Genomic DNA, 112,736 nt, shown 5'->3' on the forward strand with positions numbered 1-112,736 from the left:
TGCCCGGCGGCGAACTGGACCGCAGCTGGGGGCAGGCCTTGGTGGACTTCGACCACCGTTTCGGCAACGGTTCGGTGCTCGGCGTCGGCGCACGCGCATCCTCGTCGGGCGGCGATGCGGATTGGGGCGTGTCGGCGAGCTACCGACTGGCGTTTTGACGGCCGCATCGTAAGCCGTTGGAGATAACGGCCGCCCCGCGATTCGCGCGGGGCGGCCGTTTCGTTTCGCATCGGCGATTTCTCAGCGGCGATCCCGCGAATGGTCGTTCAGATCAGGCCCGGATCGGTGATGCCGTGCGCGCCGGTTTCGATGCGGCCGGCGAGGCGGCGGTAATACTCCGGGTCGTTGGCGTCGGTGAGCACGAAGTCGTACCACTGGTGGCTTTCGTCGAGGCGGATCGGACGCTGGCGGGTGGTGCCCGGGCCCAGCCGTTCCAGGCGCGCTTCGTACAAACCGTATTGGTCGGCGATGCTCAGCCGCACCGGTTTGTGAGTGGTGTTGCGCAAGGCCAGGATCAGTTTGCGGCGGCGCAGGCGCAGGTCCGGCACGGTCGTCGCCGAGGGGTTGGCGCCGTGCAGGGAGCCGCGGAACTCGCGGAAGAAGCCGTTCGGTGCGAACACCTGCAAGGCATAGGCGCGGGCACCGTCGCCGTCGAGCGCCCACTCGCCGTGCAAGGACTTGCCGGGCTCGACGGTGTAGCGGCGCGGGATCGCGTTCGGGTCGAGCAAGTCGTAGACATGGAACACCGCGCTGGCGCGGCCTGTGTTGCCGAAGTGCAGGCGCACGCGGCGCGCGCCGACATCGATGCGTTCGCCGACCTGCAGGTCGTAAGGCAGGGCGCGCGAGGGCTTGGTGCCGCGTTCCTGTTGCGCCGCACTCGCCACCGTGGGCGGTTTCGGCGCCGGCAAACGGCTTTGTTCGGCGACGATGCGGTCGGCGTCGCGGGTGTCGGGCAAGTTCGGGATCGGCTCGCGGTTAGGGTCGACGAAATTGAAGGCGCTGGTGAGGTCGCCGCAGACCGCGCGCCGCCATGGGCTGATGTTGGGTTCCATGACGCCGAAGCGGCGTTCCAGGAAACGGATCACCGAGGTGTGGTCGAACACCTGCGAATTGATCCAGCCGCCGCGGCTCCACGGCGAGATCACATAGGTCGGCACGCGCGGGCCGAGGCCGTAGGGGCGGTCGTAATAGATCGGCGGGTCGTTGGAGGTGCCGTGCGAGGGGCCCGAGCGCGCGCGGTGGTGTTCGCCGCGCAGGTCGACGGTGGAACCGCCGAGGTAAGCGCCCTGGCCGTCGAGCGAAGGCGGCGCCGGCGGCGGAACGTGGTCGAAGAAACCGTCGTTCTCATCGAAGTTGACGATCAGCACCGTGCGCGCCCAGACCTCGGGGTCGGCGGTCAGCGCGTCGAGCACGCGCGCGGTGTAGTCCGCGCCCCAGATCGGCGCCGACGGCCCCGGATGCTCGGAGTACTTCGCCGGCGCGACCAGCCACGACACCTGCGGCAGGCGGCCGCTGCGCACGTCGGCGGCGAGGTCGTCGAGGGTCCAGGTCTTGAGCGCCTTCTCGGCCAAGGCCGAGCCCGGCAACGCCGCGCGGAACTGGCGGAAGCCTTCGAGCGGGTTGTCGGTGAAGTTGTCGTCCATGTCCTGGTACAGCTTCCAACTGACCCCGGCTTGCTCAAGGCGCTCGGGATAGGTCGTCCACCAGTAACCTTCATTGGCCGGGCCGTAGTCGTCGAAGGTGTTGACGATCGCCGGGCCGCCGCGGTCGGCGGCCGGGTTGTTGGTGCCGGTCCAATGGAACAGGCGGTTCGGGTTGGTGCCGGTCTGCTGCGAGCAGTGGTAGGCATCGCACAGGGTGAAGGCGTTGGCGAGCGCGTACTGGAACGGGATGTCGGCCTGGCGGTAATAGCCGAGCGAGCGTTCGGTCTTGGCCGGCAACCAGCGGTCCATCAGGCCGTTGTTCCAGGCCGCCTGCGAATCGGGCCAGGTGTGCGGCGTGCCGCCGATGCGCTGCGCGCTCGTGGTCGTGGTGTCGAGGTGGTAGGGCTGGATCTCGCGGCCTAGCGCGGTTTGCTGGTGCCACACCGGCTTTCCGTTCGGCAGCGGAATCGGAAAGCGGTCGCCGAAGCCGCGCACGCCGCGCATCGCTCCGAAGTAGTGATCGAAGGAGCGGTTTTCCTGCATCAGGATCACCACGTGCTTGACGTCGTGGATGGTGCCGGTGACGCGCGCGGCGGGGATCGCCAGCGCTTTCTGGATGCTTGGCGGGAACAGGTTGAGGGCGAGTCCGGCGGCGGTGGCGCCGGCGGCGCTGCGCAGGAAGTCGCGGCGTTGTTGGTCGGTCATGGGTAATCCGTGCAGTCGTTCGGGGGAATCGGTGGGCGGCCGATCTCCCAGCCTGCTTGTGCAACGTGGCATCGCGGTTACCGCGGCGAGAGCGGTGCGCCGACTTGTGCGCCAGCGCTCATTGTGTGTGCACCGGTCGGTGCTGCTCAGCGTCGCAGTCGCAACAGCAGATGCACCGGCAGTCCGGCCGCGACCAGCACCGCGCCCCACGACAAGGCCTCGGCGCCGATGCCCCACAACGCGTACAGGCTGAAGGCGAGGGCGAAGCCGGCGACGATGCGGCTGCGGCCCTGGCCGCGCAGCAGCCACGCGGCGCTGCCGGCGACGTAGGGCAGCAAGGTCGCGGCGGTCGACAGCAGGATGGCGAAGGTGAATACCTGCACCAGCGTGCGGCTGTAGTTCGACAGCACCAGGGCACTGGCCAGGGTGGCGCCGATCACGATGCCGAGCCTGGGCGTGCCGCGCGCATCGACGCGGGCGAAGAACGCCGGAAACACGCGGTCGCGCGCGGCCGCCAGCGGCAGTTGCCCCGACAACAAGGTCCAACCGTTGAGCGCGCCGAAGCAGGACACCGCCGAGACCGAGGCGAGGGCGAGGCCCGCGGCCGGGCCCCAGATCGAGACCGCGGCATCGGCCATCGGTGAGGGCGATTGGCGCAGCGTTTCGGCCGGCACCAGGCCGAGCACCACGGTGCAGGCGAGGATGGTGGCGATGCCGGCGAGCAAGGTGCCGATCACGGTCGCGCGCGGCACGTTGCGTTCCGGGTCGGCGATGGCGTCGGCCGGCACGGTCGCCGCTTCCAGGCCGAGCAGCGCCCACAAGGTCAGCGCCGCGGTCGCATTGGCCACCTGCGGCAATGAACCGCCACCGGGATTGAACGGGCGAAACGCCGTGCCGGGATCGAGCCACCACAGCGCGACCACGCCGAACAACAACAGCGGCAACAATTTCAGGGCGGTAATGACGAGCTGCATGCGGCCGGCTTCGCGTACCCCGGCCAGGTTCACGCCCGCGCAGACCCACAGCGCCGCCAGCGCGCAGGCCGCGGCACGCGCGGGCGTCGCGGTCAGCTGCGGCGAAATCGCGCCGAGGCTGCCGGCGAAGGCCACCGCGATGGCGGCGTTGGCGCACCAGATCGAGATCCAGTAACTCCAGGCGACGACGAAGCCGACGCTGTCGCCGAAGGCGCGATGCGCATAGGTGTAGGGCCCGCCGCTGTGCGGCCAGCGCATCGCCATGCGGGCGAAGGTCCAGGCGAGCAACAAGGCCCCGCACAAGGTGATCGCCCAACCGATCAGGCTGGCGCCGCCGTAAGGCGCCAACGCCGCCGGCAGCAGGAACACGCCGCTGCCGATCATGCTGCCGACGACCAGCGCCGTCGCGGTCCACAGGCCCAGCGGGCGTGCGCTCGCGGGCGTGGTCCGCAAGCGGCTAGCGCTCCACCAAGGCGGCGGGAATCGCGGCCGGGCCGGCATCGCGATAGGCGTCGCGCAACAACTCCTGGAAGTGATGCACGGCGTTTTCGCGCAAGGGGTTTAAGCGTCCGGCCACGTACGAGCCCGAGGCCAGCCCGCGTTGCACGTCGGCGCAGATGGTCAGGTCTTCCAACTGCACTTCGTCGCTGAATTCCAGGTCGGCCTCGCGACGCGTGCGCGCCTCGAGCGAGTCGTCGGAGGTGTAGTAGAAATCGAACTCGACCCGGCAACGGTCGACGCCGATCGGCACCACCCGGTTGGTTTGCAGCCGCCCGGGCAGGATGTTGAGCATGGTGTTCGGCCACAGCCAGTAGTACAGCGCGTCGCCGTTGCCGTACAGGCCGTCGCCGCTTTCCAGCGGGCTCCACTGATAGGAATACCAGCGCGCGGTCTCGGTGATGTAGCTGCGGTAATCCAGCAGGCGGTTGAGGCCGGGATGGATGTGCGGGACGTGGTAGCCCTCGAGATAGTTGTCGACGTAGACCTTCCAGTTGCAGGCGACGTCGTAACCGACCCGGTGATGGTGGCGATAATGTTCGAGCCCGCGTTCGGCGCCGATGCGCGCATCGATGCCGGCGACGAACTCGTCGAAATCGAGGTTTGGATGCGACGCGGCGAACACCAGCCCCTGCCAGACCCGCATCCGCAACTGCGGCAGGCGGATCTGCGCCGGATCGAAGTCGGGCGCCTGCGCCATCTCCGGCGCCGAGCGCAGCACGCCGTCGAGGCCGTAGGTCCAGCCGTGGTAGCGGCAGCGCAGCGAACGCGCGGCCAGGCCGTCGCAACTCGCGATCGGCCCGGCGCGGTGCCGGCAGACGTTGTGGAAGACGCGGATCTCGTCGTCGGCGCCGCGCACCGCGATCACCGGCAGGCCGGCGAAGTCGGCGACGACGTGGTCGCCGGCGTCGCGCAACTGGCAGACATGAGCGATCAACTGCCAGGCGGGGTCGAAGATGGTGGCGCGGTCGCGCGCGGCCATGGCCGGCTCGACGTAATAGTGCGCGGGCAGGGCGGTGGCGTGGCTGAGCGCCTGCGGGGCGAGATCGGCAGCGGCGGCGACGTGGGCGGCGGGCTCGGTCATGGCCCGAGTATCGCGCCGCAGCGGGGCCGCGCCTAGGCCCGGCGAATGAGCGCGACGCAGGCGCGGCCGTATCCGCCGCACAGGGCCTGTTCGCAGGCGTTTGCAGGCCGATGTGGCGCTCCGCGACCCGGGCCCGCGCCGACCACCCCGGCTCGTGGCTATACTCGGCCCCTATCTCCATGCAGCAAAGGAATGCCATGAATCAGCCCGTCATCCCCGATGTAGCCCTGGTCGACAACACCGAGCAGCGCACCCCGCTGGTGTTGGTGCTCGACTGCTCCGGCAGCATGCTCGGCGAGCCGGTCCGGCAATTGAACGAAGGCCTGAAGCTGCTCGAACAGGAGCTCAAGTCCGACGTGATCGCGGCCAAGCGCGTGCGCGTGCTGGTGGTGCGCTACGGCGGGTTCGACACCGCCGAGGTGGTCGGCGATTGGTGCGACGCGATGGATTTCACCGCGCCGACCCTGGAAGCCGAAGGCACCACGCCGACAGGCCGCGCCATCGAACTGGCCCTGGCCGAAGTCGAAAACGAAAAGCAGCGCTTCAAGCAGGCCGGCATCGCCTACACCCGGCCGTGGCTGTTCCTGATGTCGGACGGCTCGCCGACCGACGCCTGGGAAACCTCGGCCAAGCAGGCGCGCGACGCCGAGCAGGCCAACAAGGTCGCGATCTTCCCGATCGCGGTCGGCGAAGGCTCGCAGGACAAGGTCATGGCCCAGTTCAGCAGCAAGGGCGCGGCCGGCGTGAAGCGCCTGCAGGGTCTGCAGTTCCGCGAATTGTTCCTGTGGCTCAGCGCGAGCATGCAGGTGGTGTCGCAGTCGCGGCCGGGCGGTCAGGCGCAGTTGCCCTCGACCGACACCTGGTCGTCGGTGCCGACCTGAGCGGCGGGTCCCGGGCCATGGGCTGGCGGATCTATGCGGCATCGGCCACCGGAAAATCGCATCTCGACAAAGGCATTCCCTGCCAGGACGCGTTCGCTTTCCACGCCGACGGCGACGTCCTGGTGGCGGTGGTCTGCGACGGCGCGGGTTCGGCGGCGTCGAGCGACGTCGGTTCGCGCCTGACCGCCGACACGGTGGTGCGCAACCTGGCCGCGGCCTGGGCGAAGCAGGGCGATGCTTCGGCGACGAGCGAGCAGGCGGTGTTCGAATTGGCGGCAGCCGCGGTGCTCGAAGCGCGTGCCGCGCTGATCGCCGTGGCCGGCGCGGCGCAGGCGGAGTTGTCGAGTTATGCCGCGACCCTGGTCGGCTTCGTCGGCGACGCGGAGCGCGGCTGGTTTTTCCACATCGGCGACGGCCTCGGCGTCGCCGAAGCGGCCGATGCGCAGACGCATGCCGCCCGCGTGTCGGCGCCGGAGAACGGCGAGTACGCCAACGAAACTTACTTCGTCACCGGCGAGGCCTGGCGCGAGCATTTGCGCGTGCTGGCCGTGCCGTACCCGGTCGCTCGCTTGAACCTGATGTCCGACGGCGCGATGCCGTTCGCGATGGAAAAGGGCAATGCCGGCCTGTACCGGCCCTTCATCGATCCGGTCGCGCGTTATCTGGCCTCGGTCGACGAAGACGCGGGCAGCCGCGCCTTGTTCGGTACCCTCGACGATCCGCGCACGCACGGCATCACGTCCGACGACAAGACCCTGCTGATCGCCTTGCGGGTCTGATCCGGGCGCCATGACTCTGCGCAGCGGCAGCAGCATCCGGATCGGGCCTCGGCGCTCGACGCTGGGCGCGCTGATCAAGAGCGGCGGCGCGGGCAGCGTATACCTGCTGCCCGACGACGCTCACAGCGTCGCCAAGATCTATCACGAGCGCGTCGACCCGCCGAGCTATACCGACCGCATCGAGGCGATGCTGGAACTGCGCCCGCATCTGCCCGACCAGGTCGAGGGCGGCAAGCGTTACGTCCAGATCGCCTGGCCGCATGCGGTGGTGCGCGACGAGCGCGGGCGTTTCGTCGGTTTCACCATGCCGGCGCTCGACGTGAAGTCGACCTCCGAACTCGAACAGGTGCTGCAGGAGCGGCAGGCGCGCGCGGCCGGGCTGCCGGTCGGGCTCGGCGCCAAGGTCACGCTCGCCGCCAACCTCAGCGCGGTGCTTGCCGCGCTGCATGCGCAGCATCACTACGTGGTCGACCTGAAGCCGGTCAACCTGCGCTTTTATCGCGCATCGCTGTACATCGCCTTGCTCGACTGCGACGGCTTCAGCATCCAGGGCCAGGGCAAACGTTTTTCCGCACCGCAGGTCACGCCGGATTACCTCGCCCCGGAATTCCAGGTACGCAAGCTCGGTCCGGATGGCGAGGAAACCCAGGACCGCTTCGCCCTGGCCGTGGTCGTGTTCCAGTTGTTGAACTTCGGCATCCATCCCTACAGCGGCCGGCCGGCTTCCGACCGCGTGCCGACCGACATCCCGGCGCGCATCCGCGAGCGGCATTACGCCTACGGCCTGCGCGCCCATCGGATGATGACGCCGAGCCCGGTCAGCGCGCATGCCGCGATCCCGCTGGAGCTGCGCGAGTTGTTCGACCGCGCCTTCGGCAAGGACGGCGAGCAGCGGCCGAGCGCGGCCGAGTGGAGCCGCGCTTTGCGCAGTTATGCGCAACCTTCGAGCGGGCGCCTGGTCGTGTGCGCGCGCAATCGCGAGCATCAGCACTACGCCAGCCAGCCGTGCGCGTCCTGCGTGCGCGCCGAGTTGATCGCGAAGACCGCGCGCAACGCCACGCCGCGGCCGAAACCGAATCCGCGGCCGGAGCCTTCGGGCGGTCGGCGCGGGGCGCGCGGGCCGGTTTCTGCGGTGACCGCCGCGCAGATGGCCCAGATGCAGGCGCAACTGACCCGCATGCAGGCGCAGATGCAGGCGCAGACTGCGCAGAACGTGGCGCAGGCGCAGCGGTCCTGGTGGCCACGCGGGTCTGGCGCGGCCGTCGCGAGCAAGCCTTGGTCGTCGCGAATCGGCATCGCAGTGCGGGTCAGCCTGGCGGTGGCGCTGCCCTGGTCGTTCGCCCGGATCGCTCAGTTCGTGCAGGCCTTGTACGCCCAGTTGCTGCCGAGCTCGGGCGCGGCCGCGCTCGACGGCTGGATGAACGCGATCCTGATGACCTTGCTCGGCGCCGGTTTTCTGGCCGCTTGCGGCGTGTTCATGCTGGTCCTGCCGAGGATGCTCAAGAACCGATGAGCCGGCCCAAGCCCTTGCAGCGTTTCCGCTACACCCGCATGGCCTGGGGCAAGCTGGCCGTGCTGCTGTTCTTCACCTTGATCCTGCTGGCGCCGTTCACCGGCTGGTTGATGTCCTTGCCGCTGTGGGCGATGGACGTGGCCGGGCATTGGGTGTCCTCGCCGCTGCACAGCCGCGACGAGCGCTGGTTCAACCTCGCCTTGTTGATGGCGGCGGTGCCCAGCCTGATCGCGGTGCTGATGCGCTCGATCGAGCACAACGACCGCGAACTGCGCATCGGCGTGGTGGTGGCGGCGTTCGCCGTGGTCGCGATCCTGGTCGCGCCGGCGCGCAACGCGCAGCGCTTCCCCGCCGATGCGATCGTCGGCGGCGTGCCGGCCGCGCCCGCCGAGCCTTCGGCGATGGCCGATGCGCTGGCGTCGCCGGCGCCCGCGGCGGTCTCGCCGCCGCCGCGTTCGGCGCGCGAACGCGAGGCCGAGATCGATGCCCTGATCCGCGGCGCCGCGAGCAGCGCCGCGCACGGCGATTCCTTCTATCGCCAGCAGCTCGCGATGATCGCGGCGCAGGCGCAGGGATCGAACGCGAAGCGCGATGCCGACCGCTACGACGGTGCGATGCGGTTGTATCGCGAAGCCTCGGCGGCCTTGCAGCCGGGCGCCGGCGCCGAGCGCATCGAGCCGATCGAGCACTATTTGTCCGCGGCGGTGGCGGCCGACCCTTCGCGCGCATTGCCGCCGCGCGAGCTCGGCATCTGGCGGCTCGGCGCTTTCATGGACGGCCTCGGCCGCTATGGCGCCGCTGCGGAGCGGCCGCTCGACATCGTCGATGCCGAAAGCCTGCGCCGCCAGCGCGACGCGGCGCGGGCGAATTTCCTGCAGGCCTTGCGCACCAACCCGACCTTCGACGGCGCCTGGCGCGGCCTGGCCTGGACCTGGCTCTACGACCAGCCGGACCTGGCCCTGGGCGCCTTGATGATCGAAGCCGAACAAGTCGGCCGTGCCGCCGGTTCGCGCGCGGTGCGCCAACGCATCGACGTCGCCGGCGGGGCCGAGGCCGCGCCGCGTTTCCAGATCCTGCAGGCGCGCGCGCAGGAGGTGGCGATGGAACTGCATGGGCTGTCGATCCCGGCCGCGGTGCGGGTGATGGCGCGCCGGCCGCTGCCGTCCCTGCCGCCGGCGGTAGCGACGATGCAGAAGATGGTCGGCACCGGCGCCGGTGTCGCAGTCGAGCCCGCGCCCGACGATCTGTCGACGATCCCGCGCTTGTCGGATGCCTTGGACGCGGTCGCTTTTCGCGGCGCGAAGGCCGCGCCGAGCACGACCGCGCTGCTGGCCACTCCCTGGCGTCGTGGCGCCCTGGTCGTCGCCGGCCCGCTCGACCTCAGTCACTGGCGTGCGCGCGTTGGGGCGGCCGGACAAAAATCCTTCGATGCCCGCATCGCCGGTTGGCCGCGCTATCGCATCGCGCGCGGTTTCGATCTTCCGCGCGGGCTGGACCGCTCCGCGCCGGCGATCCTGGTATTGCCGGCGATGATCGAACGTCCGCGCGGCGACTTGGGCAACGTGGTGCTGCTCGATGCCTCCAGCGGCGCCTGCTCGGGCCGTTACTGCGGCTGGGTCTTGCGCGGTCCGTGAGCGCTCGCGCGGCTTGTTGGCCGCGGCGCGCGGTCGAGGCTCAAGCGTTCGGCAGCTCGGCGATGGTCACGCCGATGATCAAGGGCACCTCCGAGGTGGTGGTGCCGGTGAAGCTCAGGCTCGCCGGGTCGGCTTTCCAGCCGGCGCGCGCGCTGCCGCCTTCGGCTTCGAGGGTGAAGGGGCCGATGCGCAAGCCGGTGGCGAACTTGAAGACGTTGGCGAAGCGGCGGAAGGTCGAGGTGGTGGTGCGGATGCTGAAGCTCGGTTTGTAGCCGACGACCATGCCGCTCTTGACCAGGCCGAAGAAGCCCTTTTCGCCGAACACCGCCTGGCCGCGTTCGTCGCCGAACGGGCTGTAGCCGTGGACGAAGGGGCCGTCGATCATGCTGCGGGCGAATTCGCCGTCGTACCAGCCGCCCGGGGCGATGCGGATCCGGTCGACCGCCTGGAAATCCAGCGACAGTTCGAGTTGGTTGTCGAACTCGAATTCGTCGATGCGCTCCCAACGGCCGTTGATGCGCACCTGCCAGAACAACTGGCGGATCTTGCCCTGGCGCCCGGCCCAACTGCGGCCGAAATCGTAGGGCGCCTCGCGGTTGCTGAAACCCACGGTGGCGCCGGCCGGGCCGTGACCGGCCTGGACCCGTGCGACCCAGTCGGCGGCGTCGTGTTCGACCTGCCAGTCGGGGACCTTGGCCATCTTGATCAGGTTGAGATCGGCCAGGCGGACGTGAAAGTCGTCGCTGCCGCAACGGCGCTGGGCCGCGCCGAGTTCGACCGCGTCGCACTGCGCGATCAAGGCCGAGTAGTGCGCCTGCGCCTGGTTCATCGCGGTCTCGGCGGCGACGATGCGCGCCTGGTAACCACGGCCGCCGCTGCGGCCCAGCCACTCGCTGAAGCAGGGCTCGTTGTCGGCGACTTGATTGGCGTAGGCCGAGGCGGCCGAGGTCGTGGCCAGGGTGTAGTGGTTGGTCGCCACGACCAGTTCGTCGTCGGCGTCGTGCAGGTGCTGGCGCAGGCTCGGGTATTCGGTCGCGGCCGGGATCACGTTGAGGAACTGCTGATAGGCCTGGTGCACCGGGTCGCCACTGGAGACGTAAGCGCCGATCGCGCTCCAGCGCGGCGCGGTCGCGCAGAAGTCGTGCTGGGCGGCGCTGATGAAACCGGCCTGGGTGAGCGGCCAGTCCCAACGCGTCGACGGATAGACCAGTTGGAAGTCGTCCGGCGAGACGTCGATCGAATCGGTCAGGGCCCGGTACAGCAGGCCCCAGGGCTTGTCGTCGAAATCGTTGTTGGCGGCCAGGCCGGCATCGAGGCGGGCGAGTTCGAGCAGGCGCCGGTCCTGGGCGCCGTGGCGGAACTGCGAGAGCGGGCCGATGTCGTCCTGCGAGTCGAGCGTGTCGCCGCCGTCGCCGGACAAGGTGTAGGGATAGTCGGAATCGGACATGGCCGGGCTCCTGCGAATCCGCCGGGGCGGGTTCGTGCCGGACACCGTGCGCCGGCCGGCGCATCGGTCCCGGCGGCGGCACGCGGCGGTCCGGGTCGGCGCAGATTCCTCGCAGCGCGTCCGGCCTGCCTTACGGCAACCTTACGGTCTGTTTTTCCCTGTTAAATTAATGGCTTGGTGCAACGGGTCGAGCCTTGCCGGAGGCGAACGAACAGGTTCGCTCGCCGTCGTCAGCGCGGGTTCTGGCCGCTTTCCGTCGTTCGCGACGTGGGCCGGGCGTTGGCCGGCATTGCGGCGCGGCCGTCGATAGCCCGTCATTCCCACGCAGGCGGGCTCGGCTCTTCTCCGGCGATGGCCGAACATCCAGAGTCTTCTGCCGGCCGCTTGGCGACAGCGCCGGATCGGTGCCGAAGCGGAGACGAACGAGGCGGTCGAACCGCCAACATGGGCAGCGGCCGTTGGGTAACGGCCGCTGCGGTTTCCGGCGGTCGGTCGCCGCTGCGCTCGCGGTGCGGGCGCAGCGCCGTCGACAGGCCGCGGCGGGTCAGCGCTTGCGCTTGCCGGCCTGCGGGGTGATTTCCGGGTCGTTGCCGACTTGGGGGTCGCAGGCGACCAGGACGCCGCGCTTGTGGTCGCGCACCAGCACCGAGAAGAAGATCAGGGTCTGGGTGTCGTTGCGGTTCATCATGCTGGCGCTGCGTCCGTCGGCGGCGATCTTGGTGTCGTAGATCTGGTCCTTGGCGTCGGAGTTCAGCACGCCCTCGATCTTAAGATCCTTGGACACTTCTTTTTCGAGGCGGTAGGTGATCTTGACCGGGCTCTGGTCCTTGCCGACGGTGACTACGTCGGGCGAGAAACTGTAGAAGTAACGGCCTTGCGCGGCGTTGCCGCCGAACACCACATGGGCGACGGTGAGTTCGATCTCGAGCGTGGCCGGCTTGGTCTTGTTCTTGGACTTCTGAGTCATTGCAGGGCTTCCTGGCGGGTGGGTGGAGCGTAGAAGGCGATGAAATCCGGGTGGCGGTAGCCGCTGCGGCGCAGCCATTCGATCTGGCGCGCAACGTCGGCGTGGGCGTCGAGGTGGATCTGCGCGCGAATCCAGGTGTCGAGCAGGAAGCGGTCGCGCGACTGCGGCGCGCTCGCCGCGAGCAGCCCGCGCACGCGCTTCCAGTCGGCCAGGGCGCGCTCGCGTTGGCCCACGGCGGCCAAGCGTTCGCCGCGCGAAACCAAGGCGCGCGCCAGGGTCGACAGACTGGCGGCGTCGCTGCCGCCCGAGTGCAGGGCTTCGAGGTCGGCCACGGCGCGGTCGATCTGCGTCGGCCACGGCGTCGTTGCGGCAGCGCTCTCCACCTGGGTCAGGCGCAGGCGCACGACGGCATCGAGCCGGCGCCATTCCGGCAGCGATTCGGTTTGCGCGAGCAAGGGCGCCAAGGTGCTCAGCGCTTCGCGCATTTGCTGGACGGCCGGCGCATGCGCGCCGCGCAGCGCGTCGATCCAGCCGGCGTGGGCTTGGGCATGGGCGAGGTCGCGGCGCCAGGTGCGGTTGTCGGGTTGCTGCTCGACCAGTTGGCGCAACAGGGACCGGGTTTCCTCGGCATCGCGAGCGGCTTCCTCGATCCGGCCCCGATCCAGCGCCAGGATCGAGCTGCGCAACAACGCGGTCGCGAGTTTGCGTCGCCAGGCATTGGCGTCGGGTTCGTCGGCGACCAGTTCGCGCAGCATCCGGGTCTGCAGGGCGTAGCCGGCGGCGGCCGCTTCGAGTTGACCGCGCGACTCCTGCGCGGTGCTGAGCCAGGACAGGCTGTCGACCAGTTCGTAACGCAGCGACTTGTCGTCGGGCTTGCGGGCGATCAGCTCGCGCTTGATCGCGACCGAACGCGCGAACAGTTCCGCGGCCTCGTCGGTGCGCTGGCGGCTGTTGGCGAGGGTGCCGAGATTGTTCAGCGCATACGACAGTTCGAGCTGCCAGCGCGGGTCGGTCGGCGCGCGCGCGACCAATTGCTCGGCCGCGCGCAGATAGTCGAGCCAATGCGCGTGCGCCGGGTCCATGCGTTTCTGGCGGAAGTCGTAATAGCCCTGCCAGTAGGCGACCGTGCCGGATTCGGCCAGGGCCTCCAGCGAGTCGGGAGTTTCCCGGCGCGCCCGCGCCACCGCTTCGGCGGCACGCTCGAAGGCGGCGTTGGCCTCGTCGAACCGGGCCAGGTTCATCAGTACTTCGCCGACCGTGCGCAGGGCGCGCGCATGGTTGACCAGTTCGCGCGGTTGCATGTCGGCTTCCGGCATGCGTTCCAGATAGGTCAGGGCCTGGCTGCCGACGCTGTCGAGCAGTTGCAGGTTGCCGATCGGGCGCAGTTGTTCGGCGAGGTCGCCGAGCATGAAACCGACCAGTTGCTGGGCCTGGTCGCGGCGTTGTTCGGCTTCGCGCCGCGCTTGCAAGGCCTGCAGGCCCAGGCCGACCGAGGCCAGGGTCAGTGCCGCCAGAGCGCCGATCGCGCCGACCCGCAGCCATTGCTTGCGCCGTTGCTGGCGTTCGCTGGCGCGCAGGAATTCGAGGTCGGCCGCGGCCAGGTCGGCCGGCAGACGGCGCGCGGCCTCGCGCGCTTCGGCCAGCGGGCGGCCGGGATTGAGCAGGTGATCGGAACGGCGGCCTTCGCCGGCCCAGCGCCGCGCCGCGCGCTGCAGGCGTTCGCGCGCCTGCAGCAACTGGCGGTTGTCGCCGGCCCATTCGCGCGCGCGCGGCCACTGCCGCAACAGCGCCTCGTGGGCGACGCCGAAGCCCGGCTCGCCGCCGCTGAGTTCGCCGACGAACAGCCGCGCGCGCACGAAGGCTTCGGCCAGCTCGCGTGCCGCGGCATCGTCGAGCGCCGACCACAGCACTCGTCGCGCGGTGATCGCATCGCTGTCGGGGCGGATCACGATCAAGGCCGCGAGCACGCGTTCCAGGCTGGCTTGCGCGGTCGCCGGCAAGTCGGCGTACACCTGTTCGGCGCGGTGCGCCAGCGCGCCTTCCAGCCCGCCGAGCTCGCGGTAAGTGCGCAGGCTCAACACGCCGCCTTCGTCTTGGCGCTCGTACAAGGCCTGCAGGGTGTGCTGCAGTAACGGCAACGAATCGGGATGCTCGGCGGCGGCGTCGCGCAGCACGTCGTCGAGCCGGATCGAGCTTTCCGGGTCTTCCTCGAAACTCAGGCCGGCCAGCGCGGCGGGGGCGCGGATGATCTGGCCGATCTCGCCCACGCGCGGGGTCAACAGATCGATATGGCCGTCGCCGGCCTTGAGTTCGGCCAGGCCGGGCACGGCTTCGATCAGGCGCGGATAGAAATCGCTGCGGGTGATCGCGATCGCGGCGACGTGCCTGCAGCCGCACAGCGCCGCCATCGCCGCGCCGAAATCGCTGCGGTCGCGGGCGTCGATGGCCGGTTCGGCGACGACGGCCTCGCTGTGGTCGATCACCAGCAACAGGTGGGCGCGTTCGGCGCGATGCCCGGTCATGCGCAGGAAGGCGTCTTCGATGCGGGCGTGGACCTGTTCGGGCGCGGCGCGCAACTGCTGTTCCAGCGCCTCGGTCTCGGTCTCCAGGAACACCGGCCGCCCCAGCAACGACCAGCCGCACAAGGCCTGCGCCAAACGCGCGAGCAGGTCGCCGCCGCGGCAGGCGCCGAGGTCGAAGTAGACGCTGCTGAGCGCATGCAGACCGTCGAAACCGCCGTCCTGCTGCAACAGCGGCATCACCGCGGCGCGCAGCAGCGAGGTCTTGCCGCAACCGCTGGCGCCGGAGACCAGGACGAAGCGGCGTTGGCTGTCGACTTGTTCGCGCAAGGTCGCGAGCAACTCGGCGGTCGCGCGGCCGCGGCCGAAGAACACCCCGGCATGGGCCTGGTCGAACGAACGCAGACCCACGTAAGGGCTGCCCTCGGTCCACGCCGCCGCGCGCGGCAGGCCGCTGCGGTAGTCGTCGGGAAAGCTGACCCGCGCAGCCAGGCGATAGCCGCGCTTGCGGATGGTCTCGATGTAGTCGGGTTCGCGGCTGCGGTCGCCGAGTCGGCGCCGCAACTGGGCGATGGTCTTGTGGACCGGGTTGTCGCCGTAGAAGGTGCCGCGCCAGATCTCGATCAGCAGTTGCTCGGCGCTGATGACTTCGCCCGCGCGCTCGGCCAGGGCGACCAGCACTTCCATCATGCGCGGTTCGAGCGCGGTGGTTACGCCTTCGCGGACGATCGACAGACGATCGGGCTGTACCAACAGCGCGCCGATGCGGAACTGCGATACCGATGCCAGGTTCTTGATCCGGTCGATGCGTTGATGCATCGCAGGGCACGCTCGTGAGATTGGGGCGGTCGATGTGCGGGGCCAAAGGCGCATGAAGGCTTCATGCGTGCCCCGTCATCCGTAACCGCCGCTCGTTACGAGCCGGCGCAACAGGCGAAAGGCCGCCGGTGTCGTCGCGCCCCATCGCGACGTCAGGCGGGGAGTTCACTGAATCCATGCGCAAGCTAGCAAAATGTCACGCATCCGTGTGTGCTGGATCACGAATTTCAGTGACACGGCATCGAATCGGCTTGATCGGATGCCGGGGTGGCCGGCAAACAACCGATTTTGCGTGGGGCTGGCGCACACGCCGGTCTCGTACCTGGGCGGCAGCCAGGCGCCGACCGTCGCGACCGATGCCGGGCTCCGCTTCAAGGCGGATGCGGAATAAAAAAAGCCGGCCGGGGGCCACCCCCCTGCGGCCGGCAGACGCTTGCGGCCGAGGGGGATCAGCCGCAGCAATAGCAGACCAGCGGACGGCCCGGGCCGCCGGGGCCGAGTTCGCCGCCGAATTCCGGGCACTCGCTGCGACACGCGAACGAGTTGCACGATTCCGATTGGGCCGGTGCGGCACCGTTGCCGGCGATCACCTGGAAGGCGCCGAAGCCCATCGCCGCGGAGAACAGCAGGGCGGCGAGGACGACACGGACACCACGATTGCGCTTCTTCATTACTGAGCTCCTGTCGATGTTCGCCGCGCCCTCTCCCAAGACCGCGGCGGATACGCCGGAGCCCGGCACGATGCCGGTCCGGCCGGGGCACGCGGCCAGGGCCGCGTCATTGGCGGATGCCAGGGCACCCGCCGCAGCGTCGAGTCCCTCGACGCTGCAGGGTTCATCGCGGCACCGCCGGGGCGGCGACCGCGGCCTGCACGGCGGCGCGCGACGGCGACGCGGGCCGCACTGCGCGCAGCAGTTCCTGCAAGGTCTGTTTGCTGTTGATCGCGCCGACGTGCTGGTAGCGGACCCGCCCGTCGCGGCCGATCACCAGCAGCGACGGCACTTTGCGCGCGCGGAACAGCGCCGAGGTGCGGCGGTCGTCGTGGGCGATCAAGGGAAAGTCGAGCCCGTGTTCGTCGGCATAACGGCGGGTCTGTTCGGGCGAGGCGAAGGCCACGCCGATCAGTTCGGCGCCGCCGCCGGAAGCGGCCTGCAACTGCGACGCGGCGAGTTTCAGCTGCGGCAGCGAGGCGCGGCAATGCGGGCAGGTGGTGGTGAAGAAAAACACCACCTGGCTGTCGCCGGGCGGCTGGCCGAGCTCGCGCGCGCGCCCGTCCAGCGACTGCAGGGCGACGCGCGGCACGTACATGCCGACATAGGGTTGGGTGACGCGATCGACCAGCCATTGTTGATCGTCGCGCAGGCGCCCGACCTGCCAGCCGAGCGCGACGACGAGCGCGGTGGCGACGATCAGCGCGGCCCAGAGCAGGCGCTGACCGGACCGCGAGGCCGATGTTTCGATGTCGGATGGCGACGACATGACACGACCCTAACAGCGAGTGTCAATGCCGAACTTGACGAGGCTCACAATGGCGATGCGCGCATGGCGGCGAGCGGAGCGAGGAGCCGTTCGAGGGTAGGAGCGGCGTAAGCCGCGACCTGCGGCAGGCCGCGAGGGACCGTCCGCAGACCGGTCGTGTCTTGTGAACGAAAGAAATCCAGAAGGACGCCGTTCCTACCCAAGCCAAGCAGTCGTGGCCGTCAGCTCGCGCATTCCTGCGCCCGCACCGGCGCCGCCGGACGCTGGCGCAAGGCCTGGGCGGTCGCGACGCCGAGCAAGGTCAGTACGCCGCCGATCCAGTGATAGGTCTGCAAGGGCTCGCCGAGGAACAGCACGGCGAACACGGCAGTGAACACCGGGGTCAGGTTCATCAGCACCGAAGTCTTGTCCGCGCCCAGGCGCAGCAGGCCGTGCATCCAGAACCACGGCGCCACGGTCGAGGCCAGCAGACCGGCGTACAGCACCAGCGGCAGGTTCTGCGCGGTCAAGGCCACCGACGGCGCCAGCAGGAAGCCCGGCAGCAACAGCACGCTGCCGCACAGGATCTGCAGGTACAGCGATTCGCCGTTCGGGATCGGCAGCGCCCAGCGCTTCACCAGCACGCCGTACAGCGCGTACGAGGACGCGGCCAGCAGCATCATCAGTTCGCCGCGGCCCAGGCCCTGCTGCAGCAATCGCGCCGGGTGCCCGCCGCTGAGCAGCCAGCTCAGGCCGGCGAAGGAAATCAACGCGCCGATCAACATGCCCGGCGAAGGACGCGTCTTCAGCACGAACATGCCGATTACCATCGTCATCGGCGGAATCGCGGCGACGATCAGGCCCATCGACATGGCGCTGACGCTGTGCGCGGCGAAGTAGGCCAGCGACTGGTACATGACCATGCCGAGCGCGGCGAGCACGATCAACTTGCGCCAGTGCGGACGCACATGGGCGCGCAGCTTCCACACCCGCGGCAGCATGAAGGGAGTGAGGACGAGCAGGGCGACCAGCCAGCGGTAGAACGAAATCGCCGCCGGCTCGATCGCGCCGGCCGACAGCTTGTTGACGATCGTGTTGCCGGCCCAGATCAGCGTGGCCAGGATCGGCAGTAACAAATGCATTGCGGTGTTCCGTACAACGTGGGGCGGCTCATTCTAGAATGTCGGGTAATCGACAGATGTCGATAACCAGACAAGCCGTAGCGAGGCCCGGACAAGATGCGCAACAGCCGCCGCTTCCACTATCCCTACCGCTCCCTGCCGGGCCCCCTGCTGCTGCGTTACGAGGCCTTGGCGGTCGATACCGAGAGCGCCCTGCATCAGCACCCCTGGGGCCAGTTGGCCTTCGTCGAGTCCGGCAGCATGGCCTTCCTGATCGAGGAGCAGCCGTTCTTCGCGCCGCCCGGCTACGCGGTGTGGATCCCGCCGAAGATGGACCACAGCTCGCACAACCGGCGCGAGGTGCAGTGCCGCCTGATCAATATCGCCGAGCGCTACACGCCGATGCTGCCGAAAGCGCCGGGCATCGTGCGTCTGCATCCTTTGTTCATCGCCGGGGTCGAGGACTTGTTCGATCGCGGCATCGAAGTGCCCGACACCGCGGCCGACCGGCGCCTGGCGCGGGTCTTGATCGACAAGTTGCTGGCCACGCCGATGCTGTCGCGCTTCGTGCCGCAGAGCGAAGACCGTTTGCTCGGGCCGATCCTCGATGCCTTGCAGCATCATCCCGGCGACAACACCACCCTGGAGCAGTGGGCGCAGCGCGTGCACACCACCGAGCGCACCCTGAGCCGGCGCTGCCGCGACGAACTCGGCATGTCGTTCAGCCAATGGCGCCAGCGCCTGCGTTTTCAGCAATCGATCCCGTTGCTGGAGCAGGGCCGCAGCGTGCAGCAGGTGGCGGTAGCGATGGGCTATGCCAGCGCTTCGGCCTTCATCGCCATGTTCCAGCAGTTCAGCGGCACCACGCCGCAGAAGTTCCGGCGTTGAGGGACGAGCCGGCGGGCTTCAAGGGTAGGAGCGGTGCGAGCCGCGACCGACCTCGCAACGAGCGCGCAAACACGATTCTCGGTCGCGACTCATGACCGAAGGAAATCCAGCAGGACGTCGCTCCTACAAAGGCTACGGCGCGGTCTGCGCCGCCACCTTCTTGCGCACCTCTTCCAGCATCGCGTCCAGCGCCTTGCGGTCGTGAATCTTGCCGCGCAACACGAAGCTGTCGATGCGCCGGGTCGCGGCGATGTCGCGCAACGGGTCGGCGTCGAGCAGGACGATGTCGGCGGCCTTGCCGGCGGCGAGGCGGCCGTGCAGGCGCTCCTGGCCGAGGAAGCGGGCGCCGTTGATGGTCGCCGCCTGCAGCGCCTGCAACGGGGTCAGGCCGTTGTCGACGAAGCGCTGCAACTCGTCGTGCAGGCCGATGCCGGGGTAATTGAAGGAGTTCAGGAAACCCGCATCGGTGCCGGCGAGGATCGCGACCCCGGAGGACTGCAACAAGGGCAGGATCGCTGCGCTGCGTTCATAGCGTTGGTGGCGGCGCTCGATCGCCGCAGCGTCGTCCTTGGCCGCGCGCTCGACGCGCCAGGCGTAGGTCGCCTGCAGGCCGGGGCCGATATAGCGCAGATAGGTATCGCCGCGGTGGTCGTCGCGATCCAGATAAGTAGTGACGAAGCTGCCGTTGAGGGTCGGGGTGACCGCGGTGCCGCGTTGGGCCAGGCGCCGATAGGCTGCACGCGCGGTGTCCTTGTCGAAGCTGGCCTGGATCCGGTTCCAGCCTTCGCGGCTGTCTATCTCGCCGCGCGCGACCATCGCGCCGATCTCGGCTTCCTGCGGCGAGCCGGCCTTGTAGGCGTAGTCGATGTGTTCGATCGAACTGAGCCCGGCCGCGCTGACCGTATCGATGGTGAGGGTGAACGGCACGTGCGCCGAGGTGCGCAGGCCGCGTGCGTGCGCCTGCTCGAGGGCGTCGAGGAACAGCTCCGGCGACAAGGTGTTGTCGGTGATCTTGACGAAATCGACCTTCCAGCCCTGCAGTCGGTCGAGCGCCTTGGAAATCTCGGCGGCATTGCCGACTTCGATGTCGCCGGGCCAGATCGACTTGTAGCCTTCCAGTTTCGGGCCCGAGGTATAGATCGTCGGGCCGTCGAGGCGGCCGGCGGCGATCGCGTCGCGCCACTCGAACACGCTCGGGCTGAGGTCGCCGGCGGCGTCGCGCACCGCGGCGATGCCGTGGGCCACGTACAACGGCAGCAGGTTCTTGTTCTCTTCGATCAGCTTGTCGCCGCCGCCGAAGTGGACGTGCATGTCCCATAGCGCCGGGATCGCGTACTTGCCCTGGGCTTCGACGGTCTGCGCGGCCTGGTAGCGCTTGGCCTTGGCGTCGTCGACGATGGCGACGATGCGATCGCCGCGCACGGCGATGGCCTGGTCGGCGCGGGTCCGGCCGTCGGCGACGTCGATCACGTTGGCATGCCGGATCAGCAAGTCGACGCGTTCGGCGGCGGAAGCGGAAGACGACAGGGCGAGCAGCAAGGCGGCGGACAGGCGGATCGACGGGGGCATGCGGAGCTCCGGGAGCGCGGTCGCCGCAACGGCGACCAGGACGGCTAGCGGCGCAAGCGCGAACGCTGGCGCCATCGGCATTGTGCCCGAGGCCGGCATGGCTCCGGCTTCGCGATCTCGGACCGAATGCCATTCCGCCAGACCCGGCCATGTCCATAATGACGGCGATCCGCCGCCCGGCGCAGTCACGGAAGCTAGGCCGCTTGCGGCCGCCAATGCGTGTGCCGCTTGCGGCCGCCGATGCCCGTGCCGCCTGCGGCTGCCGATACCCAGGCCGCCTGCGGCCGCCGATACCCAGGCCGCCTGCGGCCGCCAATGCCCTGCGGAGGGGCTGCATGAGGAAAGTGAAAAGGCTGGCGACGCCGCCGTCGTTGCGCCGGCCGGAACTGCTGGACTGGGCCCGCGAAATCACCGCGTTCTACAGTCGCCCGGCCGAGGAACGCCAGCGCCAGCGCGCGCCGTTCGAGCGCTACGAGCCGTTGTTCCTGGGCGAGGACGTGTTCGCGGCTTTGGACGCGCAGTTCAAGAGCAAATGCGCGTACTGCGAGTCAGGCCTGAGCTTGCACGAAAGCCGCATCGACCCGTTCCGCCCGATCCTGGCCGCGGCCGATCCGCGCACGCGCGAGGAAAGCCCCGATCACTACGGCTGGCTGGCATTCGAATGGCGCAACCTGATGTACGCCTGCAACGAATGCGTCTCGGCCAAGCGCAATCGGTTCCCGGTCGACACGCCGCGTGCCTTGCCGATGACGGCCTGGCGTCAGACCGTGGCGAGCGAGAGTGCGCTGCTGATCGACCCTTGCCGCGACGACCCCGCGCGCCATCTGGCGTTTCTGCCCGATGGCCGCTTGGCCGGCAAGACCGACAAGGGCGCGGTCAGCATCGAGGTGTTGAACCTCAACCGGCTGCGGCTGGTCGAGGAGCGACGCCGATGGATATTCGACCTGCTGACCACGATTCATCAGGCCATCGACCCGGATGCCGAAGCGGTTGCGATCGGGTTGATCGACGAGCTGGACAATCTCAGACACAGCGGCGCGATCCGTTCCGCGCTCGACGCCGTGGCCAAGGAAACCGCGCGCCGGGCCGGGCTCAAGCCCATCGTCGGTTTCCGCCCGTCGCGCGACATTCCCCGCCTGGCCGGATACCATGAACTTTGGGACCGGGTCGCCTACGAATACCTGTCGGGCGCGGACAAAACGCCGATCTCCGAATCCCTGCGGAGCGCGGCGAGCGAGTACTACGAACTCAGGCCCAGGCTGGATGCGTCCCATGTCGAACGCGTGCGCATCTTCAACTTCAAGGGCATCGACACCCTGGAGCTGGAGTTCGCCCATGCGCAGGCCGACAGCAATGCTTCCGGGGTGATGCTGCTCGGCGAGAACGCCGCCGGCAAAAGTACCGTGCTGCAAGCGCTGGCCCTGGCCTTGATGGACGAGCGCCTGCGCAAGGGCTGCCGGGTCGAGGGCGCCGATTTCCTGCCGCGCCAGCGCGAGTCCTGGGAGGTGCTGACCGACCGGCCCTATGTGGAAGTGCTGCTGTCGTCGGGCGACACCCGCCGCATCGAGATCGATTCGCTCGGTCGCATCGAGGACCATACCGAGGCGGCGCCGTCGATGGTGCTGGCCTACGGGGCGAGGCGCTTCTTCCGCTCGCAAGACCGCATTCACAAGAACGCGGTCAACCGCAGCCTGTTCGATCCTTTCGCCAAGCTCGAAGATCCCTCGCCGTGGCTGGTCGAGGCGAGCCGGCAGCATTTCAATGCGGTGGCGCGGGCGATGCGCGAGGTGTTCTCGTTGCACGATGACGACGACATCTTCCGCGGTCCGGGCGGCCACGTGATGGTGCGCGCCCACGGCCGGGTGACTCCGGTCGAACGTATGAGCGACGGCTACCGTTCCCTGTTCGCGATGGCCGTGGACATCATGCGGCGCATGGTCGAGGCCTGGGGCAATCTGGAATACGCACAGGGCATCGTCCTGATCGACGAGATCGACGTGCACCTGCACCCGCGCTGGAAGATCGAGGTGATGTCGGCGTTGCGGCGGGCGATGCCGAAGGTGCAGTTCATCGTCACCGCCCACGACGCACTGTGCCTGCGCGGCATGCGCGACGGCGAAGTGCACGTGCTGTACCGCGACCAGCACGACCGCATCCGCCCGCGCGAAGACCTGCCGAACATCGAGCTGTTGCGCAGCGACCAACTGCTGACCTCGGACTTCTTCGGCTTGGCCAGCACCGCGCGGCCGCAGACCGATGCGGCCTTGCATCGCTATGCCTATCTGCTCGGCAAGCCCGCGCTCGATGCCGGCGAACAGCGCGAACGCGGCGCGCTTGCGGCGCAACTCGCGGGCCTGCCGCTCGGCGACACGCCCGTCGAGCAACTCGTCGGCGAGGCGACCCAGCGTTACCTCAACGACCGCCGCCGTCGCGGCGGCGCCGAGCGTGCGGCGATGCGCGAGGACGCGCTGGAGGAAATCGTCGCCCTGTTGAGCGCGGACGCGGCGGCGGGAGCCCACGAATGAGGTTCGTCGATCGCAAGTCGGTGCCGGCGCCGGCCTCGCTGGTCGACCCGGACGGCGCCGGCCGGCGCGAACTCGAGAACGCCTCGAAGCATTACCTGGACCCTAAGGCCGAGACCTTCGCCTTCAAGGCCTATAAGCGGCCCGACGTCAAAGAGGCGCTGCGCGAGCTGTTCAAGAAGAAGTGCGCGTACTGCGAGTCCTTGCACGAGGCGACTTCGTCGGCGGACATCGAGCATTACCGGCCCAAGGCGGGCGTCGACGGCGAACCCGGCCATCGCGGCTATTGGTGGCTCGCGGCCGACTGGGACAACTTGCTGCGCAGTTGCATCGGCTGCAATCGCGTCGAAGGCCATCGGGTCGCCGAAGCCGGCATGACTGCCGCCCAGCTCGCTGCCCAGAAAGTGCAGAGCGTCGGCAAGGGCAACGCGTTCCCGGTGTCGGCGGTTCGGGCGTTCAAGCCGGGCGACGACTGCGACCGCGAGGACCCCTTGCTGATCGATCCGACCCGGCGCGATCCCGGCCCGCATCTGGCCTGGCATACCGACACCGATCTGTCGCTGCTGAGCCCGAGCTTCCACGGCGCCGTCGCCGATGCCTACGGCGAACACACGATCCGCATCATGGCGCTCAATCGGCAGGCGCTGGTCGAGGCGCGCACCCGCCATCTGCAGCGCTTGAACGATTTGTTGTTCGACATCGCCGAAGCGCTGGACGAGGCCGCGGTCGCGGCGCCCGCGCAGCGGGCCCGTCCCTTGCAGCGGGTTACGCGCAAACGCGCGCAACTGCGGGCGATGGCCGGCGCGGACGAAGAGTTCACGGCGATGACGCGGGCCTTCGTCGCCGCAGCCGAAGGCGAGCTGCTCGCGCGTTATCGCGAGTTACTCGAAGCTAAGGCCGAGCAGGCCGACGCGGTCGGCGCCTAACCGTTTCGCGGACAAAGAAAAACCGGCCGAAGCCGGTTTTTCTTTTGCTTGCGGACGCGGACGCCGCGAGAACATCGCGAGGTTAGGCTTAGCCTTGTGCGGGCTTGCCCGCCTTCGCCTCGGGCTTGGCCGCTGCCGGCTTGGCGCCCGGAGCGACCGGCGCGGGCGCGCCCGCCGCCGAAGCCTGCCAACCGCAGCTCTGGCCTTCGTTCTGCTGCTTCAGCCAGGTCTGCAACGGCGCGAAGTATTCGAGCACCGCCGAGGCGTCCATCTTCTCGCCGCCGGTCAGCTCCTTCATGGTCTGCTGCCACGGCTGGCTGGCGCCCTTGCTCAGCATCGCCTGGAACTTCGCGCCGGCGGCCTTGTTGCCGTAGAAGCTGCACTCGTACAGCGGGCCCTTGAAACCGGCCGCGTCGCACAGCGACTTGTAGAACTGGAACTGCAGCACGTGCGAGAGGAAGTAGCGCGTGTAGGGCGTATTGCCCGGCACGTGGTACTTGGCGCCGGCGTCGAAGAACTCTTCGCCGCGCGCCTCGACCGGGGCCACGCCCTGGTACTTGGCCTTCAGTTCCCACCAGGCCTTGTTGTATTCGCCCGGCTTGATCGAGCCGTCGAACACGCCCCAGCGCCAGCGATCGATCATCAGGCCGAACGGCAGGAACGAGACCTTGGCCAGGGCCATGCGCATCTGCGCGTTGATCAGCGACTCGTTGCTCTGCTGCTGGCTGCCGACCAGGCCGATCGACTGCAGGTACTTCGGCGTCATCGCCAGCACGATGGTGTCGCCGATGGCCTCGTGGAAGCCGTCGTGCGCGCCGGTCTGGAACAACGGCGGCTGGTTGTTGTAGGCCAGGTAGTAATAGACGTGGCCGAGCTCGTGGTAGATCGTGGTGAAGTCTTCTTCGTTCGGCTTGATGCACATCTTCGTGCGCACGTCGCCGCCCATGTTCATGTCCCAGGCGCTGGCGTGGCAGACCACGTCGCGGTCGCGCGGTTTGATGAACTGGGTCTTGCTCCAGTAGCTGTCGGGCAGCTTGGGCATGCCGAGCGAGACGTAGAAGTCCTGCGCGCGCTCGGTCATCTGCTTGGCGTTGGCCAGGTTCGCGTCGACTTCGATCTGCGCCTGTTCGTCGGCGGCGCGGTCGCCCGGGTTCTTCGCCGTCTGCAGGTCGAAGTTGTGCTGGTACTGGCGTGCCAGCGCGCCGTTGATGTCGAGGCTGCCGGCCTGCTGTTCGGTGTACGGCGCCAGCACGTCCCACATGTTGCCCCAGTCCTGCTGCCACATATTGCCGAGCAGGTGCGCCGGCAGCATGCCGCCGGTGGTCTCGCCCTTGTCGGCGCCGTACTTGGCTTCCAGACGCGAGCGGGTATAGCAATGCAGTTGTTCGTACAGCGGCTTGACCTGGCCCCAGAGGCGGTCGGTCTCGGCGGCGAGCTCGACCGGGCTCATGTCGTAGCCGGAGCGCCACAGCTCGCCGGTGTCGGCATAGCCCAGGTTGCGCGCGCCTTCGTTGACCAGTTCGACGAAGCGCGTGTAGTCCTTGCGCATCGGCTTGGAGATGGTGTGCCAGCCTTTCCATGCGTCGAGCTGGGCGTCGTAGTCGCGGCTGTTGCGCAGCACGTCTTCGAGATCGCCGAGCTGGCGGCAATCGGTATCGCCGGTGCCGCTGCAATACGTGCCCGAGCCGTACATGCCTTCCATGCGCGTGGCGATCTGGGTCAGCTCGGCCAGCTTGGCCGGGTCTTTCGGCGCCGGCATCGAGGTGCCGATTTTCAGCAACTGGATCGCGCGCGCGCTGGCGGGCGACATCTGCTGGCCTTCGAATTTCTTCGACTGTTCGATCCAGCTGTTGAGCTGGGTCAGGTAGCGCTCGTTGGCCTTGGCCGAGAGCAGCTGGCTGTCGTCGTTGATGTAGGTCGAAGACAACCACTGTGCCGAGGTCATCTCCGGATACATCTTCTTGTATTCGTCGTTGACGCGGGCGATGAACTGGTCGGCGGTCTCGCCTTCCGGCGCGGCGGCGGCCGTGGTGCTGGAGGAGGGGGTGGGGTCTTTCTTGCATCCGGCCAGGCCGATGACGGCCGCAGCGATGCCGAGCGCCAATACGGCGCGAACGTGGTTCATGTGTGCTCTCTCCAGGAAGTGCCGCGCTTTGCGCGCGAGCCAGAAGGCTAGAGGCCGGGTCGGTCCGGCGCAAGCCGGCCACCGCCGGGGCGCCGGGTCGGCTCGCCGGGAGGCCGGGTGAGCGTCTAGCCGGGGCGTGGTTCTGCGCACATTCGGCACACTAGGTGGACTGAAAACGGTTACGAGGGTCTCCGTTCAGATCCGATATTTGACCGATTCAGGCCGTTCAGCCAGTACCGGGTCACGAAATGTGCGTTCGAAGAAGTTATTTTTTCGTTACGTGTAAACGCTTAGATTGTTAAATTTTCGGTATTCATTTAACGCCATGAAACGCAGGCCGGATTTGTGACGATTTCGTTCAGGTTTCGGGACGGCGTTTCCCGGCCAGGTTTCCACCCATGTCACAAAAAGGGATTTGATTTGTGACGCCAAAACGGAAAAAGTGACGCCCAGCGGCAGCCGTTCATCGGCCACGCTTGGGATGGGTGGATCCCATGGGGAATCGTTTTGGCTTCAACAGGAAAGGCATGAAACCTACGATGAGTTCTTCCGACGATAGGCGGTACCGGCCGCTCACGACGACTTCGTCGCAGCGCAACCGGCGCGAAGGTGGCGAATGCCTGTTCACGGCCGATCTAAGTTGGGCGCGCGAAGAAGCGCCGATCGAACCTCCCCACGGCAGCCTCAATCTGAGGCGCGTCGCCATGGCCGCCCTGCTGGCGCTGGCGGTGGTGGGCATCGTAATGATGAATGGCCCGGCCGACGCCGGTCCGGTCCGGCGCGCGGAATCGGCGCTGCCGGCACCGGTCAGCGAAGCCGAGCCCGCGGCGGTCGACGCCGCGCGGACCGCGCAGATTTCGCCGGTCGCGTTCTGAGAACGCGGCCGGCAGGCACTCGGTGGGGGTAAGCGCCTGGAAGGCGCAATCAGGGGAAGGGAAGCTGTAAGAAGACGGAAAGGGTTATGGGGATAGCCCGATCCGCACGGTTTGAATGGCGTCGGCGCCAGGGAGGGCGTCGGTGGCCGCTCGTGATGATCTTCTTTAGCTTTGCTCTCAAGGCCTTTGGCCGCTCCAGGCTGCCTTTGTGTGGGAGCGACGTGAGTCGCGACCGAGGGACGCGCAGAGGCGACAGCGCCGATGGTGCTCATCGAAGCGGCGTGCTTTCGCGGGGGTAGGAGCGGCGCGAGCCGCGACCGCGCTCTTGCGGTCTCGCGGCGCATTGCTCAAGCAAGATCAGGATCAAACGCCAAAAGCTTCCGCCACTAAAGCGGCGGGTTACTTTCTTTTGTCATAAGCAACAAAAGAAAGGTAACCAAAGAAAAATGCTTTTCTTTGAATCAAGGGCCCGCACGAGCGATGCATCCGCGGGGTTTTTTCATACGGGACATCCTTGTCCCGATGAAAAACGGCGCGCATCCCTGCGCGCCGCCCTCCGGGTCTTCTATTGCCTTCGCGAGGGCGGGGCGACGCACAGCAACAGCAAAATCTTTACGGCAACGGCAACCCAGTCTTTGTTGCGGTTGTAGTTGCCGCTGCCGCTGCCGCTGCCGCTGCGGCTGCGGCCGTTGCTGTTGCTGTGAAGAGCTTGGCGAAGCTTTGAGCTTGCGATGCGACCGTAGACCCGGAGGGCGCCGCACAGGACGTGCGGCGTTTTCCGATAAGACAGGGATGTCTTATCGGAAAATCCCGGCGACAGCTTCGCACTCGTGGCCTGTGCCCTTGCAAGGAGAGCCCTTTTCTTTGGTTACCTTTCTTTTGGGCTTAGCAAAAGAAAGTAACCCGGCCGCTTTAGCGGACGGAAGCTTTGCACTTGCTTCAAGGGAACGCCGGAGGCCGGCACGACGTGGTCGCGACTTGCGTCGCTCCTACCCTGGGCTGCGGATGTTCGCGGCGCGAGATTGAAGTCGTGCGGTCGCGGCTCGTGACCGAAGAAAATCCAGTAGGACGCCGCTCTTACCCTGGGCCAGCGAACAATCGCGGCGCGAGATCGGGCTTACACCGCCAGCACGCGCTCCGGCAGCCGCACCAACCCGCGCTCGGCCAACCATTGCCACGAACTCTCGGCATCCTGCTCGACATAGGCGCGCGCCGAGCCCAGGCGGAAGCTGTAGCCCCAGCTGTCCATGTCCTCGAAGATGCGCTCGCGGCTGGCGCCGGGAATGGCATCGCCGAGCAGGCATTGCAGCACGCACACGGCGTCCTCTTCCTCGATCGAATCGGTGGCGTCGGTGTGGATCTGGGCGCGGCGCTCGGGCGGCAGCACGATCAGGTGCGCGGCTTCGTGCAGCAGGGAGTGCAGCGGGGTGTCGCCGCGCGCGTACACGGTGCTGCCGATCAGGCCGGCCTCGGTGTCGCCCCAGTAGCTGCCCGGAATCGGCTCGCCGTCGTCGACGCGCTGCAGGCGCAGGTCGTAGCGCGCGAGCAGGGTGGCGACGTCGTCGAAGGCGAGGTGGGACAGGGTCAGCATGGTGCGGAACGTTTGAGGGTGGGAACGTTGTGAGTCAGGCCATAGCCGGGCAGCCGCCGTAGTCGTCGCGGCGGCGCGCGCAACGGCGCGGCCAGCGAGTGTATGGCCTCGGCCATGCACGTTCGCCGCGATGAGGCGCGCGGCCACGGCATCGGCGCAGCGGCATTGGCGGAGCGGTAGCGGCTGCGCGACGACGGCTTGCACCGTTCGAGCACGCAGCATGGGCAGGTCCGCGGCCGGCAGGCCGGCCGCGTCGGCTCAGGCCTGCGCCGGGTTTTCCGGCAGGGCGACCGAGATGTCCAGGACCTTGTTGTCGCCTTCGCCGATCAGGTCGACCTTGACCGATTCGGCGTCGACGTTGACGTATTTGCGGATTACCTCGAGCAGTTCGCGCTGCAGCATCGGCAGATAGTCGGGGCCGCCCCGTCCGGCACGCTCGTGGGCGACGATGATCCGCAAACGGTCCTTGGCGACCGATGCGGTCTGCTTCTTGGCCAGCAGGAAGTCGAACAGACCCATAAGCTCAGCCTCCGAAGATCTTGCTGAAGAAGCCCTTCTTTTCCACTTGCGTGAAGCGCATCGGTCGGGTGTCGCCGAGCAGGCGGGCGACGGCGTCGTCGTAGGCCTGGGCGGCGTCGGATTCGGTTTCCAGGATCACCGGCTCGCCCTTGTTGGAGGCATTGAGCACGTCGCCGGATTCCGGGATCACGCCGATGGTCTTGAGGCCGAGGATTTCTTCGACGTCGCCGATGCTGAGCATCTCGCCGCCTTCCACGCGCTTGGGGCTGTAGCGGGTCAGCAGCAGGTGCTCCTTGACGCGCTCGCCGTTCTCGGCGCGGCGGGTCTTGGACGACAGCAGGCCCAGGATGCGGTCGGAGTCGCGCACCGAGGAGACTTCCGGATTGACCACGACGACCGCCTGGTCGGCGAAGTACATCGCCAGGAACGCGCCCTTCTCGATGCCGGCCGGGGAGTCGCAGACGATGTAGTCGAAGCCTTCGGCGGAGATGTCCTCGAGGACTTTCTGCACGCCTTCCTTGGTCAGCGCGTCTTTGTCGCGGGTCTGCGACGCGGCCAGGATGTAGAGGTTGTCGAAACGCTTGTCCTTGATCAGCGCCTGCTTGAGGTTGGCTTCGCCGTTGACGACATTGACGAAGTCGTAAACGACGCGGCGTTCGCAGCCCATGATCAGGTCGAGGTTGCGCAGGCCGACGTCGAAGTCGATCACGGCGACCTTGTGGCCGCGACGGGCGAGCCCGCAGGAAAGGCTGGCGCTGGTGGTGGTCTTGCCGACACCGCCCTTGCCCGATGTGACTACGATGATTTCGGTCAAAACTCGTTCCTCCAATGGTGCGGCTTCAATCCAGAGCCGCAATTTTGATTTGTTCGTCTTCCAGCCAGATCTGCACGGCCTTGCCGCGCAATTCCTTCGGGATGTCTTCGAGCACCTTGTAATGGCCCGCGATCGCGACGAGTTCGGCGTGGAACTCGCGACAGAAGATGCGGGCTTTTTCGTTGCCTTGCGCGCCGGCCAGGGCGCGACCGCGCAGCGGGCCGTAGATGTGGACCGAGCCGTCGGCGATGACCTCGGCGCCGGCGCCGACCGTGGTCAGCACGGTCAGGTCGCGGTTGTCGGCATAGATCTGCTGACCCGAGCGCACCGGGGCGGACTGGATCATGCCCACCGAGGCGGCCGGGGCGGCGGCTGCCGGGGCGGCCGCGCGCGCGCGGGCGGGCTCCGGGGCCGGGGCGACCGCCGGGGCCTCGCGACGCGGCGGCGGCGGTGGGGCTTCCGGAGCGGCGCCGTCGGCGCGCTCGTAGGAGGCGCGGAACTTGGCCAGCAGCGGCAGGCCCAGGGCCTGGGCCAGGCGGTCGGTCTCGCTGGTGCCGTAGGCCAGGGCCACCGGCAGCACGCCGGCCGCACGCAGGCCGTCGAGCAGGGCCTGGGCGGTGCCGGCGTCCGGGGTCTGGCTGAGACCGCCGAAATCGATCACCACCGCGGCCCGGCCGAACATGTTCGGGGCACGCTGGACCCGGCTGCGCATCTCCTCGACCAGACGTTCGACGTCGAGGGTGCGGATGCGCAGGTTGGCGATGCCGACCTGGCCGATCTTGAGTTCGCCGGCCTGTTCGTAATCCACGGCCACGTTCACAGGCCGGTCCCGGTCGGACGCGGCGCCTGGGCGGCGACCTGGCCGTGCTGGACCGGGACCCGCGGGCGGGTCAGCCAGCTGGCCTCGGGCAGGGCGTCGCCATAGGTCTCGCGGACCCAGGCATAGCTGCACAGCGGCTTCATGAGCATGGCCGCGCGTACGCCGGCCTCTTCCATGACGTGCTGGCCGACCTCGCGGAAGCCGAAGCTGCCGTGGAACAGCAGGGCCGGGTCGTTGCCGCCTTCGAGGAAGACCTCGCAGGCCAGCTGCGGATAGCGCAGTTCGGCGTAGCTCTGGGCGTCGGCATAAAAGGCGCGGCCGACACCGCCGCCACGGCGCCGGCTGGCGACGACGATACGGTCGATATAGAAGAAGTCCGGATAACGCTCGCGAAACCAGCGGAAATTGCTGCTGTCGTGGTCGCTGCGGGCACCGATGCCGATAAGGAATCCGGCCAGGGTGCCGTCACGTTCGGCGACGCGGAAATATTCGGCGGTGTCGAAAAAATGACGCAGACGGGCCGCATCCAGCGGCAGGATCGCGGGCCCGGCGGCATTGTTGAGGGCAAGGACGGAATCCAGCTCGTGCTCTCGCACGTCGCGGACAACGATCGACATTCCACGCTCCAAGTATTCAAAAGCCGGCACGCGTTCCGTGTCGGCGTCCCGATTATCGCATGGCGGTCGCTCCCGGGGCGAACGCCAAGTGCATGACTTCTGGACGGCTCCGACGCGTGCCCCATACCGTTAGCATGCATTCATGCTGGCTCGCCTGACCCATACCCGATTACTACGTTACGCCGGCCTGTTCACTTGGGGCCTGGTCGGCTCCTGGCTGTTGTCGATCTGGCTCGACCCGGATTATTTCCAGCCCGGCCACGGCGAACCGGTGGCCGGCCTGTATTTGCAGATTTTGCGCTGGGTCGCGGTTTACGCCACTTTCGGTGCGGTCTACTGGTGGATAACCCGCTCGCTGGGCGAGCGCCGCACCGGCCTGCTCGATTACCTGCAATTGCTGGTGTTGGGCGGGTGCGCGATCGGTATCAGCTATTACTCCGGCACCGGCCTGGGCAGTGTGCTGCTGATGGTCCTGGCCGGGCTGCTGCCGTGGATGGTGCCGCTGCGGGTCGGTGTGATCGGGCTGATGGTCCTCAACCTGGTCATCATCCCGGTGTTCATCGAGGCGGTGCAGATGCCGCCCTTGCTGGCGGTGCTGCAATCGCTGCTGTACACCGGTTTTTCCGGTTTCGTGTTCCTGACCGCCCTGGTCGCCAAGCAGCAGACCCAGGCCCGCGAAGACCAGCGCCGGCTCAACGCCGAGCTGCGCGCGACCCGCGCCCTGCTGGCCGAGAGCGCGCGCATCAACGAGCGCACCCGCATCTCGCGCGAGTTGCACGACCTGCTGGGCCACCACCTGACCGCGCTGAGCCTGAACCTGGAAGTCGCCGGCCACCTCTCGGAAGGGCGGGTCAAGGAGCACGTCCAGCAGGCGCATACTCTGGCCAGGCTGCTGCTGACCGACGTGCGCGAGGCGGTGAGCCAGTTGCGCGAGAACGGCGCGATCGACCTGGCCCTGGCCTTGCGCCCGCTCGCCGAAAACGTACCGGCGCTGGATATCCGCATGGAGATCGAGACGCCGCTGACCCTCGACGACCCGGAGCGCGCCCACGTGCTGTTGCGTTGCACCCAGGAGATTGTCACCAACACCGTGCGCCATGCCGGCGCTCAGCATCTGTGGATCGACGTACGCCGCAGCGGCGACGACATCGTCATGAGCGCGCGCGACGACGGTCGCGGCGCCGATCACCTGGTCACCGGCAACGGCTTGCGCGGCATGCGCGAGCGTTTGCAGCAGTACGGCGGCCGGCTCAGCATCGAAACCCGTGCGGATGCCGGCTTCTGCCTGCAACTGACTCTGCCCGCCACCGCGGCCGCCATGGCCCGCGAAGGAGCTTTGACATGATTCCCAACCCCATCCGCGTGCTGCTGGTCGACGACCAGACCCTGGTCCGCCAGGGCGTGCGCTCTCTGCTGGCCCTGGCCGAGGGTATCGAGGTCGTGGCCGAGGCCGGCGACGGCCGTCAGGCCGTCGAGATCATCCCGACCGTGCGTCCGGACGTGGTCCTGATGGACATGCGCATGCCGGTGATGTCCGGCCTGGAGGCGCTGCAGGCCCTGGCGCGCTCGGGCTATCTGCCGCCGACCATCATCCTGACCACCTTCGACGACGACCAACTGGTTCTGGCCGGGCTCAAGGCCGGCGCCAAGGGCTATCTGCTCAAGGACGTGTCGCTGGAACAACTGGTCGGCGCGATCCAGGCCGTGGCCGACGGCGGTTCGCTGGTTCAGCCGGCAGTAACCCAGCGCCTGCTGTCGGGCCTGGAGCACATGCGCAACGATTTCGTCAGCCTGGACCGGCCCGACCCGCTGACCGAGCGCGAGACCGAGATCCTGCGGTTGATGGCCGGCGGCTTCTCCAACAAGGAAATCGCCAATTCGCTGGGCGTGGCCGAAGGCACGATCAAGAACCACGTCTCCAACATTCTGTCGAAGCTCGGCGTGCGCGACCGCACCCGCGCGGTGCTCAAGGCCTTCGAACTGCAGTTGGTCTGAGCATCGGCACCGCGACCCCGCGCAGTCGTTGCGCGCGAGGGCCTTCGGCGCGATCGACGCGCGCCGCGCCGGCCCCGGACGGTGCGTCGGCGTGGCGTGCGATTGACTGCAGTTGCGCATCGGCGAAGCGGCGAGGGGCGGGGCATACCCACGCGAATGTGGCGGCTTGGCGGCGAAAAGCCGGCTGTTTCCAGGTTTTTCGCCGCGCATTGCCTGGTCCGGCTCGGCCCCGGGCCCGCGCCCGGCGCCGTGCAGGATGCGGCCCGTCGATTTTCTTGCCTGTGATGGCTGCCCTTGCCGGGATTTATCTTGCTACGATTGTGGGTCTGCGCCCCGGCCCGATCCGGGCCCGGCCCTGGAGAACCTGAATGACCCGTCTGATCGAGATTTTGATTTCACTGGCGATCGTCGCCGTGCTGTTTCTGGTTGTCGGCGTGGTTTTGCCGTCGAGCCGCCATCTGTCGCACTCGGTTGAGACCAACCGCAAGCTGACCATCGTGTTCGACACGTTGAACAGCGTGCGTCGCTTCAAGGATTGGAACCCGCTGGTGCTGCGCGACCCGGCCATGGAGGTCAAGCTGACCGGCAAGGATGAGGGCGTGGGCGCCCGCCTGGAGTACTCGTCCAAGGAACGCGGCCTGGGCAAGGGCAGCTGGGAAATCGTCAGCAGCGAGCCGGGCAAGTCGGTCGGCTACAAGATCGTCAACGAGGAGCGCGGCGACAACAAGCGCACCGAGTTCAAACTGCGTCCGACCGGCAAGAACAACCGTAACGTCGAGATCACCCAGACTTACGACGTCGACTACGGCTGGAACCTGCTCGGCCGTTACTCCGGCATGTACGTCAGCAGCAACGTCGGCGAAGACATCAAGATGGGTCTGGCGCGCCTGAGCAACATGCTGGCGACCGTCCCGAACTACGACTATTCGAAGCTGTCCGAAGTCGACCCGGCCAACGCGCCGAAGGTCCTCGACCGTCCGGCCGAGAACGTGCTCAGCGTGACCGCCGCGGTCGCGCGCGACAACGAGAAGATCAAGTCGCAGATCCACTCCAATATGGAATGGATCAAGAAGGTCATCGCCGCCAACGGCCTCGAAGCGGTCGGTCCGATCCGCGTCGTGACCAACGAGTTCGGCAGCGAGACCTATTCGTTCGACGTGGTGCAGGTGGTGCGCAAGATCGGCGACACCAGCACCGAAGCGAGCAAGCTCGACGTCAAGATCGAAGGCGCAGGCAACCCGGTCAAGGCCGAGCTGCTGCCGGCCAGCAAGGTCGTCGTCGCCACGAGCGGCGGCCACAACATGGCCGCGCTGGCTCCGGTCCGCGACGCCGTCCGCGCCTGGGCGCTGACCCGCGGCTACACCACGACCGAGCGTCCGTACGAAGTCTGGAAGGCCGGCATCGACCAGAGCTTCGACCCGGCCCTGGGCCAGTTCGACGTGTACTGGCCGATCAAGTAATACCGAGCACGGTGTCCGCTGCGGCGGGCCTGCGATCGACGAAAACGCGCCGCGGTTTCCGCGGCGCGTTTTTTTGTGGGCGCTTTATCGTTGGGCGAGCCTTGGCTCAGGGGTATGAGCGGCGTCCCACAGGGATTTCCTCCGGTCACGAGCCACCATCGCGAATCTCAGGTAGCGTTGCATCTTTCGTAGATGTGTTGTCTCAACATCAGTCGTTGCCGTGATTTTGATCTGCTTTTCCGCTGTACCGGTCAAATGGAGACCCGGAGGGCGGCGCACAGGACGTGCGCCGTTTTCCGATAAGACAGGGACGTCTTATCGGAAAATCCCGGCGCAAGCTACGAACTCGTGGCCTGTGCCCTTGCAAGGAAAGCCCTTTTCTTTGGTTAGCTTTCTTTTGGGCTTAGCAAAAGAAAGTAACCCGGCCGCGTTAGCGGACGGAAGCTCTGCTCTTGCTTGACCGATAGGGCGAGATCGGTCGCGACTTACGTCGCTCCTACAGGGGTGACAGCTCTGCACTCGTTTGGGGTTTTCAGAAGCAAGATCAAACGCTAAGAGCTTCCGCCACTAAAGCGGCGGGTAACTTTCTTTTGTCTAAAGCAACAAAAGAAAGTCACCAAAGAAAAGTGCTTTTGCTTTGAATCACAGGCCCGCACGAGCGATGCCGACGCAGGGATTTTTCATACGGGACATCCCTGTCCCGATGAAAAACGGCCCGCATCCATGCGGGCCGCCCTCTGGGTCTTCGACTGCCTTCGCTAGTGCGAAGCTACGCACAGCCGAAGCAAAGCAACGGCAACGCGCCCGCGTCGGATACGAACACAGCCGACTCAGCATGGCCGAGCCCACTCCGACGATCCCCCATCCGCAACATCCGCATAGCCACGCCCGCGCCGCCACCGGGCTTGGCTGCTATCGTGCTCATCCGGCGGCGCAGGCTTGGCGCCTGTCGCCCGGCACTGAGGTTCCCGAACGCATGAATTCTTCCTCGCGCGAACTTTCTTCATCGGCATCCGCACCAGGCGGAGCGCGTGCGCTGGCCGCGGCCGGTGCGGTGCTGGCCGCTCTGGCGGTGGCCTTGTCGGCCTATGCCGCGCACGTCGCCGATCCGGCGGCGCAATCGCGATTGCAGACGGCGGCGGTGTTCGCTTTCGGGCACGGCGTGGCCCTGGCCGCGTTGGCGCCGATCGCTCGGCGTACGCTGGCACGGGTCGCTCTGCTGGCCTTGCTCGTCGGCGTGCTGGTGTTTTCCGGCGGACTGGCGGCGGCATATTTCTTCGGCGCTTCGACCCGTCTGCTGCCCTACGGCGGCAGCCTGATGATCCTGGCGTGGCTGGTCTACGCCGCCGATGCGCTGAGACGTTGAGATGCCGCGACATGTCCGGGGGTTCGACGCCGAGGCCGCGCACGCTTATCTGAGCAAGCGCGATCGCAAGCTCGGCGCATGGATGAAGAAGGTCGATCGGCTGGAGAACGGTCCGATCCCGACCGATCCGCGTTGGCGCCAGCGCTTCGACCCGGTCGATGCGCTGGCGCGGGCGATCCTGTTCCAGCAGCTCAGCGGCAAGGCCGCCTCGACCATCGTCGGCCGGGTCGAAGCGGCGATCGGAAGCGACCGCCTGCATTACGACACCCTCGGCCGTTGCGACGACGCGGCGCTGCGCGCCTGCGGCGTATCCGGCAACAAGCTGCTCGCGCTGCGCGATCTGTCGGCACGCGAATCGCGCGGCGAGATCCCGGACCTGCGACGCATGGCGACGATGGACAACGAAGCCATCATCGCCGCGCTCGTGCCGATCCGCGGCATCGGCCGTTGGACGGTCGAGATGATGCTGATGTTCCGCCTCGGCCGCCCCGACATCCTGCCGATCGACGACCTGGGCATCCGCAAGGGCGCGCAGCGCGTCGACAAGCTCGACGAGATGCCGCCGCCGAAGGCCTTGGCCGAACTCGGCGAACGCTGGGGGCCGTATCGCAGTTATGCCAGCCTGTACCTGTGGCGGATCGCGGATTTTTCCGAAGTCGCCAAGCCCAGGACCAATCGCTCGCAGGATTGAGCGCGCGCCGACTCTGGGCATTGTCGATGTCCCGCACGGCGATGGCCGTCTTTCATCGCTGACTTGCAGCGGCGTGCGGATTATTTCGCGTCGTAACGCCAGTGCCACGGCTCGTAGACGATGCCGTGCGGGTTGTCGCGCGGATAGCTCATGACGTAGCCGTAGCCGCCGGCGTTGTCGCGCAGCCAGGCGAAGGAGGGGGTGTGCTCGAAGGATTCTTCGGCCGGCGGCTCGCCGGGGGTGCCGATGTCGAGGGCGAGGCCGCTGTGGTGTTCGCTGTAGCCCGGTGCGGCGTTGACGGTGAGGATTTCGTCCACGCCGAGGCCGCGCGCGAGCTTGCGCTCGAAAATGCCGAGTTGGTAATGGTGGCTGCGATAGCCGGAGATGGCATCGAGGACGATGCCGTCGTGCACGGCGGCCTGGCGCAGGTGGCTCCATGCGCGCGCGGCGCCGGGATGCAGCCACAGCGGCCGGCGGAAGCGGTCGACGCCGGCGTAGGCGAGGCGGTCGGGTTCGGCGATCAGGCCCAGGCCGGTTCGCGCTTCGTAGCCGTCGCAGTCCAGGCCGAGCGCGGACAGCCGCTCCTCGATCCGATCCAGCGGCAGCTCGTGGATTCGCAGCAGTCCCTCGCGGCGGTATTCGACGATGGCGTCGAGCGCATCGAGGGCGTGGCCGATGCCGTCTTCGTGGATCAGCCGGTGGACCAGCGGCAACAGGCCTTCGGGCAGGTCGGCGGCGAGGAAGCGGCCGTCGCGCTTGCGCCGCAACACGTGCCGCGCGCGCGACAGCGCGCGGGCGTCGTGGTTGCTGCGCGCGCGCAGCAGACCGCCCGGCCAGAGTTCGATCTCGGGCGTGTTGATCAGAAGGTGGCCGTGGCCGCGCATGCGCTCAGATTAGCCGGCGAGGGCGCGTCGCGCCACGTTCGCGGGTGGCGCTGGGGCATGGTGCCGTCAGGCCGGCTGCTTGAAATACAGGCGGGTGCCGAGAATGCTCGGGTCGTGCTCGACCGACACCAGTTCCCAGCCCTGTTCGCCGCGTTTGTCGAGTTCTTCCTGGATGCGTTGCCGCATCGGCGACTCGAACAATTGATAGGTCAGCTCGACGACTTGATGTTTCCACTTCTGGGTCATGGGTCTTCCTCGGGAGTCGGGGTGTCCTGGCGCGGCAGCCGCCCATTCTTGCGCAGGGCGTCGCGCAGGACATATTCGATCTGGGCGTTGAGCGAACGCAACTCGTCGTCGGCCCAGCGCTGCACGGCGGCGAGCACCTCGGCATTGATGCGCAGCGGATAGGCCTTCTTGTCGCTCACCGCCGGCGCGTCCCTTCGCCGCCGCCGGGGCGGTCGCGATAGCTGCGGCGGGCAGCGCCGATCGCGAGGATCAAGGCGACGGCGAGGCCGTTGACCGCCAGCAACAGGGCGACCACGACCAGAGCGATGCGGCCTTCGTTGTCGCCGGCCCAGTAGAAGCCGGCGCCGCCGAGCAGCATGGCCACGCCGGTGGTCGCCAGCAGGCGGGCGAGTTTCGCCGCGGTGCGGGCCGGGTCGGGCAGGCGCGAGGCGTCCAGGCCATTGATCAGGTGCAGGTTGCCGCGCGCGACCAGCACCGCCGAAACCAGGATCGGTACGGCGCTGACCGCCATCGCGATGGGGACGAGGTAGTCGTGGAGGGTCATCGCAGCCTGCTCAGTACAAGCTGCCGGCGTTGACGATCGGCTGCGCGCCGCGGTCGCCGCACAGCACCACCAACAGGTTGCTGACCATGTGCGCCTTGCGCTCTTCGTCCAGCTGCACGACGCCGTTTTTCTGCAGTTCGGCCAGGGCCATTTCGACCATGCCGACCGCGCCGGCGACGATGCGCGTGCGCGCGGCGATCACCGCGTTGGCCTGCTGGCGTTGCAGCATGGCGTGGGCGATCTCGGGCGCGTAGGCGAGGTGGCTGATGCGCGCATCGATCACGTTGACGCCGGCGTCGGCGAGGCGGTCCTGCAGTTCCTGCTGCAGGTGCAGGGATATCTCGGCGGCATGGCTGCGCAGCGACAACTGGCCGTCTTCGTGCTGGTCGTAGGGGTAGCTGGTGGCCATCGCGCGCAGCGCCGACTCGGACTGGATGTGCACGAAGGTTTCGTAATCGTCGACGTTGTAAACCGCTTCGGCCGAATCGACCACCTGCCAGACGATCACCGCGGCGATCTCGATCGGGCTGCCGTCGAGCTCGTTGACCTTGAGCTTGCCGCTTTCGAAGTTGCGGATGCGCTGGCTGACCTTGCGCTTGGCGTAGAGCGGGTTGTTCCAGCGCAGGCCGTTGTCCTTGACCGTGCCGACGTATTTGCCGAACAGGCTCAGCACCGCGGCCTGGTTGGGCTCGATCTTGTACAGGCCGGACAGGCCGAAGAAGGCGAGGGCGCCGGCCAGGATCGCGACGATCACGCTGGCCCCGCTTTCGCTGGCGACGCCGCCGAGGAAGGCATAGGCGCCGACCGCGCCGAGGCCGAGGCAGCCCAGCAGGACCGGAATGCCTGAGAGGGATTGGGTGGGGTTCTCTTTCATGGCGTCCGTCTCGCTCGTTGTCCAAACATATTGATATCAGACTGATATCAAATCTGGAATGTCCGGCCGTCGGAAAGGGCGATACGGGCCCGGCAGGCAGGGCGGAGCCGTTTGGATCGACGAGGGCGGGCGGAATCGCGGCCACGGCCACGCCAGGGAAACGCCCGGTACCCGTAGCGCGGTGCGAACGCCCTCAGGGCGTGATCCGGTACAGCGGCGCCGGGATGAACTCGCCGGTGGCGTAGAGGCTGCGGCCGTCGGCCGACCAACCCAAGGCCTCGGCCTGCGGCAGCCAGGGCAAGTCGCTGACCCGAGGCTGGCCGGCGACGGCCCGGGCCCAGCTCTGGCGCGGCTGGCGCGGGTATAGCAACAGGTAACGGTAGGTCATCACCGCCAGGGTGTTGCCGTCGGGGGAGATATCGGCGGCGGTGACCTGGCCCTGCAGCTTGGCCCGGGTCGGGTTGCTGCGGCGCAGTTGCGCATCGGGTTCGGGGATGCCGGCCAGGCCGCCGAGCCGGGTTGCCGTCTGCAGGGCGTTGCCGGCCGGCATCAACGGTAGCGAGAACAGCTCCGGCGGCTGGCGCTTCTTGGAGATCAACAGGATCTGCTTGCGCGCGATGTCGACTGCCACCGCCTCGCAATCGCGGGCGCCGTCGGGCCAGCGGAAAGCGATCGACCAGGCCGGCTTGAGGCGCGCGTTCTCGATCTTCGCCGGCTCCTCGATCACATGCAGTTGCAGGCTGCGGCGCAGGCCGCCGTTGTCGCCGGTGTCGGCGATCAGCAGGTACTGGCGGCCGTCGAGTTCGAAGGCGGCGATGTCTTCCCAGTCGGTCTTGGTGACGCCTTCGATGCGCAGGGTTGCCAGCCGGTCGCCGTTGTCGGCGACCGCGAACAGGCGCTCGGGATTGCCGCCGTCGTCGTGCATCCACAGCACGCCGGGATGGCGGCGCGAGGCGGCCAGGCCGCTGATCTCCGACAACTGCGGGTCGAGCATCATGCCGGCGAGTTGGCTGCTGCCGTGCGGCGGCGCTTCGGGCTCGCCGGTGCACGCCGCGAGCAGCGCCGCCGCCAGCAGCAGCGCCAGCCGCCGCGCCGCACGGGGGCGGCGGGCGTGGCTGGACTGCGGTGCGGGGGCGACGGCGCGCGACGCGGGCCGAGGACGGGCGAAGGGCATGGCCACAGCATCGCATGGGCGATGCGCGCCGCCATAGTCCGGCGCCGCGCCGATGGCCCGGAAAGTTAGACTAGGCTCATCCACCCCATGGTTTTACGAGGATTCCGCATGACCACGCTCGGCACGCCGCTGTCCCCGCACGCTTTCCGCGTGCTCCTGCTCGGTTCGGGCGAACTCGGCAAGGAAGTGGCGATCGAACTGCAGCGGTTCGGGGTCGAGGTGATCGCGGCCGACCGTTATGCGAACGCGCCGGCGATGCAGGTCGCCCATCGCAGCCACGTGCTCGACATGCTCGACGGCCAGGCCATCCGCGCCTTGATCGCGGCCGAACGGCCGCAATTGATCGTGCCGGAGATCGAGGCCATCCATACCCAGACCCTGGTCGAGCTGGAGCAGGAATTCGCCGCGCGCGGCAGCGACACGCGGATCATCCCGACCGCGCGCGCGGCGCGTTTGACCATGGACCGCGAAGGCATCCGCCGCCTGGCCGCCGAGACCCTGCAACTGCCGACTTCGCCCTACCGCTTCGTCGACACCGCCGAAGACTATCGCGCCGCGGTCGCTGAGCTCGGCCTGCCGTGCGTGATCAAGCCGGTGATGTCGTCCTCGGGCAAGGGCCAGAGCCTGGTGCGCAGCGCCGACGCCGTCGACGCCGCCTGGGACTACGCCCAGACCGGCGGCCGCGCCGGTGCAGGCCGGGTCATCGTCGAAGGCTTCATCGACTTCGAATACGAGATCACCTTGCTGACCGTGCGCCATGCCGCCGGCACCACCTTCTGCGCGCCGATCGGCCACCTGCAGCGCGACGGGGACTACCGCGAAAGCTGGCAGCCGCAGGCGATGGCGCCGGTGGCGCTGGCGCGGGCGCAGGAGATCGCCCGCACCATTACCGACGACCTCGGCGGCTACGGCGTGTTCGGCGTCGAGTTGTTCGTCAAGGGCGACGAGGTGTGGTTCAGCGAAGTCTCGCCGCGCCCGCACGACACCGGCCTGGTCACCTTGATCTCGCAGGATCTCAGCGAGTTCGCCTTGCATGCGCGGGCGATCCTCGGCCTGCCGATCCCGACCATCCGCGAGTTCGGCGCCTCGGCTTCGTGCGCGGTGCTCGCCCAGGGCCACGGTGTGCCGGTGTTTTCCGGCGTCGACGCCGCATTGGGCCAGGTCGATACCCAACTGCGTTTGTTCGGCAAGCCGCGCGTCGAAGGCCAGCGCCGGGTCGCGGTGACGCTCGCGCTCGGCCAGGACGTCGACGAAGCGCGTGCGAAGGCGCGCGAGGCCGCCGCGCAACTGCAGGTCGAATTGCGCTGATCGTCGCGCGCGCTCACGATCGTCGGATCGGCGCCGCTGCACGCGCGCCGATCCGAAGCTTTGCCATACCACCGCTGCAGGACCGTGTTTTCAGGGGAGCGTCATGAACGAGACACAGGGCTACGCCGTATTTTTCTTCCCGCAGGCGCTGGAAGCGCTCGGCGAAGCCATCCGTCCCTACCTGCTCGACGGTCCGGTCGGGCCGCACGTGCTGTGTCGCGAGATCGACACCGGCGGCGCGTTCATCGAAATGACCCTCGAGGGCCGCGCTTCCGATGGCCGCGACCTGTCGCTGGAGCTGATGGTGCCGGGCAACATGGTGCGCATGATCGTTTCCGCGCACGGCGAGGGCGCCTTCGGTTTCGGCCCGCGCGTGGTGCGCACCGCGCCGGCCGCGAGCGTGGCGGCTGCGCCCACGCCGGCCGCGCCCGTGCCGGTCGTCGTACCCGAGCCCACGCCCGCAGTGCCCGATACGCCCGCGCCGGTGACGGCGAAGGACAAGCCGGACTAATCGGGCGAACACCGCGTGCGGATGCCGGCGCAGCGATCCAGGGTTCCAACAACGATCGGGTGCCCGAGCATGGCGCCGACAGGAGGTCAGCCATGAGCAAGTCGGACACGATCACTTTGTATCGCCCGGTGGGCCCCGAGGAACTCGCGCTGCTGCGCCAGAGCGGATTCAAGCGCTGGCCGCCGCGGTTGCCGGAGCAGCCGATCTTCTACCCGGTCAGCAACGAGCGCTACGCGGCCGAGATCGCCGAACGCTGGAACGTCCAGGACAGCGGCTACGGCGCGGTGACCCGCTTCCAGGTGCGTGCTGATTTCATGGCGCGCTATCCGCTGCAGAAGGTCGGCGGCGAACACCACACCGAATGGTGGGTGCCGGCCGAGGAGTTGGAACAACTCAACGATCACATCGTCGGGACGATCGAGGTGATCCGGGAGTTTTACGCCACGGCTTGAGTCGCTGAAGTCGGCCGTCTAGGTAGCGACCATCTATCTGGTCGCTGCCATGCACCCGCAGCCCGTCATCCCCGCGCAGGCGGGGATCCACCGGATTTTCGTGCGAGAAGCGCATCTATTCACTCCCGCCTTCGCGGGGATGACGGGGCGTTATCGCTTCAATCGCGCAGCTGGATGATGTGCGTGGTCGAATCCTGGTAACGGATACGACCGATCCTGTAGGGCTGCGTGGGAGTGATCGATGCCGCTTCGAGCGGCGGCTCCACGTCCCATTCGGCTCTATCGAATTCGTATGGAAAGGGCACGCCGTTAGGATTGGCCGAGTGCAGGTACACCGCATTGCTGCCGGTGTCCTCGCATAGCGTGGCCCAGCATTGCACAGGGAAGGACCTGCTGCGTGCGAACGCGTTCAAGTCGAGCAACAGCCGATAGGTCAATTCGGCTACCCGCATCCGGTCCGGGAGCGAACGGTTGCCGCGGCCTCGCCAATCGATATGGGTATGCCAGAAATCGAAAAAATCGTTGTCTGTGATCCAATCGAAGGACCGGCGGCGACGCTCGACGCGCGCCCAATAAGCCTCCATGCGCTTGAGATAGCGACGGTCCATCGATTCGTTCTTCATCGCCAAGCTCAATCCGCCAGATCCACCCACACCAGATGGTGGTCGCTGGCTTCGGAAATCCTGGCGTCGGCGGTGCCCGGCTTCGGCCAGAACACGCCGGTGCCGCGTACGTTCCAGCCGCGCGAGGGCAGTGCGTAGTCCAGGCGCAGGGTGCCGGCCTTGGGGCCGAAGTCGCCGGTATGTTCGGCGGTGTCGCCCTTGCGCGGGAAGCCGTAGAACTTCGCCCGTTCGGCCGCGCCTTCGCTGCGCGGTACCCGGCTCGCATCGACGCGCGGATGATCGAGCAATTGCTTGATCGAGCCCGGCACGCCGTCGCCGTCGACCGGGTCGGCGTTCATGTCGCCGACGATGACGAAGCGCGCATCCTTGGCGAGGCCGCCGCAACGGCCCTGGTCGTCGCACAGCCAGGCCGGCGTGCCGCCGTCGAGGTAACGCGCCCACAGTTTGATTTCGTCGTGGTTGCGCGCGCCGTTGCGGTCCTCGGGGCCGTCGAACACCGGCGGTGTCGGGTGCGCAGCGAGCAGGTGCAGCACGCCGAGCGGGGTGCGCACCGGCACGTCCCAGTGCGACTTCGACGACAGCCGCATCTGCGGCCACGCGGTCGCCGAATACCAGGGCTTGCCGGTGCCGGGATGACGCGGCTGGCGCGCGCCGGGCAGGTCGCTCCATTTGAAGGTCTGGAAGCTGCGCGCCGCGGCGGCGTCGATCGGATAGCGCGACAGCACCAGCATGCCGTATTGGCCCGGGTGCAGGCCGTAGCCCCAGGCGTCGTTGCCGCGCGCGCGGTCGGCGCGCTGGGCGTCGCCGGCCAGGCCGTCGCCGTCGAGGTCCAGGCCGCTCGGCACGCCGGTGTTGACCGGGGCCAGATAGCGATAGGGATAACGTAAGGCCGCGCCGCCGCCGTCCTGCGCCACTTCCAGGTAGTCGCGCTGGAACAACTCGGCTGCGCGCTGTTGCGCGTCGTAGTCGAATTCGTTGAGCAGCACCACGTCCGGACGCACCCGTTGCAGCACCGCGGCGATCTTGCGTGCGTTGCCGTCGCCGGCTTCGAGGCGGCGGATCAGGCCGCCGTCGGCGTCGTCGTAGAGCGAGGTGTTGTAGGTCGCCACGCGCAAGGGCGCGGGGGCCGACGCGTCTGCCTGGTCGCGGACCCAGGCCTTGGGATCGCCGTGTACGTTCACCTGGGTGCAGGCCGTCATGAGCAGCGCGGCTAGGGCGGCGCCAGCGTGGAAGGGAAGTCGGGAGGCAGGGAATCGAAGCATGCGCGCATGATGGCATGGCCCCCGCCGCGGCATCGTTACAGGCTCGGGCGGAATCGCCGAGCATCGCGGTCGCCCTGTGCGCATCGGATGCACCGACCCGGAGCGCAAACAACGACGCCCCGGCGAACCGGGGCGTCGTGTCGAAACGAAGAGCGTGTCGCGAAGTAGTACGAAGTATTACAGGGTGCAACCGAACGCGGCGTACTGAGCCTTGCTCTGGTCCAGCGCGGTCTTGCACGCGGTGGCCAGGCTGGCCTTGCCTTCCGGCGTGCCGGCGGCCTGCTTCCAGGCGCTGCGGCTCGAATCGATGCCGGTCTGGAACGCGGCGCGCTGGGCTTCCGGCACCTTCTCGGTCAAGCAGGCCGAGATCTTGTTGAGGTAATCGTCGCACTCGGGCACGCCGACGCTGTCGACGGCGGCAGCGGCCGGAGCCGCCGGCGCAGCGGCCGGGTCGGTCGCCGCCGGAGCGGCGGTATCGGCCGGCGCGGTGGCGGCCGGAGCGTCGGCGGCCGGAGCAGCGTCGGCGGGCTTGTCGGCCGGCTTGTTGCAGGCGGCCAGCGCGAGGGTGATCGCGGCAGCCAGGAACAGGGTGTTCAATTTCATTGCGGACTCCATGTGGCGGTGAGTTGAATGGGTGGCGGCTCCATTGCCATGCCTGAGCGGCGCCGTTCCCGCACGTCGTTGGTTACGACCGGGCTACGAGATACACGACCTGAACGAGACGAGTGTTACAAATGTGTAAAAACCCGCCAATCGCGACCATCGAAAGCTTCGAGCGGGCGGAAACGGCGCTTGTAATCCATCTTCGGATGCCCGGCGATCCAATAACCGAGATAGAGATGGCTGCGGCGTTCGCGGCGGGCCCATTCGATCTGGCGCAGGATCGCCAGGGTGCCGAGGCTGCGGTCGGCCAGGTCGGGGTCGTAGAAGGTGTAGACGGCCGACAAGGCGTTGTCGACCACGTCGGTGACCGCGACGGCGAGCAGGCGGCCATGGCCGCGCGGCGCGGGCTCGCGTAACTCCAGGAAGCGGTTTTCGCTCCAACTGCCGATCAGGAACTGGTCGAACTCGATCGCGCCATGGCCGTCCATGCCGCCGCCGGCGTGGCGCGAGGCGAGGTAGCGCTTGTAGAGATCGAGCTGCTCCTCGTTGCGTTCGGCCGGATGCACGCGCATCTCGACCTGCGCATTGCGGGCCAGGCAGCGGCGCTGGCTGCGGTCGGGCACGAACTGCTCGACCGGGATGCGCACCGCGACGCAGGCCCGGCAGCCGCTGCAATGAGGCCGGTAGACGATGTCGCCGGAGCGGCGGAAGCCCCAGCCCAGCGCATGCGGATACCACTCGCGCAGGCGCGGATCGCGCGGGTCCAGGACCAGGTCGCGGGCGACGCGCTCGGGCCAATAGCCGCAAGCGTGCTCGCCGGTGTGGAACAGGCGGAGGTCGTCGCTGTCCGGCTGCGGTTGCGTGCCCATGGGGCCAGCATAGCGCCGCATCCGTGCCCTGCGCATGGGGTCCGGTCGCTGTCTTGCCACTGAACCGGAACCGGGCCGTGTCAACCGCCCCGGGCCGGGGGCGTTGATCCGGTCATCGGCGCCACGGTGGCGCCTGCCGCAGGAGTCAACGCATGAACCGTTCCCCCCTTTATGCCGCCTTGTTCGTCGCGGTCGCGTTGGCCGGTACGGCCATGGCCTCGCCCCCGGACGGCACGGCGACGCCGCGCGCGCACCTCAAGATCGACGCCAATCAGGACGGTGCGATCAGCCGTGAGGAAGCCGCCAAGCACCCGCGTCTGGCCGAAAAATTCGACAGTCTCGACAAGAACCGCGACGGCAAGCTCGACGCCGGCGAGCGCCCGCAGCATCGCGGCGGCCGCGAGCACGGTGGCCGTCATGGCGGCCACGGCGGTGTCGCCGGGCTCGACAGCGACGGCGACGGCCGCATCAGCGCCGCCGAAGCGGCGAAGTCGCCGCGCATCGGCGAGTCGTTCGCCAAGATCGACCGCAACCGCGACGGTTATCTGGTGCGCAGCGAATTGCGCGCTTACCACGAAAGCGAGCGCCCGAAGCGCGAAGCCGAGCGCGCCAAGCGCTTCGACGAGCACTTCGCCGCCGCCGACCTCAACCGCGACGGCAAGCTCAGCAAGCTCGAAGTCGAAGAGAAGATGCCGCGGCTGGCACGCAACTTCGCCTTCCTCGACGAGGACCGCGACGGTTTCCTGAGCAAGGCCGATCTCAAGCCGATGCCGCATCGCTGAGCGTGGCCCGATCCGGCTCGCGCTGGACGAATCGCAAAAGGGCGCACTTCGGTGCGCCCTTTCCGTTTCGGCATGGCAATGCCGCTCAGCCGAAGCGGCCGCCGAGATACAGAGCGAGCACGACCGAAGTCGCTGCCAATAGGGTGCTCCACACGATTGCCGGTGTTCCCAATACCCAACGATACGTCGTGCTCCGACGTGGATCGGAGCCGGTCTCGCGCTGGATGCGCTCGAAGCTCGGTGCCAGTGCCCGCGGCATCGTGATCAGGAGTTGCCACAGCGATATCGCGAGAAACAGCACGGTCACCGTAATCGGCAGCACCCAGCCCCGGTCGAATTCGATCGAGGCGACGAAGGCGATGGCGAACGCGGCGCCGGTGGCCGAAGTCAGGCGTACGAAGCGGGCGATTTCGCGTCGCTCGTCGGCAGTGGCGGCGAACGAAAGCAGATAGCGGGCGATCAGGATCGTCGCCACCGTGCCGCCGACGAAGCCGCCGATCAGCGAACCCAGCGAGTGACTGGCCCAAGACGTAAGCGAGGCTGAAATCGATGCGGCATCGAGCGGTGCGCCGGTCACCGCCTCGGACACTGGCGAGAACACCCGTTCGACCATGAACACCAATACGCTGCCGACCACGCCGCCGGAGGCGCTGGCGGTGCCCAGGCCGCCGGCGCCGAACTTGCCGGCCAGGCTCGAACCGATCGAGCCGGCGGCGACCACCGCGGTGGTGGTGCCGGTCGGCGCGATCACGCCGAGCGCGCTGGCGACCATGGTGGTGAAACCGACCGACGGCGCGCTGGCGCGGGCGAACACGGCGAAGCGGTCGAGCAGCTCGCTGCGCACGGTGCTGCGCGCCCGCGACAGGCGCTTGCGCACGGCGGCGTCGCTGAGGCCCAGCAGGGCTGCGACCTGCTGCGAGCTCTGGCCTTCGCGGTAATACAGCAACAGCACTTCGCGGCTTTCGTCGGGCAAGGCCGAGATCAGTTCGGCGGCGACTTCGGTGCGCTCGGCTTCGATCAGGCGTTCGACCGTGCTGGGCTCGGGGTCGGCCGCGGCGGCGATCGCCGCCTCGACGTCGTCGACGGCGCGCGGCTGGCGCTGGCGCGAGCGCAGATGGTCGTTGGCGAGGTTGCGGGTGATCTGCCGCAACCACGGCAGGAAGCTGGACGGGTTCTGCAACCTGCGGATGTTCTGCCAGGCGCTGAGGAAGGCCTCCTGGGCGATGTCCTCGCTGGCGTGCACGTCGCGCACCATGGCCAGAGCGATCGAGGTGACCGAGTTCTGGCAGGCCGAGACGATGCGCGAATAGGCGGCGCGGTCGCCGCCGGCCGCGGCCGGCAGGTCGTGGTCGATGATCGAGGACAGGACTTCGGCGTTCATGCGGCGCTCCGGCGCTCGAGCGAGCGCGGCAGGGCCCCGGAAGACACCCGAGGGCGTGCGGCGGACGATGGGGCGGACATCGGGCGGGGCGTCGGGCGCGGCATCATCGGGGTTCTCCGGGCAGCGGCATCGCGCGATGCCTGTCCACCATGACGCCGTGCCGGCGGAAATGTGACCGCAGCGGCCGAGATCGTCCACGCGCCGTGCGCTTGGCCCGACGTCGGGCCGCGGTTCGGTGCCGGGCGGGGCGGCCGGAGCCGCCTCAGCCCATCGCGCGGACGGTCTTGAGCACCTTCACCACGGTCCACTTGCCGGCGACCCGCTTGACCTCCAGGGTCTTGTAAACCGCCGCCAGGCGGTGGTGATAAGCGGTGTACTCGATGGTGCCGCCGTCGACGCTGTTGGGCCGGAAGGCGTGGACCTGGATCAACTCGGCAGGCTTACCGTCGCGGGCGCGGCTGCCCTGGTCCTCGTCGGCGATCTCCACGCACTGGCTCATCGGCAGCAGGCGCAGGCCTGGGCGGGCGAGGGCGGTCAGCAGTTTGCGCGGGGCGTCGCGGCGGTCGACGCGCAGGCATTGGGTCGGCTGGTCGGCCTCGGCCAGTTGCTGGGCGAACACCGCGGCGGCGAGCGCGTCGGGCACCGCGGCGACGCTGCCGTCGAACTTGTGTTTCTGTAGCGCGACTTCGGCCGCGTCCACCGGCGGCGCGGCGGCCGGGCGGTTGCGCAGGTTATGGATCATCGCCAGGCCGAGCACGATGGCGATACACAGCAGCAGGCCGACCTTGATGCGGAAGGCGCGTTTCTGCCCGGGCGTGCGGGTCTGGTCGATGCGCGACTCGAAACGGAACGGCGCGTGGCTGGGCTCCTCGGCGCGGGTGCTGTCGATCAGCCCGGCTTCGCGCAGCAGGTCGCGCGCGCGCAGCTGATCGCTGGAGCGCACCACCCACACCGCGGGACGCTCGGCGCCCGGTTCGCTGTACTTGAAACTGGAGCGGCGATTGCCCTTGTAGGAACGGTCGTTGGTGACGCGCACTTCGATGCCCGCGTCGCGCAACAACTGCGCCACGCCTTCGACGTTTTCCAGACGCGGACTGCTGAAAACCTGTCTCATGTCAGTCCTTCGCCGGTACGTTGGGGGCTGCGGCGGCGTCGTTGTTCCGATCCGCTGCCACGCGCGCATCCTTGTTTTGATCCGCTACGACGCGTACATCCTTGTTCTGATCCGCTACGACGCGCGCATCCTTGTTCTGATCCGCTACCACGCGGATCAGGCCCTCCTGCGCGCTGCTCGCGACCAGGCGGCCGTGGCGATCGAAGATCTGGCCGCGCGCCAGGCCGCGCGCGCCCTGCGCGCTGGGGCTGTCGATCGAATACAGCAGCCAGTCGTCGGCGCGGAACGGGCGGTGGAACCACAGCGCGTGATCGAGCGAGGCCATCTGCACGTTCGGCTGGTAATAGCTGATGCCGTGCGGAAAGGTCGCGGTGCCCAGCAGATGGAAATCCGAGGCGTAGGCGAGCAGGGCGCGATGCAGCTCCGGCGCGTCGCCGACCGGTTCGCTTAGGCGGAACCAGACTTGCTGATACGGCGGGCGCTTGGGCGGGTTGAGCTCGTCGCGCGGATAGACGTGGCGGAACTCGAACGGCCCTTGCCGCGACAGCCAACGCTGGACCTTGGTCGGCAAGGTCGCCATGACCTCGGCCGGCACCGCCGGTGCCGGGTCTATGTCTTCGGGCTTGGGCACTTCCGGCATCGACAGCTGATGCTCGCCGCCTTCCTGCGCTTCCTGAAACGAAGCGGCGAGGAAAAAGATCGGCTGGCCGTGCTGGATCGCGGTGACGCGGCGCACCGAGAAACTGCCGCCGTCGCGGGTGCGGTCGGCCTGGTAGACGAGCGGCGCTTCGATGTCGCCGGCCTTGAGGAAATAGGCGTGCAGCGAATGCGCATCGCGGGCGCTGTCGAGGGTGGCCTGCGCGGCCGACAGCGCCTGGCCGAGCACCTGCCCGCCGAACACGTACTTGGTGCCGATGTCGCGGCTCTGGCCGCGGAACAGATTGTCTTCCAGCCGTTCCAGCGACAGCAGTTCGATCAGTTCGGAAACGGGGGAACTCATGCGGCCGGGCCTGCGAAAAACGAGGCCGGCAGTATAGCGGAGGGCCGGCGCAGGCTCGGGCAGGCGCTAAAACGAAGGGCCCGCTGCCGGGCCCTTCGGGGTCATCTAGCCTTTGAGCAGGCCGACGGCGGCGCGCTCGGGCGGGCGTCGGAGAGATAGACCCCGAAGCCGGACACGCCTGCGATCAAGTTGCCCGAGCCGGACAGGAAGGCCACGCGCAGTCCGTCGGCGCTGATCGCGGTGAACGTGCCGTCCTCCGGCGCGCCGGTGATTCGGTGCGGCGACAGGAGCTTGGTGGCGCCGTTGCCGAGTTCGCGGCGGTAGATGCCGCCCCAGACGCTCGGGCCCGGCGCTGGCGAGCTATAAGCGAGGTAGCGGCCGTCGTCGCTGAGCGCCGGCCAGCGGCTGCTGTGCGGTGCGGGCGCGTTATTCGGGTTACGGGTGATCATGCTCAGCGTCAGGTTGTGCGTATCGCGCACGAACACTTGCTGGGTCAGGAGGGGCGCAGTATTGCCGGTCAGGTTGGGCGCGGCGCTGCGGAAGGCGACGAAGCGGCCATCGCCGCTGAGCGAGAAATAATCGTCGCCGACGCCCATGTCGGCGACCGCGCCGCTGTTGCTGCGGTCGATCAGCTGATTGGTCCCGGCGCGGAGATCGCGCAGATAGACGTGCGAAGTACCTGCTGGAACTTCCGGGTCGGCGACCATGTCGGCCGCGCTGCTGCGGAACACGACGTGGCGGCCGTCGGCGCTGATCCTCGGATACTGGGCGATGACCGGATTGCGATTGCGGTCGCGGCTGACCAGGACCATCTGGTCGAGCTGGATGTCGTAGACGTAGACATTGGTTATCGAGGCGGCGTGAGGCACCAGGTTCCTGGCATTGGACTCGAACGCGAGGTAGCGGCCGTCGGCGCTGAAGGAGGGATAGCCGCTGGTTCCGCCGGTGCCGTTGGCGCGCGGCTTGGTGACCCAGCGGACCCTGGCCGGATGGCCGACCGCGACTTGGCGGTCGACCAGATACAAGTCGGAGACATTGTGGGCAATGTCGCCGCTGTCGTTCGCCTGGTCGAGGTTGTCCGCCTCGGAGATGAAAGCGGCATAACGGCCGTCGCCGCTGAGCGCCGAACGGCCGTTGGAGCCGCCGGATGCGCCGTTGGGCGGTTGACCGTCCCAGGTGGTGCTGACCAGTTCGGTGCGCCGGCAGGCGATGTCGTAGACGAATACGTCGTGGCCGAAGAAACCGTCGCCACCCGGCGCCACGAAGCCGGAGGCACCGGAACTGAAGATCGCCCAGTTGCCGTCGGCGCTGAGCTGCGGGTGGTCGGCACCGAGCGCGTTGTTGGGCTGCTGGTAAGCGTGGCTGAGCAGTTTCAGCTCGGCTTGGGCGAACGCCGGTGCGACGGGCAGGGCGAAGGCGACCGCGGTCGCCACAGCGAGCATGGTTGAACGTGACATGCAGAGGTTTCCTTGATCCTTGGAGGTGAGCGCGTCGCCGCCGGGCCGGACGAGCCGGCAGGGAGCCGCGCGGGCCGTGCCGAGCAGCGGGTCCCGTCGGCACATGACAGTAGAGCAAGAACGCGTCGCTACGGTTGCGATTGGCGGCTCGTTCCTCTGCCGGATCTATGTGGGCCGGCGCTGCGGCTCAGGGGCTCAAGGCAGCCGTTGCAGCCCACAGGCGTCGAGCACTCGCGGCCACGGGAAACGCGGGCCGGGGTCGAGTTTGCGGCGCACCTGGCGCGTCGGGTCGTCGCTGGCCTCGACCTCGGTCGTGTCCAGGTCTTCGTGTCCGGCGATCAGGCGCAGCGAGGGCAGTTGCGCGCGCAGTGCCGCCAGCAAAGCCTGCAAGGCCTCGATCTGCTGCGGCGTATAGGCCTCGTCCATGGCCTGGCGGCGCGAATCCAGCCAGTTCGGATAACGCCCGGTGTTGACCAGCTCGATGCCGATCGAGCGTTCGTTGTAACCGCGGGTGTGGTGGGCGATGCGCTCCGGCGCAACGTAGCGCGAGACGGCGCCGTCGCGGTCGATGTAGTAGTGGCCGCTGTTGCCGGTGCCGGATTGCGGGTAGAGCACGCGTTCGCCGTACTCGCGCGCGGTCGCCAGGTCCGGCAGCTCGGTGCAGTGGATCACCACCAGATCGATCGTCGCGGGGTCGCGCGCCTGCAACCGCGCTTCGTAAGGCAGGGGGGCGAGGACGAGGTTCAGGGGCGGCATGAGGGCGGATGCTACCATTCGCCCTCACACGGAGCCCCCATGACCCTGCCGCCCGCCGACTCCGCGCTAGGAAAACTCATGGCCACGCTGCCGCGTCCGGGCCGCGTGGAATGGATCGGGATCCGCCCTGCGCGGGGCACCGCGATGCAGGCGCTCGACGAAGTCCTGGCCCAGGCCGGCGCCGGTCTGGCCGGCGATCGCTACAAGGGCAGCAGCGGCGAGCGCGGCATCACCCTGATCCAGGCCGAGCACCTGCCGGTGATCGCGGCCCTGGCCGGGCTGGACGCGGTCGAACCGGCGCGCTTGCGCCGCAACATCGTGGTTTCCGGGTTGCCGTTGATCGCCCTCAAGGGGCGGCGCTTCCGCATCGGCGAGGTTTTGCTCGAAGGCACCGAGTCCTGCGATCCGTGCTCGATGATGGAAGCCGCGCTCGGTCCCGGCGGTTTCAATGCGATGCGCGGCCACGGCGGCCTGTGCGCGCGCATTCTCGAAGGCGGCACGATCCGGCGCGGCGATGCGTTGATCGCGCTGGCCGATAGCGAAACGCCGGTCTCCGCCGTCGACGGCGACGCGGTTTGATTCTCACCACGATCTGAGCGCATGGCGACTTCCGGACACTGCATCCTTTCCCATGGCTTCGAAAGCGGCCCCGACGCGACCAAGGTCACCGCCCTGGCCGAGGTCGCGGCGCGTTACGGCTGGACCCACGAACGCCCGGACTACACCGACCTCGACGCCAATCGTGAGGTCAGCGAACTCGGCGACGTGCCGGCGCGCATGCAGCGCCTGCTCGCCCTGACCCGCGCCGCGGCCGCGCGCGGCCCGGTGCTGTTGGCCGGCTCCAGCCTCGGCGCCTACATCTCCGGATGGGTGTCGATGCAGGTGAAGCCGGCCGGCCTGTTTCTGATGGCGCCGCCGATCCGCATGGGCCACGCCGAACCGATGCAGGCCGCCGATGTACCGATCAGCATCATCCACGGCTGGGACGACGAATTGATCCCCGCCGCCGACGTCGTCGCCTGGGCCCAGCCGCGCCGTGCGCGCCTGCTGCTGGTCGACGACAGCCACCGGCTTTCGGCGCACGTCGAAGGCAGTGCGGAAGCCTTCGCGCGTCTGCTCGAACGAATCTGAGTAAGCACCACCATGAGTAAGTTTTACGCAAGCTGCGGCAAGGGCCTGGAATACCTGCTCGCCGACGAATTGATCGCGCTGGGCTGCCAGCGCGCGACCGCCGCGACCGCCGGCGTCAACGTCGAAGGCGAGTTGGCCGATGCGCAGCGCGCGGTGCTGTGGTCGCGCCTGGCCAGCCGGGTGCTGTGGCCGATCGCCGAATTCGACTGCCCCGACGAGCATGCCTTGTACGCCGGCGTGGCCGCATTGCCGTGGCCGGAGCACATGGAGAGCGTGCACACGCTCGCGGTCGATGCGCACGTCTCCGGCGAAGCCATCACCCATGCGCGTTACGCCGCGCAGCGGATCAAGGACGCGGTGGTCGACGTGATGCGTGCGCAAACCGGCGCGCGCCCCGACGTCGACACCGACGCCCCCGACCTGCGCCTGAATTTCGTCCTGCGCAAGGGGCGCGGCATCCTCTCGATCGATCTCGGCGGCGGCTCCCTGCATCGGCGCGGTTGGCGCCAGAAGCAGGGCGAGGCGCCGCTCAAGGAAAACCTCGCTGCAGCGGTGTTGCTGCGCGGCGGCTGGCCGAAGGTCTACGCCCAGGGCGGCAGCCTGTTCGACCCGATGTGCGGCAGCGGCACCTTGCTGATCGAAGGCGCGCTCATGGCCGCCGACGTCGCGCCGGGCCTGCTGCGCCATGGCGCCTTGCCGCCGACCCGCTGGCGCGGTTTCGACTTCGCCGGCTGGCGCGCGCTGTGCGACGACGCGCGCACGCGCGAAGCCGCCGGCCGCGCCGCCCTGCGTCCGGCCTTCGCCGGCAGCGACGTCGACCCGCATGCGATCCGCTCGGCGCGCGACAACGAGGTCATGGCCGAACTCGCCGGCGTGATCGCATGGAACGTGGCCGCGGTCGAATCCCTGCAGTCGTTGTCCTTGGCGCAAGCGCCTGCGCAGCCTGCCGAGCGTCATCCCCGCGAAGGCGGGGATCCGGGGCTGCATCGCGATGAGACTTTGGGTATCGAGAAAAGCGGGGCCGGGCAGGAGCGTGGCTTCGATGAAACCGCTGCGGCGGTTGCGTACTCTGCCACCCCAGTTGGACTGGTCGTCTGCAACCCGCCTTACGACGCGCGCCTGGCCGCCGACCCCGCGCTGTACCGCGCACTCGGCGAGGCGCTCAAGCGCCTGGTGCCGAGCTGGCGCGCGAGCCTGTTGTGCGGCGACGCCGCGCTGGCCCAGGCCACCGGTCTGCGTGCGGGCAAGAAGTACCAGATCTTCAACGGCGCGATCGAATGCGCGCTGATCGTCTGCGACCCGATCGCCCGCGTCGGCCATGCCGAACAGCGCGCCAAGGCCGAGGACGCCGCGCCGCAGCCTTTGTCGGAAGGCGCGCAGATGGTCGCCAACCGGCTGCGCAAGAACCTGCGCAAGCTCAAGTCCTGGCGCGAGCGCGAGGGGATCACCTGTTTCCGTGCCTACGACGCCGACCTGCCCGAGTACTCGGCGGCGATCGACGTCTACGCCAGCGACGAAGCCGAGCCGCGCACCTATCTGCACATCCAGGAATACGCCGCGCCGGCGGATATTCCCGAGGCCGACCAGCGTCGCCGCCGCAACGAGTTGTTCGCCGCCGCGCGCGAAGTGTTCGCGGTGCCGCGCGAACGCGTGGCGCTGAAGACCCGCAGCCGCGGCAAGGGCGGCAGCAAGTACGGTCAACTCGACCAGCGCGGCGAAGTGCTGGTCGTGCGCGAGGGCGCCGCGCGCCTGCGCGTGAACCCGTTCGATTATCTCGACACCGGCTTGTTCCTCGATCACCGTCCGATGCGCCTGCGCATCGCGGCCGAGGCGCGCGGCCGCCGTTTCCTCAATCTGTTCGGCTACACCGGCGCGGCGACCGTGCAGGCCGCGGTCGGCGGCGCCAACGAAACCACCACGGTCGACCTGTCGGCGACTTATCTGCAGTGGTGCGCCGACAACCTGCGCGAGAACGGCATGGGCGGGGCCCAGCACCGCCTGGTGCAGGCCGATGCGCTGGCCTGGCTGGAAGCCGACCGCAGCCGCTTCGACCTGATCTTCTGCGACCCGCCGACGTTCTCCAATTCCGCGCGCGCCGATGACTTCGACATCCAGCGTGAACACGTGCGCCTGCTGCGCGCCGCCGTCGCGCGCCTGGCCGATAACGGCGTGCTGTATTTTTCCAACAACTTCCGCCGCTTCCGCCTCGACACCGAGGCCGTCGCCCAGTTCGCGCAGTGCGAAGAAATCAGCGCCGAGACCATTCCGGCCGATTTCGCCCGCGATGCGCGCATCCATCGGTGCTGGCGAGTGGAACCGCGTTGATGCGGTTGTCGGTGGTCCTGATCGCAACAGGCGGACGCTCCGCTGTGGAGTTCCAGCCATGAAGCCGCATCGCAAAGTAGGTACCTGGACGTTTTTCCGCCAGTGGCTCAAGAACCCGCTGCGCGTGGCCGCGGTGGCGCCGTCCAGCGCCGAACTGGCCGCGGCGATGATCGCCGAGCTGCCCGACGACGTCACCCGCGTGATCGAGCTCGGCGGCGGCACCGGCGCGATCACCCGCGCCTTGCTCGAGGCCGGCATTCGCGACGAAGACCTGCTGGTGCTGGAACTCAACGAAGAGTTGCACGCGCATCTGCATCTGCGCTTCCCGCGTGTGCCGGTGCTGCTGGGCGATGCGCGCGAGCTGCCGCAGCTCGCGCGCGGGCACGGTTACCTCGAACAGGGGCCGGCCGATGCGATCGTGTCGGGGCTCGGCCTGTTGACGATGCCGCACCCGCTGCAGCGCGACATTCTCAAGGCGGCGTTCGCCTGTCTCAAGGACGACGGCGTGTTCGTGCAGTTCACCTACGGCCCGGCCGCGCCGGTGGCCGATGCGGTCGCCCGCGCGCTGTCCCTGCAGGTGCGCCGCGGCGACTTCGTGCTGCGCAACGTGCCGCCGGCGACGGTGTTCGTGTACTCGCGTATCCGGGGCTGAGCGGCAGATCCGGGGTAGGAGAGGCGAGAACTGCGACCGTGCCGCCACGACTTCGCGGCGTTTTCTGGCCGTAGCCCCTGTAGGAGCGGCGTAAGCCGCGACCGCGTTGCTTACTGTTGCGGCGTTTGATGCCGCAGAGCGGTGAAGCAACATCAAGATCTAAAGCTTCCGTCCGCTGACGCGGCCGGGTTACTTTCTTTTGCTAAGCCCAAAAGTCCGTCTGGATTCCCTTCGGTCAAAGGTAACCAAAGAAAAGGGCTCTCCTTGCAAGGGCACAAGCCACGAGTGCGATGTTGTCGCCGGGATTTTTCGATAGGACATCCTTGTCCTATCGAAAAACGGCGCACGTCCTGTGCGCCGCCCTCCGGGTCTTCAGGTGTTCTCGCGAGTTCGGCATCGCGCCAAGCTCATACGGCAACGGCAACGGCAACGGCAACGGCAACGGCAACGGTTGCCATGCTCTTAGGGTAGGAGCGGCGCAAGCCGCGACCGCGCAACCACGATTGCCCGCGCTGGCAGCCGTAGATTCGCGGTCGCGGCTTGTGCCGCTCCTACCCCTTGAACCGTCATAGATGCAGGGCTGCTGTTGCTGTGCGCAGCCGAGCACTCGCAAAGGCACGAGAAGACCCGGAGGGCGGCGCGCAGGGATGCGCGCCGTTTTTCATCGGGACAAGGATGTCCCGTATGAAAAATCCCCGCGTATGCACCGAACGCACGGGCCCGTGATTCAAAGAAAAGCAACTTCTTTGGTTACCTTTGACCGAAGGGAATCCAGACGGACTTTTGTTGCTTTAGACAAAAGAAAGTTACCCGCCGCTTTAGTGGCGGAAGCTTTTGGCGTTTGATTTAGATATTGATCTTGCTTGAGCGATACGCCGCGAGGCCGAAACAGCGCCGTCGCGGCTCGCGCCGCTCCTACCCCGGCGAAAGCATGCCGCTTCGATCGATGACGACGGCGATGCCATCGCTGCGCATCCCGCGGTCGCGGCTTGTAACCGAAGGACACCCAGTAGGACGCCGCTTCTATCCTGGGCCTGCACCCAATATCGTTCTAAATTTGTAACTGATGTTTGCAGTTTAGTCTGTATTGTTCCATGTTTGCGGTGTCATCCTAGCGCCCATCGCCAATACGGCGCCCCGTCAGGAGATACCCATGGCCACCGCCACCCACACCGCTTACGCCCGCGTCGGCCGCAAATTGCGCGGCCAGGCGACTTCCGACGGCGCCGGCGTCCGCCTGACCCGGGTCATCGGCGGCCCGCAGCTGCCCGACCTGGATCCCTTCCTGCTGCTCGACGAATTCGGCACCGACCGTCCCGAGGATTACCTCGCCGGTTTCCCGGAGCATCCGCACCGCGGTTTCGAAACCGTCACCTACATGCTCGACGGGCGCATGCGCCACCGCGACAACCACGGCAACGAAGGCGTGCTCGTGCCCGGCAGCGTGCAGTGGATGACGGCTGGCCGCGGCTTGGTGCATTCGGAAATGCCGGAGCAGGAGGCCGGGCGCATGCGCGGGTTCCAACTGTGGGTGAACCTGCCGGCGCGCGAGAAGATGACCGAGCCCAAGTATCAGGAGTTCGCGCCGGATCGCATCGTGCAACTGCGTCCGGCCGACGGCGTCGAAGTGAAGCTGATTGCCGGCCGCGTCGGCGGGGTCAGCGGCCCGATCGCGCAACCCGCGACCGATCCGGTGTATCTCGACATCGCCCTCGACGCCGATGCGCAGTGGGAGTACGAATTGCCCGAAGGCCACAACGCCTTCGTCTATGTCTACGAAGGCGGCATCGCCGTCGGCGACGGCGAGGATGCGCGCGAGATCGATGCGCAGGACTTGGCCGTGCTGTCCGGCGGCCACTTGCTCAAGTTGCGCGATGGCGGCCGCGGCAGCCGTCTGATCGTCGTCGCCGGGCGCCCGCTGCGCGAGCCGGTCGCGCGTTACGGCCCGTTCGTGATGAACACCAAGCAGGAAGTGATGCAGGCTTTCGTCGATTTCCAGGAAGGCAAGTTCTGACGAAGCATGGCCGTCGTTACGCACCGAAGGGCCACGCGCGAGCGTGGCCTTTCGTTTTCGCGCTGCCGGACAGGCGTCGGGTGTCGTCGAAATACGCCGCAACGGCGCGATGTATCAGAATCGATCTGGCCGCAGTGCGGCGGCATGCGCGTTATCTGTCAACGGAACGCATCATCGCTGCAAGCCCGCGGCGACGGGCGAAGACACGTGCGTCGCTGCGCAAAGCCGCGGCGCACGTCCGACAAGGAGCTCAGTCATGGCCACCAGAATCGATCCCAAGCAATTCACCATCGTCGCTACCTTCGTATCCGCCGGTGTCGCCGCCGGTGCGGGAGGCTTCGTCATCGTCGGCGGCAAGCTCAAGAAAGTGCCGCCGCGCGGCATCAAGCAGTTGCAGGCGGCGTATCAGATGCTCGAAGCCGCCGAAGGCGCCGGCAATGCCCGCCTGGCCGCGCAACTGCAGCAGCTCGCGATCGATGTCGCCGAGCAGGCGGTGAATCAGAAAGTCGCACGCTGATCGCAGCGACGGACGATTGCCTCGAAAAGAAAAAGCCGCGTCTTTCGACGCGGCTTTTCGTTACTGCATGAGCGGGCGGCTCAGTCCTTGCCGAGCCAGCGGTACACCGCGCCGCCGAGCAGGCCGCCGACGATCGGCGCCACCCAGAACAGCCACAGCTGGCTGATCGCGGCGCTGCCGGCGAACAGGGCCACGCCGGTCGAACGCGCCGGGTTCACCGAAGTGTTGGTGACCGGGATGCTGATCAGGTGGATCAGGGTCAGGCCCAGGCCGATCGCGATTGGGGCGAAGCCGGCCGGTGCGTTCTTGTGGGTGGCGCCGAGGATGATGATCAGGAACATCGCGGTCATGATCACTTCGGTCAGCAGGGCGGCGTGCATCGAGTAGCCGCCCGGCGACATCAGGTCGAAGCCGTTGCTGGCGAAGGTGCCGGCCGCGTTCGGGTCGTGGACGAAGCTGGGGCTGCCGCTGGCGATCTGCCACAGGATGAAACCGGCGAGCAGGCCGCCGAGCACCTGCGCGACGATGTAGGGGATCAGATCCTTGGCTGCGAAACGGCCGCCGGCCCACAGGCCGAAGCTCACCGCCGGATTGAAGTGGCCGCCGGAAATATGGCCGAGGGCGTAGGCGCCGGTCAGCACGGTCAGGCCGAAGGCCAGCGAGACGCCTAGCAGGCCGATGCCGAGCGGGTTGCCGTCGCCGCCGAAATTCGCTGCGAGCACGGCGCTGCCGCAACCGCCGAGCACCAGCCAGAACGTACCGATGAACTCCGCACCGAGTCGCTTGATCATGATCGTCTTCCTTTTGAGTTATGGGCTTGCATACGGCCCAGGGTCGGACGAACGCCCTGTTCAGCCAGGGAACGATACGCCACGACCCCATTCAGCCAGGCCGATTCTCATGCTGGCTGACAACTCAAAAATGCGCAACTCGTCACAAAACGGTCGCGGGGCCAGCAAACCGCGACCGCAGTCAAATCGGCTCGGAAAACAGACCCCGCGACGTGCTATTTAGTGCTGCTCAGTCGCGTCGAGGGAAATCGCAGGCCCTCGGTCTGGCCGATGACCTCCCGCAGTTGCTCGGGCGACGTCGCCTGCATCCAGATATGCGCATGCTTGCCGTTGCCGATATCGAGCAAGGTTTCGCGCACCTGGATGTTGGGCTTGCCGGCGAGTTCGCCGCGGTACCAATGCATGGCCTTGCCGTCGATCGTGCTGGCTTCGGCGCGATCGCTGCGCTTGGGCTCGAACGGCGACTTGGAGGCTATGTAGAGGCCGAAGGCTTCCGACTGGTCGGCACGCAGTGCGCGACAGAAGTCGGAATCGGCGCCGGCACGGTGTTCCCAGTGCAGGCCCGAATCGGCCGGTAGAAACGGACAGGCGCCTGAAGCGGCGGGTTCTTGCGCAGACGCACACACGACGAACACCAACGCCAGCCACGGCAATGCGTGCTGGCTCTTTACCCTTGACTTCACGATCGTCCCCCTGGAACCCGATTAGGTCAAAACGGTGCTGGAGCCTTTCAGCCCTGTGACCATAGTCCACTTCGGAGGCGTTGACAAACGTTACGTCATCGTTCAGGTAGAGGAATAAATTCGTGCTCGCCGGCGATCTCGCCGAATCGTCCCTCGGCCCAATCCAGCTTGGCCTGTTCGATCCGCTCACGCGAACTTGAGACGAAGTTCCACCACAGGTGGCGCGGCCCATCCAGCGGTTCGCCGCCCAGCAGCATGGCCTTGAGCGGGGTCTTGGCGCGCAGGCGCGGGCGGGTGCCGGGGTCGAGCACGACCAGGTGCCGCGCCGGCAGGTCGGCGCCGTCGAGCTGGGCCTCGCCTTCGAGCAGGTAGAGCGCGCGCTCGGCGTGGCTGTCCTCGAGGTCGAGCTCGGCGCCGGGGTCGAGGTCGATGGCGACGTAGAGGGTGTCGGCGAACACCCGCACCGGCGACTCCTCGCCGAAGCCGCGCCCGGCGACGATGCGCAGCCAGGCGCCGTCGCGGCGCTGCTGCGGCAGGGTCGCGGCCGGATGGTGGTGGAAGGCCGGCGCGGTCTCCTCGAACGAGCGCGGCAGCGCCACCCAGGTCTGCATGCCGTGCAGCGGGTGGCCGCTGGCGCGCGGCGCCTGTGGGGTGCGTTCGGAATGGGCGATGCCGCGGCCGGCGGTCATCCAGTTGACGTCGCCCGGGTTGATGTCCTGGACGCTGCCCAGGGTGTCGCGATGGCCGATCGAGCCGGCCCAGAGAAAAGTCACCGTGGCCAGGCCGATATGCGGGTGCGGGCGCACGTCGATGCCCTGGCCGGGCTCGAACACGGCCGGGCCGATGTGGTCGACGAACACGAAGGGGCCGACCGACCGCGCCTGGATGCTCGGCACGGCGCGGCGGACTTCGAACCCGCCCAGGTCGTGGACGCGCGGGGCGACGATCGTGGTCATGGCACGGACTCCTGCAGGGGTATGCCGGCAGGTTCGCATGTCTTTTATGCAATCAGGCGCACGGCACTGAAACTCGGTGTTGCACGAAAGAGGCTGGGAATCGCGCTCGCCTCAGCGCGCCTTGCGGTTATTCGGCGTCGACCTTGAGCGTCGCATTCGGCGGTTCGGCGAAATCCAGGCCCTGCACCTCGATGCGCCAGCCGCCGGCGCTTTTGCGCGCATCGCTGACGGTGTTGAAGCTGAGCGCCGACTTCGCGCCGTCGGCGCCGGTCCACTCGAACTCCAGCACGGCATCGCCGGCCCAGACGCATTGCACCTTCGGCGGGCAACGCGAGTCGGCGCTGATCGCGACGAAGCGCAACTGCGAACGGTCGGGCAGGCTGGCCGACTCGCCGCGCGCCAGGCTGAAGGCCTGGCCAGGCGTTGCGGTCTTCGATGCAGGGGCGTTCTGGCCGGCATGGGCGCAGGCGGTCAGGGCGAGTACGCCGCTCAACAGCGCGGCGGCGAGCGGGGCGGCGGGGAGCGAGGGACGCATCGGCGACTCCGTTGAATCACAGGGCGGTCCGGCGGAACCGCGGTCGAGCCAGTCTAGGCCGCCGCGGGCGGGCGCCCAAGCGAGCGGCGTCACCGATCCCGGGTTTGCTCGAAGCTCGCCCGTCCCTGCGCGTCGATGCGCACGACCATGCGGCGGTCGAATTCGGTTTCCGGCATCGGCGCGACGTCGCAGGCGCACAAGGCGGCGGCGATCGCGGGTGCGGTGTTGCTGTGGCCGACCACCAGCACCGTGCCGTCGCGATGATCGCGGCGCAGGGTCGCGGCGAACTCGGCCGCGGCCTGTTTGGCGTCGTATCGCGTCATCGTGAGCCCGTGCGCGCGCGCGGTCGGTTCGCCGGTCTGTCGGGTGCGGCGGTACTCGGTGGCATAGACCGCGCGCATCGGCGCTTGAGCCAATGAAGCGGCGAGGCGTTCGGCGCGCGCCTGTCCGGCTTCGTTGAGCGAGGGGTCGCGCGGATCGTCGGTACTCTTCTCGGCGTGACGCACGATCACATAGGTGAGCGGCGCTTCGGCTTCGGTCGGACGGGTGGCGCAGCCGCCGAGCGCGAGGTTCAGGGCGAGGGCGGCGGTGCAGGTGATCGGGCGCATGGCGTGTCCTCGCTGGGATTCAATCGCGGAGCAGGTCGGCGCCGGCCTGGGCGATCGCGCCGTCCTGCGCCGCTTGCGCGCCGGATACGCCGATGCCGCCGATGACCTGTTCGCCGAGCAGCAAGCGTACGCCGCCTTCGATCGGAGTGATGCCGGGCAGGCCGAGCACGACCATGTTGCCGTTGCCGAGCAGTTTCTGATGGAACGCGGTGTCGCGGCGATAGTTGGCCGCGTGCACGGCCTTGCCGATGGCGACTTCGACGCTGGAGTTCGGGCTGCCGTCCATGCGCTGGAAATGCAGCAGGCGGCCGGCCTCGTCGACGATCGCGATGGCGACGTTGAGGCCGTCGGCGCGCGCCTTGTCCTCGGCCGCCGCGGCGATTCGCTTGGCCGCGGCTAGGTTGAGCACGCTGCGCTGCGTCAGTTGCGTCTTCAGCGGCGGTGCCGCAGCGGCTGGAGTGGCGAGGACGAGCAGAAGCGGGGCGAGCAGAAGCGGGAGGCGGGGCATGGGATGCTCGGGCCTGGAGGGTAGGCGGAGCGTAAGAGGCGCGCGGGTGTTGCGGGAGTGTCTTTTGTACTGGCGCGGGTTGGGCGCTGGAGGTGTTCTCGCTGTGTTTGCTTGGAAGAGCTAAGGCCAAAGCAAATCCCCTCTGGCCCCCTCTGCAAAGGGGGAACTCGACGGGTAAGGATGCAGTGCTGCGGCGTTTCGGGTGCTATCGGCAAGCTTCGCTGCTCGGCAGGCGCCTTGGCGCTTCGACAGGCCAACGAAGGAAGCGGCTCTTCCAGAAACACGAGAAGCAGTTCCCCCCTTTGCAAAGGGGGGCTAGGGGGGATTTGCTTTAGCCTGCGGCTCTCCCAAAAACCGGCGGAGAGCCATCTTCCAGGCGGAGCCCACGCCCGCTCAGTGCTTCTTGTCGAGCAGCATCAACAAACCCTTCGCCGCCGCCAGGCGCGCCGGCGCGTCCGGCAGGTCCAACTTGAGCCTGAGTTTGTCCGGGCCGTCCATCTGGTATAGCTTCGGTTGCCCCTGGATCAGTTTGATCACCGACATCGGGTCGACGTTCGGGCGCTCGACGAATTGCAGGCGGCCGCCCTTTTCGCCGAGGTCGAGTTTGCGGATGCCGAGGTCGGTCGCGACCAGCTTGAGTTCGGCGACCGCGAACAAATGCTTGGCCGCATCCGGCAGCAGGCCGAAGCGGTCGATCATCTCGACCTGCAACTCGCGCAGTTCCTCGTCGCTGCGTGCGCCGCTGACGCGCTTGTACAGGGTCAGGCGGGTGTGCACGTCGGGCAGGTAGTCGTCCGGAATCAGGGCCGGTATATGCAGTTCGACTTCAGCGCCGCGCGCATCGGTCGAGTCGACGTCGGGCAGCTTGCCCTGGCGGATCGAACGCACCGCGCGTTCGAGCAGCTCGGTGTAGAGGCTGAAACCGACCTCGGCCATCTGCCCGCTCTGGTCCTCGCCGAGCAATTCGCCGGCGCCGCGGATTTCCAGGTCGTGGGTGGCCAGGGTGAAGCCGGCGCCGAGTTCGTCCATCGAGGCGATCGCTTCCAAACGCTTTTGCGCATCCGGGGTGATCGAGCGCTTGTCCGGAATCACCAGATACGCGTAGGCGCGGTGGTGAGAACGGCCGACCCGGCCGCGCAACTGGTGCAACTGCGCCAGGCCGAACTTGTCGGCGCGGTTCATGATGATGGTGTTGGCGTTCGGGATGTCGATGCCCGACTCGATGATGGTCGTGCACAGCAGGACATTGAAGCGCTGCTTGTGGAAGTCGAGCATCACGCTTTCGAGTTCGCGCTCGGCCATCTGGCCGTGGGCGACGCCGATGCGCGCCTCCGGCACCAGTTCTTCCAGCTGGCGCTTCATGCGGCCGATGCTCTCGACGTCGTTGTGCAGGAAATACACCTGGCCGCCGCGCGCGAGTTCGCGCTGGAACGCCTCGCGCAGCTGCATGTCGTCCCAGGGCACGACGAAGGTCTGCACCGCCAGGCGATGCGCCGGCGGGGTCGCGATGATGCTCAGGTCGCGCAGCCCGGCCATGGCCATGTTGAGGGTGCGCGGAATCGGCGTAGCGGTCAGGGTGAGCAAATGCACGTTGGCGCGCAGCGCCTTCAGCGCCTCCTTCTGGCGTACGCCGAAACGCTGCTCTTCGTCGACGATGACCACGCCGAGGTCCTTGAAGCGCACGTCGGGCTGCAGCAGGCGATGGGTGCCGACCACGACGTCGATCTTGCCCTCGCTGACTTTCTCCAGTTCGGCCTTGATCTCCTTGGTGCTCTTGAAGCGCGACAACACTTCGACCTTCAACGGCCAATCGGCGAAGCGGTCGCGCATGGTGCGGTAGTGCTGCTCGGCGAGCAGGGTGGTCGGCACCAGCACCGCGACCTGCTTGCCGGCGGTCGCGGCGACGAAGGCCGCGCGCACCGCGACTTCGGTTTTGCCGAAGCCGACGTCGCCGCAGACCACGCGGTCCATCGGCTGGCTGCTGCTGAGGTCGCGGATCACCGCCTCGATCGCCGAATGCTGGTCCGGGGTTTCCTCGAACGGGAAGCCGGCCGCGAACGGCTCGTACATCGAGCGGTCGACATCGAGCGCCAGGCCGGCGCGGGCCTGGCGCTTGGCCTGGATCTCGAGCAATTCGGCGGCGACGTCGCGGACTTTCTCGGCGGCCTTGCGCTTGGCCTTGGTCCATTGCTCGCCGCCGAGCGAGTGCAGCGGCGCGGTTTCGACCGAGGCGCCGGAGTAGCGGCTGATCAGGTGCAGTTGCGCGACCGGCACGTACAGCCGGTCGCCCTTGGCGTATTCGATTTCGAGGTATTCGCCGGGCTGGCCGCCGGCTTCGAGCACGATCAGGCCACGGTAACGGCCGACGCCGTGGTCCTCGTGCACGATCGGCGCGCCTTCGGACAACTCGCCGAGGTCGCGGATGATCGCTTCGGGTTCGCGGCCGACGCGCTTGCGCCGGCGCGGCTGCGCGGCGCGTTCGGGAAACAGCTGGCGTTCGGTGAGGACCGCCAGCGGCGGTTCGACCACGGCGAAACCGTCGTCGAACGGCGCCACCGCGATGGCGAAGCGGCTCGGCGAGGCGCCGTTGGCGAACGCGTTCCAGTCGGCGACCACGTCCGGCTTCAAGCCCGCGGCCTGCAACACTTCGAGCAGGGCCTCGCGGCGGCCGGCGGTGTCGGAGGCGATCAGCACGCGGCCGGGATAGCTGGCCAGGAACGACTTCAGCGCTTCGGCGGGAGCGGCGTCGCGCGCCGCGACCGGCAGGGTCGGCGCCGGCTGTTCGCCGAGCGCGAGCGCCTTGGCGCGTTGCGGATGCTGTTCGCCGCACAACTCGATGCGCGGGCCTTCATTGAGCTTTTCGCGCAGGCCGACCGGGGTCAGGTAGAGCGTGTCGGGCGGCAGCAGCGGGCGTTCGAGATCGTGCCGGCGCTGCTCGTAGCGTTCGCCGGTCTGGGCCCAGAACGCGTCGGCGGCGTCGAGCGCGCCGTCGGCGATCACCGGCAGCACGCGTTCGTCGAGGTAGTCGAACAGGGTCGCGGTCTGCTCGAAGAACAACGGCAGGTAGTACTCGATGCCCGAGGGCGCGATGCCCGACTTGAGATCCTGGTACAGCGCGCTGCGCCGGGTGTCGAGGTCGAAACGTTCGCGCAGCGCATCGAGCGCGCGCTTGAGCGAGGCATCGTCGAGCGGCACTTCGCGGCCCGGCAACAGCCGCACCGCATCGATCTTGTCGAGCGAGCGTTGCGACTCGGGATCGAAAGCGCGGATGGTCTCGATCTCGTCGTCGAGCAACTCGACCCGGAACGGCGAGTCGGCGCCCATCGGATAGACGTCGAGCAGGCCGCCGCGCACGGCGAAATCGCCCGGGTCCAATACTTGCGGCACGTGCCGGTAACCGGCCGATTCGAGCCGGCGCTTTTCCGCGTCCAGGTCGAGGCGTTGGCCGACCGCGACGTCGAAGCTGCCGCCGACCACGTGGCGCAGCGGTGCGAGCCGTTGCAACAGCGTCTGCACCGGCACCACGACGATGCCGCGCTTGAGCGTCGGCAGGCGATGCAAGGCCGCCAGACGCTGCGAGACGATGTCCGGGTGCGGACTGAACAGATCGTAGGGCAGGGTTTCCCAGTCCGGGAACGGCAGTACCGGCATGGCGCCGTCGCCGGCGCCGTCGCGGCCGAGCAGGGTGCGCAGATCGGATTCGAGCTGGTGCGCGCCGTGGTTATCGCGCGCGATCGCGAGCAGGGGGCCGTCGTGTTCGGCGGCGGCGCGGGCGATCGCCCAGGCCAGGGCGGAAGGCGAGGCCGGCGCACGCCACCAGGCGCGCTGCTGGCCGATCTTGGGCAGCAGGGACACGGGAGAGGGAGATGATTTCATGGAGTCGGCTAGTTTAGTGGATCGGCCGCGGCTGCCGGGCGCGCAGTTGCGCGCTTTGCGCCGGCGATCTGTGCGAGCTTGTTTTTCTGCGCGATCGGTGTCGCTGCGCGGGGTTTACGTCGGCCGAGTGGATGACGAGCGAGACGATGCGATCAGCCGCAGGCGCGGCTGCGGTTGCCGCTATCGAGGGCTGTGCCGTTTCCGGCCGTTGGCTCAGCCTGGTATGCGATCAGGGCCCGTGCGGCGAACGAATCGACCGCCGCAGGCGCGGACGATCGCCGGGACGACGAAATGGCGCGCCGGGCGCACGACGCCGGCGGTGTGGTCGGACAGCCCTATGGCGCTCAGGGTTCGTTGCTGTCGTCGGTCGGGTTGTCGCCGATCTTGCGTACGCCGGCCTGCTGCTCGGCCGCGCGTGCGGCCTTCGAGCGCAGATCCAGCACCACCCGGATCAGGCCCGGCGAATCCTGCTGGAACTCGCGCTCGAAGCCGAGCGACTGCGCCAGCGACAGCATCGGGGTGTTGTGCTCGAACACCTCGCCGTACAGGCGATGCACCTTCTTGCCGCGCGCCCATTTGACCAGGCGCGTCATCAGATAGCGGCCCAGGCCCATGTTGGCTATGTAACGGCTGACCAGGATCGCGAACTCGGCGTCGTGGCTGCGCTCGTCGATGGCGACGCGGGCGACCGCGCCGACCAGAGCTTCGCCGGGAGGCAAGGGTTCGGCCGCGACCAGGGCGAACTCGGTGCGCGGATCGATCCGAGTGAAGCGCTCGGCCATTTCCGGCGTGAGTTCTTTCAGCGCGTAGAGGAATCGCTGCCGCACCTCGTCGGGTTGCAGCAGGGTAAAGCCCGCTCGCAAGGGCTCGGCATCTTCCGGACGCACCGGACGAATCAGTACTTCGCGTCCGTTGGGAAGACGCTGGCGTTCATGCCAGGGCGGCAAACGTTCACGCGTGGCCATGGTCGGATATTGGCACATTGTGACGGACTTCGCCCTTCATCTTTAGGCTAGGTAGACGCCGGTCCGACCGGCGGCATGCCCTGGCCCGCAATTCCACGGTCGAGAGGCGAAAGGCGGGGCCCTCGCGACAATGTGCCTGAGGTTACTTTTTCTTGACGCAGTCCATGCATGAAATGAGAATTGCTCGCATCATGCCGCCGACTCGCCGGCCTGACAACCGCCCCTGAGGCCAGCCAGACGCCCGCGCCGTTTCATGCCGCCGGGCTCAGCCAGATGCCCTCCTGCCGCCGCCCCCGACCGGACGATGCCTCGCCCGTGTCTGCGGCCGTGTCGCGCCTGTGCGCAGGCGGCCGGGGCGCCGCCGATCTCTTCGCCCAGCTTCGGACTACCCCTGATGACGTTTTCGCATTCGCCGCGCCCGCTTCCGCCTCGTCCGCACCGTCTCGCCCGGGGGCTGCTGGTCGCGCTGACCGCACTGACCGCGGGCACGGCCTTCGCCGACGACGCCGAGCGCGAGGCCAAGCGCCTGGACTCGGTGGTCGTGGTCGCCGACCGTGCCACCACTGCGACCAAGACCGATACGCGTCTGATCGAAACCCCGCAGGCGATCAGCGTGATCACCGCCGAACAGGCCGCCGACCGCGGCGTGCAGAACCTGCAGGAGACGCTGCGCTATTCCGCCGGCGCCTACAGCGAGGCCTACGGCCTGGACACGCGCAGCGACGGCTCGCTGGTGCGCGGCTTCTCGCCGGTGTCCTTCCTCGACGGCATGACCCGGCAGATCGGCTCCAGCCTGGTGCCGCGTCCGGAGGTCTACACGATGGAACGCGCCGAGCTGCTGCGCGGGCCCTCGTCGATGCTGTACGGTGCCGGCGGTTCCGGCGGCGTCTTCAACCTCGTCAGCAAGCGCCCGCAGTTCCAGAGCGCAGGCGAAATCGGCCTGAGCTACGGCACCCACCAGCGCAGGCAGTTGCAGTTCGACCTGACCGGCCCGCTCAACGAGGCCGGCACCGTTGCCGGCCGCATCGTCGGCGTGGCGCGCGACGCGCAGCAACAGGCCGACCGCATGCCCGACGACCGCCTGGTGCTGGCGCCTTCCTTGACCTGGCGCATTTCCGACGCGACCCAGTTGACCTTCCTTGGCCTGCTGCAGAAGGACGAGAGCGGATCGAGCCAACAGTTCCTGCCGGTGGTCGCGACCTTGCGCGCGGCGCCGGGCCGGCGCCTGCCGAACCATCGCCTGCTCGGCGAGCCCGATGCCGATCGCCTCGACAGCCGCCAGGCCAGTGCCACCGTGTTGCTCGAGCACGCCTTCTCCGATGCGCTGCGCTTCAACAGCAGCCTGCGCTACGCCAAGTCGCGCACCGACTTCACCGAGATCTATCCGGACGTCTACTCCAATCCGGCCAATCCCTTCATCGACGCGGAAGGACGGGTGCTGCCGCGCTCGGCCTACATCAGCAATCCGCGTATCGACACGCTGACGGCCGACAACAACGTCCAGGTCGATTTCGCTACCGGCGCCTTGCGCCATACCGTGCTCGCCGGCGTCGACTACCTGCGCTTCCGCCAGACCGCGATGACCGGCTTCGGCGCGACCACGCCGATCGACGCCTATGCGCCGGTCTACGGGAACTACGTGCTGCCCGGACTTGCGCCGCAGCCGCGTCAGGACCAGACCCAGGTCGGCGTCTACGTGCAGGACCAGATCCGCTGGGGCGAACGCGTCACGGCCGTGCTCGGCGCGCGCCGCGACCGTGCCCGCACCCAGGTCGGCGATCAGCCGCGCATCGAGGATTACGCCACCAGCTACCGCGCCGGCGCGATCGTCGATGCCGGCCGCGGCTTCTCGCCGTACTTGAGCTACAGCGAGTCGTTCCTGCCGATCGGCAGCCTGGATTTCTTCAGCCAGCCGTTCAAGCCGCAGGAAGGGCGCCAATACGAGATGGGCGTGAAATGGCAGCCGCGCGAGCAGACCCTGGTGACCCTGGCGGTGTACGACATCCGCGAAAAGAACCGCCAGACCAACGACCCGCAGAACGTGCTCAACTCGGTGCAGACTGGCGAGGTCGGTTCCAAGGGCGTCGAGCTCGAGGCCAGTCACACCCTGGGCAACGATTTCTACGTCACCGCGAGTTACAGCTATAACGAAGCCGAAGTGACGCGCAGCAACTTCGCCCCCGAGATCGACCGCCAGCTCGCCGACGTGCCGAAGGAACTCGCTTCGGTCTGGGGCGTGAAGCAGTTCGACTGGGGCGACAGCGGCCGCATCCGCCTGGGCGCCGGCGTGCGCCACGTCGGCTCGACCCTGTCGATCGGCGGCAACGGCAGCCTGCGCACGCCGGGCTACACCCTGGCCGATGCGCTGGTCTCCTTCGACCTGCCGCAGTGGTCGTTCACGCTCAACCTCACCAACCTGGCCGACAAGCAGTACTACGCACCGTGCCGGGCATTCGGCGACTGCTTCGCCGGCAACGGCCGCAACGTCACCGGCACGGTGACCTACCGGTTCTGAACCCCCGGGCCGGTTCTGATTCTTGGCCGCGCGACCGCCAGGGTCGCGCGTTGGAGCGGCTTCCCCGCGAAGGCGGGGAGACCGCGCCCCGTCCCGCCGCAGGCGCGGGCCGAGGGCGACGAGGCAGGCCCGAACCGCGGCGCAGCGGCTTCGATGAGCCGGTTGCGGCCTCGCATCGGCCTTAATCGGCAATGTTAGACTTCGCCGCTGAACCTCAAGGAGCAACGTTGTCATGGCCGGTGGTGGCGATTCGACCCGCGCAATTCTGTTCGCACTTGGTGCCAATTTCGCCATCGCGGTATCCAAGGGCGTGGCGGCGTACTTCACCGGTTCCAGCGCCATGCTGGCCGAAACCGTGCACTCCCTGGCCGACTGCGGCAACCAGGGCCTGCTGATCCTGGGCCTGAAGCAATCCAAGCGGCCGCCGTCGCCGGACTATCCGCTCGGCTACGGCAAGGCCATCTATTTCTGGTCGTTCCTGGTCGCGGTGATGTTGTTCACCGTCGGCGGCATGTTCTCGCTGTACGAGGGCATCCACAAACTGCAGCACCCCGAACCGCTCAAGCAGTGGTGGTGGGCGGCCGGCGTGCTGACCTTCGGCATCGTCGCCGAGGCGGTATCGATGCGAGCCTGCCTGCAGGAAGTCGCCAAGGCCCGCGGCCAACGTTCGTTGTGGCAGTGGTTCCGCGAGAGCCGTCAGGCCGAACTGGTGGTGATCTTCGGCGAAGACCTGGCGGCGTTGCTCGGTCTGGTGGTGGCGCTCGGCGCGGTGCTGCTCGCGGTGGCGACCGGCAACCCGATCTGGGACGCCATCGGTACCATCTGCATCGGCGCGTTGTTGATCATCGTCGCGGTGTTCGTGGCGATCGAGGTCAAGGCGATGTTGATCGGCCAGAGCGTCGATCCGCAGCGCCAACAGCAGATCCGCGAGTTCCTCGACGGCCGCCCGGAAATCGCCCGCGTGATCAGCCTGATCACCTTGCAGCTCGGCAACGAGGTGATGGTTTCGGTGCAGGCGCAGATGCGCGAAGAGCAGAGCGTGGCGGCCCTGACCGACCAGATCAACACGGTCGAGAGGGCGATGAAGCAGGCCTTCCCGGAAGTGCGCTGGAGCTTCTTCGAGCCGGATTCGAAGTCCGGCGACTGAGCCGGCGGCAACCGCACGAGGCCGTGCCGGGACGATCACGATCAAGCCGGAAGCGTTCGCGCTTCCGGCTTTTTCTTGGCCGCGATCTTCGCCGTGGCCGTTCTCGGCGATACTCTGCGCAGGCGAGGCAGTCTAGGGACGGCAGGCAGGCGATGAAGACGGGAACCGCGGTTCTGTTGTCGATGGCGATCGTGATCGCCGGCATCGCCGCGACCGCCGGCGTGGGTTACGCGGTGTATCGCAATATCGAAGGCCAGGTCGAGAAGAGCGCGGCGCAGGCCAGGGCCGACGCCGGCCTGCCGGACAGCGGCGCGGAAGCGCCGGGTTGCGCCAAGGCCGACGACGACGCCCAGGCCAAGGCGGTGCTCGCGCCGGCCGACGAGGTCCTGCGCAAGACGCAACGGCCGGTGGCGCGGATCGAGTTGAGCGCCTTGGCGCGCGACGATACCGGCGTCAGCAAGATCGGCGGCCGGGCCTATTGGGCGGCCGGGCGCGACTATCCGCGCGACGGCAAGGGCCAGCCCTTGTTCCTGCTGGCCCAGGTCAATCTGGCCGAAGTGCCGAAGATGCCCGGCTACCCCGAGCGCGGCATGTTGCAGTTCTTCATCTCCGGCGACGATTACTACGGCGCTGCGCTCGACGACGCCCATGGCCAGGGCCGCATGGGCGCGCTTGCCAAGCAGACCGGCTTCCGCGTGATCTATTGGCCGGAACTGTCGGCCGCGGCGATCGCGCCGCCGAACGCGACGGCCGGGGCCGATTCGCTGCCGTTCGACCCGGCTAAACCGCAGCGCATGCGCTTCACCGCCGACCACGAGACCATCGGCGCCAACGACGCGCATTTCGAGCAGGCGCTGGAAGGCGGGGTCGAGCCGTTGATCGAGCGTTATCGCGGCGAGCATCCCGACGCGACCGAGGAAGAGCTGCAGGATGCGCTCAGCGAGTATCTGTCGCGTTCCGGCCACAAGCTCGGCGGCTATCCCGACTTCACCCAGAGCGACCCGCGAGAATCCTCGGACCGGCGCGTGCTGCTGTTCCAGCTCGACAGCGACGACGCGCTGATGTGGGGCGATTCGGGCATCGCCAACTTCTTCATCGACCCCGACGACCTCGCCCGCGCCGATTTCAGCCGCGTCTCCTATCACTGGGACTGCTATTGAGCGCGCCCGGCCTGCGCCGCTATCGGGTCGAGGATCGCGCCGCCTGCCTGGCCTTGTTCGACGGCAACATGCCGGAGTATTTCGCCGCGGTCGAACGCGATGAATTCATCGAGACCCTCGACGAGGTCGACGATGGGATCGTTGGTTATTGGGTGATCGAACTCGAAGGCGAGGGCATCGTCGCCTGCGGCGGTTATGCGGCCACCGACGAGGACGCCAGCATCGCGGTGCTGTTCTGGGGCATGGTCCGCCGCGACCTGCACCGGCGCGGGCTCGGCGAGCGCCTGTTGCTGGAGCGCCTGCGCCGCATCGATGCCGACCCGGCGTTCGCCGCGACCGTACTCGAGACCACCCAGCACAGTCGCGCCTTCTACGCCCGCCATGGCTTCCAGGCGGTGCGCGAACAACGCAACGGTATCGCACTGGGCTTGGACCTGGTCGATATGCGCCGGCCGCGTGCCGGCGCCGGGCCGAACGGTGTGGGCTGAGCTCCCGCGGCTCGCTCGGGCGATGGCTGCCCAGGCCGCTGGGTAAGGCCGAAGACCGGAGAGAGCGGGCTCTCCCCGGTCGTGCCGCGATCGCGATCGATCAGGGCAGGATGCAGCCGCAGCGGCGATAGCACTGCGAGTAGGTCACGTAGCACTGGGTGCCGCCGTTGTTCTCGCAGTTGGTCAGTGCGGTCTCGCAGCCGAGCCGGCAGGTGTTGTTGCAGCCGGCGGCGCCGGCGCTCGACGCCATGCCGATGCCGAACGCGAACGCGCAGATCGCAAGGAACGAAATCTTCTTCCTGGACATTCGAACTCCCTCTCCTTTCGCCCTTCAGTGGGCCCGGGAGTGATACGCCGGGATCCAGGCGCGTCGCAAGCGGCCAATCGCGGCCAGGCGGGCACGACGGCGAACGACGCCGCCGTCGATTCGGCCGGGTTTTACCGAAGTTTCGGCGCTTGCCGGCCAGCGTTCGCCGCCCGCGCTCGGCGGGCGGCGATGCGGCGAATGCAATCGCAGGTGGTCATCGAAAGCCAGCGCGCCTCGGCGTCTCGCTGCATTGCAGCGAGGTATTGCAGGGAGCTTGCGCGTTGCTTCGAGGTGCCTCAGTCGGCTTGCTTGAGCCAGGTCACCGCCGCCGATGCGTCCGCCGTTTCGGCCAGCGTGCGTGCCAGCACCGACAGTGCGGCCTGCAGTGTCTGGTCGAACTGCCACGGCGGATTGAGCAGCAGCAGGCCGCTGCCGTTCATGCGCAGCGGCGAATCGTCGGCGCGCACCAGCAGCTCGGCGGTCAGGATCGACTTGGCCGGCAAGGTCGCGGCGCGGCGGTAGAACGGCTGCAGGGCGCGGCGGCGCTTGATCGGGTACCACAGCACGTAACAGCCCTGCGGCCAGCGGGCGAGGGCGTCGCGCAGCGCGCCGAGGGCGGTGTCGAATTCTTCGAGCTGGGCCTCGTAGGGCGGGTCGATCAGGACCAGGCCGCGGTTGTAGCGGGTCGCGCCGATCTTCGGAGGCAACATGGCCTTCATCGCCGCGTAGCCGTCGCGCGCGTGCACCGCGATGCGTGGATCGGCCTTGAAGTGGTGCTCCAACTGGCTCGCCTCTTCCGGCTGCAACTCGCAGGCGGCGATGCGGTCGTCCTCGCGCAAGGCATGCGCAAGCAGCCAGGGCGAGCCGGGATAGGCCGAGGGGCCGTGCTCGTTGCGGCAGGCGCGCACCGCGGCCAGGTAACGGGTAATGGCGGCCTGTTTCGGCGCCTCGGCCAGCAACCGGCCGATGCCGCCCTCGGCTTCGCCGGTACGCAGCGCCGAATTGCCGTCGAGCGGATACAGGCCGCGCCCGGCATGGGTATCCAGGGCGAACAGCGGTGCGGGCTTGACGGTCAGGGCATCGCACAGGGCCAGCAGGGCGACGTGCTTGAGCACATCGGCGTGATTGCCGGCATGGAAGGCGTGGCGATAGTTCATTGAGGCCGTGATTCGGGATTCGGGAGAGGGGATTCGGAGAGAAGACGCGCCGGCATTGGGGACCCAGTGGCGTGGCAGCGACGGGCATGACGCCGGGGGGCATTATGGGGCCATAGCCGTCGCGGCGTTTTCCGGGGGCGGCAGCCGGAGGCCCGGCAAGGCATCATGGGCGGCATAACTGCGTTACCGACTCCCTAATTCCGACTCCCGATTCCCGGTCCTATGCGCATCCTGCTCGTCGAAGACGAATCCGCCATTGCCGACACCGTGCTCTATGCCTTGCGCGCCGAAGGTTTCGAGGCGGTGCACTGCCTGACCGGCGGCGAAGCCCTGCGCGAGGCCGCGCGCGTGGCCTTCGACCTGGCCGTGCTCGACATCGGCCTGCCCGACATCGGCGGCTTCGCCCTGTGCCGCGAGCTGCGCCGTGGGCGCGATCTGCCGGTGATCTTCCTGACCGCGCAGAACGCCGAGGCCGACCGCATCCTCGGCCTGGAGATCGGCGCCGACGACTATGTCACCAAGCCGTTCTCGCCGCGCGAGTTGGCCACGCGCGTGCGCGTGGTGCTGCGGCGCGCGCGCGGCGGCGCGGCCGAGACCGCGGCGGTCGAGGACGGTTTCGTGCACGACCTGGAGGGCAAGCGCATCCGTTACCGCGGCCAGGCCCTGGACCTGACCCGCTACGAATACGGCCTGCTCGCCGCTCTGTTGCAGCGCCCCGGCGCGGTGTTGTCGCGCGCGCAGCTGATGGACCGGGTCTGGGGCGACGCCCTCGACAGCGGCGACCGCACCGTCGACACCCACATCAAGACCTTGCGCGCCAAGCTGCGCGACGTCGCCGCCGACCGCGACCCCATCCGCACCCATCGCGGCCTGGGCTATTCGCTAGAAGCCTCGTAAGCGGGCGCCCCGATGCGGATCGGCCTGCGGATCTTCCTGGGGTATTTCCTGATCGTGGCGGTGGCCGCGTTGCTGCTGGCGCGGGTGTTCGTCGCCGAGGTCAAGCCGGGCGTGCGCCAGGCCATGGAAGACACCCTGGTCGATACCGCCAACGTGCTGGCCGAGCTGGCCACCGACGATTTCGTCGCCGGCCGCATCAACCAGGGCGATTTCGCCAAGCGCGTGCGCGCGCTCGGCCAGCGCGACGTCGGCGCGGCGATCTGGGGCTTCCGCAAGCGCGCGGCGAACTACCGCGTCTACATCACCGATGCGCGCGGCATCGTCGTGTTCGACAGCAGCGGCCAGGACGTCGGCCAGGACTACTCGCGCTGGAACGACGTTTATCTGACCCTGCGCGGGCGCTACGGCGCGCGTTCCAGCGCGACCGACCCCGGTCACCCGGAAACCACGATCATGCACGTGGCCGCGCCGATCCGCGCCGACAACGGCCAGGTCATCGGCTCGTTGACGGTGGCCAAGCCGAACAGCGCCATCGCCCCCTTCATCGCCCGCAGCCAGACCGTGGTGACGCGCTGGGGCTTCGTGCTGATGGGCGCGGCGCTGGCGATCGGCCTGGGCGTGTCGTGGTGGCTGTCGCGCCAGATCGGCCTGCTGCGCCGTTATGCGCATGCGGTCACCGCCGGCGATCGCGCCACGCCGCCGCGCGCGGCCGGCGAATTCGGCGAGCTGGGGCGCGCGCTGGAGACCATGCGCACGCGCCTGGAAGGCAAGCAGTACGTCGAGCAATACGTGCACACCCTGACCCACGAGATGAAGAGCCCGCTCGCGGCGATCCGCGGCAGCGCCGAACTGCTCGAATCGCCGCCCGGCGATGCGCCGATGCCGGACGCCGACCGCGCCCGTTTCGCCGCCAGCATCCGCGGCCAGGCCGAGCGCCTGGCGCAGATGATCGACAAATTGCTGGCACTGGCCGCGGTCGAACATCGCCAGCGCCTGGAGCGGCCCGAGCCGGTGGCGCTGGCGGCGATCGTGCGCGAGGCGTTGGAGCAATGCACGCAGCGCCTGGACCGTTCCGGCGCCAAGCTGCTGCTCGACCTGGAGCCGAATCTTCCGCCGGTGCGGGGCGACGCCTTCCTGCTGCGCCAGGCGCTGATCAATCTGATCGACAACGCCGCCGATTTCTCGCCGCGCGGCGGCGAGATCGTGCTGCGCCTGCAACGCGACGGCGAGTGCCAGCGCGTCGACATCAGCGACCGCGGCCCCGGCATTCCCGACTATGCCTTGAGTCGCGTGTTCGAGCGTTTCTATTCGTTGCCGCGTCCGTCCGGCGGCAGCCGCAGCAGCGGCCTGGGCCTGTGCTTCGTCGCCGAGGTGGCGTCCTTGCACGGCGGCGAAACCGAATTGGTCAACCGCGAAGAGGGCGGCGCCCGCGCCAGCCTGATCGTGCGCGGCTGAGCCCGCCAGGGCGCCCGAACGGCGCTTCACCATTGCTTCACCGATAGCACACGCGTGCGCCATCGCGCCCCCGCACAGGCGGCGCAACCTGCCGTCCAACGTTGCGGACAGGGAGTACGACATGCGTGTGTGGTTGAAGATGCTGATGGTGCTGGGGATGACCCTGGCGATACTGATTCCGCTGCTGATGATCGGCGGCGTGATCGATGAGAGACAGACGTACCGCGCCCAGGCGGTGGCCCGCATTGCGCGCAGCTATGCCGGTGCGCAGGCGTTCTCGGGGCCGGCCCTGGTAGTGCCGTACGAAGATTCCTGGATCGAGACGGAAAAAGATCTCGACGGCACGGTCAAGCGCGTCCAGCGCCGCGAGCAGGGTCGCTGGACCTTCTTCCCGAACAAGCTCGACGTCGAAGGCGAGATCACCCCGAAGGTGCGTCAGCTCGGCCTGCACAAGGTCCGGGTCTACGAATGGAAGGGCAAGGCCAAGGCCGACTTCGCCGCGACCATTCCGGCCGATCCGGTGCTGAGCGCGGATCAGGTCGAATCCGGTCGGCGCCGGGTGATCGGCCGTCCCTGGTTGAGCTATGCCTTCGCCGACGTGCGCGGCCTGCGTAATCCCAAATTGCGCCTGGACGGCGCCGAGACCACGATCGAGGACGGCCTCGGCGCGCGCGACGGCGGCGGCATCCATGCGCGTCTGGCGGCGCCGGCGCCGGGCAGCGCGCTGCGCCTGCAGACCGACCTCGACTTCGCCCTGGGCGGTACCGAGTCGCTGGCGCTGGTGCCGCTGGGCAAGAACAACCGTTTCGCCCTCAGCTCCACCTGGCCGCACCCGAACTACGGCGGCAGCTTCCCGCCGCATTCGGACGACATCGGCGACCAGGGCTTCCGCGCCGAATGGCAGGTTTCCTCGGTGGCGACCAATGCCCAACGCCAGTACCTGGCCGGTTCGATCCTGCCGACGGTGGCGGTGGCCGGCGACGACGAAATCGGCAACGAGCCCGGCGGCGACATCAACGCGGTCCAGGTGACTCTGAAAGACCCGGTCAACGTCTACTCGCAGGCCGATCGGGCGACCAAGTACGGCTTGCTGTTCGTGCTGCTGACCTTCGTCGGTTTCTTCATGTTCGAGTTGATGAAGCAACTGCGCATCCACCCGATCCAGTACGGCCTGGTCGGCCTGGCCCTGGCGATCTTCTTCCTGCTGCTGGTCAGCCTGAGCGAACACTTCGCCTTCGGCCTGGCCTATCTGGCCGCGAGCGTGGCTTGCATCGGCCTGCTGGTGTTCTATCTGAGTGCGGTCTTGCGCAGTCTCGTTCGCGCCTTGGGGTTCGGTGCCATGCTGACGACGCTTTACGGTGCCCTGTACGGCCTGCTGATCTCGGAGGACAACGCGCTGGTGCTGGGTGCCGGCCTGCTGTTCCTGATCCTGGCGGTGTTGATGATGGTGACGCGCAAGGTCGACTGGTACCAGCTCGGCGGTTCGTCGCCGAAGCGTGTGCCGGATCCGCCGAAGGCCGAGGCCCTGCGTACCCCGGTGGCCCAGGCCGCGGGCAACCCGCCGGACCTGCCGCCCCACCGCGGCGAGTAAGCGAGCGATGCGGCGCGGCGGCGGGCAGGGACGCCCGCCGCCGCGTCGTTTTGCCATCGGGATAACCTTGCTTGGCGCACACTGCGACCAACGACGGAGATGCTGGGTGTTCGCGCAGGAGATGCCGGGCTTTGGAACCTCCCATCTAAGCGTAAGAACCGGCGGCCGTCGTTCCCGCGCAGGCGGGCTCGGCTGCTTTACTTCGGCGGAGCCGAACACGCAGGGCTCTACCGCAGCATGACTCTGAAGCCTCACGCCTTCACCAAGATGCCCATATGAATACCCCGATGCCCGAGATCCATACCTACAGCGGTGCCGAGATCACGCCTTACCTGGATGCCATCGCCGCGCTGCGCATGAGCGTGTTCCGCGACTGGCCGTATCTCTACGACGGCGATGTCGCTTACGAGGCGAACTACTTGCGGACCTATCGCGAGTCCTGGCGCAGCATCGCGGTGTTGGCCTTCGACGGCGGCCGCATCGTCGGCGCTTCGACCGGCTTGCCGATGGCCGACGAAACCCCCGAGCTGCGCGTCGCTTTCGAAGGCGGTCCGATCGATATCGAGCAGGTGTTCTATTGCGGCGAGTCGGTGTTGCTGCCCGAATACCGGGGGCGCGGCATCGGCCATCGCTTCTTCGACGAGCGCCAGGCCCATGCGCGCGGGCTCGATGGATTCCGCTGGACCGCGTTCTGCGCGGTCGAACGCGACGCCAGCGACGGCCGAAAACCGGCGTTCCATCGCGGCAACGAGGAATTCTGGAGAAAACGCGGCTACGTCCATCGCCCGGAGCTGCAGGTCTCGCTGCCATGGCGTGAGCTCGGACGCGGCGAATGCCCGCATACCTTGAGCTTCTGGCTGCGCCCCCTGGAACGCGTGCAATGAGGGTGGCGGTCGCGAAGTACACGATCGGCGCGCCGCGCAGCTTCGCCGAATTCGCCGACAAGCAGGCCAAGTGGCTCAGCGAAGCGCGCGCCAGCGGCGCCGAAGTGGCGGTGCTGCCGGAGTATCTGGCGCTGGAACTCGGCGCGACTTTCGGCGCGGCGACCCAGGGCGACCTGCATGCCTCCCTGGTCGCCATCCAGGCCTATCGCCAGGCCTGGCTGGACCTGTTCGGCCTGCTCGCGCGCGAACTGCGCCTGCACGTGGTCGCCGGCAGTTTCCTGCTCGATCTGGGACAGGGGCGTTACCGCAACCGCAGCGACGCCTTCGCCCCCGACGGCGGGCGCCTGTGGCAGGACAAGCTGCAACTGACCGGCTTCGAGAAACAGGCCGGCGTGATCGAAGCCGGCGATGCGCTCAAGACCTTCGAGATCGGCACCCAGCGCGCCGGCATCGCGGTCTGCTACGACATCGAGTTCCCGCTGCCGGTGCGGGCGCAATGCGAAGCCGGCGCACGCTTGTTGCTGGCGCCGAGTTGCACCGACACCGAGGCCGGCGCGACGCGCGTGCGGGTCGGTTGCCTGGCGCGCGCCTTGGAGAACCGCAGCTTCGTCGCCCAGGCGGTGACCGCCGGCGAGGCCTTGTGGAGCCCGGCCCTGGACACCAACACCGGCGAGGCGGCGATCTATGCGCCGATGGACGTGGGCCTGCCGGCCGACGGCGTCCTGGCGCAGACCCGCGCGGGCCAGCGCTGGGCCTATGCCGACTTGGATTTCGCCGCGCTCGAAGCGAGCCGTGTACGGGCGCAGGTGGCGAACGATCGCGATTGGATGGGGCAGGGTGCGCCGGCGATTGCGCGGGCGAGGGTGGAGGGGTGGGGACGGTAGATGGGGTTCCGTCGGCCGGTTTTGCTCTTGGCCCTTGGCTTCAGCCCTTGCTAGCACGCTTCAGCTTTCGCTTTTCATGCTTCGGATTTTGCTGTGCGTCGCACCGCACTCGCGAAGGCAATCGAAGACCCGGAGGGCGGCGCGCAGGGATGCGCGCCGTTTTTCATCGGGACATGGATGTCCCGTATGAAAAATCCCTGCGTCGGCATCGCTCGTGCGGGCTTGTGATTCAAAGCAAAAGCATTTTTCTTTGGTGACTTTACTTTTGTTGCTTTAGACAAAACAAAGTTACCCGCCGCTTTAGTGGCGGAAGCTCTTAGCGTTTGATCTTGATCTTGCTGATCGAGAAGCCACAAGCAAGAGCAGAGCTTTCGTCCGCTCACGCGGCCGGGTTACTTTCTTTTGCTAAGCCCAAAAGAAAGGTAACCAAAGAAAAGGGCTCTCCTTGCAAGGGCACAGGCCACGAGTGCGCAGCTAGCGCCGGGATTTTCCGATAAGACGTCCCTGTCTTATCGGAAAACGCCGCACGTCCTGTGCGGCGCCCTCCGGGTCTCCACTTGACCGGCAGAGCGGCAAAGCAGATCAAAATCTCGGCAACGGCAACGGCAACGGCAACGGCAACGGCAACGGCAACGGCAACGGTAACGGCAACGGCGCCATCGATCGCGAGATCTGGTAGCCAACGCCGGTAACCGAGCGAACGCAGTCGCGGCTCACGCCGCTCCTACAGGGATGGATTCATTGCTTCAACCGAACAACGAAACCCCCGGCACCAGCCACAGCGAAAGCCCGGCCAGGCTCGATCCGATCACCGTCGCGGCCAGCACGTCGCTGGGGTAATGCAAGCCCAGCACCACGCGCGAGGCGGCGACGCTCGCGGTGAAGGGGATCAGCAACCACGCCAGCATCGGGTAATGCGCCATCGCCACCAGGCTGAAGGCCACCGCGTGCAGGGTGTGGCCGGAGGGGAAACTGAACTCGTCCAGCGGCGCCACCCAGGCATGGATGCGTTGATCGGAAGCGAACGGGCGCGGGCGGCGGGTCCAGCGTTTGAGCAGTTTGTACAACGCCAGCGCGATCACCCCGGTGGCGGCCAGATGCGCCGAGGCGCGCAGGCCGTCGTAGCCGTCGGCAAGGATCAGCGCGGCCATCAGCGCGTACCAGAACATCCCGTCGCCGAGGCGGCTGACCGCCGCGAAATAGGCGCGCGAGCCGCTGCGTTCGCCGAGGCGATTGGCGCGCAGGCACCAGCCGGACTCGCCGGCGATCAGACGTTTTCGCAACGGCAGCCGGTTCATACGACCTCCTGGGTCGGTTTGCTTTCGTCGTTGATGCGGCGGGTCGTGCGGTTGTGCGGATTGCGATCGGCCAGGCCGTGCAACAGGGCATCGAAATCGGCCGCGACCTGTTCCGGGCGCAGGCCGCTGATCGCCTCGCGGCCTGCGCGGGACATTCCCGCGCGCAAGGCATCCTCGCTGCCGATGCGCACCGCCGCGGCGACGAAGCCGGCGTCGTCGCCGTCGGCGACGGCCGCGCCGTGGACGCCGTCGCGCAGGTGTTCGTGGGCGGCGCCGTAGTCGAAGGCGACCGTCGGCACGCCGCTGGCCATGGCTTCCAGGGTGACGTTGCCGAAGGTCTCGCTGTGGCTCGGAAACAGGAACAGGTCGCCGCTGGCGAAATGCTCGGCCAGGGTCTCGCCGCGTTTGAGCCCGCAGAAGATGAAGTCCGGGTTGTCGCGCTGCAGCTTCTCCCGCGCCGGCCCGTCGCCGACCCAGACGAAGCGCGCCTCGGGGCGCATCTGCTGCAACGAGCGGAACGCGCGCACGGCCAGTTCGAGGTTCTTCTCCGCGGCGATGCGGCCGACGTAGATCGCGGCCAGGCCGTTCTCATCAAGGCCCCATTCGCGGCGCAGCTCGCGGCGGCGGCGGCTGGGGTCGAACAATACGGTGTCGACAGCGCGCGGCAGCCGCACCACGTCCTCGAAACCCTGGCTGCGCAGGAACTCGACGAGTTCGCGGGTGGGCACCAGGGTGGCGTCGGCGCCGTTGTGGAAGCGGCGCATCCAGCGCAGGGCGGTGCCGACCAGGAACGGTGCGCCGTAGTCGCGCATGTACTCGTCGAAGCGGGTGTGGAAGCCGGTCGCGGCGGGGATGCGCAGGCGCCGGGCTGCACGCAGCGCCGACCAGCCGAGCGGGCCTTCGGTTGCCACGTAGACCGCATCGGGGCGATGCGCGCTCCAGGCCTGGGTCAGGCGCGCGGCGCAGGGCAGGCCGAAGCGCAGACCCGGGTAGCGCGGCAGCGGCAGGCCCTTGACCAGCAACTCGTGGGCGGCGCCGTCCTGGGCTTCGCCGTGCTGGCGCGGACGGACCAGGCCGACCTCGTGGCCACGCGCACGCAGACCCTGCTCCAGACCCTGTACGGTCAGGGCCACGCCGTTGATTTCCGGCGGATAGGTCTCGGTGACGATCGCGTAGCGCATGCGCGGCTCCCGGTTTGGGCAAGCCTGGGCGCGATCCATGTCCCGGCCGTGGCGGGGCGATGACAGGGCGGTGACGCGGTCGGAGTGGCCGCGTTCATGTGACGCAATCGGCATTTCGCCGTGCCTTTGGAGCTGAAAACCCGCGAGTCAATGCCGTCGTGCAAGGGCCATGTTCCGGAGTGTTAACAACCCGATCCCTACAATCGCCCGGTTTACCCCCTCCGAAGGTGGCGTGTGCACCGACGCGAATTGATCAAGGCTGGGCTGTCCCTGCCGTTGGCCGGCCTGGCCGGGGGCGGGCTGCCGTGGTCGGCGCTGGCCGCGACCGGCCCCGGGCGGGCTTTCGACGCGGCCACGGTGCCGGGCTTGGCGCGCGCGCTGGCGGCCAAGCCCTATCGGCCGGCCGATGCCGACCTGCCCGAGGCGCTGGCGCGGATCAAGTACGACACCTACCGCGATATCCGTTTCGATCCCAAGCAGGCCTTGTGGAAAGCCGAGGGACTGCCGTTCCAGTTGCAGTTTTTCCATCGCGCGTTCTTGTTCAAGCATCGGGTCGACATTCACCGCGTGCACGGCGGCGTCGCCACGCCGGTGGTGTATCGGCCGCAGATGTTCGGCTTCGGCAGCGCGCCGAAGCCGACCCAGGACGACCTGGGTTTCGCCGGCTTCCGCGTGCATGCGCCGATCAACCGCGGCGACTACTTCGACGAGGTCTGCGCCTTCCTCGGCGCGAGTTATTTCCGCGCGGTCGCCAAGGACCTGCTGTACGGGCTGTCGGCGCGCGGCCTGGCGCTGAATACCGGCGCCGGCAACAGCGAAGAGTTTCCGGTGTTCACCGGCTTCTGGATCGAACAGCCTGCGGCGGGGGCCAAGCAGATCGTCGTGCACGCGCTGATGGACAGCCCGAGCGTGGCCGGGGCGATGCGTTTCGCGATCACGCCAGGCACCGAGACGGTGTTCGACACGCAGTTGCGTCTGTACCCGCGTGTCGTCCTCGACCGGGTCGGCATCGCGCCTTTGACCAGCATGTATCACTTCGACGCTACCGATCGCGTCGGCGTGGACGACTTCCGCCCGGCGGTGCACGACTCCGATGGCCTGGCCCTGCACAACGGCGCCGGCGAACAGATCTGGCGCCCGCTGCGCAATCCCAAGACCTTGCAGGAAAGCGCGTTCCAGGACCGTCGCCCGCGCGCGTTCGGCCTGATGCAGCGCAAGCGCGGCTTCGCCGATTACGCCGACAGCGAGGCGCACTACGAGCGCCGCCCGAGTCTGTGGGTCGAGCCCGTGGGCGATTGGGGCGAGGGCGCGGTGCATCTGATCGAAATCCCGACCGGCGACGAGTATCACGACAACATCGTCGCCTTCTGGCGGCCGCGCGCGCCGCTCGCGGCCGGGCGCGAACATCGCTACGACTACCGCTTGCACTGGTGCGCGAAACACGCCTGGAAGCCGGCGCAGGCGACGGTGAGCCGTACCCGGATCGGCGCCGGCAACATCGGCGCCGGCAACGGTGCGGCGCGGCGGATCGTCATCGACCTCGATGGCGGACGCCTGAGCCAGCTCGCCGCCGACGCCAAACCGCGCGCGGTGGTCTGGGCCTCGGCCGGGCGCATCGTCAACGCGATCGCCCATCCCAACACCGGCACCGGCGGCTGGCGAATGTCGTTCGAACTCGAACCGGGCACTGCCCGCTCGGTCGAGTTGCGCGCGGTGCTCGAAGACGGCGACGGCCCCCTTTCCGAAACCTGGCTTTATCGTTGGACTGCATGAACTCAACCGTCGCTCCCCCGCAACGACCCCTCTCCGTGCCGTTCGAAGCGCTGCCCCCGGAATCGCCCCTGACGATGCCGGTGCAATCGCTGAGCAGCGGCGAACGTTCCGGCAACGCCCTGCCGAGCGAGCCGAAGGGCATGGCCCTGCGCCGCCTGTACGTGATCGGCGGCGCCGCGCTGCTGACTCTGGTCGCGGCCTATCACATCCTGCGCGTGCTCTACGTCGGCGGACTGAACCTGCTCGAAGGCGTGCTGTTGCTGCTGTTCGTGGCGCTGTTCGCCTGGATCGCGCTGGCCTTCACCAGCTCGCTGGCTGGGTTCGCCCTGATCCTGTCGCGGCGGCGCTGGCGCCTGGGCCTGAAGCAGGGCGGCGAATTGCCGGCGCTCGGCGAACGCACCGCTCTGTTGGTGCCGACCTACAACGAAGATCCCGAGCGGCTGATGGCCGGCCTGCAGGCGATCTACGAATCGGTGGCCGCCACCGGCCAGCTCGATCGTTTCGATTTCTTCATCCTCAGCGACACCACCAAGGAACCGATCCGCCAGGCCGAGATCCGCGCCTTCCATTCCTTGCGCGAACGCACCGGCGGCCAGCAGCGCATCTTCTATCGCCGGCGCAAGAACAACGCCGAACGCAAGGCCGGCAACATCGCCGAGTGGGTGCGCCGTTTCGGCGCCGCCTATCCGCAGATGCTGATCCTCGACGCCGACAGCCTGATGACCGGGGAGGTCATCGTGAAGTTGTCGAGCGCGATGGAACGCCACCCCGACGTCGCGCTGATCCAGACGCTGCCGATGATCGTCAACGGCCAAACCCTGTTCGCGCGCATGCAGCAGTTCGCCGGGCGCGTCTACGGCCCGGTGATCGCCTACGGCATCGCCTGGTGGCACGGCGCCGAGAGCAACTACTGGGGCCATAACGCGATCATCCGCACCCGCGCCTTCGCCGAGCACGCCGGCCTGCCGGAACTGCGCGGCCGCAAGCCCTTCGGCGGCACGGTGTTGAGCCACGATTTCGTCGAGGCCGCCCTGATGCGTCGCGGCGGCTGGGCCCTGCACATGCTACCGGGCCTGGTCGGCAGCTATGAAGAAGGCCCGCCCTCGCTGACCGACATGCTGGTGCGCGACCGCCGCTGGTGCCAGGGCAATCTGCAGCACACCGCGGTGCTGCCGGCGAAAGGCCTGCACTGGATCAGCCGCATGCACCTGCTGATGGGCATCGGTCATTACTTCACCGCGCCGATGTGGGCGGTGATGATGCTGATCGGCTTGGCGATTCCGCTCGACAAGGCCGGCTTCTTCAACTGGCAAAGCGCGCGCCTGCCCGGCTTCTCGCCGGGCGATTACTGGCGCGACCAGGACCCCCAGCGCGCGCTGTGGGTGTTCGTGGCGACGATGGCGGTATTGCTGACGCCGAAGGTGATGGGTTTCATCACCATGCTGCTCGACGGCAACACCCGGCGCGGCTGCGGCGGTGCGATCCGTGCCTTCTTCAGCATGATCCTGGAGACCTTGCTGGCGGCGTTGATGGCGCCGATCACGATGTACGTGCAGTCGCGCGGCGTCGCCGAGGTGCTGTCGGGCAAGGACTCGGGTTGGGAATCGCAGCGTCGCGACGACGGCAGCCTGCCGTTGTCGGGATTGATCCGCAGTTACGGCGGCCTGACCCTGTTCGGCCTGCTGATCGGCGCGATGGCCTATGTGGTGTCGCCGCCGCTGGCGGCGTGGATGTCGCCGGTGATCATCGGCCTGGTGGTGTCGATTCCGGTGGTGGCGCTGACCTCGGCGCGTGGGCCCGGGCTATGGCTGCGGCGGATCGGGATCTTCCGTATTCCAGAAGAGATCACCCCACCGCCGGTGTTGGTGAGGGCGAAGCAATTGCGGGCCGAGGCGGCGCAGCGGACGGCGGGGTGATCGCTACTCTGCTTCCGCATTCGCCGTAGTGCATATGTAGGAGCGGCGTGAGCCGCGACTGCGGTGCTTCGGTCTTGCGGCGCATCGTTCAAGAAAGATCTAGATCAAACGCTAAAAGCTTCCGCCACTAAAGCGGCGGGTTACTTTCTTTTGTCATAAGCAACAAAAGTCCGTCTGGATTCCCTTCGGTCAAAGCTAACCAAAGAAGTTGCTTTTCTTTGAATCAAGGGCCCGCACGAGCGATGCCGACGCAGGGATTTTTTATACGGGACATCCATGTCCCGATGAAAAACGGCGCGCATCCCTGCGCGCCGCCCTCCGGGTCTTCTGTGGCCTTCGCTAGTTCGAGACGGCGCACCGCAATAGCCAAGGCCAAAGCCAAAGGGAGGGGCGACGCCATCAGCGGATCATCGCCGCCCTAATTCACGGTCGCGGCTTGCGCCGCTCCTACCCTGCGCTAGAGCGCCGCCTCGATCATTGGCGGCGGCTATGCAGTCTCTGCGCGTCCCACGGTCGCGCCTAACGCCGCTCCTACAGTGGCTGTACCGTTGAGGGAGCGATTTCCGACGGCCTTGCTGTTGCTATGCCATCGCGATCGCCATTGCTGTTGCTGTGCGCGGCTTCGCACTTGCGAAGGCAATCGAAGACCCGAAGGGCGGCCTGCATGGATGCAGGCCGTTTTTCATCGAGACAGGGATGTCTCGTATGAAAAATCCCTGCGTCGGCATCGCTCGTGCGGGCCTGTGATTCAAAGAAAAGCATTTTTCTTTGGTTACCTTTCTTTTGTTGCTTATGACAAAAGAAAGTAACCCGCCGCTTTAGTGGCGGAAGCTTTATGCGTTTGATCTTGATCTTGCTTGAGAGAAACGCAGCAAACCCGAAACAGCGATGTCGCGGCTTGCGCCGCTCCTACCCGGCGACGATGCGCCGCTTCGACGCGCGGCGTCGGCGTCGCTACCTCTGCGCGCGCTGACGCGGCATGCGGAACCCGTCAAACCCCCAGCAGCTTCAACGAAATTCCCAACCCCGCCATATCCTGCGGCTCGCCTTCCAGGTCGGCGTGGATCAGCGGGCGCGATTCGAGCCAGCGGCGGGACACGGTCAGGGTCAGGGTGTTGCCGTCGCCGTGGGCGTCGAGTTGTGGGATCGGGTCGGATTCGTGAGCGCGGTGCAGCAGCACCGCCAGGCGCAGCAAGGCCGAGCTGCGGCGCACCGCAGACAGCAGGCGGTCGGGCAGGGCGTCGAAGGCGGACTTGGGGATGCCGCGCCGGTGGGTGCGTACCAGGGCGGCGAGGAACTGTTGCTGTTGGCGCGAGAAGCCGGAGATATCGGAGTTCTCGATCACGTACGAGCTGTGCACGTGGTACTGGCTGTGGGCGATGGCCAGGCCGAGCTCGTGCAGGCGCGCGGCGCGCTGCAGCATCAGGCGGTCGTCGGCATCCAGGCGCCAGCTTTCCGCGACCTGGTCGAACAAACGCAGCAAGGTCGCTTCGACGCGCGCGGACTGCTGCTCGTCGATGCCGTAGCGGTTGACCATGGCCTTGACCGCGGCATCGCGCGGGTCGTCGGCGCCGCCGCGGCCGAGCATGTCGTAGAGCACGCCCTCGCGCATCGCGGCCTTGCTGATCGCCATGCGTTGCAGGCCGAGTACGTTGAAGGCGGCTTCCAGGATCAGGATGCCGCCGGCGATGATCGGGCGGCGGTCGGCCGACAGGCCGGGCAGGTCGATCTCGTCGATGCGGTCGGCCTGGAGCAGGCGGTCGCGCAAGTGCGGCAGGGCGTCGGCGATCACCGCGCCCTTGGTCAGTTTCATCGCCGCGCAGATCTCGCCGATGGCCTTGTTGGTGCCGGACGCGCCCAGGGCCTCGTGCCAGCCCAGCGAGCGGTAGGTGCCGGCGAATTGCTGGAATTCGGCCGAGACCTCGGTCAGCGCATCGCGCCATTTCTTCTTCGACAACTTGCCGTTCTCGAAGAAACGGCGAGTGGTGGCGACGCAGCCGACTTGCAGGCTTTCGCGTTCGATCGCCTCGAAGCCGCTGCCGATGATGCACTCGGTCGAGCCGCCGCCGATGTCGATGACCAGGCGGCGTTCGCCGGGCTTGGACGGCTGCGCGTGGGCCACGCCGAGGTAGATCAGGCGGGCCTCTTCGCGGCCGGACACGACTTCGATGGCGTGGCCGAGCGCGGATTCGGCCGGCATCAGGAAGGCCTGCGGCGCGGCCAGTCGGCGCACGGTGTTGGTGGCGAGGGCGCGCACGCGCTGCGGCGGCACGTCGCGGATGCGCTGGCCGAAGCGCGACAGGCAGTCCAGCGCGCGCTGGCGCACCTCAGGGGCGAGGCCGCCCTTGCGGTCCAGGCCTTCGGCCAAGCGCACGGTCTCGCGCAAGCGGTCGACGGTGCGCAGCTGCCCGAGCACGTAGCGGGCGACCACCATGTGGAAACTGTTCGACCCCAGGTCGACGGCGGCGAGCAGGTCGCCGTCCTGGAGCGGCAGGCGGGTGGTCGGGAAAATGTTGTTCATGTGCGGGATTTTCGTTTATCCGCACAACTTGGCCAACAGGGTCGCCTGTGCCGAGTGGGGCATTGCGCCTTCCTCGGGTACGACGCGCAAATATTGACCGCTGGCTTGCAGCTCCCAGGCGTTGAGGTTGTCGGCCAGGTAATTCGACAGCGCCTCGTCGTAAACGCGGGCGCGCAGGTCGTGATCGAGGATCGGGAAACCGGTCTCGACCCGGCGCAGCAGGTTGCGCTCCAGCCAGTCGGCGCTGGAGCAGAACAGGTCCGGGGCGCCGTCGTTGGCGAACCAATAGACGCGGTGGTGCTCGAGGAAGCGGCCGACGATGGAACGCACGCGGATATTGTCGGAGATGCCCTCCACGCCCGGACGCAGCGTGCAGGCGCCGCGCACGATCAGTTCGATCTGCACGCCGGCCTGCGAGGCCTGGTAGAGCGCGCGGATCACCTGCGGCTCGTTCAATGCGTTCATCTTGGCGACGATGCGCGCCGGTTTGCCGGCGCGGGCGTGCTTGGTTTCGCGGTCGATGCGCTTGAGCACCCCGGCGTGCAGGGTGAACGGCGATTGCAACAGGCACTTGAGCTTGAGCGACGGCGCCAGCCCGGACAACTGCTGGAAGATCAGGTGCACGTCGTTGCCGATGTCGGGATCGGCGGTGATCAGGCCGAAGTCGGTGTAGGCGCGCGCGGTGCCGCTGTGGTAGTTGCCGGTGCCCAGATGCACGTAGCGGCGCAGCTTGCGGCCCTCGCGGCGCACGATCAGCAGCATCTTGGCGTGGGTCTTGTAGCCGACCACGCCGTACACGACCTGCACGCCGGCCTCCTGCAGGCGGTCGGCCAGGCCCAGGTTGGCCTCTTCGTCGAAGCGCGCGCGCAGCTCGACCACCACGGTCACGTCCTTGCCGTTGCGCGCCGCCTGGACCAGTTGCTCGACGATCGGCGAATCCTTGCCGGCGCGGTACAGGGTCTGCTTGATCGCGAGCACGTGCGGGTCTTCGGCGGCCTGGCGGATCAGCTCCAGCACCGGCGAGAACGCATCGAAGGGGTGGTGCAGCAGCACGTCGCCGTCGGCGACGGTGTCGAACATGCTGTCCACGCCCGGCAGCACACGCTGCTGGTAGGCCGGGAACTTCAGTTCCGGGCGCTGGACCAGGTCGTACACCTGGATCACGCGGTTGAGGTTGACCGGGCCGTTGATGCGGTAAACCGCGTTCTCGGGTAGGTCGAAATTCTCCAGCAGGGTGCGCACGATCGGCTTGGGGCACTGCTCGGCGATTTCCAACCGCACCGCGCGCAGATAACCGCGGCCGATCAGCTCGTCGCGCAGGGCCAGGGCGATGTTGTCGACCTCTTCCTCGTCGACCAGCAGCTCGGAATTGCGGGTGACGCGGAACTGATACGCGCCCTTGACCTCCATGCCCGGGAACAGCTCGTCGACGAAGGTCGACAGCACCGAGGACAGGAACACGAAGTCGTGCTTGCCGCCGGAGACGTTCTCGGGCAATTGAATGATGCGCGGCAGCGAGCGCGGCGCGCGCACGATGGCCAGGTTGCCGGCGCGGCCGAATGCGTCCTTGCCCTTCAGCACGACGACGATGTTGAGCGACTTGTTGAGGATTTTCGGGAACGGATGCGCCGGGTCCAACCCGAGCGGCGACAGCACCGGCATGATCTCGTCGCGGAAGTAGGCGCGCAGCCAGCGGGTCTGGCGCGCGTTCCAGGAGTTGCGGCCGAGCACGCGCACGCCGGCGTCGCTGAGCGCCGGGCGCAGCACGTCGTTCCAGCACTCGTACTGCGACTTGACCAGTTCGGCGGCGCGGTCGTGGATGCGCGCCAGCACGGTGGCCGGGGCCAGGCCGTCCGGGCCCGGCGCCAGGCCCAGGTCCTGGGCGTGACGCATGGTGCCGGCGCGGATCTCGAAGAACTCGTCGAGGTTGGTGCAGGAAATGCACAGGTACTTCAGGCGCTCCAGCAACGGCACCTGCGCGTCCTGGGCCTGTGCCAGGACACGGAAATTGAAATCCAGCTGGGACAGTTCGCGATTGAAGTACAGGGCGCTGTCGCGCAGCGGATCGGTGTCGAGCGGGGTGTCCGTCATCGCATTCATGGCGCTGCTGCAGATTTCCTAAGGCAGGACGTCGGGGAGAGTATCGGCGAATGCATCGTGGTAGGCGTCGCGGCGGCGGATCCGGTCGATGCCGAAGTGACAGGCGAAGGTGCTGCCGCGGCCGACCTCGCTGGCGATCTCCAGCCGCGCCTGGTGCAGGTTCAGCACGTGCTTGACGATCGACAGGCCGAGGCCGGTGCCGCCGCTCTCGCGCGAGCGGCTGGTCGAGACGCGGTAGAAGCGCTCGGTGATGCGCGGCAGGTGCGCGGCCGGGATGCCGTAGCCGCTGTCGACCACTTCCAGCACCGCGCCGCGGGCGATGCCGCTGCTTTCGGGGCGGAAGCGGATGCGGATCGTGCCGCCGGCCGGGGTGTAGCGGATCGCATTGCTGACCAGGTTGGAGAACGCGCTGTGCAGTTCCTTGTTGGAGCCGAACAGGTCGACCCCGGCCAGGTCGTCCATCGCGATCTCGTGCCGGCCCTGGCTCAGCGCATTGGCTTCGCGCTTGAGCGTGGACAGCATCGAGGCCATCGCGACGATTTCCTCGGCCGGCAGGCTGTCCTGCGACTCCAGCCGCGAGAGGGTCAACAGGTCTTCGACCAACTGGGTCATGCGCTGCGACTGGCGCTGCATCTCGGCCAGCATCGGCGCCCAGTCCGGGTGTTCTTCCGGGTCGAGCAGGTCGAGATAACCGTGCACCACGGTCAGCGGCGTGCGCAGTTCGTGCGAAACGTTGGCGACGAAGTCGCGGCGCATCTGCTCCAGTTGCAGCAGCCGGCTGACGTCGCGCGCGACCAGCAGCCACAGGTTTTCCGAGTACGGGATCAGGCGCAGGCTCAGGGTGATCGCCGGGTTCCACGGCGAGGCCGCTTCCAGCGGCTCAGCATTGCGGCCCGAGGCCAGCCAATGCGCGAGCTGCAGCGGCTGCAGGCGTTGCACCACCGGCGCGCCGATGTCGCGCGGGTACCGCAGGCCGAGCAAACCGGTGGCGGCCTCGTTGAACCATTGGATGCGCTGGCTGTTGCGTTCGACCACGACGATGGCGTCGGGCATGGCCGCGGCGGCGGCGCGATAGGCGCGCAGCATTTCGATCAGGCGCCGCTTGCGGCCGCGCATTTCGGCCTGGCTGCGGTGCAGCAGGCGGTCGAGTTCGTTCCAGATGCCTTCGCCGAGCGGCGGGGTGAGGCGCTGGCGTGCGGTCAGGCGGATCAGCACCCGGCGCAGCCGCCAGTAATGCCAGGCGACGACGCCGAGCGCGGCGAACGTGACGACCGGCCAGGGATGGCCGATCAGCACGCCGAGCACGGCGGCGCCGACCAGGATCAGGGCGAGCTGACCGAGGGTGCGGAACCAGGCGGAGCGTGCGCGGGGAGGCATACCTCCAGCTTACGCGGCGAGCGAGGCGGAAAAACGATACCCCGCGCCGCGTACGGTCTGGACCATGCCGTCGAGGTGATGCGGCTCCAGGGTCTTGCGCAGGCGGCGGATGTGCACGTCGACCGTGCGCTCTTCGACATAGACGCTGCCGCCCCAGACGTGATCGAGCAACTGGGTGCGCGAGTAGACGCGTTCGGGGTGGGTCATGAAGAAATGCAGCAACCGGTATTCGGTCGGGCCGATCTGCACCGGCTGGTCGCCGCCTTCGCCGTGGGCGAAGACGCGGTGGGCGGCGCCGTCGATGCGCAGCGGGCCGACGCCGACGCTGCCGTCCTCGTCGTCTTCGCGCGAGCGCCGCAGCACGGCGCGGATGCGGGCCAGCAGTTCGCGCGCCGAAAAGGGTTTCACCACGTAGTCGTCGACCCCGGCTTCGAGGCCGCCGACGCGGTCGTTCTCTTCGCCGCGCGCGGTCAGCATGATGATCGGGATCTCGCGGGTCAGCGATTCCTTGCGCCAGCGCCGGGCCAGTTCCAGGCCGCTGGTGCCCGGGAGCATCCAGTCGAGCAGGATCAGGTCGGGCACGCGGTCGGCGATGGCGGCCTGGGCCTCGCGGGCATCGCCGGCATGGACCGGGTCGTATTCGCCCTTGCGCAGGGCAAAGGACACCATGTCGCGGATGGCGGGTTCGTCTTCGACTATCAAGATGCGCTTCTGCACACGGTCACCGAGGGGGAGGCGGGGAGGGCTCGTCCTTGAAACGGCGCCAGTACACTACCGTTTTATGACTACTCCATGACAAGGCCCCGGCTGCATTGTCGGCTTTGTGATGCGCCGCGCTTCCCCAGCGCGTTTTCGCGAGATTCGGGCCAAACGGGGCTTACGCTGGATTGGCGGCGCTTTCGCCGCCGTTGCCGCCGTAATGCGCGACGCTGGAGTTTGGCGTTCAGATGACATCGCGATGGCAGGGGGCCGATCGATGGTCGCCATGTGGCGAACGGGCGACGCTGCCGTGGCGGCCGCGTGGCGGTGCCGCTGCGCGATGCTGGCCCTTGGCCGCGGACTCGAACTCGCCGTCTTCGGCAAAGCCGGCGACCCCTGGCATATGACGGGCCGATTCCTTGGCGCAGCACTGAAACTCGCCCCCTTTGACAAAGGGGGCAGCGCCCCGAGCCGGCCCGAAGCCTGGCCTGGACCGGCGGCGCGGGGGATTTGCCGTTGCCGTTGCCTTCTGCGGACCCAGGCAGGCCTAGCGCCGCTTGAGATCCTCGTCGCGCACGCCCTGCCGCTTTAGTTCCAGCACGGTCGGGGTGATCGCGGCGATGCGGGCCTCGATGCGGGCACGGGCGTAATAGTCGAGGTCCGGATTGCGCTTGAGCGTATTCAGCTGGACCAGGGCCTGCTCAGGACGGCCGCGCAGATAAGCGGCCTCGGCATAGGCTTCGCCGGCCCGGATCGAGTCGCCGGCGATCTCGCAGGCGCGGGCGAACAACTGCTGCAGCAGCGGGTCGTCGCCGCCCTGGCCGAACAGCGGCCGCAGCACGGCCTGGGCGCGCTGGCCGCCGGCCGGGGTGTTGCGGTCGGTCAGGACCTTGGCATAACCCAGGGCGATGGCGCGGTTGTTCGGGGTCTGGCGCAGCAGCGCTTCGAAGCGGGCGTCGGCCGCGGCGGTCTTGCCGGTCTGGGCCTCGGCTTCGGCCAAGGCCAGACTCAGCCAGACCTGGCCGGGGTGCTTCTGCAGCAATTCGTTCAACACCGGCACGGCCGCGCCGGACTGGTTGGAGCGCATCCGCGCCAGCGCCATGCCGTAGCGGCGGGCGTCGCTGTCGCCGCCGAGGCGCTCGTACTCGCGCACCGCTTCGCGCGACGAGACCGCGCTGAGCACGCGCAGGCGCTCACGGGCGAACTCGAACACGCCGGTGCTGCCCGAGTTCAGCGACTGGTCGAGCAGTTTCAGCCCGCTCGGCAACAAGGGGTTGTCGGTGCCGCTGGCGTTGTCGGGCAGGGTGAACGGCGCCTTCGGGATGCGTTCGACCCGGGTCGCGTTCGGCGTCGCGGTGACCGCGGTCAGGCTGTTCCTGCCGGCGATCTGCTCGGCACGTTCCTTGGCTTCGCCGATGCGGGTGGTGGTGACCGGGTGGGTCATCAGGTAGTCGGGGGTCTCGCCGTACCAGTTGGCGGCGTTGCTGCGCGAAACGACTTGCATGCGGGCGAAGAAGTCGGCCATCGCGGTCGGGTCGTAATGGCTGCGCGACAGGGTCTGGATGCCGATCCGGTCGGCTTCGGATTCGTTGGAGCGGGTGTAGTTGATCTGGCGCTGCTGCATCAGGCCCAGGCCCGAGGTGATCGCGGCCATGGTCGCGTCGTCGGTCGAATTGGAACCTGCGCTCTGCGCGGCGACGATCGCGCCGAGCATCGCCAGCAGGATCGGCAACTGATCGCGCTGGGCGCGTTCGACCCCGCGCAGCACGTGCTGCTGGGTGACGTGGGCGACTTCGTGCGAGATCACCGCGGCGACCTCGTCCTCGCGTTCGGCGGTCAGCACCAGGCCGGAGTTGACGCCGATATAGCCGCCGAGGGTGGCGAAGGCGTTGATCTGGCGCTCGCGCAGCATGAAGAAGGTGAAAGGCTGGGTCGGCTTGTCGCTGTTGGCGGCGAGGCGGGTGCCGAGCGTGTCGAGCCAACTGTCGATCAGCGGGTCTTCGAGCAGATAGTCGTAATGGCGCAGCTGCGCCAGCATCATCGCGCCGTACTGGCGCTGCTTGGCCGGCGTCAGCAGTTCCGCCGCCGAGGAGCCGATGTCGGGCAGCTTGGATTCCTGCGCGCTCGCGCAGACGCTGCCGAGGGCGAGGGTGACAGCGGCGGTGAGCAGGGCGATGCGGCGCAAGCGGTGAGTCCTCGGGAGCAGACGGATGATGGCGGGCGGATGGCGGGCTTGCGAAAGCCGGCGGGGCATTCGCGGCGGATGCATGGCAGGATGCCGCCCGGGCGGTGGGACGGCGTGAATGCGTCGTTAACTCAGGGGTTCAACGTCCGATCGGCGCATTCGGGGTCGTCCCGGGACGTTGCGGTGAGGGTGAGCACCAGACCCGACGCTGGCGTACTGAGTAGCGCGGGACTGCGTTCCATCGACGAACTTTAAACTCCCCGCTGCCGTAGCCATATTCGACCGCAAGACCTTCCCAGAGTTCAGGCAGCAGGAGAACCGTTTTGAGCGACACCGCCCCCCAACCGCCGTCGATCGTGATCTATACCACCGCGATCTGCCCGTATTGCGTCGCCGCGAAGAATTTCCTCAAGAGCAAGGGCCAGGAGTGGACCGAGGTCCGCATCGACCTGGATCCGGCCGAGCGCGAGAAGATGATGGCGCTGACCAAGCGCACCAGCGTGCCGCAGATCTTCATCGGGCAGACCCACGTCGGCGGTTACGACGACATGATCGCCCTGCATCGCGCCGGCGGCCTGGAGCCGCTGCTGGAGGGGGTGAGCGGGCGCGCTTAAGCGGCACTGCCGCTTGCGCCCGCGAACGCCCGGCCATGGATGGCCGGGCCGGACGATCCGCAGCCGAATGGCAGCGCCAGGGACGGCAAGGACGTAACCCACCATCGAAGGAACTTGTGTGAGCAATGATCGTAACGACGACAGCGCGTCGTCGAACCAGACCGCCACGAACGAAAGCGACCGAGTGGCCCCGAGCGAAAGCGACCGAGTGGCCGAGTTCACCGCGTTCCGCAAGCGCATGAACGAACGCATCCTGGCCGAACCGAACCAGGTGGTGCGGCGTTTCTTCGCCCTGGATACGCAGACCTACCAGCCCGGTGCGCTCGACCTGAAGACCAAGGAACTGCTCGGCCTGGTCGCCTCGATGGTGCTGCGTTGCGACGACTGCATCAGCTACCACGTCGCCCAATGCAAGGACGCCGGGGTCAATCGCGACGAGATGTTCGAGGCGTTCTCGGTCGGCCTGGTGGTCGGCGGCTCGATCGTGATCCCGCATCTGCGCCGCGCGGTCGATTTCCTCGACCGGCTCGAACAGGGCGAGGCCGCCGCGCCGGCCGGCCACGACCACGGCTGAGCGCGTCGCTGCCCCTGTAGGAGCGGCGTGAGCCGCGACCGCGCGCTCCCGGTTGCGTCGTCAGCGAGAGGTCGCGGTCGCGGCTTGCGCCGCGCCTACCCTCGAAACCGCTGAAGCGGGCCGGCCACTTAGCTGAACGCGGGGCCGCTGCGCCGAATCGCACCGCCGGCTGCGCCGAATCGGGCCGATCGCCGCCCCCGACCAAGGTCCAGTACTCCCCCGAATGCAGCGGGGGGCCGCTTCCGGCATAATTACGGGGCTCACACCTCGTGCGCCGCGCCGCTTGCGCCGCGCCCTACAGCTGGAAATCCTCATGACGCAAACCATTACGGTCATCCGTGGCGACGGCATCGGCCCCGAGATCATGGACGCCACCCTGCACGTGCTCGACACGATGAACCTGGGCCTGTCCTACGAATTCGCCGATGCCGGCCTGGTCGCGCTGGAAAAGCACGGCGAACTGCTGCCGGCGGCGACGATGGACTCGATCCGCAAGAACCGCATCGCCCTCAAGAGCCCGCTGACCACGCCGGTCGGCGAAGGCTTCAGCTCGATCAACGTCGAGCTGCGCAAGCGCTTCGACCTGTACGCCAACGTGCGTCCGGCCAAGTCGTTCCCGAACACCAAGTCGCGTTTCCCCTCGGGCGTGGACCTGATCACGGTGCGCGAGAACACCGAAGGCGCCTACATCGGCGAAGGCCAGTCGCTGTCGGAAGACGGCGAGACCGCGATGCTGACCCAGAAGATCACCCGTCGCGGCTCCGAGCGCATCGTGCGCTACGCCTTCGACCTGGCGCGCCGCACCGGCCGCAAGAAGGTCACGGTCGTGCACAAGGCCAACATCCTCAAGTCGACCTCGGGCCTGTTCCTGAAGACCGCGCGCGAAGTGGCGCAGCAGTATCCGGACATCCAGTGCAACGAGATGATCGTGGACAACACCTGCATGCAGCTGGTGATGCGTCCGGAGCAGTTCGACATCATCGTCACCACCAACCTGTTCGGCGACATCATCTCCGACCTGTGCGCCGGCCTGGTGGGCGGTCTCGGCCTGGCACCGGGCGCCAACATCGGCACCGACGCGGCGATCTTCGAAGCCGTGCACGGCTCGGCCCCGGACATCGCCGGCAAGGGCATCGCGAACCCCTGCGCCCTGCTGCTGGGCGCGGCGCAGATGCTCGATCACCTCGGTCAGCCGGAAAAGGCGACCGCGCTGCGCGAGGCGATCATCGCCACGCTCGAAGCCAAGGATTCGCTGACTCCGGACCTGGGCGGCGAAGGCAACACCATGTCGTTCGCCAAGGCCATCGCGAGCCGCATCGCGGCGTAACGCCCGGCCATCGCGAGACCTCTGCAGGGCGCCTTCGGGCGCCCTGTTTCGTTTTTGCGAAGCGCCTCTCGCCTGAGGGAGGCGCGCGCCGCGCAAGCCTGCGCTAGGCTCGGGCGGCTTTCGGCAGGACGCCGTCGCCTGTCCGAAGCGGGTTCGTCCGTGTGCGTGAGCGCAACAGCGCTCGGTCGCGCGGCCCTCCATCCCGGCGGCTGGATTCGCATCGAGGAAGGTCATGAAGATCAGGAAGATGAAGGGCAAGGCAATTGCGTTCGCAGCGCTCGTGTCGATGGGGGCGGTCGGTACCGTCGCCGCGTACCCGGCGCCGGGTACGTGCACGGCCGCCAATCAAGGCCAACGGGTGACGGAACGGTCTTGGGATGGCAGCTCGCGGATCTATCTGTGCGACGAAGGGGTCTGGCAGACCTATGCGATCTGCGACAACCGCGGACGTTGCATCATCGTGATCTGAGGCCTGGCGGCATGGCTGGGTCGTGCAGGATCGCGAGCCACGACCATAGCGATACTTTCGACGGGGCGCCTTCGGGCGCCCCGTTGCGTTTGAGCATGCGCCGGCGGCGGCCGGGAGCCGTTCCCCGCCCGTCGCGGGAACGGGCTTGGCGGCCGCTTGTAGCAGGGGAGAGGCGGGGTAAGGGCAAGCCAGACCTCCCTGCTCCCGCTAGCATGGCCCCGACGCAGCATTCCACCGCCAGCACTCGACAAGCGTGATGCTGCGCTGCAAAATCGCCAGGTTTTCTAATCCATTCGGATGAAGCGATGAATCAACCGCTCCGCCCCGGCGCTCCGCTGTCTCCCAGTGCCTGGGCGCTGACGCCGCTGCTGGTGTTCCTGGCCCTGTTCTTCGGGGCCGGGCTGTATTTCACTTCGCACGGCGACGCCATGGGCTTCTACCAGTTGCACGCGCCGGTCGCGATCCTGCCGGCGCTGGCGCTGGCGGCGTTCATCGCCTGGCGGCGCGGGATCAAGCCGCTGGACACCCTGCTGTCGGGCATGGGCGATCACAACGTCGTGCTGATGTGCCTGATCTTTCTGCTCGCCGGTGGCTTCGTCGAAGTGTCCAAGGCGATCGGCGCGGTCGACGCGATCGTCGCCCTCGGCGTCGGCAACGTGCATCCGGCTTTGCTGCTGCCGGCGCTGTTCGTGGTCGCCGGTTTCATTTCGTTGTCGCTCGGCACCTCGATGGGCACGATCGCCGCGGTCGCGCCGATCGCGCTCGGCGTGTCCGACGCTTCCGGCCTGGATCGCGCGCTGGTGCTCGGCGCGGTGATCGGCGGCGCCACCTTCGGCGACAACCTGTCGGTGATTTCCGACACCGCGATCGTCGCCAGCCGCACCCAGGGCTGCACGATGCGGGAGAAATTCCGCGAGAACCTCAAGCTGGCGCTGCCGGCGGCGATCGGCACCCTGGTGCTGCTCGGCTTTCTCGGCGAAACCGCACCGGTGACCACGCCCGACGCGGTGTCGCCGTGGTTGATCCTGCCGTACTTGGTGGTGCTGGGCTTGGCCATCGCCGGGGTCGACGTGATCATCGTGCTGAGCATCGGCCTGGTCATCGCCGGCTTGTTCGGCGTGTTCCTGGCCGAGGATTTCGGCTTCGCCGCCTACACTGCGCACATCTGGGACGGCTTCGAGAGCATGGTCGAAATCACCTTGCTGTCGTTGCTGGTCGGCGGCCTGGGCGCGTTGATGAAAGCCGCCGGCGGCCTGGCCTGGCTGGCGCAGGTGATCGGCAAGTTCGCGCGTGGTCACCGCAGCCGCCGTGCCGGCGAGATCAGCATCGCCGCGTTGTCGGCGACCAGCGACGTGTTCACCGCCAACAACACGGTCGCGATCCTGATCAGCGGGGGGCTTGCCCGCGACGTCGCCCAGCAGCACGGCGTGCCGCCGGCGCGCGCGGCGAGCGTGCTCGACATCTTCGCCTGCGTGACCCAAGGCGTGTTGCCGTACGGTGCGCAGATCCTGCTCGCCGCATCCTTGAGCCAGGTCTCGCCGCTGGCCTTGGTCGGCAACGTCCACTACAGCTGGCTGCTCGGTGGTATCACCCTGTTGACGATGCTGTGGCCGTCGCGCCGGCGCAGCGGAGCCGACGCCACTGCGGCGACTTGATCGGTCTGGCCGATCCCGCTGCGCGACCGCGCAACCGATTCGACAGAGCCCGGCATGTCCGGGCTCTGTGCGTTCTGGTGCCTGCAGGTCGAATGGTCGAAGCGAGTGTGTTCGTGCGGAACGAGCGATGGAGGGCTAGGGCGATGTCTCTACGAAACGCCCTGGTCCCGCGCGATGCCTATGCCGATCAGTCGCCGCCGTTCGGCGCATCGATCAACAAGGCTTGGCCGGGTTTGAGCACGGCCTTGGCGTTCAAGCCGTTGCGCTTGAGCAGGTCGGCGACGCGGATGCGGTAGCGCTTGGCGATGGTCCAGGCGTTGTCGCCGCGGCCGACGGTGTGGCGACGCGGGCTGGCGTTCGCGGCGGGTTCGTCGTTCTTGGCGACGGCGACTTCGGCCGAACCGGTGGTGACGGTGTCGGCGGCGGTTTCGCCCGCCTTGGTGCGGGTGCTCGGCGGCGATTCGATGGCGGCGATGGCCAGGTCGGCTGCGACCGGAGCGGGCGCGTTCGCCGCGCCCGCGGCGACAGCGAGCAGCGGTGCGCGGCGGGTGCTGACGCGGCCGATCGAGCCGTTGGCGAAGACTGGGTTGAGACGCCGCAATTGCGCCGCGTCCTGGCCGGTGCGCGCGGCCCAGCCGTCGATGTCGCCGACTTCGGACGGCAGCGTCACCGCCTGCAGATGCGGCACCGGGCGATCCAGGGCCTGCAGCCATTCCTCGCGGTCGTCGGCTTGTTCCATCAGGCACGACAGCGCATGCAGTTTGCGCACGTAGGCCTGGGTGATGTCCGACAGGCCCGCAAGCTGGTCGGGGCGGGCATTGGCCGCGGTCTGGCCGTTGCGCTTGAGCGCGTTGAGGATGCGGTACTCGCCGGCGTTGTAGGCCATCACCGCCAGACGCCAGTCGCCGCCGAACATGCCGTGCAGGGTCTTGAGATAACGCACCGCGGCCTGGGTCGAATCGACCGGCGACAAGCGGCCGTCGTAACCCTCGCGCATCGGTACGCGATGGTTGCGTGCGGTCAGGGCGATCATCTGCCACAGCCCGGCGGGGCCGGCGGCACTGCGCGCGCCGGGGCGGTAACCGCTCTCGACGAAGGGGATCAGCGCGTATTCGGTCGGCAGGTGCGCTTCGCGCAAGGCGTCGACCACGTAGCCGAACAGCGGCAGCAGGTCGTCGTCGGAGCGGGCCAGGCGCTTGGGCGCGGTGGCGAAGTGTTGGCGCCAGCGCGTGCTTACGCCCGGCTCGCAGCTCGGGTCGGCGAGGCCGTCGCGGAAACGCTGGTAGATGTCGCGGCCGTTGCGGGTCGGCCCCGAAGGCGCGTCGGCCTTGGCGGGGGTGGGCTTGGCTGCGGGGGCTTCGGCGGCCCCGACCGGCGCGGCGCAGGCCGCGCTCAGCCACAGCGCGGCGAGCAGGGCGGCACGCAGCGGCGCGCGCCGCCTGGCGTCGGCCCGCTTCAAGCGCGGAACCCGTCTTTCCAACGCCGCAACTCGGCGAAGGCCTGGACTTCGTCCTCGGGCGGGTGGCCCAGGCGCGAGGTGATCGAGCGCAGCACGCCGGCTTCGCGGGTGCGCAGGAAGGGGTTGGTTGCGCGCTCGTCGAGGAGGCTGCTGGGAACGGTGGGACGACCGGCGTTGCGCATGGCCTGAGCCTGTTCTATGCGGCGCCGCAGCGCCGGGTTGTCGGGTTCCACCACGCTCGCGAAGGCGGCGTTGGACAGGGTGTATTCGTGACCGCAGCAGACCCGGGTCTCGTCCGGCAGGGCCGCCAGGCGGGTCAGCGAGACCAGCATCTGGGCGGCGGTACCTTCGAACAGGCGCCCACAGCCCAGGCTGAACAAGGTGTCGCCGCTGAACAACAGGCGCTCGTCGCCATGGGCGCCGCGGTCCAGGTAATAGGCGATGTGGCTGCGGGTGTGGCCCGGCACCGCCATGACATCGAGGGTCCAGCCGGCGACGTGCAGCTTCACGCCCTCGTCGACCCGGGCGGTCGCGCTGAGGATGCGTTCGTCGTCGGGGGCGAACACCGGGATCTCCGGCCAGCGCTCGCGCAGGGCGGCGGTGCCGCCGATGTGGTCGTCGTGGTGGTGGGTCAGCAGGATCCCGACCGGGCGCAGGCCATGTGCGGCCGCGGCCATCACCGGGGCGGCATCGCCGGGGTCGACGATCAGCGCCGATTCGTTGTCGCCCGACAGGGCCCAGATGTAGTTGTCGCTGAGGGCGGGCAGGGCGAGCAACCGCATCGTCGGTCTCCTGGCGGGCGCGGGCGGGACGGACCGCTTCGCGGGCTGGGTGGCCCGGGTAAGGGGCCGATGGGAGCCGGAAAACGATTTGCCTGACGCGGCCCGGGGGCGCACAGTCGGGGTATTCGCAAGCCCCGTGCCGTCCTGGCCCGATGCCTTCCGAGACTCCTGTCGAGAACCGCGACCATGCCCGCCCTGTCCCACGGCCGTCAACCCGACCACGACCCCGACTGTCCGCTCAACTGGTTCGGCGAGGTGGTCGGGCAAGGGCTGCTCGAGGTCGAGGCCGCGGCCATGTCCCGGGTGCTCGCGGCCAGCCCGACCTTGCCCTGGGCCTGGTTCGGCGTCGCCGCCGCGTCGCCGCCCGGCGGCCGGCGCGGGCTGGCGCTGCGGCGCAGCCCCAAGGGCTTCGACGGCGCCGTGCGCTGCCGCCTGCCGTTGCCGCTGGCCAGCGAGGCGTTCGGCGCGGTGTTGCTGCAGCACGTGTTCGACGACGGCGCCGACCCCCAGCCGCTGCTCAGCGAGTGCGCGCGGATCCTCGCGCCCGGCGGCCGGCTGTGGTTGGCGACCCTCAATCCCTGGAGCCCATACCGCCTGCGCTGGGCCGGCAGCGGCCTGCGCGCCCGCGACGCCGGCCATTGGCAGGCGATGCTGCGCGCCTCGGGTTTCGGCGCCGATGCGGTCAGCCTGCAATGGCTGGGCCCGCGCTGGCGGGTCGCCCATGGCGAGGCCGGCGTCGGCGCTGTCGACGTGGTGCGGGCCGGGGTGGCGCTGACCCTGACCAAGCGTGTGCATGCCGCGATCGGGCCGATGCGGGTGCAGCAACTGCGCTGGCAGACCGGCCTGGTGCCGCGCGACGTGCATCGCGGCTCCGCTCGCGGCGCGCAAAGGCGATAATGCCCGGCTGTCGTATAGAGAAGCCGTTGCGTGAGCGAATCCAGTCAAGACGCCGAAAAGATCGTAGAAATCCACACCGACGGCGCTTGCCTCGGCAATCCCGGCCCGGGCGGCTGGGCGGCACTGCTGCGCTATAAGGGCCGCGAGCGCGAACTCGCCGGCGGCGAACCCGACACCACCAACAACCGCATGGAGCTGATGGGCGCGATCATGGGCCTGGAAGCACTGAGCGAGCCGTGCAAGGTGGTGCTGACCACCGACTCGCAGTACGTGCGCAAGGGCATCACCGAATGGATCGGCAACTGGGTCCGGCGCGGTTGGAAGACCGCCGGCGGCGATCCGGTCAAGAACCGCGACCTGTGGGAGCGCCTGCACGTCGCGAGCCGGCGCCATGCGATCGAGTGGAAATGGGTCAAGGGCCACTCCGGCAACCCCGACAACGAGCGCGTCGACGTGCTGGCGCGGGTGCAGGCGGAGCGCTTGCGGGCCTATCGGCCCTGAAGACAGGAGTGAGTGGATAGGAGTGAGGAGTGAGCCCGAGCGAAAGCCGGCTGTGCCTCGCTCTTTCTCATTTCTCACTCCTCCAGACTCGCTCCCCGCTAGAATCCCCCGATGCGTCAAATCATCCTAGATACCGAAACCACCGGCCTGAGCTGGGAGCGCGGCAACCGCGTGGTCGAAATCGGCTGCGTCGAATTCGTCGAACGCCGCCCGACCGGCCGCACCTATCACCAGTACATCAAGCCCGATTGCGACTTCGAGGCCGGCGCCCAGGAAGTCACCGGCCTGAGCCTGGAAATCCTGGCCGACAAGCCGCCGTTCGAACAGATCGTCGACGAGTTCCTCGCCTTCATCGAAGGCGCCGAAGTGATCATCCACAACGCCGCGTTCGACGTCGGCTTCCTCGACAACGAACTGTCGCGTTGCGGGCCGCAGTACGGCAAGTTGCGCGACCGCGTCACCATCGAAGACTCGTTGCTGCTCGCGCGCCAGCGTTTCCCAGGCCAGCGCAACTCGCTCGATGCCTTGTGCAAACGCCTCGGCGTCGACAACTCGCACCGCCAATTGCACGGCGCCTTGCTCGACGCCCAGTTGCTGGGCGAGGTCTACATCGGCCTGACCTCGGGCCAGGAAGAGATCGGGTTCGGCGACCCCGGCGCGGCCGCGGCCAGGCTCGAACAGGCCAGCTTCCAGATCGACGTCAGCGCCCCGCGCCCGCGCGTGATCGTGTTGCCGGCCGAACTCGCCGCCCACGAAGCGCGCCTGGAAAAGCTGCGCAAGAAAGCCGGCAAATGCATCTGGGATCTGGCGATGCCGCCGGTCGAGGTCGCGCAGGCCGTCGAGGCCTGAGCGCAAGCATCGCGATGCCCATCGGGCATCTCCAGCGACCTGCGATCCGCAGTGGCGTAACTACCCGGCCGTCATCCCCGCGAAGGCGGGGATCCAGAGACTTCAGCGTTTTGGCTGCAAGCGTTCGGGATGCCTTGCTTGTACAACCAGCAGTGCGTCATACCCGCAGACGCGGTGATGGGGCGCTGCGAACCCCTGGCCGGGTGCGTTCGGAGTCACGTCGCGATAGAGCCCTGGGTTCCCGCCTGCGCGGGAACGACGGGGGCGATAGCGCGGCATTCCTGGATGACGAACTGGAGCGACTCCTGCCGCGCAAGCCAGGCAGTGCGAATCGCAGGCTTGGAATTAATTAGACGATTTTGTCTTTGCGTAAAATCGCGTCGCCGACAGGCCCGGCGCCTCAGTGGCTGCGCACCAGCACCACGGTCACATTGTCCGAGCCGCCGCCGTCGAGCGCCGCGGCGACCAGCGAATCCACGCATTCCTGCGCGCTGCAGTCGTTGTGTGCCAGCACCCGGGCGATGCTGCGGTCGTCGACCTCTTCGGTCAGGCCGTCGCTGCACAACAGCAACTGCATGCCCGGGCGCAGTTCGCCGTTCATGGTCTCGACGTTGAGGTTGCGCGGGTCGGTCACGCCCAGGGCCTGGGTGACGACGTTGCGGTGCGGGTGGCTGCGTGCCTGTTCGTGGGTGATCGCGCCGTTGGCGATCAGCTCCTGGACGTAGCTGTGGTCCTGCGACAACTGGGCCAGATGGCCGTCGCGCCACAGGTAGACCCGGCTGTCGCCGACCCAGGCCACTTCGAAGCGGTTGCCGTTGATGCGGGCCGCGACCACGGTCGTGCCCATCGGCAGGGCGTCGTTGCGCCGGCGCGAGGTGCGGATGATCTCTTCGTCGGCGATGCGGATGGCCTGCGCCAGCGGGGCGCCGTTGCGGACCTCGCGGACGATGGCCTCGCGCGCCAGCGCGCTGGCGACCTCGCCGTACTCGTGCCCGCCCATGCCGTCGGCGACCAGCCACAGGCCGAGTTCGCTGTCACCGTAATAGGTGTCTTCGTTGAGTTCGCGGCGCAGGCCGACATGCGTGAGGTGTCCGAATTCGATCATCTGTCGGTCGTGCCGCTCGCAGTTGTCGGGTTTGCCAATGCTGAAAACGCAATCATCGCGATCAAGCGGCCGCGTAGCAAGAAAGCGTGATCCGTGTTCGGCTTTCATGCCCGAGCATGGATGAAGGCCGCGTGTGGATCGGATCGGTAGAGACGGTGGTGGCGCAAGGCATCGACGGTGGCTCCTGCGCGAGTGGGACGAAGCAAGCTGGAGCGTGGCCCACGTCGGCCAAACGGCTCATGAAGCACCGGCTTCACACACTGGACGAGCGAACGCGGCCGTTGTGAAAACCCTCGCCCGAGTCGCTGACGATGGCGGCCGTGCCGATGACCGGTTATGCGAGGCGGGGTGGAGCGCAACTTTCGGTTTCGATCGGACCGATCTCGCGCCGGGCCCCGCGGGCATCGCCGCAACGGCCGGACCGGGGCCCAAAAACAAAACGGGCCCCGAAGAGCCCGTTCTGTCTGTATCTGGCGGAGAGGGGGGGATTCGAACCCCCGGTACGCTATAAACGTACGCCTGATTTCGAGTCAGGTACATTCAACCACTCTGCCACCTCTCCGGGTGCAGTGAGCCGAGAATGATACGGGCTGAAACATCCGCCGACAAGGCTTGTCGTGATCGCCGCGTCGGCGCCCTCCCGGGGCCGGGGAGGGCGGGGCTACACTAGCGGCCTTCTTTCGCAACGAAACGGCTGCGCGACATGTCCGAAATCCTGGTCCCGGTGTCCTTTGGCGAATTGCTCGACAAGATCGCGATCCTGCAGATCAAGTCCGAGCGCATGACCGACGAGGCCAAGCTGGCCAACGTCCGCAACGAGCTCAGCGCGCTCGAGCAGACCTGGATGGCCCACCCGGCCGCCGGTGGCGACGTGGTCCGCCTGCGCGCCGAGCTGAAGGCCGTCAACGAGCGCCTGTGGGTGATCGAGGACGACATCCGCATCAAGGAAAAGCGCCAGGAGTTCGATGCCGAGTTCATCCGCCTGGCGCGCTCGGTCTACATCGAGAACGACGTGCGGGCGCGGGTCAAGAAGGACATCAACCTGGCCCTGGGCTCGACCTACGTCGAAGAAAAGTCCTACCAGGACTACGGCCCCGGCCTGGTCGGCTGAGCGGGCGGCCGCGGCGATGCCGGTGGCCGAACCCAAGCCGCGCGCCGCGGGCGCCTGGCTGTACGACGATCTGCTCGCCTGGCTGTGCCCGGGCGGGCTGTTGCTGACGGCATTGGCCCTGCGCCACCCGGCCGGCCTGCACCTGCTGCGCGAGCAGGCCCCCGAGCTGACCCTGCCGACCTGGTTCGCCGGCGCCTATGCGCTGGGCCTGGCCCTGAGCCCGATCGGCCGCCTGGTCTACGGCGTCGCCCAGGGCATCGTCTGGCCGCGCTTGCGCCAGGCCTGGGCGCCGGCCATCGCCTTTCTGTCGCAGCGACTGGCGCGCAGCGAAGGGCTGGTGCTGCCCGATGCCGCACACATGTCGACCTCGGTCTTCCACGATGTCGACCGGCGCATGCGCGAATATCTGGAGGCGGCCGACCCGTCTTCGCGCAACGCCCTCAACCGCATGAAGGTGTTGTGCAGCCTGTCGTGCAATGCCGCTGCGGCTTGTCTGGTGTTTGTCGCCGTGGAAGCGCTGACCGGCGGCTGGCGCGATTGGAGCGGCGGCCAGATCGCGGTCGCCGCGTTGGTGATCGCGTTGGCGCTGATCGCCGCGGTCTATCGCGAGCGCCGCCGCCAGCGCACCCAGCTGTCTATCTGGCGTCGGCTGCAGATCGAGAACGACGCGTCTTAGCGCAGCGAATGATCGGCGAGGTAGCGCTCGAATGCGGCGACGCCGTCCTCGACCGAGATCAAATCCATCACGCCTTCGTGTTCGATCTTGGTGCCCCAGGCGATGTCGGCCGCGGGCTTGCCGAGATACTTGCGCGCGGCGTCGTCGTAGCGGTCGGCGCAGTAGCGGCGGTCGCTGTAGGGGCCGCTGCGTGCGGGGTTGCTGGCTGCATGCAGGCCGAGCACCTTGGTGCCCATGGCGTTGGCGATGTGCATCGGGCCGGAGTCGGGTGTCATCAACAGCTGGCCGCGTTCGAGCAGCGCCGGCAGTTGCTTCAAGGTGTCCTTGCCGACCAGGTCCAGCGCCGGGTGGCGCATCGCCGCGAGGATCGCGTCGGCGGTGTCGCGTTCGAGTTCGCTGCGGCCGCCGCACAGCACCACTCGCCAGCCGCGCTCGGCGGCATGGTCGGCGACCGCGGCGTAGCGGTCGTTGCGCCAGTTGCGCACGGTGTGGCTCGAACACGGCGAGATCAGCAAGGTCGGTGCCTCGTCCTGCGGCCATTGCGCGCGCGCCCATTCGCGCGCGTCCTCGGGCACGGGCAAGTCCCAGCGCACTTCGGTCTGGCGCAGGCCGAGCGGTTCGCAGAAGCTGCCGATCGCGTCGAGCACGTGGATGCCGGGGCGGTCGGGAATGCGCTCGTTGATAAAAAGCCCGTGCAGGTCCTTCGAGCGCGAGCGGTCGTAGCCCACCCGGCGCTGCGCCGGCAGGAAGGCCGACAGCAGGTTGGCGCGCGCGGCCACCTGCATCTGCAGCAGCACGTCGAAGCGGCCCCCGGGGAGGGGGCGTTCGCGCAGGCTGCGGCGCAGGGCGCGCATGCCGGCGAAGCCGCTTTTCTTGTCGTACTCGAGGAATTCGACGCCTTCCAGACCTTCGAGCAGGCGCCGCTCGCCCTTGCCGATGATCCAGGCGATCGAGGCCTGCGGTCGCGCCGCGCGCAAAGTGCGCACCAGCGGTACGACGTGGGTCACATCGCCGAGCGCGGACAGACGCAGCAGGCAGATCGAAGGATGGGAACTGAGAGGCGATGTGGTCACGTGACTTGTTAGACTCGGTCGGATGACGGGTTATGACGCCGCCGAGGGACTGACGCCGTACCGCGACGATAGCGGTTACGGTGCGATTCTGTTCGACCGCGCGCAGGTCCAGCAAGCCGCGCCGGAATGGTTCTCGCCGGCGCACTGGGGCGGCAACGCGCGTCCGGTCGACAGCGGCGGCCGTGGCGGCGCCTGGTTCGTCGATGCGCCGTTCGGCCGGGTGGTGCTGCGCCGTTACCTGCGCGGCGGCCTGATCGCACGCTTCAATCGCGACCGTTATTGGTGGAGCGGCGCCAACCAGACCCGCAGCTTCGCCGAGTTCCGCCTGCTGCGCGAACTGGCCGGCAAGGGTCTGCCGGTGCCGAAGCCGGTCGCCGCCTGGTATCGCCGCGACGGTTGGTATTACTACGCCGCGATCCTGCTTCAGCGCCTCGGCGACGTGCGCTCGCTGGCCGACCGCGCCGCCGTGGCCGGCGACGGCGCGCCTTGGGAAGAGGCCGGGCGGCTGATCGCGCGCTGTCACCGGGCCGGCCTCGATCACGCCGACCTCAACGCCACCAACCTGCTGTTCGACAGCGGCGGGCACGGCTGGGTGATCGACCTGGACCGCGGCCAGATCCGGATTCCGGCGACCCCCTGGCGCGAGCGCAACCTGGCCCGGCTGAAGCGTTCACTGTTGAAATTGCGCGGCGACCGCGGCGAGGCCGAGGTCGAACGCGATTTCGCCCGACTGCGCACGGCCTATGACCGCGCCTGGGAACGTGGTTACTAAAGACGTGGTCAGCGAATCGAGGGGGCGGGCATGACTTGGCGGTTGCGTTTGCACGGCGTCGGCAATGCGTCGGCGGTCGAGCTGGGGTCGGCGATGGCCACGCTGGAGCGCGACGGCGAGCCCTGGCTCACTATCGATTGCGGCGGCGAAGGCCTGACCGCGTTCCTGGCCCATTACGGCCGGATGCCCGAGGCCCTGTTCGTCACCCATACCCACCTGGACCATATCGCCGGGTTCGAGCGCCTGTTCGTCGCCCACTATTTCGACCCGCAGCGGCGCGGCAAGGTGCGGCTGTACGTGCCGGCGACGGTGGTGCCGCTGCTGCACCAGCGGGTGGCCGACTATCCGAACGTGCTGGCCGAGGGCGGGGTGAATTTCTGGGACGCCTTCCAGCTGGTGCCGGTCAGCGGCCATTTCTGGCACGGAGGCCTGCGCCTGGAGGTGTTCGCAACCCGCCACCACTGGCCCGACAGCGCCTTCGGCCTGCGTCTGCGCGGCAGCGCCATCTGGACCGGCGACACCCGGCCGATCCCCGAGGTCCTGGCCAAGTACGCCGATGCCGGCGAGCTGATCGCCCACGACTGCGCCCTGCACGGCAACCCCTCGCACAGCGGCATCGAGGACCTGGAGCGCGAATACTCGCGCGAACTGCTGAATCGCTGCCTGCTTTACCACTACGGCAGCCGCGAAGAGGGCGACGTATTGGCGGCGCGGGGGTATCGTGTCGGTAGGCCGGGCGAGGCGATCGAGCTGGCCGAGCCCACCGTTACGCAACTGCCGTCCTAGTGAATGCCGCCTTCGTGAGTGCCGCCCCCGGTCTGCCGCCGCTGCCGATGCCGTTGGATCTCCACGGCCGGCCGCTGCGCGACTTGCGCTTGTCGGTGATCGAAGCCTGCAACTTCCGCTGCCCCTATTGCATGCCGGCCGAGCGCGTGCCGGACGACTACGGCCTGGATGCGGCCTCGCGCCTGAGCTTCGACGAAATCGAAACCCTGGTGCGCGGTTTCGTCCGTGTGGGCGTCAGCAAACTGCGCCTGACCGGCGGCGAGCCGCTGCTGCGCAAGCGCCTGCCCGAGCTGGTCGCGCGCCTGGCGCGCATCGAAGGCATCGACGACCTGGCGCTGACCACCAACGGCTCGCTGCTCGCGCGTCATGCGCGGGCGCTGCGCGAGGCCGGCCTGCGCCGCCTGACGGTGAGCCTGGACGCACTCGACCCCGAGCGTTTCCGGCGTCTGTCCGGCGGGCGCGGCGAAATCGCCGACGTGCTCGAAGGCATCGCCGTGGCGCGCGCGGCGGGCTTCGATTCCATCAAGATCAACTGCGTGGTCCAGCGCGGTATCAACGAAGACCAAGTGTTGCCCTTGGTCGAACATTTCCGCGGCAGCGGCCATGTGCTGCGTTTCATCGAATATATGGACGTGGGCAACTGCAACGACTGGAGCGCCGAGGGCGTGGTGAGCTCGCAGGCCCTGCGCGACCGCATCCACGCGCGCTGGCCGCTGCGCGCGCTCGACGCCAATTACCGCGGCGAAGTCGCTTCGCGCTACGGCTTCGCCGACGGCCAGGGCGAGATCGGCTTCGTGTCCTCGATCAGCGCGCCGTTCTGCGGCGATTGCCATCGCTCGCGGGTGTCCGCCGACGGCCGGCTGTACACCTGTCTGTTCGCCGCCGAAGGCACCGACCTGCGGCCGTCGCTCGCGCTGGGCGAAGCCGCCTTCGCCGAACGCCTGGCCGGGCTGTGGTCGCGCCGCGGCGACCGCTACAGCGAATTGCGCGCCCTCGACGCGCCGCGCTCCAAGCGCCACGTCGAGATGTTTTTGATCGGCGGCTGAGGCTGTGATGTCGTCGTTAGCCGGCAGTGCGGTCCAGTCGTTCCCGGTTGCGGCTTCCGATTCCATGCTCTCCGGGTCGCTCGAGGCGCAAGGCTTTCTTCGGTTGCCCGGTGTGCTCGGTGCGGTGGACGTCGCTGCCATGGCGGCTCATGTCGACGCCTGCGATGGCGACGATGCGGGCACCCGCAATCTGCTTCAACACGCGTGGTGCCGGGCGCTGGTGGCGCCGTTGCGCCTGCGGCTTCGCGACCTGGGTGTGTTGGCCGAGGATGCGCTCGCCGTGCAATGCACCTTATTCCGCAAAAGCCAGTCGCGTAACTGGAAAGTCGCCCTGCATCAGGACTTGTCGATCCCGGTCGCCGAGAAGGTCGCGAATGAGGCGCTCTCCGGCTGGTCGCACAAGGAGGGCTCGCATTTCGTCCAGCCGCCGACGGCGCTCCTGGAGCGGCTGACCGTCGTGCGCATCCACCTGGATCCGTGTACCGATTCCGATGGACCGTTGCGCGTGGTGCCGGGCTCGCATCTGGTTGGAAAGCTCAGCGCGCAAAGGGCCAGCGCTCTGCGCGAGGAGCGCGGCGAGACACAATGCACCGCACGGCCGGGCGATCTGCTTATCATGCGACCGTTGCTGTTGCATGCTTCTTCCAAGGCCAGCCGGCCGCAGGGGCGGCGGCGCGTCCTGCATTTCCTGTTCGGCCCGTCCGACCCCGGGCACGCACTGCGATGGAGTCTGGCGATTTGAAATCCAAACCTTCCCTTACCCATGTCGACCGCGACGGCCGCCCGGCGATGGTCGACGTGTCGGACAAGTCGGTGACCGCCCGCGAGGCGGTCGCGCAATGCCGCGTGCGTTTTCCGGCCGCGGTCGCGCTGCAACTGCGCGCGAGCGGACTCAAGAGCAAGAAGGGCGCGGTGATCGACACCGCCATCATCGCCGGCACGATGGCGGTCAAGCGCACCCATGAGCTGATCCCGTTCTGTCATCCGCTGCCGATCGACGGCTGCCGTTTAAGTATCGATTGGGACGGCGACAACAGCTTGATGATCGAGTGCGAGGTCAAGACCACCCACCGCACCGGCGTCGAGATGGAAGCTCTGACCGGCGCGACGGTCGCGGCGCTGACCGTCTACGACATGTGCAAGGCCTTGTCGCATGGCATCGTGCTCGGGCCGGCCAAGTTGACCGGCAAGCGCGGCGGCAAGCGCGACTTCGCCGCGAAGCCGAAGCGCAGGGCGGGGGACGAGCGATGAGCCGCCTCACCGTGCTGTATTTCGCCAGCCTGC

At 68.0% G+C, this 112,736-nt stretch carries 102 protein-coding genes, 1 tRNA gene and 1 pseudogene (1 of these 104 running past the window's edge); 50 read left to right on the forward strand and 54 right to left on the reverse strand.

Annotation, left to right across the window (positions count from 1 at the left end; translation table 11 throughout):
• Positions 1–266: 266 nt before the first annotated feature.
• The 3 genes from LC490_RS21800 to LC490_RS21810 form a co-directional block, all read right to left on the reverse strand.
• Positions 267–2,348, reverse strand: a complete 2,082-nt coding sequence (locus tag LC490_RS21800; RefSeq protein WP_223621607.1) for a phospholipase C, phosphocholine-specific — start codon at positions 2,346–2,348, stop codon at positions 267–269.
• 146 nt (positions 2,349–2,494) lie between these two features.
• Positions 2,495–3,775: an amino acid permease gene (locus tag LC490_RS21805; RefSeq protein WP_223621608.1), complete on the reverse strand. Its 1,281-nt coding sequence runs from the start codon at positions 3,773–3,775 to the stop codon at positions 2,495–2,497.
• A gap of 4 nt (positions 3,776–3,779) precedes the next feature.
• A complete protein-coding gene (locus LC490_RS21810) occupies positions 3,780–4,904 on the reverse strand; it encodes an aromatic ring-hydroxylating dioxygenase subunit alpha (protein ID WP_223621609.1) in 1,125 nt (374 codons plus the stop codon).
• Between the two features lie 197 nt (positions 4,905–5,101).
• Between LC490_RS21810 and LC490_RS21815 the strand changes: the two genes are divergently transcribed.
• The 4 genes from LC490_RS21815 to LC490_RS21830 are packed head-to-tail and all read left to right on the forward strand — an operon-like array spanning position 5,102 to position 9,711.
• The gene (locus LC490_RS21815) at positions 5,102–5,785 is read left to right on the forward strand and encodes a VWA domain-containing protein (RefSeq protein WP_051885203.1); all 684 of its coding nucleotides are present in this window, start codon (positions 5,102–5,104) and stop codon (positions 5,783–5,785) included.
• A gap of 17 nt (positions 5,786–5,802) precedes the next feature.
• Positions 5,803–6,564, forward strand: a complete 762-nt coding sequence (locus LC490_RS21820) for a PP2C family serine/threonine-protein phosphatase (protein ID WP_223621610.1) — start codon at positions 5,803–5,805, stop codon at positions 6,562–6,564.
• 10 nt (positions 6,565–6,574) lie between these two features.
• The gene (locus tag LC490_RS21825) at positions 6,575–8,077 is read left to right on the forward strand and encodes a hypothetical protein (RefSeq protein ID WP_223621611.1); all 1,503 of its coding nucleotides are present in this window, start codon (positions 6,575–6,577) and stop codon (positions 8,075–8,077) included.
• Positions 8,074–9,711, forward strand: a complete 1,638-nt coding sequence (locus LC490_RS21830; RefSeq protein ID WP_223621612.1) for a hypothetical protein — start codon at positions 8,074–8,076, stop codon at positions 9,709–9,711. The genes LC490_RS21825 and LC490_RS21830 overlap by 4 nt, the downstream gene beginning before the upstream one ends.
• Positions 9,712–9,751: 40 nt before the next feature.
• On the opposite strand, the gene LC490_RS21835 is transcribed toward LC490_RS21830, so the two are convergent.
• The 6 genes from LC490_RS21835 to LC490_RS21860 all read right to left on the reverse strand — a co-directional run bounded on the left by LC490_RS21835 (position 9,752) and on the right by LC490_RS21860 (position 18,063).
• Positions 9,752–11,158 carry a hypothetical protein gene (locus LC490_RS21835; RefSeq protein ID WP_031373082.1) on the reverse strand — a complete coding sequence of 469 codons (1,407 nt, stop codon included), beginning with the start codon at positions 11,156–11,158 and terminating at the stop codon, positions 9,752–9,754.
• A gap of 544 nt (positions 11,159–11,702) precedes the next feature.
• Positions 11,703–12,125: a hypothetical protein gene (locus LC490_RS21840; RefSeq protein ID WP_223621613.1), complete on the reverse strand. Its 423-nt coding sequence runs from the start codon at positions 12,123–12,125 to the stop codon at positions 11,703–11,705.
• Positions 12,122–15,463, reverse strand: coding sequence for a winged helix-turn-helix domain-containing protein (locus tag LC490_RS21845; RefSeq protein ID WP_223621614.1), 3,342 nt, complete (start codon positions 15,461–15,463; stop codon positions 12,122–12,124). Before LC490_RS21845 ends, LC490_RS21840 begins: the two co-directional genes overlap by 4 nt.
• 449 nt (positions 15,464–15,912) lie before the next feature.
• Positions 15,913–16,134, reverse strand: coding sequence for a hypothetical protein (locus LC490_RS21850; protein ID WP_031373085.1), 222 nt, complete (start codon positions 16,132–16,134; stop codon positions 15,913–15,915).
• Positions 16,135–16,297: 163 nt separating this feature from the next.
• Complete coding sequence (locus tag LC490_RS21855) at positions 16,298–16,942, reverse strand: TlpA disulfide reductase family protein (RefSeq protein ID WP_051885205.1); 645 nt, start codon at positions 16,940–16,942, stop codon at positions 16,298–16,300.
• Positions 16,943–17,163: 221 nt separating this feature from the next.
• A complete protein-coding gene (locus LC490_RS21860) occupies positions 17,164–18,063 on the reverse strand; it encodes a DMT family transporter (RefSeq protein ID WP_223621615.1) in 900 nt (299 codons plus the stop codon).
• A 96-nt stretch (positions 18,064–18,159) separates the two neighbouring features.
• On the opposite strand from LC490_RS21860, the gene LC490_RS21865 reads away from it, so the two are divergent.
• Positions 18,160–18,930: a helix-turn-helix transcriptional regulator gene (locus LC490_RS21865; RefSeq protein WP_036149199.1), complete on the forward strand. Its 771-nt coding sequence runs from the start codon at positions 18,160–18,162 to the stop codon at positions 18,928–18,930.
• Between the two features lie 132 nt (positions 18,931–19,062).
• Here the strand turns inward: LC490_RS21865 and LC490_RS21870 are convergent, their stop codons facing one another.
• Entirely contained in the window at positions 19,063–20,499 is a 1,437-nt protein-coding gene (locus LC490_RS21870; protein ID WP_223621616.1) for an amidohydrolase family protein, read from the reverse strand.
• Positions 20,500–20,834: 335 nt separating this feature from the next.
• On the opposite strand from LC490_RS21870, the gene LC490_RS21875 reads away from it, so the two are divergent.
• Together LC490_RS21875 and LC490_RS21880 are read left to right on the forward strand one after the other, a co-directional pair.
• The gene (locus tag LC490_RS21875) at positions 20,835–23,024 is read left to right on the forward strand and encodes an AAA family ATPase (protein ID WP_223621617.1); all 2,190 of its coding nucleotides are present in this window, start codon (positions 20,835–20,837) and stop codon (positions 23,022–23,024) included.
• Positions 23,021–23,947, forward strand: coding sequence for a hypothetical protein (locus tag LC490_RS21880; RefSeq protein WP_223621618.1), 927 nt, complete (start codon positions 23,021–23,023; stop codon positions 23,945–23,947). Before LC490_RS21875 ends, LC490_RS21880 begins: the two co-directional genes overlap by 4 nt.
• Before the next feature lie 88 nt (positions 23,948–24,035).
• Here the strand turns inward: LC490_RS21880 and LC490_RS21885 are convergent, their stop codons facing one another.
• On the reverse strand, positions 24,036–26,072 hold the full coding sequence (locus tag LC490_RS21885) for a M2 family metallopeptidase (RefSeq protein ID WP_031373092.1): 2,037 nt from the start codon (positions 26,070–26,072) through the stop codon (positions 24,036–24,038).
• A gap of 539 nt (positions 26,073–26,611) precedes the next feature.
• On the opposite strand from LC490_RS21885, the gene LC490_RS21890 reads away from it, so the two are divergent.
• The gene (locus tag LC490_RS21890; protein ID WP_031373093.1) at positions 26,612–26,947 is read left to right on the forward strand and encodes a hypothetical protein; all 336 of its coding nucleotides are present in this window, start codon (positions 26,612–26,614) and stop codon (positions 26,945–26,947) included.
• 1,117 nt (positions 26,948–28,064) lie between these two features.
• Here the strand turns inward: LC490_RS21890 and LC490_RS21895 are convergent.
• The 5 genes from LC490_RS21895 to LC490_RS21915 all read right to left on the reverse strand — a co-directional run bounded on the left by LC490_RS21895 (position 28,065) and on the right by LC490_RS21915 (position 31,308).
• The gene (locus tag LC490_RS21895; protein WP_223621619.1) at positions 28,065–28,538 is read right to left on the reverse strand and encodes a hypothetical protein; all 474 of its coding nucleotides are present in this window, start codon (positions 28,536–28,538) and stop codon (positions 28,065–28,067) included.
• 258 nt (positions 28,539–28,796) lie between these two features.
• Entirely contained in the window at positions 28,797–29,057 is a 261-nt protein-coding gene (gene minE, locus LC490_RS21900) for a cell division topological specificity factor MinE (protein WP_031374141.1), read from the reverse strand.
• A 4-nt stretch (positions 29,058–29,061) separates the two neighbouring features.
• Entirely contained in the window at positions 29,062–29,871 is an 810-nt protein-coding gene (gene minD, locus LC490_RS21905; RefSeq protein WP_031374140.1) for a septum site-determining protein MinD, read from the reverse strand.
• Positions 29,872–29,896: 25 nt separating this feature from the next.
• Complete coding sequence (gene minC / locus LC490_RS21910) at positions 29,897–30,685, reverse strand: septum site-determining protein MinC (protein WP_031374139.1); 789 nt, start codon at positions 30,683–30,685, stop codon at positions 29,897–29,899.
• Between the two features lie 2 nt (positions 30,686–30,687).
• Entirely contained in the window at positions 30,688–31,308 is a 621-nt protein-coding gene (locus LC490_RS21915) for a GNAT family N-acetyltransferase (protein WP_031374138.1), read from the reverse strand.
• 142 nt (positions 31,309–31,450) lie between these two features.
• Here LC490_RS21915 and LC490_RS21920 point away from each other — a divergent pair, with 142 nt between their 5' ends.
• The 5 genes from LC490_RS21920 (at position 31,451) to LC490_RS21940 (ending at position 36,820) form a co-directional block, all read left to right on the forward strand.
• A complete protein-coding gene (locus tag LC490_RS21920; protein ID WP_031374137.1) occupies positions 31,451–32,653 on the forward strand; it encodes a sensor histidine kinase in 1,203 nt (400 codons plus the stop codon).
• The gene (locus LC490_RS21925) at positions 32,650–33,303 is read left to right on the forward strand and encodes a response regulator transcription factor (RefSeq protein WP_031374136.1); all 654 of its coding nucleotides are present in this window, start codon (positions 32,650–32,652) and stop codon (positions 33,301–33,303) included. The genes LC490_RS21920 and LC490_RS21925 overlap by 4 nt, the downstream gene beginning before the upstream one ends.
• 368 nt (positions 33,304–33,671) lie before the next feature.
• Entirely contained in the window at positions 33,672–34,763 is a 1,092-nt protein-coding gene (locus LC490_RS21930; RefSeq protein ID WP_031374135.1) for an SRPBCC family protein, read from the forward strand.
• 976 nt (positions 34,764–35,739) lie between these two features.
• A complete protein-coding gene (locus tag LC490_RS21935) occupies positions 35,740–36,129 on the forward strand; it encodes a DUF423 domain-containing protein (RefSeq protein WP_223621620.1) in 390 nt (129 codons plus the stop codon).
• Between the two features lies 1 nt (position 36,130).
• The gene (locus LC490_RS21940; RefSeq protein WP_223621621.1) at positions 36,131–36,820 is read left to right on the forward strand and encodes a DNA-3-methyladenine glycosylase; all 690 of its coding nucleotides are present in this window, start codon (positions 36,131–36,133) and stop codon (positions 36,818–36,820) included.
• Positions 36,821–36,900: 80 nt separating this feature from the next.
• Here LC490_RS21940 and LC490_RS21945 read toward each other — a convergent pair whose 3' ends face one another.
• The 6 genes from LC490_RS21945 to LC490_RS21970 form a co-directional block, all read right to left on the reverse strand.
• Positions 36,901–37,704 (reverse strand): M15 family metallopeptidase, encoded by an 804-nt coding sequence (locus tag LC490_RS21945; protein ID WP_223621622.1) that lies wholly within the window; start codon positions 37,702–37,704, stop codon positions 36,901–36,903.
• A 66-nt stretch (positions 37,705–37,770) separates the two neighbouring features.
• Positions 37,771–37,950: a hypothetical protein gene (locus tag LC490_RS21950; protein ID WP_223621623.1), complete on the reverse strand. Its 180-nt coding sequence runs from the start codon at positions 37,948–37,950 to the stop codon at positions 37,771–37,773.
• The gene (locus LC490_RS21955; protein ID WP_223621624.1) at positions 37,947–38,129 is read right to left on the reverse strand and encodes an Arc family DNA-binding protein; all 183 of its coding nucleotides are present in this window, start codon (positions 38,127–38,129) and stop codon (positions 37,947–37,949) included. Before LC490_RS21955 ends, LC490_RS21950 begins: the two co-directional genes overlap by 4 nt.
• Positions 38,126–38,494, reverse strand: a complete 369-nt coding sequence (locus tag LC490_RS21960) for a hypothetical protein (protein WP_223621625.1) — start codon at positions 38,492–38,494, stop codon at positions 38,126–38,128. The genes LC490_RS21955 and LC490_RS21960 overlap by 4 nt, the downstream gene beginning before the upstream one ends.
• Before the next feature lie 10 nt (positions 38,495–38,504).
• Positions 38,505–39,368, reverse strand: coding sequence for an SPFH domain-containing protein (locus LC490_RS21965; protein WP_223621626.1), 864 nt, complete (start codon positions 39,366–39,368; stop codon positions 38,505–38,507).
• 193 nt (positions 39,369–39,561) lie between these two features.
• Positions 39,562–40,542: a hypothetical protein gene (locus tag LC490_RS21970; RefSeq protein WP_223621627.1), complete on the reverse strand. Its 981-nt coding sequence runs from the start codon at positions 40,540–40,542 to the stop codon at positions 39,562–39,564.
• A gap of 108 nt (positions 40,543–40,650) precedes the next feature.
• Here LC490_RS21970 and purT point away from each other — a divergent pair, with 108 nt between their 5' ends.
• The 3 genes from purT (at position 40,651) to LC490_RS21985 (ending at position 42,813) form a co-directional block, all read left to right on the forward strand.
• The gene (gene purT, locus LC490_RS21975; protein WP_223621628.1) at positions 40,651–41,850 is read left to right on the forward strand and encodes a formate-dependent phosphoribosylglycinamide formyltransferase; all 1,200 of its coding nucleotides are present in this window, start codon (positions 40,651–40,653) and stop codon (positions 41,848–41,850) included.
• 103 nt (positions 41,851–41,953) lie between these two features.
• Complete coding sequence (locus LC490_RS21980) at positions 41,954–42,361, forward strand: hypothetical protein (RefSeq protein ID WP_223621629.1); 408 nt, start codon at positions 41,954–41,956, stop codon at positions 42,359–42,361.
• Positions 42,362–42,453: 92 nt separating this feature from the next.
• A complete protein-coding gene (locus tag LC490_RS21985; RefSeq protein ID WP_223621630.1) occupies positions 42,454–42,813 on the forward strand; it encodes an ADP-ribosylation/crystallin J1 in 360 nt (119 codons plus the stop codon).
• A gap of 158 nt (positions 42,814–42,971) precedes the next feature.
• Here the strand turns inward: LC490_RS21985 and LC490_RS21990 are convergent, their stop codons facing one another.
• The 4 genes from LC490_RS21990 to LC490_RS22005 all read right to left on the reverse strand — a co-directional run bounded on the left by LC490_RS21990 (position 42,972) and on the right by LC490_RS22005 (position 46,170).
• Positions 42,972–43,436, reverse strand: coding sequence for a hypothetical protein (locus LC490_RS21990; RefSeq protein WP_223621631.1), 465 nt, complete (start codon positions 43,434–43,436; stop codon positions 42,972–42,974).
• Between the two features lie 8 nt (positions 43,437–43,444).
• Positions 43,445–44,635 (reverse strand): endonuclease/exonuclease/phosphatase family protein, encoded by a 1,191-nt coding sequence (locus LC490_RS21995; protein ID WP_223621632.1) that lies wholly within the window; start codon positions 44,633–44,635, stop codon positions 43,445–43,447.
• Positions 44,636–44,875: 240 nt separating this feature from the next.
• A complete protein-coding gene (locus tag LC490_RS22000) occupies positions 44,876–45,301 on the reverse strand; it encodes a hypothetical protein (RefSeq protein ID WP_223621633.1) in 426 nt (141 codons plus the stop codon).
• A gap of 125 nt (positions 45,302–45,426) precedes the next feature.
• Entirely contained in the window at positions 45,427–46,170 is a 744-nt protein-coding gene (locus tag LC490_RS22005; RefSeq protein ID WP_031373517.1) for an arginyltransferase, read from the reverse strand.
• Positions 46,171–46,322: 152 nt separating this feature from the next.
• On the opposite strand from LC490_RS22005, the gene LC490_RS22010 reads away from it, so the two are divergent.
• Positions 46,323–46,952 (forward strand): EF-hand domain-containing protein, encoded by a 630-nt coding sequence (locus tag LC490_RS22010; RefSeq protein ID WP_223621634.1) that lies wholly within the window; start codon positions 46,323–46,325, stop codon positions 46,950–46,952.
• Positions 46,953–47,037: 85 nt separating this feature from the next.
• On the opposite strand, the gene LC490_RS22015 is transcribed toward LC490_RS22010, so the two are convergent.
• The 5 genes and pseudogenes from LC490_RS22015 to LC490_RS22035 form a co-directional block, all read right to left on the reverse strand.
• A complete protein-coding gene (locus tag LC490_RS22015) occupies positions 47,038–48,333 on the reverse strand; it encodes a sigma-70 family RNA polymerase sigma factor (RefSeq protein ID WP_223621635.1) in 1,296 nt (431 codons plus the stop codon).
• Positions 48,334–48,595: 262 nt separating this feature from the next.
• On the reverse strand, positions 48,596–49,447 hold the full coding sequence (locus tag LC490_RS22020) for a hypothetical protein (RefSeq protein WP_051885292.1): 852 nt from the start codon (positions 49,445–49,447) through the stop codon (positions 48,596–48,598).
• Positions 49,448–49,583: 136 nt separating this feature from the next.
• Positions 49,584–50,447 (reverse strand): annotated as a pseudogene (locus LC490_RS22025) (acyl-CoA thioesterase II); the annotation flags it as partial.
• A 101-nt stretch (positions 50,448–50,548) separates the two neighbouring features.
• The gene (locus tag LC490_RS22030; protein ID WP_223621636.1) at positions 50,549–51,904 is read right to left on the reverse strand and encodes a hypothetical protein; all 1,356 of its coding nucleotides are present in this window, start codon (positions 51,902–51,904) and stop codon (positions 50,549–50,551) included.
• A gap of 195 nt (positions 51,905–52,099) precedes the next feature.
• Positions 52,100–52,660, reverse strand: a complete 561-nt coding sequence (locus LC490_RS22035) for an N-acetylmuramoyl-L-alanine amidase (RefSeq protein WP_031373511.1) — start codon at positions 52,658–52,660, stop codon at positions 52,100–52,102.
• Positions 52,661–52,699: 39 nt separating this feature from the next.
• On the opposite strand from LC490_RS22035, the gene LC490_RS22040 reads away from it, so the two are divergent.
• The 6 genes from LC490_RS22040 (at position 52,700) to LC490_RS22065 (ending at position 59,299) form a co-directional block, all read left to right on the forward strand.
• The gene (locus LC490_RS22040) at positions 52,700–53,239 is read left to right on the forward strand and encodes an MOSC domain-containing protein (protein ID WP_051885291.1); all 540 of its coding nucleotides are present in this window, start codon (positions 52,700–52,702) and stop codon (positions 53,237–53,239) included.
• A 21-nt stretch (positions 53,240–53,260) separates the two neighbouring features.
• Positions 53,261–53,791: an alpha/beta hydrolase gene (locus LC490_RS22045; protein WP_031373509.1), complete on the forward strand. Its 531-nt coding sequence runs from the start codon at positions 53,261–53,263 to the stop codon at positions 53,789–53,791.
• Between the two features lie 12 nt (positions 53,792–53,803).
• Positions 53,804–56,116 (forward strand): bifunctional 23S rRNA (guanine(2069)-N(7))-methyltransferase RlmK/23S rRNA (guanine(2445)-N(2))-methyltransferase RlmL, encoded by a 2,313-nt coding sequence (gene rlmKL, locus LC490_RS22050; RefSeq protein ID WP_223621637.1) that lies wholly within the window; start codon positions 53,804–53,806, stop codon positions 56,114–56,116.
• A gap of 58 nt (positions 56,117–56,174) precedes the next feature.
• Complete coding sequence (locus LC490_RS22055) at positions 56,175–56,768, forward strand: methyltransferase domain-containing protein (RefSeq protein ID WP_223621638.1); 594 nt, start codon at positions 56,175–56,177, stop codon at positions 56,766–56,768.
• Positions 56,769–57,921: 1,153 nt separating this feature from the next.
• Positions 57,922–58,782: a pirin family protein gene (locus LC490_RS22060; RefSeq protein ID WP_223621639.1), complete on the forward strand. Its 861-nt coding sequence runs from the start codon at positions 57,922–57,924 to the stop codon at positions 58,780–58,782.
• Positions 58,783–59,038: 256 nt separating this feature from the next.
• The gene (locus LC490_RS22065) at positions 59,039–59,299 is read left to right on the forward strand and encodes a hypothetical protein (RefSeq protein WP_031373305.1); all 261 of its coding nucleotides are present in this window, start codon (positions 59,039–59,041) and stop codon (positions 59,297–59,299) included.
• A gap of 80 nt (positions 59,300–59,379) precedes the next feature.
• Here the strand turns inward: LC490_RS22065 and aqpZ are convergent, their stop codons facing one another.
• The 8 genes from aqpZ to LC490_RS22105 form a co-directional block, all read right to left on the reverse strand.
• Positions 59,380–60,090, reverse strand: a complete 711-nt coding sequence (gene aqpZ / locus LC490_RS22070; protein ID WP_031373306.1) for an aquaporin Z — start codon at positions 60,088–60,090, stop codon at positions 59,380–59,382.
• Between the two features lie 215 nt (positions 60,091–60,305).
• A complete protein-coding gene (locus tag LC490_RS22075) occupies positions 60,306–60,773 on the reverse strand; it encodes a hypothetical protein (protein WP_152566337.1) in 468 nt (155 codons plus the stop codon).
• A gap of 95 nt (positions 60,774–60,868) precedes the next feature.
• Positions 60,869–61,729: a pirin family protein gene (locus LC490_RS22080; RefSeq protein ID WP_223621640.1), complete on the reverse strand. Its 861-nt coding sequence runs from the start codon at positions 61,727–61,729 to the stop codon at positions 60,869–60,871.
• 127 nt (positions 61,730–61,856) lie between these two features.
• Entirely contained in the window at positions 61,857–62,264 is a 408-nt protein-coding gene (locus tag LC490_RS22085; RefSeq protein ID WP_223621641.1) for a hypothetical protein, read from the reverse strand.
• Positions 62,265–62,353: 89 nt separating this feature from the next.
• The gene (locus tag LC490_RS22090; protein ID WP_223621642.1) at positions 62,354–62,872 is read right to left on the reverse strand and encodes a phosphoglycerate mutase family protein; all 519 of its coding nucleotides are present in this window, start codon (positions 62,870–62,872) and stop codon (positions 62,354–62,356) included.
• 19 nt (positions 62,873–62,891) lie between these two features.
• Positions 62,892–63,380, reverse strand: coding sequence for a heme-binding protein (locus tag LC490_RS22095; RefSeq protein ID WP_223621643.1), 489 nt, complete (start codon positions 63,378–63,380; stop codon positions 62,892–62,894).
• A 393-nt stretch (positions 63,381–63,773) separates the two neighbouring features.
• The gene (mfd, locus tag LC490_RS22100; RefSeq protein ID WP_223621644.1) at positions 63,774–67,256 is read right to left on the reverse strand and encodes a transcription-repair coupling factor; all 3,483 of its coding nucleotides are present in this window, start codon (positions 67,254–67,256) and stop codon (positions 63,774–63,776) included.
• 344 nt (positions 67,257–67,600) lie between these two features.
• Entirely contained in the window at positions 67,601–68,221 is a 621-nt protein-coding gene (locus LC490_RS22105) for a GNAT family N-acetyltransferase (protein ID WP_081931166.1), read from the reverse strand.
• 394 nt (positions 68,222–68,615) lie between these two features.
• Between LC490_RS22105 and LC490_RS22110 the strand changes: the two genes are divergently transcribed.
• The 4 genes from LC490_RS22110 (at position 68,616) to LC490_RS22125 (ending at position 73,531) form a co-directional block, all read left to right on the forward strand.
• Entirely contained in the window at positions 68,616–70,736 is a 2,121-nt protein-coding gene (locus LC490_RS22110) for a TonB-dependent siderophore receptor (RefSeq protein WP_223621645.1), read from the forward strand.
• Between the two features lie 232 nt (positions 70,737–70,968).
• Positions 70,969–71,883, forward strand: a complete 915-nt coding sequence (locus LC490_RS22115; protein WP_031373315.1) for a cation diffusion facilitator family transporter — start codon at positions 70,969–70,971, stop codon at positions 71,881–71,883.
• 152 nt (positions 71,884–72,035) lie between these two features.
• Positions 72,036–73,043 carry a YwqG family protein gene (locus tag LC490_RS22120; protein ID WP_223621646.1) on the forward strand — a complete coding sequence of 336 codons (1,008 nt, stop codon included), beginning with the start codon at positions 72,036–72,038 and terminating at the stop codon, positions 73,041–73,043.
• The gene (locus LC490_RS22125; protein WP_223621647.1) at positions 73,040–73,531 is read left to right on the forward strand and encodes a GNAT family N-acetyltransferase; all 492 of its coding nucleotides are present in this window, start codon (positions 73,040–73,042) and stop codon (positions 73,529–73,531) included. The genes LC490_RS22120 and LC490_RS22125 overlap by 4 nt, the downstream gene beginning before the upstream one ends.
• Positions 73,532–73,631: 100 nt before the next feature.
• On the opposite strand, the gene LC490_RS22130 is transcribed toward LC490_RS22125, so the two are convergent.
• Entirely contained in the window at positions 73,632–73,838 is a 207-nt protein-coding gene (locus LC490_RS22130) for a hypothetical protein (RefSeq protein ID WP_223621648.1), read from the reverse strand.
• A gap of 296 nt (positions 73,839–74,134) precedes the next feature.
• A complete protein-coding gene (gene rlmJ / locus LC490_RS22135) occupies positions 74,135–74,995 on the reverse strand; it encodes a 23S rRNA (adenine(2030)-N(6))-methyltransferase RlmJ (RefSeq protein ID WP_036149339.1) in 861 nt (286 codons plus the stop codon).
• 222 nt (positions 74,996–75,217) lie between these two features.
• On the opposite strand from rlmJ, the gene creB reads away from it, so the two are divergent.
• The 5 genes from creB to LC490_RS22160 all read left to right on the forward strand — a co-directional run bounded on the left by creB (position 75,218) and on the right by LC490_RS22160 (position 80,706).
• Positions 75,218–75,892: a two-component system response regulator CreB gene (creB, locus tag LC490_RS22140; RefSeq protein WP_031373320.1), complete on the forward strand. Its 675-nt coding sequence runs from the start codon at positions 75,218–75,220 to the stop codon at positions 75,890–75,892.
• A gap of 12 nt (positions 75,893–75,904) precedes the next feature.
• Positions 75,905–77,347 carry a two-component system sensor histidine kinase CreC gene (gene creC, locus LC490_RS22145; RefSeq protein ID WP_223621649.1) on the forward strand — a complete coding sequence of 481 codons (1,443 nt, stop codon included), beginning with the start codon at positions 75,905–75,907 and terminating at the stop codon, positions 77,345–77,347.
• A gap of 121 nt (positions 77,348–77,468) precedes the next feature.
• The gene (gene creD, locus LC490_RS22150; RefSeq protein WP_081931171.1) at positions 77,469–78,938 is read left to right on the forward strand and encodes a cell envelope integrity protein CreD; all 1,470 of its coding nucleotides are present in this window, start codon (positions 77,469–77,471) and stop codon (positions 78,936–78,938) included.
• Between the two features lie 275 nt (positions 78,939–79,213).
• Positions 79,214–79,822 carry a GNAT family N-acetyltransferase gene (locus LC490_RS22155; protein ID WP_223621650.1) on the forward strand — a complete coding sequence of 203 codons (609 nt, stop codon included), beginning with the start codon at positions 79,214–79,216 and terminating at the stop codon, positions 79,820–79,822.
• On the forward strand, positions 79,819–80,706 hold the full coding sequence (locus LC490_RS22160) for a carbon-nitrogen hydrolase family protein (RefSeq protein ID WP_031373324.1): 888 nt from the start codon (positions 79,819–79,821) through the stop codon (positions 80,704–80,706). Before LC490_RS22155 ends, LC490_RS22160 begins: the two co-directional genes overlap by 4 nt.
• Positions 80,707–80,780: 74 nt before the next feature.
• On the opposite strand, the gene LC490_RS22165 is transcribed toward LC490_RS22160, so the two are convergent.
• From LC490_RS22165 to LC490_RS22175, 3 genes are all read right to left on the reverse strand, one after another.
• Positions 80,781–81,089: a hypothetical protein gene (locus tag LC490_RS22165; RefSeq protein ID WP_223621651.1), complete on the reverse strand. Its 309-nt coding sequence runs from the start codon at positions 81,087–81,089 to the stop codon at positions 80,781–80,783.
• Positions 81,090–81,452: 363 nt separating this feature from the next.
• Positions 81,453–82,004, reverse strand: a complete 552-nt coding sequence (locus LC490_RS22170) for a phosphatase PAP2 family protein (protein ID WP_223621652.1) — start codon at positions 82,002–82,004, stop codon at positions 81,453–81,455.
• The gene (locus LC490_RS22175) at positions 82,001–83,185 is read right to left on the reverse strand and encodes a glycosyltransferase family 1 protein (protein WP_223621653.1); all 1,185 of its coding nucleotides are present in this window, start codon (positions 83,183–83,185) and stop codon (positions 82,001–82,003) included. The genes LC490_RS22170 and LC490_RS22175 overlap by 4 nt, the downstream gene beginning before the upstream one ends.
• Positions 83,186–83,419: 234 nt before the next feature.
• Between LC490_RS22175 and LC490_RS22180 the strand changes: the two genes are divergently transcribed.
• Positions 83,420–84,958: a glucan biosynthesis protein G gene (locus LC490_RS22180; RefSeq protein ID WP_031374191.1), complete on the forward strand. Its 1,539-nt coding sequence runs from the start codon at positions 83,420–83,422 to the stop codon at positions 84,956–84,958.
• On the forward strand, positions 84,955–86,874 hold the full coding sequence (mdoH, locus tag LC490_RS22185; protein ID WP_223621654.1) for a glucans biosynthesis glucosyltransferase MdoH: 1,920 nt from the start codon (positions 84,955–84,957) through the stop codon (positions 86,872–86,874). Before LC490_RS22180 ends, mdoH begins: the two co-directional genes overlap by 4 nt.
• Positions 86,875–87,865: 991 nt before the next feature.
• Here mdoH and ppx read toward each other — a convergent pair.
• The 5 genes from ppx to LC490_RS22210 all read right to left on the reverse strand — a co-directional run bounded on the left by ppx (position 87,866) and on the right by LC490_RS22210 (position 95,825).
• Positions 87,866–89,395 carry an exopolyphosphatase gene (gene ppx, locus LC490_RS22190; RefSeq protein ID WP_031373564.1) on the reverse strand — a complete coding sequence of 510 codons (1,530 nt, stop codon included), beginning with the start codon at positions 89,393–89,395 and terminating at the stop codon, positions 87,866–87,868.
• Positions 89,396–89,410: 15 nt separating this feature from the next.
• A complete protein-coding gene (ppk1, locus tag LC490_RS22195) occupies positions 89,411–91,495 on the reverse strand; it encodes a polyphosphate kinase 1 (protein WP_031373563.1) in 2,085 nt (694 codons plus the stop codon).
• An 18-nt stretch (positions 91,496–91,513) separates the two neighbouring features.
• Positions 91,514–92,872: a phosphate regulon sensor histidine kinase PhoR gene (gene phoR / locus LC490_RS22200; RefSeq protein ID WP_051885300.1), complete on the reverse strand. Its 1,359-nt coding sequence runs from the start codon at positions 92,870–92,872 to the stop codon at positions 91,514–91,516.
• A gap of 9 nt (positions 92,873–92,881) precedes the next feature.
• The gene (gene phoB / locus LC490_RS22205; RefSeq protein ID WP_031373561.1) at positions 92,882–93,589 is read right to left on the reverse strand and encodes a phosphate regulon transcriptional regulator PhoB; all 708 of its coding nucleotides are present in this window, start codon (positions 93,587–93,589) and stop codon (positions 92,882–92,884) included.
• Between the two features lie 529 nt (positions 93,590–94,118).
• Positions 94,119–95,825, reverse strand: a complete 1,707-nt coding sequence (locus LC490_RS22210; RefSeq protein WP_223621655.1) for a M48 family metalloprotease — start codon at positions 95,823–95,825, stop codon at positions 94,119–94,121.
• A gap of 254 nt (positions 95,826–96,079) precedes the next feature.
• Here LC490_RS22210 and grxC point away from each other — a divergent pair, with 254 nt between their 5' ends.
• From grxC to LC490_RS22235, 5 genes are all read left to right on the forward strand, one after another.
• Positions 96,080–96,370, forward strand: a complete 291-nt coding sequence (grxC, locus tag LC490_RS22215; RefSeq protein ID WP_031373559.1) for a glutaredoxin 3 — start codon at positions 96,080–96,082, stop codon at positions 96,368–96,370.
• A gap of 238 nt (positions 96,371–96,608) precedes the next feature.
• Complete coding sequence (locus LC490_RS22220; protein WP_223621702.1) at positions 96,609–96,944, forward strand: carboxymuconolactone decarboxylase family protein; 336 nt, start codon at positions 96,609–96,611, stop codon at positions 96,942–96,944.
• A 313-nt stretch (positions 96,945–97,257) separates the two neighbouring features.
• A complete protein-coding gene (locus LC490_RS22225) occupies positions 97,258–98,271 on the forward strand; it encodes an isocitrate dehydrogenase (protein WP_031373557.1) in 1,014 nt (337 codons plus the stop codon).
• Between the two features lie 232 nt (positions 98,272–98,503).
• On the forward strand, positions 98,504–98,740 hold the full coding sequence (locus LC490_RS22230) for a hypothetical protein (RefSeq protein ID WP_031373556.1): 237 nt from the start codon (positions 98,504–98,506) through the stop codon (positions 98,738–98,740).
• A 305-nt stretch (positions 98,741–99,045) separates the two neighbouring features.
• Positions 99,046–100,395, forward strand: coding sequence for a Na+/H+ antiporter NhaC family protein (locus LC490_RS22235; protein ID WP_057972303.1), 1,350 nt, complete (start codon positions 99,046–99,048; stop codon positions 100,393–100,395).
• A gap of 187 nt (positions 100,396–100,582) precedes the next feature.
• Here LC490_RS22235 and LC490_RS22240 read toward each other — a convergent pair whose 3' ends face one another.
• Positions 100,583–101,821, reverse strand: a complete 1,239-nt coding sequence (locus tag LC490_RS22240; protein ID WP_223621703.1) for a lytic transglycosylase domain-containing protein — start codon at positions 101,819–101,821, stop codon at positions 100,583–100,585.
• A 29-nt stretch (positions 101,822–101,850) separates the two neighbouring features.
• On the reverse strand, positions 101,851–102,636 hold the full coding sequence (gloB, locus tag LC490_RS22245; protein WP_223621656.1) for a hydroxyacylglutathione hydrolase: 786 nt from the start codon (positions 102,634–102,636) through the stop codon (positions 101,851–101,853).
• Positions 102,637–102,822: 186 nt separating this feature from the next.
• Between gloB and LC490_RS22250 the strand changes: the two genes are divergently transcribed.
• The 3 genes from LC490_RS22250 (at position 102,823) to dnaQ (ending at position 104,883) form a co-directional block, all read left to right on the forward strand.
• On the forward strand, positions 102,823–103,533 hold the full coding sequence (locus LC490_RS22250) for a methyltransferase domain-containing protein (protein WP_223621657.1): 711 nt from the start codon (positions 102,823–102,825) through the stop codon (positions 103,531–103,533).
• A 60-nt stretch (positions 103,534–103,593) separates the two neighbouring features.
• Positions 103,594–104,034 (forward strand): ribonuclease HI, encoded by a 441-nt coding sequence (gene rnhA / locus LC490_RS22255; protein ID WP_152566360.1) that lies wholly within the window; start codon positions 103,594–103,596, stop codon positions 104,032–104,034.
• Between the two features lie 111 nt (positions 104,035–104,145).
• Positions 104,146–104,883: a DNA polymerase III subunit epsilon gene (dnaQ, locus tag LC490_RS22260; RefSeq protein ID WP_223621658.1), complete on the forward strand. Its 738-nt coding sequence runs from the start codon at positions 104,146–104,148 to the stop codon at positions 104,881–104,883.
• Between the two features lie 400 nt (positions 104,884–105,283).
• Here dnaQ and LC490_RS22265 read toward each other — a convergent pair whose 3' ends face one another.
• Positions 105,284–105,988: a PP2C family serine/threonine-protein phosphatase gene (locus LC490_RS22265; protein ID WP_031373549.1), complete on the reverse strand. Its 705-nt coding sequence runs from the start codon at positions 105,986–105,988 to the stop codon at positions 105,284–105,286.
• A gap of 471 nt (positions 105,989–106,459) precedes the next feature.
• Positions 106,460–106,550 (reverse strand) — tRNA-Ser (locus LC490_RS22270).
• A gap of 141 nt (positions 106,551–106,691) precedes the next feature.
• Here LC490_RS22270 and LC490_RS22275 point away from each other — a divergent pair.
• Positions 106,692–107,099 carry a DUF6165 family protein gene (locus tag LC490_RS22275; protein ID WP_031373548.1) on the forward strand — a complete coding sequence of 136 codons (408 nt, stop codon included), beginning with the start codon at positions 106,692–106,694 and terminating at the stop codon, positions 107,097–107,099.
• A gap of 22 nt (positions 107,100–107,121) precedes the next feature.
• A complete protein-coding gene (locus tag LC490_RS22280) occupies positions 107,122–107,775 on the forward strand; it encodes a hypothetical protein (protein WP_223621659.1) in 654 nt (217 codons plus the stop codon).
• Here LC490_RS22280 and LC490_RS22285 read toward each other — a convergent pair.
• On the reverse strand, positions 107,772–108,848 hold the full coding sequence (locus LC490_RS22285; RefSeq protein ID WP_223621660.1) for a glycosyltransferase family 9 protein: 1,077 nt from the start codon (positions 108,846–108,848) through the stop codon (positions 107,772–107,774). The two genes, LC490_RS22280 and LC490_RS22285, sit on opposite strands and share 4 nt — an antisense overlap.
• A gap of 22 nt (positions 108,849–108,870) precedes the next feature.
• Between LC490_RS22285 and LC490_RS22290 the strand changes: the two genes are divergently transcribed.
• The 6 genes in view from LC490_RS22290 to moaD are tightly spaced (at most 47 nt apart) and all read left to right on the forward strand, a layout consistent with a single transcriptional unit that may run on beyond the window.
• Complete coding sequence (locus tag LC490_RS22290) at positions 108,871–109,620, forward strand: 3-deoxy-D-manno-octulosonic acid kinase (RefSeq protein ID WP_031373545.1); 750 nt, start codon at positions 108,871–108,873, stop codon at positions 109,618–109,620.
• Between the two features lie 30 nt (positions 109,621–109,650).
• Positions 109,651–110,406, forward strand: a complete 756-nt coding sequence (locus LC490_RS22295) for an MBL fold metallo-hydrolase (protein WP_031373544.1) — start codon at positions 109,651–109,653, stop codon at positions 110,404–110,406.
• A 47-nt stretch (positions 110,407–110,453) separates the two neighbouring features.
• Positions 110,454–111,452 (forward strand): GTP 3',8-cyclase MoaA, encoded by a 999-nt coding sequence (gene moaA, locus LC490_RS22300; protein ID WP_223621704.1) that lies wholly within the window; start codon positions 110,454–110,456, stop codon positions 111,450–111,452.
• A gap of 7 nt (positions 111,453–111,459) precedes the next feature.
• Positions 111,460–112,194 carry a phytanoyl-CoA dioxygenase family protein gene (locus LC490_RS22305; protein ID WP_223621661.1) on the forward strand — a complete coding sequence of 245 codons (735 nt, stop codon included), beginning with the start codon at positions 111,460–111,462 and terminating at the stop codon, positions 112,192–112,194.
• Positions 112,176–112,703 carry a cyclic pyranopterin monophosphate synthase MoaC gene (gene moaC, locus LC490_RS22310; protein ID WP_223621662.1) on the forward strand — a complete coding sequence of 176 codons (528 nt, stop codon included), beginning with the start codon at positions 112,176–112,178 and terminating at the stop codon, positions 112,701–112,703. The genes LC490_RS22305 and moaC overlap by 19 nt, the downstream gene beginning before the upstream one ends.
• Positions 112,700–112,736, forward strand: the beginning of a protein-coding gene (gene moaD / locus LC490_RS22315) for a molybdopterin converting factor subunit 1 (protein WP_031373540.1). 206 nt of this gene lie beyond the right edge of the window; only the first 37 of its 243 coding nucleotides appear in the window; it begins with the start codon at positions 112,700–112,702; its stop codon lies beyond the right edge, outside the window. Before moaC ends, moaD begins: the two co-directional genes overlap by 4 nt.

Origin of the sequence: Lysobacter sp. ESA13C, from assembly GCF_019970005.1 — a bacterium.
Taxonomy (GTDB): domain Bacteria; phylum Pseudomonadota; class Gammaproteobacteria; order Xanthomonadales; family Xanthomonadaceae; genus Lysobacter; species Lysobacter antibioticus_B.

Bases quoted from the DNA above. Each gene is read 5' to 3' on its own strand.
- LC490_RS22000 (WP_223621633.1), bottom strand. From the start codon at position 45,301: ATGAAATTGAACACCCTGTTCCTGGCTGCCGCGATCACCCTCGCGCTG.
- LC490_RS21915 (WP_031374138.1), bottom strand. From the start codon at position 31,308: ATGTCGATCGTTGTCCGCGACGTGCGAGAGCACGAGCTGGATTCCGTC.
- LC490_RS21985 (WP_223621630.1), top strand. From the start codon at position 42,454: ATGAGCAAGTCGGACACGATCACTTTGTATCGCCCGGTGGGCCCCGAG.
- LC490_RS21995 (WP_223621632.1), bottom strand. From the start codon at position 44,635: ATGACGGCCTGCACCCAGGTGAACGTACACGGCGATCCCAAGGCCTGG.
- LC490_RS22045 (WP_031373509.1), top strand. From the start codon at position 53,261: ATGGCGACTTCCGGACACTGCATCCTTTCCCATGGCTTCGAAAGCGGC.
- dnaQ (WP_223621658.1), top strand. From the start codon at position 104,146: ATGCGTCAAATCATCCTAGATACCGAAACCACCGGCCTGAGCTGGGAG.
- creD (WP_081931171.1), top strand. From the start codon at position 77,469: ATGCGTGTGTGGTTGAAGATGCTGATGGTGCTGGGGATGACCCTGGCG.
- LC490_RS22115 (WP_031373315.1), top strand. From the start codon at position 70,969: ATGGCCGGTGGTGGCGATTCGACCCGCGCAATTCTGTTCGCACTTGGT.
- LC490_RS21960 (WP_223621625.1), bottom strand. From the start codon at position 38,494: ATGACCCTCCACGACTACCTCGTCCCCATCGCGATGGCGGTCAGCGCC.
- LC490_RS21830 (WP_223621612.1), top strand. From the start codon at position 8,074: ATGAGCCGGCCCAAGCCCTTGCAGCGTTTCCGCTACACCCGCATGGCC.
- LC490_RS21880 (WP_223621618.1), top strand. From the start codon at position 23,021: ATGAGGTTCGTCGATCGCAAGTCGGTGCCGGCGCCGGCCTCGCTGGTC.
- mdoH (WP_223621654.1), top strand. From the start codon at position 84,955: ATGAACTCAACCGTCGCTCCCCCGCAACGACCCCTCTCCGTGCCGTTC.
- LC490_RS21890 (WP_031373093.1), top strand. From the start codon at position 26,612: ATGAGTTCTTCCGACGATAGGCGGTACCGGCCGCTCACGACGACTTCG.
- LC490_RS22110 (WP_223621645.1), top strand. From the start codon at position 68,616: ATGACGTTTTCGCATTCGCCGCGCCCGCTTCCGCCTCGTCCGCACCGT.
- LC490_RS22175 (WP_223621653.1), bottom strand. From the start codon at position 83,185: ATGCGCTACGCGATCGTCACCGAGACCTATCCGCCGGAAATCAACGGC.
- ppx (WP_031373564.1), bottom strand. From the start codon at position 89,395: ATGAACAACATTTTCCCGACCACCCGCCTGCCGCTCCAGGACGGCGAC.
- LC490_RS22305 (WP_223621661.1), top strand. From the start codon at position 111,460: ATGTCGTCGTTAGCCGGCAGTGCGGTCCAGTCGTTCCCGGTTGCGGCT.
- LC490_RS22230 (WP_031373556.1), top strand. From the start codon at position 98,504: ATGAAGATCAGGAAGATGAAGGGCAAGGCAATTGCGTTCGCAGCGCTC.
- creC (WP_223621649.1), top strand. From the start codon at position 75,905: ATGCGGATCGGCCTGCGGATCTTCCTGGGGTATTTCCTGATCGTGGCG.
- LC490_RS22170 (WP_223621652.1), bottom strand. From the start codon at position 82,004: ATGAACCGGCTGCCGTTGCGAAAACGTCTGATCGCCGGCGAGTCCGGC.
- LC490_RS22005 (WP_031373517.1), bottom strand. From the start codon at position 46,170: ATGGGCACGCAACCGCAGCCGGACAGCGACGACCTCCGCCTGTTCCAC.
- LC490_RS21865 (WP_036149199.1), top strand. From the start codon at position 18,160: ATGCGCAACAGCCGCCGCTTCCACTATCCCTACCGCTCCCTGCCGGGC.
- LC490_RS21925 (WP_031374136.1), top strand. From the start codon at position 32,650: ATGATTCCCAACCCCATCCGCGTGCTGCTGGTCGACGACCAGACCCTG.
- LC490_RS22055 (WP_223621638.1), top strand. From the start codon at position 56,175: ATGAAGCCGCATCGCAAAGTAGGTACCTGGACGTTTTTCCGCCAGTGG.
- LC490_RS22120 (WP_223621646.1), top strand. From the start codon at position 72,036: ATGAAGACGGGAACCGCGGTTCTGTTGTCGATGGCGATCGTGATCGCC.
- LC490_RS21870 (WP_223621616.1), bottom strand. From the start codon at position 20,499: ATGCCCCCGTCGATCCGCCTGTCCGCCGCCTTGCTGCTCGCCCTGTCG.
- minE (WP_031374141.1), bottom strand. From the start codon at position 29,057: ATGGGTCTGTTCGACTTCCTGCTGGCCAAGAAGCAGACCGCATCGGTC.
- LC490_RS21990 (WP_223621631.1), bottom strand. From the start codon at position 43,436: ATGAAGAACGAATCGATGGACCGTCGCTATCTCAAGCGCATGGAGGCT.
- purT (WP_223621628.1), top strand. From the start codon at position 40,651: ATGACCACGCTCGGCACGCCGCTGTCCCCGCACGCTTTCCGCGTGCTC.
- LC490_RS21835 (WP_031373082.1), bottom strand. From the start codon at position 11,158: ATGTCCGATTCCGACTATCCCTACACCTTGTCCGGCGACGGCGGCGAC.
- LC490_RS21840 (WP_223621613.1), bottom strand. From the start codon at position 12,125: ATGACTCAGAAGTCCAAGAACAAGACCAAGCCGGCCACGCTCGAGATC.
- LC490_RS21920 (WP_031374137.1), top strand. From the start codon at position 31,451: ATGCTGGCTCGCCTGACCCATACCCGATTACTACGTTACGCCGGCCTG.
- LC490_RS21945 (WP_223621622.1), bottom strand. From the start codon at position 37,704: ATGCGCGGCCACGGCCACCTTCTGATCAACACGCCCGAGATCGAACTC.
- LC490_RS22155 (WP_223621650.1), top strand. From the start codon at position 79,214: ATGAATACCCCGATGCCCGAGATCCATACCTACAGCGGTGCCGAGATC.
- LC490_RS21965 (WP_223621626.1), bottom strand. From the start codon at position 39,368: ATGAAAGAGAACCCCACCCAATCCCTCTCAGGCATTCCGGTCCTGCTG.
- LC490_RS22020 (WP_051885292.1), bottom strand. From the start codon at position 49,447: ATGAGACAGGTTTTCAGCAGTCCGCGTCTGGAAAACGTCGAAGGCGTG.
- LC490_RS22060 (WP_223621639.1), top strand. From the start codon at position 57,922: ATGGCCACCGCCACCCACACCGCTTACGCCCGCGTCGGCCGCAAATTG.
- LC490_RS22065 (WP_031373305.1), top strand. From the start codon at position 59,039: ATGGCCACCAGAATCGATCCCAAGCAATTCACCATCGTCGCTACCTTC.
- LC490_RS21940 (WP_223621621.1), top strand. From the start codon at position 36,131: ATGCCGCGACATGTCCGGGGGTTCGACGCCGAGGCCGCGCACGCTTAT.
- LC490_RS21950 (WP_223621623.1), bottom strand. From the start codon at position 37,950: ATGACCCAGAAGTGGAAACATCAAGTCGTCGAGCTGACCTATCAATTG.
- LC490_RS21845 (WP_223621614.1), bottom strand. From the start codon at position 15,463: ATGCATCAACGCATCGACCGGATCAAGAACCTGGCATCGGTATCGCAG.
- LC490_RS21825 (WP_223621611.1), top strand. From the start codon at position 6,575: ATGACTCTGCGCAGCGGCAGCAGCATCCGGATCGGGCCTCGGCGCTCG.
- LC490_RS21815 (WP_051885203.1), top strand. From the start codon at position 5,102: ATGAATCAGCCCGTCATCCCCGATGTAGCCCTGGTCGACAACACCGAG.
- rlmKL (WP_223621637.1), top strand. From the start codon at position 53,804: ATGAGTAAGTTTTACGCAAGCTGCGGCAAGGGCCTGGAATACCTGCTC.
- LC490_RS21855 (WP_051885205.1), bottom strand. From the start codon at position 16,942: ATGTCGTCGCCATCCGACATCGAAACATCGGCCTCGCGGTCCGGTCAG.
- LC490_RS21860 (WP_223621615.1), bottom strand. From the start codon at position 18,063: ATGCATTTGTTACTGCCGATCCTGGCCACGCTGATCTGGGCCGGCAAC.
- LC490_RS22080 (WP_223621640.1), bottom strand. From the start codon at position 61,729: ATGACCACGATCGTCGCCCCGCGCGTCCACGACCTGGGCGGGTTCGAA.
- LC490_RS22015 (WP_223621635.1), bottom strand. From the start codon at position 48,333: ATGAACGCCGAAGTCCTGTCCTCGATCATCGACCACGACCTGCCGGCC.
- phoR (WP_051885300.1), bottom strand. From the start codon at position 92,872: ATGCCTCCCCGCGCACGCTCCGCCTGGTTCCGCACCCTCGGTCAGCTC.
- moaA (WP_223621704.1), top strand. From the start codon at position 110,454: ATGCCGTTGGATCTCCACGGCCGGCCGCTGCGCGACTTGCGCTTGTCG.
- LC490_RS21875 (WP_223621617.1), top strand. From the start codon at position 20,835: ATGAGGAAAGTGAAAAGGCTGGCGACGCCGCCGTCGTTGCGCCGGCCG.
- LC490_RS21980 (WP_223621629.1), top strand. From the start codon at position 41,954: ATGAACGAGACACAGGGCTACGCCGTATTTTTCTTCCCGCAGGCGCTG.
- LC490_RS22105 (WP_081931166.1), bottom strand. From the start codon at position 68,221: ATGGCCACGCGTGAACGTTTGCCGCCCTGGCATGAACGCCAGCGTCTT.
- LC490_RS21885 (WP_031373092.1), bottom strand. From the start codon at position 26,072: ATGAACCACGTTCGCGCCGTATTGGCGCTCGGCATCGCTGCGGCCGTC.
- aqpZ (WP_031373306.1), bottom strand. From the start codon at position 60,090: ATGATCAAGCGACTCGGTGCGGAGTTCATCGGTACGTTCTGGCTGGTG.
- LC490_RS22040 (WP_051885291.1), top strand. From the start codon at position 52,700: ATGACCCTGCCGCCCGCCGACTCCGCGCTAGGAAAACTCATGGCCACG.
- creB (WP_031373320.1), top strand. From the start codon at position 75,218: ATGCGCATCCTGCTCGTCGAAGACGAATCCGCCATTGCCGACACCGTG.
- LC490_RS21850 (WP_031373085.1), bottom strand. From the start codon at position 16,134: ATGAAGAAGCGCAATCGTGGTGTCCGTGTCGTCCTCGCCGCCCTGCTG.
- LC490_RS22095 (WP_223621643.1), bottom strand. From the start codon at position 63,380: ATGCCCCGCCTCCCGCTTCTGCTCGCCCCGCTTCTGCTCGTCCTCGCC.
- LC490_RS22275 (WP_031373548.1), top strand. From the start codon at position 106,692: ATGTCCGAAATCCTGGTCCCGGTGTCCTTTGGCGAATTGCTCGACAAG.
- LC490_RS22290 (WP_031373545.1), top strand. From the start codon at position 108,871: ATGACGGGTTATGACGCCGCCGAGGGACTGACGCCGTACCGCGACGAT.
- LC490_RS22130 (WP_223621648.1), bottom strand. From the start codon at position 73,838: ATGTCCAGGAAGAAGATTTCGTTCCTTGCGATCTGCGCGTTCGCGTTC.
- LC490_RS22265 (WP_031373549.1), bottom strand. From the start codon at position 105,988: ATGATCGAATTCGGACACCTCACGCATGTCGGCCTGCGCCGCGAACTC.
- LC490_RS21810 (WP_223621609.1), bottom strand. From the start codon at position 4,904: ATGACCGAGCCCGCCGCCCACGTCGCCGCCGCTGCCGATCTCGCCCCG.
- mfd (WP_223621644.1), bottom strand. From the start codon at position 67,256: ATGAAATCATCTCCCTCTCCCGTGTCCCTGCTGCCCAAGATCGGCCAG.
- LC490_RS22295 (WP_031373544.1), top strand. From the start codon at position 109,651: ATGACTTGGCGGTTGCGTTTGCACGGCGTCGGCAATGCGTCGGCGGTC.
- ppk1 (WP_031373563.1), bottom strand. From the start codon at position 91,495: ATGAATGCGATGACGGACACCCCGCTCGACACCGATCCGCTGCGCGAC.
- LC490_RS22030 (WP_223621636.1), bottom strand. From the start codon at position 51,904: ATGTCACGTTCAACCATGCTCGCTGTGGCGACCGCGGTCGCCTTCGCC.
- LC490_RS22250 (WP_223621657.1), top strand. From the start codon at position 102,823: ATGCCCGCCCTGTCCCACGGCCGTCAACCCGACCACGACCCCGACTGT.
- LC490_RS21820 (WP_223621610.1), top strand. From the start codon at position 5,803: ATGGGCTGGCGGATCTATGCGGCATCGGCCACCGGAAAATCGCATCTC.
- LC490_RS22160 (WP_031373324.1), top strand. From the start codon at position 79,819: ATGAGGGTGGCGGTCGCGAAGTACACGATCGGCGCGCCGCGCAGCTTC.
- LC490_RS22210 (WP_223621655.1), bottom strand. From the start codon at position 95,825: ATGCCCCGCCGGCTTTCGCAAGCCCGCCATCCGCCCGCCATCATCCGT.
- LC490_RS22220 (WP_223621702.1), top strand. From the start codon at position 96,609: ATGAACGAACGCATCCTGGCCGAACCGAACCAGGTGGTGCGGCGTTTC.
- LC490_RS21895 (WP_223621619.1), bottom strand. From the start codon at position 28,538: ATGCTGACCCTGTCCCACCTCGCCTTCGACGACGTCGCCACCCTGCTC.
- rlmJ (WP_036149339.1), bottom strand. From the start codon at position 74,995: ATGAACTATCGCCACGCCTTCCATGCCGGCAATCACGCCGATGTGCTC.
- LC490_RS21970 (WP_223621627.1), bottom strand. From the start codon at position 40,542: ATGCCCTTCGCCCGTCCTCGGCCCGCGTCGCGCGCCGTCGCCCCCGCA.
- LC490_RS21935 (WP_223621620.1), top strand. From the start codon at position 35,740: ATGAATTCTTCCTCGCGCGAACTTTCTTCATCGGCATCCGCACCAGGC.
- LC490_RS22090 (WP_223621642.1), bottom strand. From the start codon at position 62,872: ATGCGCCCGATCACCTGCACCGCCGCCCTCGCCCTGAACCTCGCGCTC.
- LC490_RS22225 (WP_031373557.1), top strand. From the start codon at position 97,258: ATGACGCAAACCATTACGGTCATCCGTGGCGACGGCATCGGCCCCGAG.
- LC490_RS22085 (WP_223621641.1), bottom strand. From the start codon at position 62,264: ATGCGTCCCTCGCTCCCCGCCGCCCCGCTCGCCGCCGCGCTGTTGAGC.
- LC490_RS22235 (WP_057972303.1), top strand. From the start codon at position 99,046: ATGAATCAACCGCTCCGCCCCGGCGCTCCGCTGTCTCCCAGTGCCTGG.
- LC490_RS22035 (WP_031373511.1), bottom strand. From the start codon at position 52,660: ATGCCGCCCCTGAACCTCGTCCTCGCCCCCCTGCCTTACGAAGCGCGG.
- LC490_RS22010 (WP_223621634.1), top strand. From the start codon at position 46,323: ATGAACCGTTCCCCCCTTTATGCCGCCTTGTTCGTCGCGGTCGCGTTG.
- gloB (WP_223621656.1), bottom strand. From the start codon at position 102,636: ATGCGGTTGCTCGCCCTGCCCGCCCTCAGCGACAACTACATCTGGGCC.
- LC490_RS21930 (WP_031374135.1), top strand. From the start codon at position 33,672: ATGACCCGTCTGATCGAGATTTTGATTTCACTGGCGATCGTCGCCGTG.
- LC490_RS21800 (WP_223621607.1), bottom strand. From the start codon at position 2,348: ATGACCGACCAACAACGCCGCGACTTCCTGCGCAGCGCCGCCGGCGCC.
- moaC (WP_223621662.1), top strand. From the start codon at position 112,176: ATGGAGTCTGGCGATTTGAAATCCAAACCTTCCCTTACCCATGTCGAC.